This window comes from Synechococcus sp. MIT S9452 (assembly GCF_047304245.1).
Lineage (GTDB): Bacteria > Cyanobacteriota > Cyanobacteriia > PCC-6307 > Cyanobiaceae > RCC307.
The window spans coordinates 1,425,492-1,537,482 of record NZ_CP138956.1 but is presented as its reverse complement, the minus strand read 5'-3'; the positions used below and the strand labels follow the sequence as shown (position 1 = coordinate 1,537,482).

Sequence of the window (111,991 nt, the reverse complement as noted above, 5' to 3'; positions counted from 1 at the left end):
TCAACTTGTTTCTGCACAACTCTCCGCTGCAGGCCAATGGCTACTGCGAGGAGGAGCTCAAGATGCTCAATGAAACCCGCAAGATCATGCAGCTGCCGGAGCTGAGCCTCTCGGCCACCTGCGTTCGGGTTCCGGTGCTGCGGGCCCATTCCGAAGCGCTCAACATTGAATTTGAAGCCCCCTTGAGCGTGGCTGAAGCCCGCGCAGCCCTCGCCCAAGCGCCTGGGGTTGAGTTGATCGAAGACTTCGAAACCAACCGCTTCCCGATGCCGACTGATGTAACCGGCCGCGATCCGGTGGCTGTGGGCCGCATTCGCCAGGACCTCAGTCACCCCCAGGCCTTGGAACTGTGGCTCTGCGGTGACCAGATCCGTAAAGGCGCGGCCCTCAATGCGGTGCAAATCGCTGAATTGTTGCTGGAGTCGGCCCGATGAGCAGCCTTAGCTCAGCCCCCTTTGGACGGATCGTCACCGCGATGGTGACGCCGTTTGCAGCCGATGGATCGCTGGATCTTCCCTTGGCCGCTCGCCTGGCTCAGCACCTGGTCGCCAATGGTTCCGATGGCCTGCTGGTTTGCGGCACGACGGGTGAATCCCCCACCCTCAGTTGGGATGAGCAGCTGGCGCTGATCAAAACCGTTCTCGCTGCGGTGGGAGAGAAGGTGCCCGTCTTGGCCGGAACAGGCAGCAACAGCACCGCTGAAGCAGTGGAAGCCACCCGCGAAGCCGCTGCCCTAGGTGCCCATGGGGCCCTGGTGGTGGTGCCCTACTACAACCGCCCGCCGCAGGAAGGGCTTGAGGCCCATTTCCGCGCTGTGGCAGCCGCAGCTCCAGAGCTGCCATTGATGCTTTACAACATTCCTGGCCGCACCGGTTGCAGCCTGCATCCGGCCACGACGGCTCGTTTGCTGGATTGCGACAACGTTGTGGCTTACAAGGCCGCCAGCGGCACCACCAGCGAAGTCAGTGCCTTGCGTTTGGCCTGTGATTCACGGTTGGCCATCTACAGCGGCGATGATGGCTTGACGTTGCCGATGTTGGCCGCTGGAGCGGTGGGCGTGGTCAGCGTCACCAGCCATTTGGCTGGCGTTGAACTCAGCGCGATGATTAACCACTACATGGCCGGACGTCACGCTGAAGCCTTAGCCCTGCATGAACGGCTCCTCCCTTTAATGGAGGGTCTGTTCTGTACCAGCAATCCAACCCCGGTGAAAGCGGCGTTGGAACTTCAGGGATGGCCTGTCGGTGCTCCCCGTCTGCCTTTGATGCCAGCCGATAGCTCCGTCCGTGACACCCTCTCCACCTTGATGGCCGCCCTGCGTCCCACTTGACTCCTGGCGATGGACGGGCTCTGGCCCCGTTTGTGTTTGCGTCTATTTCTCTCTTCCTTATATGAGCTCCAACGGTTCCAAGACCCAACAGCCCACCTTGCGGGTGATCCCCCTGGGCGGCTTGCACGAGATCGGAAAGAACACCTGCGTTTTTGAATTCGGCGACGACCTGGTTCTGATTGACGCCGGTTTGGCGTTCCCCAGTGACGGCATGCACGGGGTGAACGTGGTGATGCCAGACACCAGCTTCCTACGCGAAAACCAAAAGCGCATTCGCGGCATGATCGTCACCCATGGTCATGAAGACCACATCGGTGGCATCTCCCACCACCTCAAGCACTTCAACATTCCGATCATTTACGGCCCCCGTTTGGCCCTCTCTCTGCTGGAGGGAAAGATGTCGGAAGCAGGCGTCGCCGACCGCACGGTGCTGCAGACGGTGACCCCGCGCGAAGTGGTCAAGCTCGGCCAGCACTTCAAGATCGAGTTCATCCGCAACACCCACTCGATGGCCGACAGCTATTCGCTGGCGGTGACCACCCCTGTGGGCACGGTGATCTTCACCGGTGACTTCAAGTTCGACCACACCCCGGTCGATGGTGAGCACTTCGATATGGCTCGCCTGGCCCACCACGGTGATCAGGGTGTGCTTTGCCTGTTCAGTGATTCCACCAACTCGGAAGTGCCGGGCTTCTGCCCGCCCGAGCGCTCGGTGTTCCCCTGCCTGGATCGCCGTATTGCCGAAGCCGAAGGTCGCGTGATCATCACCACCTTCGCCAGCTCGATTCACCGGGTGGCGATGGTGTTGGAACTGGCGATGAAGAACGGCCGCAAGGTGAGCCTGCTGGGCCGCTCGATGCTGAATGTGATCGCCAAAGCGCGGGAGCTCGGCTACATGCGCTGCCCCGATGATCTGTTTGTGCCGATCAAGCAGATCCGCGACCTGCCTGATCGCGAAACCCTGCTGCTGATGACCGGTAGCCAAGGGGAGCCGCTGGCGGCGCTGAGCCGCATTTCACGCGGTGAGCATCCCCAAGTTCAGGTCAAGAGCACCGACACGATCATCTTCTCGGCCAGCCCCATCCCCGGGAACACCATCTCGGTGGTGAACACCATCGACAAGCTGATGATGCTCGGCGCCAAGGTTGTGTATGGCAAAGGCGAGGGCATCCACGTCTCCGGTCACGGCTTCCAGGAAGACCAGAAGCTGATGCTGGCGCTCACCAAGCCCAAGTTCATGGTGCCCGTGCACGGCGAGCACCGGATGTTGGTGCAACACGCCCGCACGGCCCATTCCATGGGTGTGCCGGAGAACAACACCTTGATCATCGACAACGGGGATGTAGTGGAGCTCACCGCCGATTCGATCCGCAAGGGTGATCCGGTCAAAGCGGGCATTGAGCTGCTCGATAACTCCCGCACCGGCATCGTTGATGCGCGGGTGCTCAAAGAGCGTCAGCAGCTCGCTGAAGACGGCGTCATCACCCTGCTCGCGGCGGTCAGCGTTGACGGAAAGATGGTGGCTCCGCCGCGGGTCAACCTGCGTGGTGTGGTCACCACTGCTGAGCCCCGCAAGCTCTCGATGTGGGCTGAGCGCGAGGTGAACTGGGTGCTCGACAACCGCTGGAAGCAGCTGTGCCGCAACACCGGTGGCAAGGCCCCTGAGGTGGATTGGATTGGTGTGCAGCGGGAGATTGAAGTGGGGCTGCAGCGCCGCTTGCGCCGTGAGCTTCAGATTGAACCGCTGATTATTTGTCTGGTGCAGCCCGCTCCAGCTGGCACGCCGCCATACAAGTCCAAGGCGATGGAGGAAAAGGATGACCGTCCGGCACCGCGCCATCAGCGCAACAACGACCGCGGCGGGGATCGGAACAACGACAACCGTCAGCGTCGCCGCCGTTCCACCGCGGTTGCGGGCTAAGCCTGGGAGCTGAGATCCACCAATAACCACCCATCGGCCAGCGCTTGTTCGCTGGCCGTTTTTGTTGCTGGGGTGGTTTCAGTCTTCACGGGTTTGGGTTCCAGTTGCAGTGCTTCTGGTTCTGCTACCGCGTTCGCCAGGCTGCTGAGATCAATGGCTTCACCAGCGGGATCTGGTTCTGAAGCCTCTGGCTCAGCAGGGGCGGGGTCCAGGTTGATGCCGCACTGGCTTAAGCCTTCTATGGCCAGATCGCGGTAAGGCCCTTTGGCTTCCAGCTCCAACACTCGCTGGTAGCTGCTGATGGCAGCAGGCTCATCATGCAAGCCAAAACTGCTCACGTACCCCTGCAGCAAAAGGCAGCGCAGGTCGTTGGGTGATTCGGCCAGCAAGGTGTTGAGCAGCTGTTGCGCCGCCGTGAAATCCCGCTCTTGATAGGCCTGCTCGGCCATGGCGTAGCTGACCTCTGCTTCGGGTTCTTCTGGTTGGGGTTTGGCCAGCTCTGGTTCAGGTTCCGGATCTGGTTTGGCTGTTGGCTGTTTTGGTTGCTCTGTTTGCGGCTTGAGTTCAGCGAGCCAGGGTGCTGCCGATGGCTGTTCGTTCTCGTCTGCTGATTCTTTGCTTTGGGCTGGCTCACCGGCGGGCTCTGCCGGCTTGGCTTCTCGCTCACTGACTGGGCAATGTTTCAGCCCTTCGCTGGCTAAGTCGCGGTATGGCCCCTCAGTTGCCAGCTCCAGCACCCGGCGGTAGCTGCTGGCGGCCGCGGCGGTGTCTTGAAAGCCATAGAAGTGGATGTAGGCCTGCAGCAGCAGAGCGCGGGGATCATCAGGCTGCTCTGTTAGGTGCTCGTTCAGTAGCGCTTGAGCGTCGGCAAAGCGGTGCTCGCCATAGGCCTGCTCGGCGGCGTCATAGCCCATTAGTCAGCGGCTGCCGGAGGGATCAGTTTCAGCATGCAGGCTTCAGCCTGCAGCTGCCAGCCATGGCTCAAGGCAATGGGCGGCCGTTGCCCTGGCTTGTGCAGTTGCCGCCAGATTTCTGTGGTGAGTGCCGCGCTGAGTTGTTGCTGGCAGGTCTGCTGCACCCAGCGGTGAAGCAGGCGTTTTTGTAGCTCGATGGGTTGCTCTTGCCAGCGCTGGCGGTTGAGCTCGCAGGAGCCAGGTTCACTGCAGATGGCCTCAAGAGCTAAGGCCTCCAACGCGCTGTGCTGGCCTTCCAGCTCCTCCAGCAGTTGAGCCGTGCGCGCCAAATGCTGCGTGGCGCCAGGGTTTAAGGCTTCCAGCTCAGGAATCACATCCAGCCGCAGGCGATTGCGGCTGAATTGGCGGTCGCTGTTGGTGCTGTCGTGCCACACCGGGAGATCCATTTCTTCGCAGCAGGCTTCGGTGTCGGCGCGGCTGAAGGCCAGCAGGGGCCTCACCAACGTGATTCCGGCGCCCAAGGGGCGCTTCTGCCGCAGGCTCGAGAGCCCTGTGAGATCGGCGCCACGGATAAGATGAAATAGCAGGGTTTCAGCCCGGTCGCTGGCGGTGTGCCCGGTGAGCACAAGCGAGCAGCCGCTGGTTTCTGCCTGCCGCTGCAGGCGTTCGTAACGCCATTGGCGGGCAGCTGCTTCGCTGCTGGGAGCGGGCTCAGCGCATTCCACCGTTAAGGGCAGACCCCATTGGGCCGCCAGTTGCTGCAAGTGCTGGGCGTTGGCGGCGGCGTCCTCGCGCCAGTTGTGGTTGCCATGCCAGAGCTGCAGCTGCCAGTGGTGCTGCTCGCGCAGATCCAGCAGCAAGCGCGTGAGGGCCAGGGAATCTTGGCCGCCGGAAATGGCAATCAGTAGGCCGCTTCCTTGGGGCAGCAGGGTTGGATCATCCAGCAAGAGCTGGTGCAGCCTGTGGTGCCAGCGGCTCCAGGGCTGCTTGCCAGATGGGAGGATGGTTTTCATCCGATGCCGTTGGGTATGTCCCCTGCTGCCAGCCTGCCAACTTCCTTGCAGCGTGCACTTGAGCAACGTCGGCTGCTCAAGGTGATCGCCGGTCTCGCCAACTTCGACTCGGCATCTGTGGCGCGCGTGGCACGGGCCGCCGCCGCTGGTGGTGCCGATTTGGTGGATGTGGCCTGCGACCCCGAGCTGGTGCAGTTGGCTGCGGCTGAATCTGGGCTGCCGATCTGCGTGTCTGCCGTGGATCCTGAACTATTTCCAGCAGCTGTGGCGGCTGGTGCCGCCATGGTGGAGATCGGCAACTACGACAGCTTTTATCCCCAGGGGCGCCTTTTTCATGCTGCTGAGGTGCTGGAACTCACCCGCCGAACCCGTCAGCTTCTGCCTGAGGTCACCCTGTCGGTGACGGTGCCCCATACCCTGCCCCTGGATCAGCAAGAGCAACTGGCCATCGACCTGGTGGATGCTGGTGCGGATTGGATTCAGACCGAAGGCGGCACCAGTGCCAACCCCCTCAGCCCAGGGGTGCAGGGCCTGATTGAAAAGGCCTCACCAACCTTGGCTGCCGCTCATGTGATCAGCCGGGCTGTTGCTGTGCCGGTGCTTTGCGCTTCTGGCCTGTCGGCGGTGACCCTGCCCTTGGCTCAGGCCGCTGGAGCGGCTGGTGTGGGTGTGGGCTCCGCCATCAACCGCCTCAGCGATGAGCTGGCCATGGTGGCGGTCGTGCGCGGTCTGCGTGATGCTCTGTCCGCTCTGAACCCTGTGCAGGTCTGAACTGCTTAGAGTCGCGGCTCCGGTCCTGAGTCGGTGGATTTCCGCCTCGAAGCCCCCTACAGCCCAAACGGCGATCAACCGACGGCCATCGAGACCCTGGTGCAGGGTGTCGAGGGGGGTCAGCGCTATCAGACGCTGCTGGGTGCCACTGGCACGGGTAAAACCTTTTCGATCGCCAATGTGATTCAGCGCACCGGCCGTCCGGCGCTGGTGTTGGCCCACAACAAAACCCTGGCGGCCCAGCTCTGCAACGAGCTGCGCCAGTTCTTTCCGCACAACGCGGTCGAATATTTCATCTCGTATTACGACTACTACCAGCCCGAGGCCTATGTGCCGGTCTCGGACACCTACATCGCCAAGACCGCGTCGATCAACGAAGAGATCGACATGCTGCGCCACTCAGCGACCCGCTCGCTGTTTGAACGCCGCGATGTGATCGTCGTTGCCTCGATCAGCTGCATTTATGGCCTTGGTATTCCCTCGGAATACCTCAAGGCGGCCGTGCCATTCAGTGTTGGCGAAACCTTGAATTTGCGGGGTTCGCTGCGGGAGTTGGTTAATAACCAGTACAGCCGCAACGACACCGAAATCGCCCGCGGTCGTTTTCGCGTCAAAGGCGATGTCCTGGAGATCGGGCCCGCCTACGAAGACCGCTTGGTGCGCATTGAGCTGTTCGGCGATGAGGTCGAAGCTATTCGCTACGTCGATCCCACCACAGGCGAGATTTTGCAGAGCCTGGAGACGATCAACATCTATCCGGCCAAACACTTTGTGACCCCCAAAGATCGGCTGGAATCAGCCGTTGGTGCGATTCGTCAGGAGCTGCGCGATCGACTCGATTGGCTCAATGGCAATGGCAAATTGCTGGAAGCCCAACGGCTTGAGCAGCGCACTGTCTACGACATTGAGATGTTGCAGCAGGTTGGCTACTGCAACGGCGTTGAAAACTATGCCCGCCACCTAGCTGGCCGCGAAGCGGGCACTCCTCCCGAGTGCCTGATCGATTACTTCCCCGACGATTGGCTGCTCGTGGTTGATGAAAGCCATGTCACCTGCTCTCAGCTGCAGGCCATGTACAACGGCGACCGCTCACGCAAGCAGGTGTTGATCGACCATGGCTTCCGGCTTCCCAGCGCTGCCGACAATCGCCCATTGAAAGGCACTGAGTTCTGGGATAAAGCCAAACAAACCATCTTTGTTAGCGCCACGCCGGGTGATTGGGAGATGGAGGTCAGCGATGGCCAGGTGGCTCAGCAGGTGATTCGCCCCACCGGGGTGCTCGATCCCATCATTGAGGTGCGGCCCTCGGGCGGTCAGGTGGATGACTTGCTCGGTGAGATTCGCGTGCGCGCTGAGCGCAATGAGCGGGTGTTGGTGACCACGCTCACCAAGCGCATGGCCGAAGACCTCAGCGACTACCTGGCCGAAAACCAGGTCAAGGTGCGCTACATGCACTCGGAGATTCACTCCATTGAGCGCATCGAGATCATTCAGGATCTGCGCAATGGCGAGTACGACGTCTTGGTGGGCGTCAACCTGCTGCGGGAAGGCTTAGATCTGCCGGAGGTCTCCCTGGTGGCGATCTTGGATGCCGACAAAGAAGGCTTTTTGCGGGCGGAACGCTCCTTGGTTCAGACCATTGGCCGCGCGGCTCGGCACGTCAGTGGCGTTGCCCTGCTCTATGCCGACAACATGACTGATTCGATGGCCAAGGCCATCACTGAAACGGAACGGCGGCGCGCCATTCAGATGGCCTATAACGAAAAACATGGCATTACGCCGCAGGCCGCCGGCAAGAAATCAACCCATAACCCGATCCTGGCTTTCCTCGAGATGTCTCGGAAGCTCAACGATGAGCAGCTCGATGAGGCGGTGGAAGAAGCCAAGCAGAATGCCGTGCCCTTAGAGAACCTGCCGGAATTGATTCAGCAGCTGGAAGAGCGCATGAAAGGCGCGGCCTCAAAGCTTGATTTCGAGGAAGCGGCCAATTTGCGAGATCGTATTAAGCAGCTCAGGCAGAAGCTTGTGGGAAAGGCTTAGATATCATTCTTCTCTAGATCGTTTAAGAGTTTCTTGGTCATTTCAAGCACATACTGATTTGCTGATTCTGTTAACAGCTGTTGCGGATTTGTTTCAGTTGTTTTGTCATCTATCCCTTCATGTGTCCATAAGGCGTCGTTGGAATTTAAAAAGATATTTTTGTTATGTATTGCTGTGAAATAAATTGCTTCTTCGACGGATCCATTTATCACTTTTTCAGGATTTCGAAGGCAGTCCCAGTAGTCTTCCTTTGTGAGCGCTGTGTGAGCAATTTTAAAATTTATTCCTGGATGGTCTCCAGCGAGTAAAACTTTTAGTCCAAAACATGCTGCTTCAGCAGCAACCGAGCCATATACCGACAAGATAAAAAGCGGTTTATGGTGAAAAATTGTAGAGTTAGGAATTTCAGCAGGGATCCACTGCACTAATCCAGAAGTTTTGAACTGATTTTTTAGTTTTTCGACTACCTTAGCGCTTTCATTGATTTGATTTGGATGGGGCTTTATGACTAATGGAATTTGATGCTTTATGCAAAATTCTATGGTGTCAGTTGCCCAAGTCCAAAAATCAGTGAATAGCATCCAATCGTAAGAATGCGGGGCATCAAAAAAATCGTGAAGTAGCATTATAACTTTTCCTGAACAGATTTTGGAAGCTAAAAGATTATTTTCGTGATCATTTTTGGGCGAATTTTTCATATACGGCATGCTGTTGTCATATTTCCCGTGAGCTCTATTCAATAATGTATTCTTAGCAGCCTTAATGACTTGATCAGGGAGCTCCTGAGCATTAGCAATTGTATAACAATTGTGGTCTTCCATATGTGATGGCTTCCTCCCATTAGAAACATTGTGAATTTTATAATAACTATGAGTACTTCCTAGTGTCACTAGCGTGCAATTAGACAAGACAGCTTGCCTAGTGAAAACACCTTCATGTATGTAGGATGAGTAACTCGAAATACAAATTTTTTGACCCGATCGTTTGGATGTATAGGATTTGATCAGGCGGTTTAATGATCTTGCGCGATGCCAAATATCATTGACAAATGAATCGTTATAAATATATTTTTCTGATGGCTTAAACCTTAAATATGTGTCAATAACTTGGTCGCTGATTTCAAAATCACTGATCGAATTTAGTTTTTCCTTTTTTGTTTGCATCAAGCAATGATCAATAGCAGATGTTAGGAGGAAGTAGGCTGCGGGAATAAATTGTACAGATTTTATTTGTTGATTCCCAAGGTAGAACTTGAGTTTGGTTTTCAGTGTCTTATTTAAAGAAAACTGCCGTTTCCAGTATACTATTCTAAGTTGAACTCTCTTGAGAAATTTTGGATATCTAGATTCAAGTGACTCATCAAATAGCTCGCCATATACAGGAATCACTATGTGTTTTGAGTTTGAATGTAATCTCTGTGCAATGATTTCTGACATTAAGCGGATAAAATAATTTTTAGCTGGCATAAAATAGATAAATGTCTCCTGCTTTGCTCTCATTAACTTTTTCTCTCCCATTGTTATCTTCTATTTTAACATGCAAGAGCTTTTCTATTTCGGGGTTTTAGTTAGTCAATTCAGGCTCCTTTTGCTTTTTGCCCTGAGATGACGTACAACTGGTAAGCTTACTTAGCTTATTTATGGCTGCGGTCTTGACCCCTTCCTTGCCTGATGAGCACCCATTTGGTGAATCAAGCCGTGTTCTGATCACTGGAGGCACAGGGAGCTTCGGTCGAGCGTTTATATCACGGACTCTTGTTGAATTTCCACATATCAAACGGCTTGTGGTTTTCAGCCGTGATGAATTAAAGCAATGGGAGTTACAGCAGCAATTTCCGGAAAAAGAGTTTCCTCAGCTCCGTTTTTTTATAGGCGACGTGAGGGATAAGGCTCGGCTGTTACGTGCTCTTGAGGGAATCGATACTGTTGTTCATGCTGCCGCCTTGAAACAGGTTCCCGCTGCTGAATACAATCCTATTGAATTTATAAAAACTAATATATTAGGAGCTGAAAATCTAGTTCAAGCTTGCCTAGATTGCGATGTGCGCAGAGTTGTTGCATTAAGTACAGATAAAGCGGCTGCTCCCATTAATCTTTATGGCGCCACAAAATTGTGCTCCGACAAATTATTCATCGCAGCAAATAATATTAAAGGTTCTCGGAGTCTTTCATTTTCTGTTGTTCGATACGGCAATGTTATGGGCTCTAGAGGTTCCGTAGTGCCTTTCTTCTTAGGTCGTGCTAATAGCGGCATTTTGCCAATTACAGACCCTGCAATGACGCGCTTTAATATTTCTCTTAGAGAGGGTGTTGATATGGTTTTTTGGGCACTGCAGAATGCATTTGGTGGTGAATTACTTGTTCCAAAAATTCCTAGTTACAGAATCATTGATGTAGCTGAGGCAATTTGTCCAAATTGTCAAAAGCCTGTTGTCGGCATTCGACCAGGTGAAAAAATTCATGAAGAGATGATTACTAGTGCTGATAGCTTTACTACGTATGATCTTGGACCTTATTACGCAATACTGCCAAGTGACGGTAGTGTCCAGCAGCTTTATCTAGATAAAGGTATTCCCCTCACGCCTGTTCAGCAGGGTTTTGCTTATAACTCTTCCTCTAATCCTGACTTTTTGTCAGTTAAACAAATAAGAGCATTAATACGTGAGCATGTTGATCCTTCCTTCGCTCCCTTGTAGGGATTCTTCTTGTTCTTTTTGGGGCTTTTGGTTGTGAGTCCAAAACTTTGCTTGGGAACAGCTCAATTTGGCTTAGATTATGGGGTTACTAATAAAAATGGTCAGGTATTAGAGCCAACGGTTTCGAAGCTTCTCCATTGCGCAAGAGAGTCTGGCATTGGTTGGTTAGACACTGCCCAGGCATATGGCAATGCTGAGGCAGTCCTGGGCAGATATCTTCTACCCGGAGACCCATTCCAGTTAATCAGTAAATTGAGCGCTCAAGAAAAAAAGGAATTTTGTCAAAATGACATCGTCTATCTTGAGGATCGATTTCTTGCCAGTTGTGATCGATTAGGCCGCACCCAATTAGATGCTTTGCTAGTACATAGCCCTTCGGACTTGCGTAAACAAGGCGCTGAATACTTAATTTCTTGGCTGCTTAGTCTGCGCGAGAGAGGATTGGTCAAGAGGTTGGGACTATCTATTTATACTGAAGAGGACCTAATTAATATCAACCCCGAATTGTTAGACGTTGTTCAATTGCCAATTTCTTTACTAGATCAACGGTTGCTCACTAATGGAACTGTCAGGCATTTGCACGATCGTGGAATAGCAATTCATGCTAGAAGTATTTATCTGCAGGGGCTCTTACTTACTCCAGCAGATCAATGGCCAGTATGGGTAAGTCGTGAAGCCAAAAGTCATCAGCGGAAGCTGGAGGCTCTGGCTGAACAGAAGCAATGTGGCCTGATTGATCTTGCGCTTGGCTTTGCGAAACAACTGACCGAAATTGAGCTAATTATCATTGGTCTAACAACTCCTCAAGAGCTTGAGGAACTCCTTCTAGCTTGGTCGTCACGCAATCCATGGCAGCCAGGTGAATCCACGACCGCTGCTATCCAAGACTTGACTTTGATCGATCCACGTAATTGGCCTCGATGAGTTTATGTGCCCTCCTTTCTTTGCCCCATTCAAGCGTTTATCCGCTGCTTACTATGAGAAGCTTATGAAGTTTACTTCCAGATTCCGAAGTGGTTTGCATTGCCTGCCTCTCATAGGAGTCATAGGTTGAAACTCACTGGTCGCCTCATCGCGCTTCAATGGATAAGTTAGTTGACCAATATAGGAGTTTTAACGATCTGATTACTTACCTATCTGAGCCTAGGCATGGACAGCAATCAGACGCTTTGTTTTTAATGAAGTGGCATTTGCAACCAGGCCTAAAGCCTTTATCTGCTCGCTAAGCTCAACCGGAAGCAGCCCCTGTAAATACTTCTGACGACAAGTCTATGTATTTTTGGAGAGATAAATAAACACCTTTTGAATTATATTTTCCGTCTTTTTGCTTTAATAATGTAAAGCCATTGTATCTACGAACATATAATAACTAAGTCTAATATCTTGAAGATTTATCTCAATGCTTGCAAATTTTGCGTTAATATGGCCTAACTAAGTTCTAAGATATCTAATGAAATCTACCCTCAGATAGGATATTGTGAGATATAAGATAAAAGTAACTTTATTGAGGAACAACTAGAGTTTATTAAAATGCTTAGACCTCGCACAAAAATACAAGTTGGCGGTCGCGAAATTGGTGAAACTGAACCGACTTATTTTATTGCCGACATTGCTGCAAATCATGACGGAGATTTAAGCCGTGCTAAAGATCTAATCTATAGGGCTGCTGAGGCTGGAGCCGATGCGGCAAAATTTCAACATTTCCAGGCTGACACCATAGTCAGTGACAAAGGTTTTAAACAACTAAAGACTACTTCATCCCACCAAACGAACTGGAAAGGGTCGGTTTATGATGTTTACAAGTCGGCAAGTGTTGACTTGAGCTGGACTAAAGAGCTCAAGTCAACATGTGATGATGTTGGCATTCCCTTTTTTACAACTCCCTATTCTTTAGATATTGTCGATTTCATAGATGAATATGTGCCTGCATATAAAATTGGATCAGGTGACTTAACTTGGCTGCAACTGATTCAGCATGTAGCTGGCAAGCATAAACCATACATGATCGCAACAGGTGCTTCTTCAATGGATGAAGTCCATAGAGCCGTAACTGCAGCACTCACTATTAACCCTCAATTAGCACTTATGCAATGCAATACAAACTATACTGCAAGTTTGGATAATTTTAAATTTATCCAATTAAATGTCTTGCGAAGTTATAGAGCTATGTATCCAGATATGATCCTTGGTTTATCCGACCATACTCCAGGGCATTCAACAGTTTTGGGTGCAGTTACGCTAGGTGCGCGCATTATTGAAAAACATTTCACGGACGACAATGAACGTATTGGACCAGATCATGCATTCTCAATGGATCCTAATAGTTGGCGGGAGATGGTTGATCGGACTAGGGAATTAGAACAAGCCTTGGGTAATGGAATCAAACAAGTAGAGGATAATGAAAAAGAGACTGTCATCTTACAGCGACGCGCGTTGAGATTGAATAACACTATGCAGGCTGGAGAGGTAATTAAAGATACTCATTTAGAGATATTGCGACCATGCCCTACTGATGCAATACCGCCCTATTTAATCAATCAAGTTATTGGCAAAAAACTCACAAAGCAAATTGAAAAAGGCGAGTACATACGCTTTCTTGATATTCAATAATGAAAAGCAATCGCTCGAAGGTAGCTATAGTCATCCCCGCATACAATGAATCATTAACTATTTATGAGGTCGTTTCAAATGTTTCCGTTTACGGGGATCCTATAGTTGTTAACGATGGATCCACAGATGATACAAGTCAGGTGGCTCAAATGGCAGGAGCTTTTGTCTTGTCCTTTAATAAAAATCAGGGTTATGATTTCGCATTATCTGCAGGCATTGCGAAGGCAATAGAGCAAGATTTTGATTACGCTATTACTGTTGATGGCGATGGTCAACACAATGCAGAGAAGATAAACCAATTTGTGGAAAAACTTCTCAACAACTGTGATCTTGTAGTTGGTGTTCGTGACAACTTGCAAAGGCCTGCTGAACTTATCTTTTCTAAGTTTGCACAACTTCTTTGGAGAATATCTGACCCTTTATGTGGAATGAAGGGTTACCGGTTAGCTAAGTTTAAGCTTTTCGCGAGCCTTAATAGCTACCAATCAATTGGCACCGAGCTTACAATACGCGCAATTCGTTCTGGCTGGAATATTGATGAAATTTCCATCAAAACATTGGTTCGTCAAAATCAATCCAGATTCGGGTCTGGCCTATATCCTAATTTTCTGATTCTAAAAGCCATGATAATTGGCTTCGTAAAGGCAAAGGGGCTTAAGTGTTAATGTGCGTAAGCCTCTTGTTCTAGCTTCTATTAAGGGTATTTCACAAAGCAAACAGTCTTTATCGTAGAGAAAGCACCCTTATCCAATTTCTATGATTCTATCTGGAGTTCTAGTTTTTTGTAGATGACAAAGATATTGGTCACTGGAGCAACGGGTTTGTTAGGCAGCTCATTAGTTCCATATCTAGAAAATTGCAATTATACAGTTAAGGGTGTTTCTTTCTCTCAGCAGAGCGATTACAAGATTGACCTAACAAAACTTGATGACATTAGATTTTGCCTTCGGGACTACACCCCAGATTTAGTTATAAATCTTGCCGCCTTGGCAAATGTTGACAGATGTGAAACGCACCCTCACTTAGCAGATGCACTCAATACAAAGATTGTCGAAAACCTTTGCGCGTGGATAAATGAATTAAACCAACCCTGCCATCTCATTCATCTGTCAACAGATCAAATTTATGATGGCATAGGTCCACATTCTGAATGGAAAGAATCTCCTTCTAATTACTATGCAATCTCAAAATTAGCAGGTGAATATGCAGCCAGATCAACTTCTAGTACTATTCTAAGGACTAATTTTGTTGGACGTAGTTTATCTAATAAACGCCAAAGCTTAACAGATTGGCTCTACCAGTCTCTTTGCGACCAAAGACAAATAAATGTTTTTGACGATGTTTTATTTAGCCCACTGTCTATTGCATCCCTCTGCATATTAATCAAGAAATGTATATCGATGCGACCTCATGGCGTATTTAACCTTGGATCTCGAGATGGAATGAGTAAAGCTGCTTTTGCTTTCTCTTTTGCTAGTGCAGTAAACATATCTCCAGATAACTTCAGTATTGTGAGTTCGTCATTTCACAGATCTTTCGTAGCCAATCGTCCCTCTGATATGAGGATGGACAGTTACTGCTTTGAAAGACATATGGGTTTGATTTTGCCAACTTTAGCGGATGAGATTCTGCGAGTGGCCAAAGATTACACGGACCTTTTAGACGTCTAAAATTTTTCATATATGTATCCTGGCTTGTAATTATCTACCTATACTACGGATAAAGCTTTAATCAGTTTAGTTGTTGGAAAGTTCGGAAGTTAACAATAGTCGTTATTGTTTTGTCTAATGATATTATGTTGATTCAAATACTTCAAATCCGCCGTCTAATCTGTTTTCTTTGCATCTGTCATGGTTAAATTTGAAGCCAATTGGCATAAAGTCAGCTTACAAGTAAATTTGCAGTCTCTTGTGTGTTATAGTTTTTTCAGTAGTTGTCTTCGTTGGAAGGCTAGTTATTCAAATCTTGGACTTGAAAAGGCATCGTTATGAAAAAATTTAGCAAAAGTCTTGGTGATATTGCAGCAATCAAGCAGTCGTTTGCTGCTGACAACGATCATATGTTCTCAAATGCTATAAAGATAAATAGTTCTTATGCTAGCCAGCCCCTCCGTGGCATTTGTAAGACCTGCGGAGCCCCTCTTAGTTCCGATTCTCCAGACTTCACAAGCCATGGAATTGATTATGTCATATGTGCAAAATGTGGACATTTAAACGGAATCTATGATGACACTGAAAATTTTTGCAATCATTTATACGTTGATGAAGGTGGTTCTAACTATTCCCGTAATTATCTAAACGATTACTCTGCAAGGGTTAAAAATATTTATTTGCCGAAAGTTGATTTCCTTTGCTCGTCACTCATGGAGCAAAAACAAACTAGTTGTGAGAATATTTCAATTTCTGATTTCGGTTGTGGTGGCGGTCACTTTGTTCATGCAGCCAATCAAAGAGGGATTAAGGCGCAAGGGTTTGATGTCTCAGAAGGTCTAATTGAGCTAGCCTCGGAAGCATTTCAAGATGTTTATGGCTCTAACTGTCCATGCCCTTTTACAATAGTCCATAATGAAGTGCAACTTTTAGAAAAAATGACTTCTTGCGATACAACAGTTGCATCATTTATTGGAGTTTTAGAACATCTTAGGCGCCCTCTTGATTTTTTTGAAGCCTTCAAATCTTCTCAATGCAAGTATCTATTTTTTTCAGTCCCACTTTTTTCCCTCTCATGCTTAATTGAAAATGTGTTTCCAAATATTTTTCCGAGGCAACTTAGTGGCGGGCATACCCATCTCTATTCTCACAGCTCTATAAAATATATTTTGGAAAAATACGAATTCCGCCAAATATCATCTTGGCATTTTGGCGCTGATGCGATGGATTTGCGTAGATCAATGCTTGTTTCTATGATTAAGAGCGGATGTTCTGAGCGACTGCTTAACACCTTTCAGAATGACCTTTTTTCCGCTCAAATGCTAGATGAAATCCAGTGTGTAATTGACACCAATTTGGCAGCCTCTGAGATCCACATGTTGATTGAAAAAGACCACTAACATCTGATGGTTTTTTGATGATTCATGGCATTCATAATGACGATTTTTGGCTGTGATTGAGATTAACGCAAAATACTCTGTAGTTTTTAGGTGATTCTTGCCTAATGTTTTCTATTGATAGTTGTACGAATATCTAGAATTTACATTACTGCTTAAAATATTTTTTGGTATTTATAGTTCCAACTTGCTTGAAATATTCCTGCTTCCTTGAAAAGTTATCGACAAACTCATAATCACTTATAGCCGCTCGATGTCGGGAACTCTTGGTGCAGGTCCTGCCCGGTGGTTTTAATTGCATCCCTGTTCATTCTTTTCGACCTCTAAGATTGCAATACCTGATAGATTCTTCTAAAGTATTTAGGTATCATCTGGTTGGTTATTCATTGGCTAATGTCTTGGGTTCTGATTTTAAGATTTTAATCGAGTGAATTCCTTGAACTTGAACCATCATGATCTCCAATATTCTTTTAACTTGTTCCAGCAATAATTGATGTATCGCCAACGGCATGATTTTTACGTGCACTTGTCACGGACATACTTGCCACCATTACATTTTGCCCAACTCTGATACGCAAAGGCAAAGCTGCATAGCTTCAGAGCTGGACATGCGAAAGGTTTTGGAACTGGTCGCGTAGCAATGTCGCCGAACCATAACTGATCTATTTTTTTGTGCCTGCTCCTGATGAGAGTGTTTGACAAAGAAGCGTGTGCGGATTAAACAGTGTTTATTCACTCACGCAGGTGGTTTACGGTTGTGCGCTGTTTTCCAGATGTGTAGGGCGTCAAGAGCTGCGATTGTCAGCTAAAAAGAATAGTATTCTTAATCCATAGCAATGGCGTTAAACCATGGGAGCTCCTTTTTCTACTGCCCTTAGGCGCTGCAGCCGTTGCTTGTTGCCTGAAACGCACGAAACCCTTGTGCTTGATGCTGAGGGTGTTTGCAATGTGTGTCGTGCCCAAGAGGTAAAGGCTCAGATCAACTGGACCGAGCGACTTGAACATCTCGACAAATTGCTTGAGGAGTATCGCGGACGTTATCGGTATGACTGTTTGATTCCTTTTAGTGGCGGTAAGGACAGTACTTGGACGCTCTATTACCTTATGAAGCGCTACCCAGGCCTTAAGCCCTTGGTAGTTCGTTTTAATCATGGGTTTTTGCGTCCCAATTTAAGGGCGAACTCAGATCGGGTTTTTCGCAAACTTGGTGTTGATGTTCATGACTTCACACCGAACTGGAAAGTTGTTCAGCGATTGATGCTACAGGCCTTTCTTGAGAAAGGAGACTTTTGCTGGCACTGTCATACAGGCATCTACGCTTATCCGATGCAGGTAGCTCTGAAAGAACAAGTACCTCTTATTTTCTGGGGTGAACCTTCTGCTGAATATACGGCTTACTATAGTTATGATCAGCCTGAGCAGGTTGACGAAGAGCGATTTAACCGTTTTATGAATCTTGGGATCTCTGCAGACGATATGTTGATCCGTTTGGATGGTTTTCTAGAAGATCGTGATCTTGAACCGTTTCGCTATCCGCCTCTCAAGGATTTACGTAGCTTGGGCTATCGCTCTGTATGTCTGGGAAGTTATATTCCCTGGGATGTAAAAATGCAGGTAAAGAAGATTCAATCAGAGCTTGGCTGGCAAGGTGATGTTGTTGAAAATGTGCCCGAAGATTTTAACTACGAAAAGATCGAGTGTTGGATGCAGGGAGTCCGTGATTTTATAAAATATATTAAGCGTGGCTATACACGGCCAACACACTTGGCTGCTATTGATTTGCGCAATCATCGGATCACAAAAGAAGAGGCTCAACTAATGATTCGCCAATTTGAGGGTAAACGTCCTCCCAGCCTTGATCTGTTTCTTGAGTATGTAGGTTTAACCGAAGAAGAATTTTATTCGATCGCCATTACTCATCTAGTGTCTCCATGGCAGTTTGACCTCTCAGAGATTCGTCCAGGAGAAACAACACCTGATTTTGATTCATGGTTGCGGGGTGATGGCCTTAATCCTGCAGATGCCGAAGACCAAGTAGGTCGTTGGGCTGAGACCTGCGCGAGTTGCGGATCCTCAGGGAGCTGCGGCCCAGGATGACCTGTCCCAAAGTGCTGGTGATTGATGCTGGCCTTGGCAACATAGGTTCAGTTTTGGCTGCGCTTCGGAGGCAGGACTGCTCGGTCGAACGGCTGGTACAACCTCCTCCCCTCAAGTCCACTTTTGATTACACCCACGCTGTACTGCCTGGAGTGGGTTCCTTCGCTACAGGAATGAATGCTTTGCGCGTATCTGGTTGGGAAGGCTGGATTAAGGAGGTTTGGTGTCAGGACGATCGTCCATTTCTCGGTATCTGCTTGGGTATGCAGCTCCTTGCTAGTGAAGGCACCGAAGGCCTTCCAGAGAATGCTGTTGTTGCCGGTTTGGATTTAATTCCAGGTAGTGTTAATCGCCTTAGTGTGAGTTCCGATTTCGTCCTTCCACATGTGGGCTGGAATTCCCTGCATTGGAATAGGTCTTGTACAGCGCTTCTGCATGGTTTGCCTGAGGGGGGAGATATGTACTTCGTCCACAGTTACACCTTTCAGCCCCATGACCCATCTCACTGTCTTGCCTTCTCTCAATATGGTCAAAAATTCACCGCTGTAGTTGGTCGAGGTTCTTGTTACGGCGTCCAATTCCATCCCGAAAAGAGTCAGCGGCTCGGGCGTCGTCTCCTAGAAAACTTCTTAGTTTTGCCGACATGCTGAAGCGTCGTCTGATTCCCAAACTGCAGTTTGGCTTGCGAAAGAGCTTCCGCGGAGCCCAACCGGTGCTTGTGGTAACCCGCCAGTTCGGTAGTCGTCGCGCTATTGGTGATCCACTTTCTCAGGCCAAAATTTATGAAGCACAGCTGGCCGATGAGTTAATCCTTGTGGATCTCGAGCGCACTGACGAGAGTTGGCCTGTGCTTTTGGACACGGTGGAACTAGTGGCGGAATCGCTAGCCACCCCCTTGGCTGTTGGTGGTGGCGTGCGCAGTGTGGACCAGGTGCAGGCCCTACTTGATCGTGGTGCCGACAAGGTAGTGCTCAATAGCGCGGCCCTCGAGCAGCCGGAGCTGATTGGTCGTGTTGCCACTTCTTATGGCGCTCAGTGTGTAGTCCTCAGCCTGGATGCCCGTCCACAGCCTGAAGGCGGATGGCGGGTGTGGTCGGAGGGCGGGAACCTTGATGTTGGGCGAGATGCCTTGCAATGGGCGCGGGAGGCTGTTGATCGCGGAGCTGGGGAAGTGATGGTGACCGCAATCGAGCGTGATGGCACCGGAGCGGGTCTTGATCTTGACCTCACGGCAGCTTTGGCGCAGACCCTGGTAGTGCCGGTGATTGCTTCAGGTGGTTGTGGATTAGCACAGCACTTCGTGGATGGCTATGAGGCAGGTGCTGCCGCCGTTGCTGCCGGCACTTTCTTTTGCCAACGCGATCAGAATCCGATGCAGTGTCGTTCTCACATCCGTAATGCTGGGCTGCCCATTCGGCTGGAGGTCTAGAACATGCTGCAATCGTCTCGCTTATTACTAAGGGCTCTAAACCCCGATGATCTGAATGCCGCTTATTTGAGCTGGCTAAATGATCCTGCGGTGCACCGCTATATGGAAACTCGCTTCTTGCCGCAGACGCTTGAAGCACTTCAGGCCTATTGGCAGGCCCATCGTGATGATCCGTCCAGCCCCTGGTTTGCTATCTGTTTGTTGGGTGATGGGCGTCACATTGGCAACATCAAATTAGGCCCTATCCACTGGTTGCATCGCCGTGCCGAACTAAGCCTGTTCATTGGAGAACGCAGTTGCTGGGGTCAGGGCTATGCCAGCGAAGCCATTGCGAGAATCCGCGATTGGGCTTTTGGAGAGCTAGATCTGCAGAAACTTAACTCCGTTATCTACTCCGGCAATCTCGGCAGTCGCCGCGCCTTTGAGAAGTGTGGATTTGAACTGGAGGGCACGCTGAGGCAGGAGATGGTGAATGCCGGGGAGCGGCGGGATGTTTGGCTCCTTGGTTTGCCCCGCAGCCACTGGAGTCCATCTCCATGACCATCCTCGCCATTGTTCAAGCCCGCACCTCTTCATCGCGCTTGCCATCAAAGGTGCTCTTGCCAATGGGCGCCAAGCCGATGGTGGTTTACCAGCTCGAGCGCTTGAAACGCTGCACTCGTGTCGATCGTCTAGTGCTTGCGACTTCGGATGACAGCTCTGATGATCTTTTGGCCAATGTGGTGAGTGAAGCAGGCTTCCCGGTGTTCCGGGACGATCTGAGCGATGTACTAGAGCGCTTCCGTGCCTGCGCAGCAAAGGAGAAGGCCACAACAGTTGTACGGCTCACTGGTGATTGCCCACTTAGTGATCCAGCTTTGATTGATGAGTTGGTGCAGGCTTTTTTAGATGGCGGGTGGGACTACCTGACCAATTGCGCTGATGAGCGGCAGCTCAGTGTTCCGGATGGTTTTGATGCCGAAGTGTTCCGGGCCGAGCTGCTGGAGCGTGCCGCACGAGAAGCATTGCTGCCGTCAGAGCGGGAGCACGTCACGCCGTGGTTCAGAAGTGACAATGCTGGCCTGCGTTGGGCGCATTTCCGGCATCAGCCGGTACGTACTTACTTCCGCGTCACTGTTGACGATCCGGTCGATTTAGAGGTGGTTCGCGAGATCGTTGCGGCTTTGGAACCGCAGGACCGGGCTTTCGGTGTGGATGCTGTTGTGAAGCATCTAGAGCAGCATCCAGAGTTGGCCGCCCGAAACTTGGCCACGGTCCGCAATGAGGGATATCTGAGGTCCCTGGCACAAGATGCGCTGCAAGATCAACCGATCGCCATGGGTCAGAGACAGGGGCAGGAGCTTTGGAGCCGTGCCAAGAGGGTGATCCCCGGGGGAAATATGCTCCTCTCCAAGAGGGCTGAGATGTTCTTGCCGGAGCACTGGCCGGCTTATTTCTCTCGCGTGAAGGGTTGCCGGGTATGGGATCTCGACGGCCGCGAGCTCATCGATATGAGCATCATGGGGATCGGAACCAATCTCCTCGGTTATGGACACCCCGAGGTGGATGCGTCCGTGGCAGCCACCGTGGCAGCCGGCAACATGAGCACCCTCAATTGCCCGGAAGAGGTGTGGCTGGCCGAAAGGCTGGTAGCCATGCATCCCTGGGCAGATATGGTGCGCTTCGCCCGAAGCGGCGGTGAGTCGAATGCCATTTCTATACGGATTGCCCGTGCCGCCACAGGGCGAGACACGGTGGCTATTTGTGGTTATCACGGCTGGCATGACTGGTATCTGGCGACGAATCTTCAGAACGATTCCGGGTTGGAAGAACACCTGCTCCCTGGTTTGGAACCCAACGGCGTGCCGAGTGGCCTAGCGGGAACTGTTCAGCCCTTCAGTTTCAATCGCCTGGATCAGCTCGAGACCATCGCCGCCACCAGAGAGCTGGCGGCCGTAAAGATGGAGGTTCAGCGCAGCAGCCCTCCAGATCCCGGTTTTCTGGAGGGCGTTCGGGAGCTATGTACGCGCCGAGGCATTGTTCTGATCTTTGATGAATGCACCTCCGGTTTCCGTGAAACCTTCGGTGGCCTGCATTTGAAATACGGCGTTGAGCCCGATATGGCGATGTTTGGAAAGGCCCTTGGGAATGGTTATGCCATCACGGCGACCATTGGCCGCCGCGAAGTGATGGAAGCAGCCCAGAGCACGTTTATCAGTAGCACCTTCTGGACCGAGCGGATTGGCCCCACGGCTGCTCTGAAAACCCTTGAGGTGATGGAGCGCGAGCGCAGCTGGGAGCAGGTCACCTCTATGGGGCTGAAGCTGCGCAGTCGTTGGCAGGAACTTGCCGACCGTTATGAACTCAGCATCACCCACAACGGTCTGCCAGCACTGGCTGGTTTTGTGTTCCAAAGCCCCAAGTCAATGGAGTTCAAAACGCTTCTTACTCAGGAAATGTTGAAAAAGGGTTACCTAGCGGCGACAAACTGTTACACAAGTCTTGCCCATACCCATGATGTGATTGAGCACTACTTCGAGGCTTTAGATCCAGTATTTGCTCTGATCGCCGAATGTGAGGCAGGACGTTCCGTGGAGGAGTTATTGGAAGGCCCTGTCTGTCATGGTGGCTTTAAACGCCTCAATTGAAGAGGTGGTATTTAGTGATGGTCCGGGATCAAGTAAATCAGGCTTTGGTTGTAGTTGCCCATCTAAATTATGAAGCGCTCCGTTGCGGTGAGCTTAATATTACGCCAGCAGTCATTAGATCAAGCCTAGGTTGTGGATGAATTCTCAGCTCGGGCTCAATCCGCACAGGCAGCTGGTCTAATTCTTGGTGCCGGAGGTGTGGAACTTCTGGATCTCTCGTCTAAAGGCTTGGGTTTTATGGATTTTCTTGACCTCATTAGCGTATTGAAGAACGCATTCATTTGCATAAACTTTTGGCGTTGCACTTGCGCCATGTCAGCGATGTGAATGCTGATCATTGTTGTTTGTATCAAGCGGTCATTAAGGCATGACAGCCAATGCTTGGTTATGTGGTGAAGCGGTGCGGGGGGTATGCTTGCCTCTACAACGCTAAGTGCTTTGGTTGTTGAGAAATACTTGACGTTGGCTCGTGCTGATGGCGGAGTTGACAACGCTTTTTCTTTGGAGCTTGAGGGGATGCAAGCTTTAGTCGTTGAGATTGAGCATGCTTGGCAAACTATTGTGCAAGTCTGTTATGGCCCAACATAGGCAGAAAGAAAAATCTTAGTATTCTAGAGTTCAATCTGCGTATCCAAGGTTATATCTGTAGGCGAGCTATTTAGCGCACTAAGCATCGCAATAGTTTCTCCGGGCGATAGTATTTGCCCTATCTGTTTCGGTTTGATTGTTAAATCGCATGCCAATCATTTTTGTGGAAATACCTTTCAGTTTGGATTGGCTTTTTCAATAGGGGGACTCTGTTCCCTGAGCTTGATGTTCCTTCTCTCCGCTCAAGTCAAAGGCCTGGTGCACAGCTTGTAGGGCCGAGATTCCAGCGTCTTCAGCGACGACGCAGCTAATGCGGATTTCGCTAGTGGCGATCATCTCAATGTTGATCCCAGCTTCAGCTAAAGCCCTAAACATCTTTGCAGCACTTCCAGGGGTTGAGGGCATGCCAGCGCCGACGGCACTGACCCGGGCAATAGCCCTGCCTTCAACGAGCTCGGCGCCGGGCCAGAGTTTGAGCAAGGGCCTTAGGGCTTCACTGGCTTGGTTCAGATCTTCTCGTGGCAGCGTGAAAGCAATGTCGCGGCACAGTCCTAGAACGCTTTGGCGTTGACGCTCGGATTGCACGATGGTGTCGAGGCTGATGCCGCCATCGGCCAGGACCCGGCAGAGAGCCGCCGCTGATCCTGGGCGATCCGGTACTGAGGTCACCGTGAGTTGGGTCTGATCTCTATCGAGGGCGACACCCCGCACATCAGGCTCTCCTTCCCCTCCCGGTAAGGGGTTGTGCTGGAGCTGGTGATCATCCAGTTCAAACACTTGAGCAGCAGTCCGCATGGCTTTGGCGGCTTGTTCGCCCTGAATCAAGCAGCTCACTTTCACTTCACTGGTGGCGATCATGCGCAGGCTGATACCAACTTTGCTGAGTCCGTCAAACAGCTGTGCGGCAACCCCTGGTCGCCCCATGATCCCCGCCCCGCCAATGCTTAGTTTCGCCAGCCCGCTTTGCACTTGAAGTTGACTCCCTTCGCGCAAATTTTTGCGGCAGAAGGCCTCAGCGGTCGGTAGCTCAGTTTCCGCCAGGGTGAAGGCGATGTCATTGCTGCTGCCGTCGTGGGTGGCTTGCACGATCAGGTCAACGCTCAGGCCTGCCGCGCCAAGCCCTTCAAACAAGCGGGCGGCCACCCCTGGTTCATCTGGCACATGCGCGAGGGCCACCACGGCTTGGCCTTCTAGGAGCTCCGCACGGTCCACGGGCTTGCCCAGCTCCAATCCTTCGCTGCCAATTCGCCGGCTGGGCTGACTGAATAGGCGCGTGCCTGGCTCGTCGCTCCAACTGGATCGCACGATCAGAGGCACGCCGTAGTTTCTGGCGATTTCCACCGCCCTTGGGTGCAAAACAGCCGCACCCAGGCTGGCCAGTTCCAGCATTTCATCGCAGCTCACCTGAGTCATCAGCTGGGCTTCCGGCACCTTGCGTGGATCGGTGGTCAGCACACCGGGCACGTCGGTGTAGATCTCACAAGCATCGGCACCCAGTGCTGCGGCCAATGCCACCGCGGATGTGTCTGAACCCCCGCGACCCAGGGTTGTGATTTCTGGGGTTCCCGCGCTGCCGGTGCTAGTGCCTTGAAAGCCCGCCACCACCACCACATGGCCATCGTGCAGCCGGCGTTTGACCCGTTCGGTGCGCACTTCCAAGATTCGGGCGCGGCCATGGGCCGACTCGGTGACAATCCCCACCTGAGGCCCTGTCATCGACGTTGCTGCAACGCCTTCGGCCTGTAGGGCTATCGAGAGCAAGGCAATCGAGACCTGCTCTCCGGTGGCCAGCAGCATGTCCATTTCCCGCTGGGGGGGATCGGGACTAAGGGCGCGCGCTAGTGCTGTGAGCTCGTCAGTGGTGTGCCCCATTGCGGAGACCACCACCACCAGGTCATGGCCATCGAGGCGTGCTGCGGCCACTCGCTTGGCAACGGCCTGGATGCGCTCCACGTTGCCAACGGAGGTGCCCCCATATTTCTGAACCAGCAGCGCCATTGATTAAGCGACCCAGCTGCCGATTATCCGCTCTGGCCAAGCAGCCCATCACGAAAGGCCACATCCGCTGGGCTGCCGAGCTTTAACGCGGCTTCCACATCCAGAAGCCTGGCGAGCAACTTGAGCAGCCGTTGAGGCCTGACGCCGCGCAATTGTTTGCGCATCACGTAGATCCGTTTGGGGTTGCCAATCCCGGCGGCCTTGGCGATCGCCATTGGGTCTTGTTCACCGCTCTGCTCAAGTAGCGTCAGCCAGAGCCAACCCCGCAGCTGACTCACCAAGGAGGCCACAAGACGCAGGGGCGGTTCATTGGCTGCCATCAGCCCATCGATTTGCATCAGCGCGCCGCCCACATCACCAGCGAGTAAGGCTTCCCCAACGGCGAGGGCGTTCTGCTGCGCAGGTCCCGCTAAGGCTTTGACAGCCGTCACATCAATAGCCTTCTCTCCGCAATAGAGCGCAAGCTTTTCCAGCTCACCGGCCATACGGCTGCTGTCGTTGCCGATGGTGTCGGCAAGCAGCTCAGCCGCGGCGGGCTCCAGTTGCAGTTGGGCAGCAGCAGCGCTGCGTTGCACCATTTCGATCAGCCCGGCCCCATCCCAGATCGCTGGCAATGGGAACTTTTTCTCTTCAGCCATTTTGCGTAGGGCTTTGGTGGTGCGCAGTCGGGCATCGGGCTTGCCAGCACTCACCAACACCAGGTGACTCTGTTCAGGTATCAGTGGTAAGGCCGCTTCCAGCTGCTCAGCCAGCTCAGCTGGGCAGCGTTCGCAAAAGGGGCTGCGCTGCAGCAGTACGACACGCCCTCCCCCGCCAAAGGGAGCGGTTCGCGCTTCATTGAGGGCTTGGACCGCTTGATCACCGCTGCTGCCATCGAGCCGGCTGAGATTGAGGCTGACCCAGGCCGGCTCAATGACTTGATCAATCAGCTCCTGCACGGCGCGCTCACGGGCCATGGCGTCGTCGCCCCAGTAGAGATGGATTGGCATCAGCGGCGGGCTTGGACCATCCGATCTTCACGGAAAGCATCCAGCGGATCCAGGCCCTGTTGGGTCCCACTGGGCTGCCGCTGTTGGAGCAGGAGGTGTTGGAGCGGTTGATTCACAGCAGTGGTGATCCAGCCTTAGCTCCGCTGCTGCGGTTTACTTCTGGCGCCTGCAAGGCGGCGTCGCGCGCCCTGGCCCAAGGGGCTGTGATCCTTACTGACACCGCGATGGCCGCGGCGGCCGTGGCCCCGATGGCGGCCCGAACGTTTGCCAATCCTGTCCATAGCGTTTTGCAGTGGGCACCCGAGCTGGCTCCCGAAGGACAGACCCGAGCCGCCTTGGGGATGGCAGCTGCCCTGCGGGCCTACCCTGGGGCGGTGGTGTTGATCGGCAGCGCTCCAACGGCTTTGGATCTGCTGTTGAATCGTGTAGCTCAGGGGGATCAAGCGCCAGCCTTGGTAATTGGCATGCCGGTTGGTTTCGTTGGTGTTGCTGAGAGCAAGCGTCGATTGGCAGCCAGCGGACTGCCGCAGATTCGTTTGGAGGGAAGCCGCGGTGGCGCTGGCTTGGCGGGTGCTGCTTTGAATGCTCTGTTGCGGAGAGCCTGGTTAGACCAAAGTCATGATGTTTGAATAGCTCTACACAACAACCAAATAAATTTCAGGCGCTTAAGAGACGTTACTATTTTTGGTGTAAGATCTTAGAGATAAAAGACCTTTTTAAAAGGAGTGAAGAAAAAAGCTATCTCTGCTTGGAATAGCATTTGTGATTTATTTCAGCGATGTAAGTTTGTATACGATAAAATTTTCTACAAGGCTGATAAGGAATCAGTCAAAAATATTTTAAAATTTCTGGAATCAGACATTGACCTTGACAATGAAGAGAATAGCCCTTATGGGCCCAATAAAAAAGAGTTAGTGAAGTCTATAAAAAAGCAATTTCTCCAAAAAGTTGGGTACGAAGATCTTTCCGTAATGATTTATGGATTGTTGTTTTATAGGAAAACAGGCAGAACTCCAACTTTTGCGCATAAAGCATATTTGAGGGCATATATGAAAACTAGCGGTATTGCTCAAGAGGTACTTCATTATTCATTATTTGAAAAAAATACCACTTTTCATGGACAAAACCTGCCAGACAATAAGCACATCTTTGATTTGTCAGATGCTGAAATGCAAAAGTCACTTGTAGCGTTAAATCAAAAGGGATATTTCTGCTTACGAAATCATATAAGTAATGACTTGATTGATCACATTAATGCAGATGTACGTGACATGCGTTTTTCATCTGAGTCTTCGCCTGACTTGATTACCTTAAACCCAAAATTTCCTCCACAATGTAATACAGCGCATGCGCTAACAAAAGATATTTATTCGTCTAGCTATATACAAAAGCTTACTCATTCCAAGCTTTTGCTGAGTATTGCATCTGCGTACTTAAAAACTGAGGTTCAATTATTAAATTCTTGCTTGTGGTACAGCTTTGCTTCAAGCAAGCCAACATCTGAGGCTGCTCAGTTTTACCATTTTGATCTTGATACGTTGAAGTGGTTGAAAGTCTTCATATATTTGTCAGATGTCACTAAGCAAAATGGGCCACATGAGTATATTGAAGGATCACATATTCCTGGCAGTAAGCCTGCTGAATTATTAATGAGAGGGTATTGCAGGCTGACAGATAAAGAAATAGATAATTTTTTTGAGGGTAAGCGTAAGCAAGCTCTTGGCAGTGCAGGAACCATAGTTTTTGCAGATACCCGATGCTTTCACAAAGGCACAAACCCAATGACAGGATATCGCCTTGTTCTCCAGGCAATTTATGCACCCTCATTTCTGAGTTATAGGCAATTAGATTAACCACTTATTGCGTATGCTATTGTATTATTTCCGTGCTTTCCTTCGTTGAAGCAGTTAACTCTTATGGAATGGTTTTTATTCCTTCTCTCGGGCAGCCAATTCAGCACACTTTCAAGATAGTATCACTTCTCAACATAAATCCTGGTCTAAGCCCAGGCTGAATTTATTTACTCATATTATTCTTTGCCTTCACTTCACTTTTATGCCCATCAAGTCGACCATTAAAATCGTTGTTATATCTAAGTTTATTGCCTGGTGGATTTACGACAAGACTGTGGGGTTAGCAGTTGTATTATTTTTTGCAGTACTTGATGCACTCCTTTCAATTGCTGATCTAATTGGATATACATTAAGGTACTCTTTTTTAGAATCAGCTGCGTATGGCCATTTTATTTCAGATGGTCTGGATTTAATAGTAAAACATCGCCATTTAGCGGAAACATACAAGACATCCAACTTTATCTATAAACCACGCCTATTCTTAAGTTCACACAAATGCTCTTACCCACCATTTATAAAAAGCCTCGAACGTCATTTCAAGATAATTCATCTTGAAAAATTGCCACTTCCAGATTTGGTTATATCTAAAGTTTCTCAATTTTTATTTCAAAGGAACCCAGTTAAAAATGATCTCTTTCGAATAAGAAATAGTCATTTTTGCCTTCCTATCACTTTTGTGGCCGCAGCGAGGTGGATTAGCTCAAGAGACTTATTTGGCCTCAGAGATAGATATCCTCTGCAAGTAACTGATGTTCTTGACGACCATCTAATTATTAAGTGCAGAAGTTATCTTGAATCTCATAAAATTAATGTGAGCAATATTATTTGCGTACATATCCGAACCCCTGCCTGGTACCAGTTTCATAATAGTGAAGATCCATTCGTAAATAATAAAGAATCTGACTCTGTAAGGAATATTACCGACCCAGCTTCAGTTGTACCTGGATTAAATCATCTATTAGATAAAGGCTATTCTATTGTACAAATCGGACGAAAGCATGAAAGGCTTGATATTGACCATGCTCAATTCCTGCATCTTGACTCTCATCTTGATGCACCTGCAGAGTTAGATCTTTATTTGTATGCGATTACTAAAGGTGTAATTGGGACTGGGTGTGGTCCAGATAATATGAATTCACATTTTAACAATGGTCCCGCCTGTATTATTAACCAGCATCCCCATATACATGCTACAACTTTTATTCCATGTGTTTATCATCCACCACACATCATTGATGTAAATACATCTGAAGTTGTTTCACTTGGCGAGTACCTTTATCATCAAGAGTTTTCATATTCAGATTTGTCTAAAAAGGGTCTTAGCATAAAGCCAGCTTCTGCTGATTCAATTAGATCAACATTTGATTTTTTCGCTACTGTTTTAATTGAAAAGCAGCCATATTGCCATGAAAACTGGAGACTATTGAGTTCTAAGTATATTAATTGCCTTGCTTTGTATCATGTGCATTATTTAGGTCGGCCAAATTTAGCAGACTCTGTTTATTCTTACGGTTTAGAGACTTCTTATCCTTGGCACTTTTATATGACACCAGATTTTCACTTGTCGCCACATTTTTTATCGGAAGTCGGTGAAGAATGGTTAGATATAAGATATAGATATAGATAGATTTGCCCCCTCGCTAAGCTAAAATAGGGATTTTTTAAACAAATTTCTGACTTGCCAGTAATCATCAATTTTTTTCCAGTTTAAATTGTTTCCTCCTTTCTTGATTTCATTTTTAGCAATAATTAGCGTCCATTTTAAATGGTTGAGGTTGATTATGTCTTGAACTCTTTGAATCCAGCTGTTATTAACTTGTGTTATTTGCTTGTCAATGATTTGCATGAAGGATGCTTGCTGTTGTAATGAAAATACGTAGTGTGGTTGCATAATCCAGTCGCAAAAAAACTTTGACAGGTCATCATAACCGGCATACTCAAAGTCATAAAAATACAAATTATTTATATGCTTTTTTATGTTATGTATGCCTACATCTGAAGGAGAGATGATGCTACATAGGCTGGAATCATTCCAATGCGAAGAATCAGCTTTTTCTAGTAGTTTACTTATATTTTTGGACGCGTAGCTGGGTATTTCTTGTTGCAGCCAATTGTATAAACAAGCTGTGCTCTTTGTGCGCTCCATCCTGGATAGTTCGTCATTTAGTTTATAAATCCTTTTATAAATATCATTAGCCAGTGTCTGACAGCTTGTTATCGCATCAGCGGCTAATTTTAATTGATTAGTTTTTATTGAATTGTCTCTTGGCGAATTAAGCTCATGCATAAAACTACCTATCGCATCAAAATCAGTCATTTTTAGCTCTTTTGGCTTGGTTCCATAAAGCCAGCTCATTAATGTCCATTTATTTTTAATGTTATAGCAAATTATATTTGGAGTGTATTTGCCTCCCAGCGCCGCATAATATTGCAGAAAATTAATCTCTGCATCATGCCTTCTTCGTAGATCATCTGCACCCTTTTGAGGGTATATTTTTAGCGCATATTTTCCCGAGCGACTATCTATTAGCTGATATAAGGAATTATTTACTCCGCCTGTCAAGTTTGATTTTGATAGATTTAAATCTAACCCGGTCTGATCGTTGAGGCTCTGGATAATTTGATTAACAGTTTTGAGGCCCACTACATTATTTTTTCGAGATTATTCCAGTGATTCATTGTTTTAAAACTAGATCTTTCCTTCTTGTTGTCGATAGGGCTGTATAGAATGCATTGGACTTTAGTGTCTATGAGCTCTAATATTTCTGGTAAATCATCAATGTAATGGGTGCAATTTAATGAGTGGATTCTTTTAATTTTATCCTCTTTTGTGTCTTCAAAAAAGACCTTTTTGGAATCCCAATTTAAGCCTTTTTCGTCGAAGAAATGATGCTTCTTTAGCCATTTCATCGCTGCCCCTCTGAGATCATGCTTTGGGCCTCGATAGGGAGTCCGTGTCTTATGACTGACTAGCACCATGTCTATACCCTTAGCTGCGAGATTCTTTAATGAGTCGAGCACTCCTTCGCTTGGCTCGGCATTCAGTATGTAGGGCCCGTAAACCTCACCTTGCAGAAGAGTGAACTCGTGCTCCTGGCCCTGGCTTCTCAGTAGATCACGGATAAAAGTCTTGTTCGCAGGGACAGATGGACTGATTAGATTTCTTTCTAGCGCAAGAATATGAAACAACCTATCGTATCTGACTAGTGTATTGTCAAAATCAAGGCCTAAAAGTGTCATAACGATTGCACCAGTTTGGTAATTGCAGTGGCGTTGAGCTCTTCGGACTGGCGCACAAATTTTTGATTCCCAAGTTGATGCACAAAATGATCGCCAATTCCCATACGATTGAGCTGAATGGTGCTGATTTGTTGATCGGAGAGCCATTCCAGCAGAACAGAGCCCAGCCCGCCGGTTTGATGGTGCTCTTCCAGGCTGATCCAATGGCTGTAGCCCTCGGCCACACACTGGTGCAGGAAGTGGTGATCCAATGGCTTGATGCTGCCCATGCTGGCGATGGCTAGCTGGATGCCTTGGTCCTCCAGCATGGTGCTGGCTTGCAAGGCTTCTGAAAGAATTGGGCCAATGCCGAGCAGCAAAATTTTTTCGCCTTGCTTCAGGAGATTGGCCTTGCCGATCGCTAGAGGTGTGCGCCCCGTAAGTAGATCGGGTTCTCCTTTCTTGCCGATGCGGATGTAGGTGGGTTGGCCTTCGGCAATGGCTTGGCGTAATTGAGCTTCAAGCTCCAGCGAATCGGCTGGCGCACACACCTGCAGGTTGGGAATGCAGCGCAAGATTGCCAGATCCTCGAGGGAATGGTGGGTGGCGCCGAGTTCGGCATACGACAGCCCCGAGCCGGTTCCCACGATCACCACTGGTGCCTCGTGGTAGGCCACGCCTGTGCGGATCTGCTCGAGGCAGCGAGTGGTTGTGAATGGGGTGATTGTGTAAACCACAGGCCGCAAACCGCTCAGCGCCATGCCAGCGGCCATACTCATCATGTTTGCTTCTGCGATGCCGCAATTGAGGAAGCGTTTTGGCGCCACCTCCTTGTAGCGATCAAACATTCGGTTGCCGATATCACCCGAGAGCAAGCACACATCGCTGCGCTCCTGGGATAGTTCAGTCATCACGCGGGCAAAAGCATTTCTCACAGCTGCATCTCCTTCAGCTCAGCCAGTGCTGCAGCGAGCTCGTCTGGGTTGGGTGTGCGGTAATGCCAATTGTTGTCATCTTCCATGAACGAAACCCCTTTGCCTTTAATAGTGTGGGCCACGATCACACTGGGTTTGCTGGTCTCTGTTTTTGCGGAAGCGAGTGCTTGCCCAATCGCTACCAGATCATGGCCATCAATCTCCTGGGCATGCCAGCCGAAGGCTTCCCATTTGGCCGTTAACGGTTCAAGGGCCATCACCTCTTGGCTGCGGCCGGTGGCCTGCCATTTGTTGTAGTCCACAATTGCGGTGAGCTGATGCACATGCTGGCCTGCTGCAAGCATGGCGGCTTCCCAAATGCTTCCTTCATTGCATTCCCCATCGCTTAAGAGGGCGTAGCAGCGGCTGTTGCTTTCTTGGATGCGTTGGGCAACTGCCATGCCAAGGGCCATCGGTAGACCGTGACCCAGAGAACCGGTTGCTGCTTCCACCCCAGGGATGTAGCCGGGTTTGGGGGGGTGTTCGTGAAACACACTCCCGGGTTGCCCAAATTCAGCCAAGCGCTCAACAGGGAAAAAGCCCCGCTCCGCTAGCACTTGGAAGAGCACGGGTGCCCCATGACCTTTGCTGAGGACGAAGCGGTCTCGATCTGGCGCTTCTGGTTCCTGGGGATCAATGCGTAGCTCCTGCCAATAGAGCGCTGTTAGTAACTCAACGCAGGACAGGCAGGAGCCGAGGTGGGGGATGCGGGCATGGGCTGAGGTTTCAATTGTGCGTTGCCGGATGGTGAGGGCAATCCGGCCGAGCTCTTCTGTAGAGATAGCAGCAGTGGTGGCCATGGAGTTACTGATTGGCCTCAAGTTGCAGATGTTTCATCCACTTCACCGTGTAGCAGTTCTCTCCATCAGGAAGTTCTCCATTTTTGTAAGCAGTGGTGATCTCATCAATGGCGCTTTGAACACTGAATTGTGGCTGAAAACCAGTGGCCAGTAATTTGCTGGAGTCTTGGCGGTAGGAGCGTGGATCATTGGATTCACTTACTGCGATTTCAGCGCCTGTGCCATGTTGCACACGTTGGGCAATATCGAGTATCTGCAGATTCTCAAAACCGGCGTTGTAACAGCCAGATGGCAGATCGGGATGGGCAAGAAAGTGGCGATACACATTGGCCATATCTTGAATATGGATGTTGGGCCTGGTTTGCTCGCCACCAAACACAGTGATTTTGCCGTTCTTCAGCCCCTGGTAAGTCAGCATGTTGACGCTCACATCGAGCCGCATGCGGGGCGATAAACCACACACAGTGGCTGGACGAATGCAATGCACCTGCATTTGATTGGAGTAGGAGAGGAATACCCGCTCCGCCACCATTTTGGTTTTGTTGTACACAGAGATCGGGACCAGCGTGAGGTCTTCGGTGACCTGAGGTTCATCTTTGACGCCATAGACGCTCCCGGAGCTGGCAAAGATGAATTGCTTCACGCCAGCGCGAACGGCTCGATCAGCCAGCTGCTGTCCTGCCAGTACATTCACCTCCCAACTCAAGGTTGGGTTGAGCTCTACCGCCGGATCATTGGCGATGTTGGCTAAATGAATGATGGCCTCCACACCATCGAGTGGGATGGCATCGGTGTCGCGCACATCCAGTTTGTGGTTGATGAGCCGGGGGTCCTCCGGCAGGGCGTTGCCAAACCATTGGGTGTCGATGCTGATCACGCTGTGGCCATCGGCCAGCAGGAGGGGAATCAATACCGAGCCCTTGTAGCCGCAGCCACCAGTAACGAGCAGTTTCATGACTTGTGCTGGTAGCTCCAGGGCAGGGTCTTGAGGGTGGCCAGATTGGCATCCACCCAGGCCAGTGTCTCCTGAAGCCCCTGCTGCAGGCTGATCTGATCAGACCAGCCATGAACCTGGCGCATCGCTGAACTCTCGAGCAGGTAACTCTGGTCCTTGCCGAGCCGTTCCTCGCTGCTCTGCACCAGCTCGTTGAAGTTGGCCCCAGCAAGCGTGCAGATTTGCTCCACGAGCTCCTTGATGCTGCAGCTCTCCTGGGTCGAGAGGTGCCATGTGCTGCCCGGTTCCCCTTCGAGGGCCAGCTGCAATGTGGCTCGCACCACATCCTTGATATGGATAAATGCCCGAATGGAATAGCCTCCGCCATGAAGCTGCATGGGCTCCCCGGTGCTGGCACTCAGCAATGTGCGGGGAATGATGCGATAGAGCTGTTGACCTGGGCCATACACATTGGCGGCACGGGTGAACACCACCGGGAAGCCATAGGCCTGATGGAAGCTGTGCAGGTGCAAATCACAGGCTGCTCGGCTCACGGCATACGGGGTGCTCGGAGCGAAGTGGTTGTGCTCTTTTATCCAGCCACCATCGGTGCTGCCATACACCTCAGGCGTGGTGACATGCACGTACTTCTGCAGAAATGGCTTCTGCCGTAGGGCATCGTGAAGGGCCACTTGGGCCACCACATTGGTGCGGTACCAGTGGGTGGGATTGAGCCAGCTTTCGGCCACCATGCCCTGGGCAGCGAAATTCACCACCAGCTCAGGTTGAACGCGATCGATCAGGTCCAGCAGATCATTCAGTTGGGCGTTGAGATCAATCGCTTGAAACTGGAAGTTCTCAGCTGTAGCTAGGGCTGGACCCTCCCCGTTGAGGGGCCAGCGGTAGGGAAGGAAGACTGGATTGGGCTCTGATGAGCGGCTCACCCCCCACACGGGATGGCCTGCGGCGAGAGCTTCCGCCACAAAGTGGCTACCGCTGAAGCTGTTGGAGCCGATAACAAGAACTTTTGGCATGCTCATGGCAGCAGTACCTCCTGCAGGTTGCTTCGGAGGGCAGCAGCGCTGATGGGCGTGTTGCCCATGGTTTCAACGGCAAGTGCGGCCATGCAGCAGGCCAGTGCGGCGGTGGGCATCATCGCTTGTCCACTGGCTAGGCCAGTGGCGAAAAGGGCCAGTAATGAATCACCGGCTCCAGCTACATCCAGCGGATTCACCGAGAGGGCTGGGAAGGCTTGGCTGCTGAGTTGGCCATTGGAGGCGCGGTCGTAGGCAATGAAGCCTTCAGGTCCCAGCTTCATCACCATGCGTTCACTTCGGGTGATCTGCAGGAGGCGCTGGCTCAGTTGCTCAAGGCCGCTGTCTTTGTCTTGCAGGGCCAGGCGAGCTTCTCGTTCATTGGGGCAGAGCAGGGAGAAGCCTTCAAAGCGTGTGACAGATCCCACTTGACTGCTGCATTGCAGATCCCCGAAGAGCAGCAGGTTGTGCTGCTCGGCTAAGTGCTGAACAACCTCCAGGATCCGAGGGGTGACCACCCCGTACACAAAATCCGAAACCACGATGCCCTTGACTTTGGGAGCAAGCCGTTCCAGCTGGGCGATCACTTGTTCCTCAACTGCGGCATCGAGGTTGTGCTCTTCCAGCCGGCTGACGCGAAATAGCTTCTGGTTCTCAACTACATATCGCTTCTTGAAGGTGGTAGGTCGTGAGGGATCACTGGTTAGGCCATCACCGATGGCTTGGGCATTGAGCTCCTGGCGCACCAGCTCAGCTGTGTTGTCGGCTCCTACCACCGAGATGAAATCGCATTGGGCTCCAAGGGCACTGATGTGGGCAGCCACCACTGCCGCGCCGCCAATGAAGTTTCTGCGTTCAAGTTCCCGCACCACCACGACGGGGGCTTCGGCGCTCATCCCGATCGCCTCACAAGCGGCGTATTGATCAACGATCGTGTCGCCCAGCACAATCAACCGAGTGTCTCCCCAGGCGTTGATCGCATTTAGGAGCTGGTTTGTGTTGATGCCTTGGCGCCGGCAGGCCGCTTTGAAAAGGGTTCGGCGCTGCTGGCGCAACTCCCTTTCGGAGCCACTGAGCAGATCTGCAGTGGCGTAGTGAATGTCTCCGGCATGGAACTGAACGGAACGCCCTTGCTGCCGCTGCTGAGCCAGAGTGGTCTCAATCTCTTGGTTATCTTTGTACTCATTGCCCAGCACCAACACCGCTGGTTTCAGTGCAGTGATGGCCTGATCAAGTTCATTGGCGTTTAGTAGTAAGACAGCATCTGCAATCCCAAGAAGACTTAGAGCCTCAGCTCTTTCACTTTGATTAAATGGATATTTCTCACTAGAAGCATCTCCAATTAGCGCAACTACCAGTTTTTCACCGAGACCACGAGCATGACGTAAATAACGTATGTGCCCTGGATGAATTGTGCTGAAATGACCATAGGTGAGCACACACGTTTGAAAGTTTTTAGCCTCGTCAGCGTTAATGATTGTCGTGTTCATTTCAGGATGACAGAGGCGCTTTGCGAATAAATTGTCTGGACTGCTGAAGTCTACTTTATCTCATTCAGGCGCATTAGCTTAATTGAGCAGGATTGTGCAGTATTAAAGCAGAGTTTCAAGCAATCCTAAGTATTTACTGTAATCACAGTCTTCTAAAATTAGAAGATTAGATTGAATCAAAGTTTCAAGATCTGTATATGCCTCTTCACTGACTTCTGTGCGAATTCTCTCTACAGCAAAATGTAGGTTAATATTATTTTTTAAACAATGTTGATACACTTTGAATCTCTTATTATGCTCGTTTGGTAATTGCCACAGGCTATAAAAAACGATGTGATTGAAACCCTCGTTGAGAGCTGCCCACAATTGACATTGCGTGCTTCCATTAATCCAATATTCAGCACGTGAAAGGACGAATTCGAGACCGATTGAATCACAATATAGCTTGACGATTTGGTTTTGAAGGTGTTGTGGGATGCGATTCCCATTGAACTCTCCACTTGCAATGTATCCGCGAGCCAGGTTTTTCATTCCTAGACCCATTGATCTGGATGCTTGTATTTGATTCCAAGTCTTGTGCAGTTTTTAACAGTTATTGGCATAAAATATTCCCCTAATTTTTTATCCCAGTAAGGTGTGTGCAGTCCCTTGAAGCGACAGTTCATTGACCAATGTGATGATGTTTCAACATTCAAAGAATAACCGTGAGGGAGAGATTGGTCAAAGGCCAAAATCTTTCCATATTTGATCGGTATCCAAGTTAGGTCATTTCGGAGCTCATTAAAGAGCTCATCAGAAGTGAGATTGAGCAGTCCTTGACAGGTTTTTAATCTCTCTTGATATTTTTCTCTTTTGAGAATATACAAGCACATTGAATCTGAGCAATCGACAAATGGAATCCAAATATTTAGTTCAAATGGAGAAACTCCGTTCCATGTATCAGCATGAATCGGAAGAATATCACTATTATTTCCGGGTAAGTTTATAGATAGCCCTGGCCTTTTCTGCATTGCTAATTCATTCCCACAGAGATGATGAATAATAGATTTAGCAGAATTATAGTAATTCCTTTGAAATGATGTGCCTGCGGAAATTTTTTGCATTATATAGAGCCTTAAGTCATTACTTTCGTCGTTTGCTATTACTTGGTGAGCATTTTCTAGTGTCACGCATTTCTTCTTTTGCAATGTTGTGAACTCTGAGAATGCTGATTCAATCTCCTTCTTCATGAGTTCAAGATAATGATAATCAGCGTCTTCGATTAAATAACCTTCATCTGTATAGATACCACTCATGAGTAGCTCCTGGCTGCTCCTAAAATCCCATGGAGTTCCTGTTTGCATACCAGGGTTCCTTATGCCTGGCTTCAATAATAGTTCACGAATCGCATTCTATTCAAAGAAAATAAATGAGTAATCTCCTGAATAGTTTGTTTGCTCAAACCACCAACGCCACTCATCTGGAGTATTAAATGCTTCACAGGTGACCTGCCAGTAGAGGAGATTTGCTTTCTCTTCCTCATTTCGATAACTTTCAACACATAGATATTTATGCTTTTTGCCAACACGCTCCATCTCTCGCAAAGCCAAGTCAAGATCTTGAGCATACAAATTGTGTAGGGTAGTAATAGATACCACTAGATCAAATGTGTTGTCAGGCCAGGGCAATTTTTTGGCATTGCCAACTTGTAGATAATCACGGATTTCGGCTTTGCTATTTCTAATCGCATATTCCGATATATCAACTCCCTGTACCTGAGCATCAGGAATTACTTTTAGTAGGTCATAAAGAAAAAAGCCTTTTCCGCAGCCTATATCTAAAATCCTAGGCTGGGGCGGTAGAGGATAGTAGTCCGCAATTGCTCTAGCTACTTTTTCCCATCTTCCACTGATGTATTTGTATCCCCCATAGCATATGCGTCGATCACCATCCCAGTATTCATACCCAAATTGTTTGGCAAGCTTGGCGGCCCTAGCTTTTGGATAGTCGATATCATTGACACGAGCTAGATAGTCTCTGCTGGTGCTTTTATGTAATGCACTCATGAAGTCTATCTCTTTCATTTTTATTACCTGCTTACATTAGCTTTGTTATTATTCAACCATTGCATACAGATATGTCCAATGAGTAATTGCGTGTCCTCTGCTATCTGCATGTCATTGATTTGGAAATGTATTACCTGATCAGCAATTTCCTTACATTTGCCGCCGTCGTATGCAACGACAGCATAGGTCTTCATACCAAGTTCGTTTCCCACTTGTAGTGCGTTTACGACATTGGGTGAGTTCCCACTCCCAGATAGGACTAGCAGTACATCAGCTTGATTTGCCTTGACTTCGAGTTGATGTGAGAAAACATTTTCATATCCGATGTCATTAGCTAAGCAAGTCATGACTCCTGGATTAGCAGGTAATGCCTCAACACGTATGCCAGAAATTGTTGGACCAGGTCCACATGCACCTATTCCATAATGTAAATCGTTGGCTATATGTAATGCATTTGCAGCACTTCCACCATTGCCACAAATAAAAACCTGTTTCTTTTTAATCCATGCTTCCATTAAATCTGAAGCAAGTAGCTCAATGCTTTTGAAATGATTTTCAGTAAAGCACTCGTGGACTCTTTTTAAGTAGTCCTTGGCTTCACGTAAGAAAGCAGTGTTGAGTACAGTCATACTTAAATTCTATACTATTCCCCCCAAATTTTTCGAGCTTTTTCAAGACTTTCTGGAGTTCCGATATCAATAAATGCTGACGAGGTATGCCATGCATATATTTTGCCCAGCATTTTCGGAATCACTTGCGTACTAAAGTCTTTGATCTTGTCTTTGCTGCTATTCAACTGCTGAATAAAAGATGATTCGAAGACATATATTGCACCATTTGCACGATCTGATGGAGGATCTGGCACTTTTTCGTGAAATTGATGAACTATGTTGTTTTCGTCAGTTTCAATAATCCCGCAACTCCTGGGATTGTCTGTCGTGAATGTAAGCATAGTTAATTCGCAATGTTTAGGTCTGGCTAAATGAGCATTTACTAATTCTGAGATATTGAAATCCGTAGCGTTGTCTGCATGCAGCATGACGCATGTAGAACCTTTTAGTAGGTCTTGGTTCTTGATTAATGTGCCGGCTGTTCCTAAAAGCTTATCTTCATAGATCTCTTGCACTAGCATTCTATTATTTTTCCTTTGCTTTAGAAATTGAGCCACATTATTTCGTAGGTAATGTGTATTCACATACGCATTCTCGCAGCCGCTTTTCTCGAGATTATTGAGCCAAAGTTGAAGAAGAGGCTTCCCGTTTATCTGTACTAAGCACTTTGGTATTGACAATGTTAGAGGCCTCAGCCTTGTGCCATACCCTGCAGCAAGAACTAAGGCGTTAAAAGAATGCATAATCTATGATTTTTACAATTTTACCAGACTATGTCGTTACCTGATTTTAGTTCGCTTAAATATTCTATAAATGAGCCTCTTGTGAGGTAGCCAGCCAAATTTCTTTCTTCCTTATGAATAGTGCTGAATAGTTTTTTTTCATGCAACTTCTCGATTTCAATGAATTTGTATTCTTGTCCTTCAGACAGCTCTATCTCCTTATTCTTCATTCTTAAGAGATAGTAATAATGAAGTTTATTTCCAAGTAACTCCTTGCCAACATATTTTATTTGTGATGCATCTACACTTACGCCTGTCTCTTCATTTATTTCTCTTTTTGCGCAATCAGATGGACTTTCTTTGTCTTCAATAGTTCCTGAAACTGGCGCCCATAATCCAGGACCTTGAATCCATGGGAAGTCATCCCTAAGTATCAGCAGTAAAAGCCCATCATGCCATACAAATACAACAACACCTTTTTTGACCATGTCATTGCCGTTATTTTTCTCATCAATTGATGCCATAATCTGATTTCGTGTTATTAACTTTAGCAAATGCCTGATGTTTTTATGATTTCATCCGCTAAAGCAAAACTTGATGTAAATGCTGGTGAAATAGCGTTTAATACGTGAGTGCTATTGTTTTTGCTAATACAAATAAAGTCATTCTCAATTTTCATGGCCTTATTGTTAAATAGTTGAGATCTAATGCCAATCTTTGTTGAGATCTCTAGGTCTGATGATTTTATTGCGGGAATTAACTTACGTGCTGATTCCACTACGAAGGGCTTGAGGGCGAGCATGGATTGTTCATGTACATATTTTCTAATGCCACCCTTATTCATAATATATAGCTCACATAGCTTCTTGAGATTGGATACAGCTTGTATTGGCTCAATGCCCTCTAGTCTCTGGTAATTTTCTCTTCCAAATGCAAAAGTTGCTGTAGGCCCAATACTAATCTGAGTATTTTCTGCATTAGGAGTAAAATGTACGCCTAGAAAGGGGAGGTTTAAGTCGGGTACTGGATATATATTTGTACTAATATTTATACTGGAAGTATGTCTTATCTTCCAGTACAACCCTTTAAATGGCATTATTGTATATTCATTTCCAACATCAAGTTTATGTGCAACTAAGTCTGCACCAAGGCCAGCACAATTAAATAAGTATTTGTATTTGATGCAAGTCCCTCCATCTAGCTTGATGTAACAATCATTGATTTCTGAGGAAATTACATCTTCATTAAAAATAAATCTTACTTGGTTTTCTTCTAGCTCTGTTTTTAACTTATGAAGTACTTTTTTGGGATTAACTACTGCAGTTGTCGGAACAAAAAGGGCTCTATCTGTTGCAGTTCGAACACCAGGGAAATGTTTGTGTAGCTCGGCTTTTGTTATTATATTTGCTTCGACTCCATTGCTTCTCCCTCGTATTTCTAACTCATCTAGTACTTCATCCAGATGAACATCTTGAGGCGTAATGATTTTACCGCATTCATTTATTTGTAAGTCATTCTTTTTGACCCATTCTTTTAGCCTTCTACCGCCTTTGCTACAAACTCTAGCCTTTAGTGTATCATTCTTATAGTAAATACCCGAGTGAATTACTCCACTATTTCTGCCTGACGAGTGTCTCCCCAGCTCTGATTCTTTTTCTATAATAGTAATTTTTAGGTTCTGTTTACTGAATAGAAGCTCTCTTGCAATGCACATTCCCACCATGCCGCCACCAATTATTAGTATGTCAGTGCTCTGGCTTTCCAATTCTGAACCTTCTAACTCTAAAAATCTTAGCCTATAAACCTTTTGGTGCCCTACACAGCTAAGTAGGCACTCTAAATTTGTCTGGTTATTTCTTGTTCAAGTACTTCAAGAATTCCCGTTTCTTGGATATTCAAGGCAATGTTTCTGTATTCGCCGAGTTTTTTGCTAAATATTTTGCCTGTTCGAGCCTCATCTATCGCAACGAATTTCATATCCTGCCCTTCTTTAATTAGTATTCGGTCAATGTTTTCTTTCTGTATTGTTGCAAGGAAAAAGTAATTAACTGAATCAGGTCGTTTCTCTAAGCCTATATTTCTCACCACACTAGGATTTAGTTCTAGTTCTAGTTCCTCCAGAACCTCTCTTTGAACACATTCCTCTGCATTTTCCTCTACCTCTATAGTGCCCGACACAGGGGCCCATACTCCAGGATCAATAATCTTTTCATTGTCATCTCTTAGCAACAGAAGAATTTTGTCTTCATAGTTGATAAAAATACTGCTGCTTCTTCTGATCACCATCTTTGCTTCAAATAAGTACCTTATCGCTTACAGTTTTTATCCTGGTATTCTTGCTGCTTATCATTTTACTCTAATATATTCACTTACACATTACATTTTACGGTGCAGAACATAGGATTTACTTATCTGCCGAGTCTTGGAGTTTTCCATTAATAGTCACTTTCTTTTCTGCCCAGCTCACTACTTGCAATTTTGCAATTTTTTTTATAAGATTACTTTCTTATTCGGCTTTCTCTGGGCCAACTCATGAGTTTTCATCTGGGCGTAAACGTTTTTCACGATGTTGGTATCGCCGTTGTTGACTCTTCTGGCAAGCCATTGGCAATTTACGAAGAAACTAAATTTACAGGCAGGAAAGAAGAGTATTTGCAGCCGTTTCTTTGCCTAGATCAACTCAAAAAAGACGGTTTTAGTTCGTTTGCCTCTGTAACTTGGCCCATAGATATTTCCGAGATGAAGAGTGGCCGGCAATCGGAATATACCCAGCTTGCGATAAGAGCCACTGATGACTTTGAGCAATATATTAACAAGGAATTTTCTATTGAGCACAAACATACCCTTGAGCATCATAGGGCCCATGCTGAGTCTGTCTTCTTCGCGAGTGGATTCGAAAATGCTCATATTTTGGTTATTGATGGCGCAGGAGAAGAGCAATCAATTTCTATTTTCAATGGAAATAGATATCAAGCAGATTGCATTCAGGAGATAATACGTGTCCCACGTCAGCAGTTTTCATATGGTCATCTGTATGGGCTTGCCACTTCATATCTTGGCTATAGCAGAGGAGCCTCTAATACTCATTGTGGAAAGATAATGGGGCTGAGTAGTTATGGAGAGCCCAAGTATTGTTCTGACTTTATTGAACTATTTACTTCAGCTGGTCATTTTTTCCCAGAGGGACATACAAAAATAATCACTTATCTGACAGAGAGATTCGGATCTGCTTTTGCTATTGGTGAGAAATTTTCAAAAGAACAAGCTGACATTGCTGCTTCAATTCAGTCTTTCCTAGAGCATGATCTCTTGAGGATTCTTAAGGAATTGCCTAATAAATATCCTGATTTAATATCTTCAAGAAACCTCTGCATTGCAGGTGGTGTTGGTATGAACAGTGTAGCAAACGGAAAAATCTTATTTTCTGGAATTTACGATGATATTTTTGTTCAGCCAGCTGCTACTGATGCTGGAATTGCTTATGGAGCAGCTCATTATGGCGCTCGTAAGTCTGGTAACAGCGACCTTGCAAGATCTTTTTGGCAGAAGGCCAATTGGGGCTTCAATTGTCAATCTTCTCTATCAGACGTACAGAAGCTAATTTATTCTTATAATCTTCCACTTTCTGCAAAGACCGTAACTGATGTTCCTGAATATCTTGCAGCTCAACTACATGATTCAAAAATTGTTGCTGTTTGCCGAAATCAGCAAGAAATTGGCGAACGAGCTCTTGGGTATAGATCTATTTTGTCCTTGCCCAGCGAGTACATGAGGGATAAAGTCAATCAACAAGTTAAATATCGTGAGTCATGGAGGCCATTTGCGCCAATTTTATCCGATTCTTTCATACCTGAGATTTTTCCCACTCATAGACCAGAACCTTTCATGTCTATTGTTTATCCAATGAACAATACTACACCACCTGATATTCAAGGAATTGTTCATGTTGATAATACTGCACGACTACAAACAGTAAACCAGGATGTTGATCCTCTTATCAGTCAGACTCTTGCATTGCTTAAATCTCAGTATTCACGCTCACCTGTGATTATAAATACTTCGTTTAACATTAATGGGCAGTCAATGGTCCGTACCGATTATGATGCGCTTGTAACATTTATGTCCACTGGCATAGATCAGTTGCTTATTAATGACGTTCTAATTACAAAAAATACGGATGAGATTTTCCCTAAATCATCAATTACTCCGCTTGATCGTGCTCTGCAATCATTAAGCGCTTCATATGATAAAATTAATATTTTTTATATATGCAAAAATCATGATGACTCTTCAATGCTTAAAGCTGTCCTCTCCTCTGTTTCGATTAATAGAAAATTCTCACAGGATTGCTTTCAGCTGAACATCTTATCTTCTTACTCGTCAGACAAACAACGGTGGTACCAGGAGTCACTACTAGAAAAATTTCTTTCAAAGCGGATTCCTGTACACAGCATTCCTCAAGATTTATCTTCTATTACACTCAGCAATTCTGTTTTGAATCTGCTCATAACTGATCATCAGGTCCTTCCAATGAAAGCGGGCCACTTAATGACAGGTTACAAGATGCCAGATATTGAATATGTAAACTCCTACCTCGCTTCATTGGTTGACGTGCTTTCGGATGAAGATGTTTTTGTGGATTCACAATGTCGTCCAATCCGCATTAAGGATTTGAAGTCCATTTCTCACATATCTGTCCACAGTTCCCCGGTTATGGTTTAGTAGGCCTTATAGCTAACTTTTTTCTTATCTGAACCCATAGTGGTTAATGTAAATATTTGGCAGGGTAGGTCCATTTTTGATTTCGCACATATTTTCAATCTTTTCCTTTACGGAAATTTGTAGTGTAGACAATTTGTGGTTTTGATGCCTGTCTAATCTGAGAAGAAACTCCTTTAGTGACTCTCTGTAAATATGGTCAGGAATAATCCCATATGAGCACCCTTTTTTTAGAACCTCTTCTTCGTCCGCCCACCATAATTTCTTCTCATGTATTTCTTCCAGGCTAATCACTCGGCCTTTTTCTGTAATTGGTAGGGGAAGTATAAAGTCTTCGTTTTTGTGATATCCATTTGTCCCTAAAAAGGGTATTGTATTAATTATAAAACATTTTTTCCTTAGGCTTTCAGCGCATACATATGGTCCTGCGTTTGTTCCAATAAAATACTTGCCTTCGCTTATTACGTGTAATGGATCCCGTTCGTCAGCTTTCATTCCAATGTATTCTATTTTCGCGCCACCACCTTTTAAGTAGTTAGCGAGTCCTTCGACATCTCCTCTTTCAATATCTCTATATGACGCTTTTTGGTGGATGGCACTTTTCACGTATTTGCTCCTGAGTGAGATTGTTGCATCATGTTTTGGGGCAATATTCCTGTATTCACTGTACGAATTTGAATGATTATCTTTGCCTAATAGGCTGCAATACCCCTTTCTTTTGTCTACTTGAAGTGTGTTTCTAATGAATTTGAGCTTCTCCAGGATTTTGAATATGTTGTTCGGGATTCTTATTATATGAAAGTCTTTTTCAAGGTATTGCTCGGCTAATTTGTATGGATATGCGTTGTTGGATATGAATACAATGCGTGAGTTGTTTTTGCTGGCCTCTTCTAGTCCTAATTCATGTTGAAGATATGGCCCTCCAAATCTGTCGCAGTCCATTTTTATTAGTTTTATTTTTTTCATCGCAGTTTTAGTGGCCAATCATTCTACCTTGTGCTGGCGGTATTCCGCAATTAAGTTTCCCTTTTGCCTCTTTCGTTTTTGCTTGATAGCGCTTATTTGTTAACTGTTTGCTTGTGGTAGTTGTTCATCTTCACCATTGATCCGTTTTGAGTTTGCCTCATTGTTGTTTCTTTGAGTGTCCTTCTTCTCAACCAGTTCAAGTATCTGTCTTGCCCGCTTTACTACCGCTGGCGGCACCCCAGCCAGCCGAGCAGCCTCGATCCCGTAGCTGCGATCAGCCCCGCCAGGCATCACTTTGTGCAAAAACACCAGTTCGGCGTCTTGTTCTTCCACCACCACTTGGAAGTTGGCCACGTTGTGATGGCTGACGGCGAGCGCATTGAGCTCGTGGTAGTGCGTGGCAAAGATGCTGCGCGCCCCGAGGCCATTGGGTGGCGGGGAGGCCAGATGCTCCGCCACGGCCCAAGCAATCGAGAGGCCATCGAAGGTGGCCGTGCCGCGGCCAATTTCATCGAGCAACACCAGCGAGCGTTCACTGGCGTGTTGAAGGATGTTTGCCGTTTCGGCCATCTCCACCATGAAGGTGGATTGGCCACTGGCGAGATCATCCACGGCGCCAACGCGGGTGAAGATTCGATCGGCCAGACCGATGGCGGCACGCTCAGCGGGAATCCAGCTGCCCATCTGCGCCATCAGCTGCAGCACCCCGCACTGACGCAAATAACAACTCTTGCCGCTGGCGTTGGGGCCGGTGAGCACCACCAGATCCGGCTTGCCGCCATCGCCTAAGGCCACCGAATTGGGCACAAAGGCCTGCTCGCTCAGCAGTTGCTCCACCACCGGATGGCGGCCGCCCTCGATCTCCAAGCAGCGGCCACCTGTGAGTTCGGGCCTGCAATAGCCCTGGGTGGCCGCCAGCTCTGCGAGCCCGGCCAAGGCATCGAGGCTGGCGATGGCCCGAGCGGCATCGCGGATCGCTGCGGTTTGCTCGCCAACTTGGTCGCGCAGGCGGCAAAACAGGTCGTATTCCCGTTGGTGGCTGCGCGCCTTGAGCTGCAGGATCCGCCCTTCGCGCTCCTTGAGTTCGGGGGTGACGAAGCGCTCTTCATTGCTCAGGGTTTGCCTGCGAATCCAGTGATCGGGCACGGCCGTTGCCTTGGCGCGGCTGACTGCGAGGAAATAACCAAAGCTGCGGTGGAACTGCAGCCGCAGGTTGGGGTTGCTGCTGGCTTTGCGCTCCCTTTGCTCAACGCCAGCCAGCCAGTTCTCTTGCTCATCCAGCCGGTTCCGCAGATCATCGAGGTCTTCATCCACCCCGTCGTGAATTAGGCCGCCTTCACTGAGCGACATCGGTGGCTGATCCACCAGTTCGAAGCGCAGAAGCTCGGCGAGTTGCTGCAGATCAGCTCTGGGTTGCTGCAGATCAGCTAGCGGGGCTGCGCTGCTGCCTTTGAGCAGATCAGCCAGCATCGGTAAGCGCTCGAGTCCATCAGCCAGGGCCACCAGGTCGCGGGCACTGGCGCGGCCAGCCCCACAGCGGCCAGCGAGCCGCTCGAGATCAGCCATGGGCCGCAGCAAGCGCCGCACGGACAGCCGCAGTGGACGCTGCTCAACCAGTTCGGCGATGGCGTCCTGACGCCCTCGAATCGCGGTGGCATCCAACAGGGGTGCTTCCAACCATCGGCGTAGGGCCCGCCCGCCCATGGCGGTGTGGCTGCGGTCAATGGCCCACAGCAGTGAGCCCTGAAACTGACCATCGCGTTGAGTGGCGGTCAGTTCGAGATTGCGGCGCGTTTGGTGATCCAGCACCAAGGCATCACCGGCAAATACCAGCTGCGGCCGCTCCAACGGCACGGTGCTGCCGGGTTGGCTGGCATCGAGATAGGCGATCAGTCCGCCGGCGGCGCGCCGGGCCAAGGGGTGATCAGCCAGTCCCAGGCCCTCCAGGTTGCGAACCCCAAAGCGCTGCTTTAGAGCGCGATCAGCGCTGGCTGCTTCAAAGGGAGTGCGGGGTTGTTGGGTGAGGCCGAGCCCATCAGGACACCACTGCGCCGCTTCGATGCCAGGCAGCAGCAGTTCGGCTGCCTCCAGTTTCAGCAGTTCCTGTTGCAGCTCAGTGGTGCCTTGGCGTTCGTGCAGCAGCAGTTCGCCTGTGGAGACATCAGCGACCGCAAGCCCCCAGCGCTGCTCGTCATCGAGCACAACAGCGGCTAGCCAGTTGTTGCGCCTGGCCGCCAGCATCCCTTCCTCCAGAACGGTTCCAGGTGTGAGGACACGGGTGATGTCCCGCTTCAGGAGGGCCCCTTTGGCCGCGGTGGTTTCCAGCTGATCGCAGAGGGCCACGGCATGGCCGCGGCGCACCAGTTCACTGCAGTAGCGCTCGGCGGCGTGGTGGGGGATCCCTGCCATCGGGACCCTGCCAATGGTTTTGCCCCCCTCTTTGCCGGTGAGGGTGAGCTCTAAAAGGCGGCTGGTCAGCAGGGCGTCTTCGAAGAAACATTCGAAGAAGTCACCGAGTCGATAGAGCAGCACCCGCTCCGGGTGGGCGGCTTTGAGTTCGACGTAGTGCCGCAACATCGGGGTGAGCGCCAGCGGATCCACCAAGCCGTGGTGGTGCCAGCGGGGTAATCCCTCGTCGGCGCTGCTGGTGTTTTCATCGTTGGTTTCTTGAGCTGGGCAGTGGCGCCGTCCGGGATGGCTGCGCCTCTGCTTGGGCCTTTCGCTCTCTTCAGCCTCGTCCTCGCTGGGTTCTGGAGCAAACAGGCTCCCCTGGATCGTTTCGTCGGGCACCAGGGACAGCTGTTGTTCTCCAGGAGCCACGGACGCCTGCAGCAGGAGCGGGGATCGTAGGCAGCCTGCAGCGGCTCACCACAAGCTGTGAACTACTTCGTCAGTTGCAGGCGATCACGTGGGAGAATCCGGCGAGCCATTCGACTGGTTGCGGCCACGCCATGCAGATCCTCAACACCCTCACTGTCCTGGCGCTGGTGGTGATGTCGTTTGCCCTGATCGTCGCTGTACCGGTGCTCTACGCCAGTAACGACGAGAGCGGCAACAGCAACCGCTTGATCCTGTTCGGTGGTCTTGCCTGGGTGGGCCTGGTGCTGCTCAACTGGGGCATGAGCTTCTTTGTGGTCTGAAGCACCGCTTTAAGGCGGATACTGGATGCCAGTACGGCCGTCCTGAGCCATGACCGTTTTTGAAGGACGCTTTACCGATGCCGGCGGCCTGCGCATTGCCGTGGTCGTGGCCCGTTTCAATGATTTGGTCACCGGCAAGCTGCTGAGTGGTTGCCTCGATTGCCTCTCACGCCATGGCATTGATGTGGCTGACACCAGTAATCAGCTGGATCTGGCTTGGGTGCCGGGCAGTTTTGAAATCCCCTTATTGGCCAAGCGCCTTGCCAGTTCAGGCCGCTACGACGTGGTGATCACCCTGGGCGCGGTGATTCGCGGGGATACCCCCCATTTCGATGTGGTGGTGTCAGAAGTCAGCAAGGGTGTTGCCGCTGTGGCTCGCGAGAGCGGTGTTCCCGTGATCTTTGGGGTGCTCACCACCGACACCCTGCAGCAGGCCCTTGAGCGGGCGGGCATCAAGAGCAACCTGGGCTGGAATTACGGCCTGCAGGCTCTAGAGATGGGCAGCTTGATGCGCTCGGTGCCTGCATGAGTGCTGCGCGCAAGGGAATCATCCTGGCGGGGGGCAGCGGTACCCGCTTGCACCCCATCACCCGGGCGGTCAGCAAGCAGTTGCTGCCTGTCTACGACAAGCCCATGGTGTATTACCCCCTCACCACCTTGATGCTGGCGGGCATCCGGGAGGTGCTGGTGATCACCACGCCCCATGACCAGCCGAGTTTTGAGCGTTTGCTGGGCGATGGCAGCGCCTGGGGTATGGAGATTCAGTACGCCGTCCAGCCCAGTCCTGATGGCTTGGCGCAGGCCTTTTTGATCGGTGCTGAGTTTCTCGCTGGTGCTCCAGCCTCTTTGGTGCTGGGGGACAACCTCTTCCATGGCCACGATCTGGTGCTGCAGCTGCAGGCAAGCAATCAGCAGCAGCAGGGGGCCACGGTGTTTGCCTACCCGGTGAGTGATCCCGAGCGCTATGGCGTTGTGGAATTCGCCGCTGACGGCAGGGTGCTCAGCATTGAGGAAAAGCCCAAGCAGCCGAAATCCCGTTATGCCGTTACGGGCCTCTACTTCTATGACGACACCGTTGTGGAGCGGGCCCGGCAGGTGAAGCCATCACCGCGCGGAGAGTTGGAGATCACCGATCTCAACGCCAGCTATCTCAAGGACGGCCAGCTGCAGGTGGAGTTGATGGGCCGTGGCATGGCTTGGCTCGACACCGGCACCTACGACTCGCTGCAGGAGGCCGGGGCCTACATCCGCACCTTGGAGCACCGGCAGGGATTGAAAGTGGCGTGCCCGGAAGAGGTGGCCTGGCGCTTGGGTTGGATCAGCAGCGACCAGCTCGCCGCCTTGGCCCAACCGCTGCGTAAAAGCGGTTATGGCAACTATCTGCTGCAGCTGCTGGAGGTGCCCATTGCAGGTTGAACAGCTGCGTTCGGCGACTGGAGCCACGGTGGAGGGCCCACTGCTGATCACGCCCCAAGTGTTTGGTGATGAGCGGGGCTGGTTTTTTGAAAGCTGGAACCAGCGCCGCTTTGATGAGGCTGCCGGCGAAGTGGTCACGTTCGCGCAAGACAACCACTCCCGCTCAGCCCAAGGGGTGTTGCGCGGCCTGCACTACCAATTGCCTCCTGAGCCCCAGGCGAAGTTGGTGCGCGTTACCTCTGGCGCCATCTTTGATGTGGCGATCGATCTGCGCCAAAGCTCCGCCACCTATGGCCAGTGGGTTGGTGCCCAGTTGAGTGCTGAGAACCACAACCAGCTCTGGGTGCCGGAAGGCTTTGCCCATGGCTTTCTCACCCTCAGTGCTGTGGCTGAGGTGCAATACAAGACCCGGGGCTTCTGGAACAAAGGTTGTGAGCGCGCCATTCGTTGGGACGATCCAGCCCTCGCCATCGCCTGGCCGCTGCAGGGGCTGACGGTTCAGGTTTCTGAAAAAGATGGGTTGGCGCCATCGCTGGCCCAAGCGCAGCAGTCTGGAGATCTGTTCGGATGAAGGTCTTGCTCACCGGCCGCTCTGGTCAGTTGGGCCAAGCCCTGATGGCCTCAGTTCCTGATGGCGTTGAGCTGGTGGCCACCAGCCGCGTGGAGCTTGATTTGGCAGATTCAGCGGCCTGTCGCCGCATCGTGGAAGAGCAGCGCCCGGATTGGGTGCTCAATGCCGGGGCCTACACCGCAGTGGATCAAGCCGAACAGGAGCCTGCGTTGGCGGAGGCGGTGAATGCCCAGGCTCCAGCGGCTTTCGCTGCTGCACTGCAGCAAACCGGCGGCCGCTTGCTGCAGCTCAGCACCGACTTTGTGTTCAACGGCGCCCAGGGCCATCCCTATGGGCCTGAGCAGCCCCGCCAGCCCCTGGGGGTCTATGGCGCCAGCAAGGCGCGCGGTGAGCAAGTCGCCCTGCAGCACCGACAAGCGCGGCTGCTGCGCACCAGTTGGGTGTATGGCCCGGTGGGCAAAAACTTCTGCCGCACGATGTTGCGGCTCCATGCCGCCAAAGCCGACGAGGGAGAGCCCCTGAAGGTGGTGGCCGATCAGGTGGGCTGCCCCACCAGCACGCTGACCTTGGCGAAGGCCTGTTGGCGGGCGATCGGCATCGATGCCAACCCCGATGGCCCACAGGTGTTGCATTGGAGTGATGCCGGCGCGGCCAGTTGGTACGACTTCGCTGTGGCCATCGGCGAGCTGGCGCAAGCCCAAGGCCTCTTGAGGCAGGCAGCCACCGTTGAGCCCATCACCACGGCCGACTACCCCACCCCAGCCACTCGCCCCAGCTACTCACTGCTGGACTGCACCGCCTCGCGTCAGGCCCTTGGCCTGCCAGCGGTGCATTGGCGGGATGCGTTAGCTGAGGTTTTGGCCCGCGCTCAGTAATCTGCCGCCACCGTTGACATCCGGCATGCCCGATTCGCTTCTGCCCGCTGGGATCAATCGTGTGCTGGTCACCGGTGGTGCCGGGTTCATCGGCGGTGCGGTGGTGCGCAGGTTGCTAACAGGCAGCGACGCCCTGGTGTTCAACCTCGATAAATGCGGCTACGCCAGCGATCTGGCCAGCATTGAGGCCTTGCCCGAGTCCAAGGGGCGCCATCAGTTGCTGCAGCTTGATTTGGCCGACACGGAGGCCACGGCAGCAGCGGTTCAGCAGGCCGATCCCGATCTGGTGATGCACTTGGCGGCTGAGAGCCATGTGGATCGCTCCATTGATGGGCCTGGAGCCTTCATCAGCAGCAACGTGAACGGCACCTTTTCGCTGTTGCAGGCCGTGCGTCGCCATTGGGAGGGGCTCAGTGAGGAGCGCCGCAGCCGTTTTCGCTTTCACCACATCAGCACCGATGAGGTGTTTGGCTCCTTGGGTGCCACGGGTCGCTTTTCTGAGACCACGCCCTACGACCCCCGCAGCCCGTACTCCGCCAGCAAAGCCGCCAGTGACCATCTGGTGAATGCTTGGCACCACACCTATGGCCTGCCTGTGGTGCTCACCAACTGCAGCAACAACTACGGGCCTTGGCAGTTTCCCGAAAAACTGATTCCTGTTGTGATCCTCAAGGCGATCGCAGGGGAGCCAATTCCTCTTTATGGGGATGGCGCCAACGTGCGCGATTGGCTGTTTGTGGAAGACCACGTTGATGCGCTCCTACTGGCGGCTACCCGTGGTCAGCTGGGCCAGAGCTATTGCGTGGGTGGCCATGGCGAGCGCAGCAACCGCGAGGTGGTGGAGACCATCTGCCAGCTGCTGGATGAGCGCTGGCCCGAGGGAGCCCCCCATGCCCGCTTGATTACGCGCGTTGCGGATCGCCCGGGCCATGACCGCCGCTATGCGATTGATCCGGCTCGGATTAGCGCTGAATTGGGCTGGGAGCCTCGCCATGACTTCAGTTCGGGCTTGGCTGTCACGGTGGATTGGTACCTGCAGAACCAGGAGTGGTGCCGTTCCGTGCGGCAGCGCGCTGGCTACAGCGGTGAGCGCATTGGCACCCGCGCTTGAAGTGATTGACCGCCGGCAGGGTGGTCATGCATGATCATCCGATCGGCGCTTGAAAAAGCCCCGAGTGCGGATGTAGCTCAGTGGTAGAGCATCTCCTTGCCAAGGAGAGGGTCGAGAGTTCGAATCTCTTCATCCGCTTGATTCTCTAAGCATCAGCGTCTGCCCGTTGCTGCGGCGGAAATCCAGTTGGGTGTAGAAGCCTTCGCCATTGGTGGTCATTAAGTAGATGCGCTCCACCCCTTGAAGGCTGGGATGTTGCAGCAAGGCCTCCACCAGTTGCCGCCCCAAGCCCCGCCCTTGGACGTCTTCTGGGATCACCACATCCCACAGCACAGCCCGGAAGGCGCCATCACTGCTGGCCCTGGCAAAGCCCACCAAGCGTTTGCCGCGCCAGAGGCTGGCCACTGCCGCACTGCCCGCCAACATCCGCCTCAACTGGGAAATGGAGCGGCCCTGGGCCCAAAAGGCGTGTTGATTTAGTAAACGCTGCAGCTTGTAAAGGCCGCGGGTTGGACGCAGTCCAGGCCCGAGACCCAGCAGCCGGAGCCCCGGTGCACCCGGCGCATGCATTAGAAGCCTTGTGCCGTTCATGGCAACATCCTCCAAAGGCCTCTCCAAGTCCTCGTTCTCCCTTCTGTCACTGTCCCATGCTCAAGCTGCTGCTGGGTGACCCCAATGCCCGCAAGCTGAAGCGCTACCAGCCCTTGGTGAGCGACATCAATTTGCTTGAGGAGGACATTGCCCCCCTCTCTGATGAGGACCTCCGCCGGCGCACCTCGGAATTCCGTCAGCAGCTTGAAAATGCCGGCAGCCTGGAGCGCCAGCGGCCGGTTCTCGATCAGCTATTGCCCGAGGCGTTCGCCATCGTGCGCGAGGCCGGTAAGCGCGTGCTGGGCATGCGCCATTTCGATGTGCAGCTGCTGGGCGGCATGGTGCTGCACGACGGCCAAATCGCCGAAATGAAGACCGGGGAAGGCAAGACCCTGGTGGCCACCCTGCCGTCGTATCTCAATGCCCTCACCGGCCGCGGCGTCCACGTGGTGACGGTGAACGATTACCTGGCCCGGCGCGACGCCGAATGGATGGGCCAGGTGCATCGCTTCTTGGGGTTGAGCGTGGGCTTGATCCAGCAGGACATGAGCCCGGCGGAGCGCCGCCAGAACTATGGCTGCGATGTCACCTACGCCACCAACAGTGAGCTGGGGTTTGATTACCTCCGCGACAACATGGCCACCGACATCAGCGAGGTGGTGCAGCGCGAGTTTCAGTACTGCGTTATCGACGAAGTCGATTCCATCCTTGTGGATGAAGCCAGGACCCCGCTGATCATTTCCGGCCAGGTGGAGCGGCCCCAGGAGAAATACAACCAGGCCGCAGCCCTGGCGTTGCAACTGGACCGTGCCGCTGAGATGAGCAAAGACGGCATCGACCCAGAAGGCGATTACGAAGTTGACGAAAAACAGCGCAGCGTGATCCTCACCGATGAGGGCTATGCCAAGGCGGAATCCATCCTTGGGGTGGAAGATCTCTTCAATGCAGCTGATCCCTGGGCCCACTACGTCACCAATGCTCTGAAGGCCAAGGAGCTGTTCATCAAAGACGTCAACTACATCACCCGCGACAACGAGGTGGTGATCGTCGATGAATTCACCGGCCGTGTGATGCCGGGCCGGCGTTGGAGCGATGGCTTGCACCAGGCGGTGGAGGCCAAAGAGAGCCTGCCGATCCAGCCAGAAACCCAAACCCTGGCTTCGATCACCTACCAGAACTTCTTCCTGCTCTATCCCCGGCTGGCTGGCATGACCGGCACAGCCAAAACCGAGGAGGTGGAATTCGAGAAGACCTACAAGCTGGAGGTCACCGTCGTTCCCACCAACCGCACCCGAGCCCGCCGGGACTTGGTGGATCAGGTCTACAAAACCGAATCAGGCAAGTGGCGCGCCGTTGCCCAGGAGACTGCCGAGGTGCATCGCACCGGGCGCCCCGTGTTGGTGGGCACCACCAGCGTGGAGAAAAGCGAGGTGCTCTCAGCTCTGCTGCAGGAAGAGGGCATCCCCCACAACCTGCTTAATGCCAAGCCTGAAAACGTTGAGCGCGAGGCGGAAATCGTTGCCCAGGCCGGCCGCACCGGCGCGGTGACCATCGCCACCAACATGGCGGGCCGCGGCACCGACATCATTCTCGGTGGCAACACCGACTACATGGCGCGCCTGAAGGTGCGTGAAGCCCTGCTGCCCCGGCTGGTGCGCCCGGAAGAGGGTCACCGGCCGCCTGTGCCATTGCAACGGGAAGCCAGCAGTGGTTTTGCTGCGGCAACCTCAGCCCCAGCCAAGCCCCCGAGTGAGGCCCGCGCCCTTGGACGCCTTTACCCCTGCGAGCTTTCCCCCGAAACCGATGCGGCCCTGGCGGATGTGGCCCGTGAGCTCGTCAAGCTGTGGGGTGATCGCACCTTGACGGTGCTGGAGCTGGAAGACCGGATCAGTAGCGCCGCTGAGAAAGCGCCCAGTGAGGATGCTGGAATCATGCAGTTGCGTCAGGTGTTGGCGCAGATCCGCGCCGACTACGACGCTGTGATTTCCACTGAGCAGGCCAGTGTTCGTGAAACCGGTGGTCTGCATGTGATCGGCACCGAGCGCCATGAATCGCGCCGCGTTGATAACCAGCTGCGGGGCCGCGCTGGTCGCCAAGGCGACCCAGGCAGCACCCGCTTCTTCCTGTCGCTGGAAGACAACCTGCTGCGCATCTTTGGTGGTGACCGCGTCGCCGGCTTGATGAATGCCTTCCGGGTAGAAGAGGACATGCCGATCGAATCCGGCATGCTCACTCGCTCGTTGGAGGGAGCTCAGAAAAAGGTTGAGACGTACTACTACGACATGCGCAAGCAGGTCTTCGAGTACGACGAGGTGATGAACAACCAACGGCGTGCCGTCTATGTCGAACGCCGCCGCGTGCTCGAAGGCCGTGATCTCAAAAAGCAGGTGCTCGGCTACGGCGAGCGAACCATGGAAGACATCGTTGAGGCCTACGTCAATCCGGAACTACCGCCGGAGGAATGGGATTTCAGCCACCTGACCAACAAGGTCAAGGAATTCGTCTACCTGCTTCAAGACCTGGAGCCTCAGCAGTTGGCTGGTCTGTCGATGGAGGAGCTCAAGGCCTTTCTGCATGAGCAGCTGCGCATCGCTTACGACCTCAAGGAAGCGGAGATTGAGCAGCTCAAGCCTGGCTTGATGCGAGAAGCTGAGCGCTTTTTCATTCTTCAGCAGATCGATAGCCTCTGGCGTGAGCATCTGCAGAGCATGGATGCCCTTAGGGAATCGGTGGGTCTGCGCGGTTATGGCCAGAAAGACCCTCTGATCGAATACAAGAACGAGGGCTACGACATGTTCCTGGAGATGATGACCCAGGTTCGCCGCAACGTGATCTATTCGATGTTCATGTTCCAGCCTCAGCCTGCATCCACTGAGGAGGTTACTGCTTAATTCTTCGTCAAATCACAGCATAGTGAAATACATTCGCTATTTTTATTTTCTTGGGCTGTGCTTAAGCCCAATTCTTTTTATTGAGTTGGCATTTCAATATGTTTATAGGTTTGATTTGCTCTCAAGAAGTTGGGCTTGGTCAGGAACAGTCAAGCCTTCTCTTTTGCCCAATGGATTGCCGGCTAAAGCAGACTACATATATGACTCGCGTTGGGCTGGTACGCCCACTGAATTTCCTTCGCGTGGGCCAGTCAGGCTTCGAACGGATAAATATGGCACTATTTTGCCATCTGGATTGAGTCGAGCCTCGAAGGATACTTCTTCTGGCTATGTTCTTTTTTGTGGAGGCTCGACCACTGAATCCTCGTCAGTTTCGGAAGGATTCCGTCCAGCTGATGTCTTTGCCAAGCTTTCGAAGCTAGGAGCTGTTAATGCTGGTAAAAGCGGGAAAGATATATATGGTTGCATTGAGACAATCGATGGGATTTTTCGCCTGGCTAACAAGCGACCTTCCCGGATTGTGATTGCTACTAATGTGAATACTCTAATGTCATTTGCGCAGGAAAAAATTCGTAACCAGGGTTCGCTTAGCGCCTCTGCAGAGAAGAATTCAGTTAAAAATAGTCATCTTATTTCTGATCCTTTATCTAGTGTTAAAAAATATGTTTTACAGGTATTTCCTGGGATAGCGCGGTTTGCTACTAAGCTTCGTATTGATAATAGCCCTTACGCTGAACAAGAATTTGGATTGATCTCTGGATGCTGTCATGGTGCTTCAGAAGTTAATAGATATTCAAGCAATTTTCATTGGAATTCTGATGAGCTCAAGAGTGAGTATGCTCAACATGTAGAAAACGGATTAAATCAATTAAAAGCTGTCTTGTTGAAGCACGATTTTCCGGCTGAAAATGTACTAATTTTTAAAGAACCTCACTCTTTCTCATTCAAAGTTTGGCCGAGTTGGCCAGATTATCGCCAATGGCTTTCCGACTATAGTGGAAGACAATTAAATAGTCAGGAAAGCTCGCAAATTACGGATAATTTTGACGATTTATATGCAAACCTATTTTTAAATGCAGGCTTTAAAGTCGTTGCTTTCCCTGAGGAAAAACTTAGCTCGGAATACTTCATTGATGCGGTTCACCTTACTTCAAAAGGTGCTTTTGAGATAGGCAAGTACTACGCCCAAGTTATTTCCTTGCCTCGTTAGCTAGAGAGGCTGGCGAGGTGATGTTTCCCAGGAGACTTTGTTCTTGTTTTCTGCTTAATTGTTGCCGCCGCATTGTGCTAAGATTAGTATAGATAATAAGTTTCACCAATGCGCCCTTGGCTGCGTGTGGGATTAGTGAATGTGGGTGTGCTTTCTGCTCTACTATTAGTTCCTGCCATATCTTTTTCTTTTTACAAGTCAATTAAGTTGTCTCGGCAGCAAGAACAGCAGCCCCATCACAATTTAAATATTAATCCTGCCTATCCAACTGAAGCTGATAGAGAGCTTGTCCAAGAAATGAGTTTAGATAAGGGGAGTGGCGCCGAGTATATTTCATTTTTGGGATGGAAAAATAATCCTTTTGTTGGAAAGCACACCAATGTTCAACCACCCTACAACACTAGATTGTCGTTTGGCCAAAACATTGATTCGTCGCATTGGTTTTTTGGCGGTTCAACAATGTTCGGTACAGGAGCTTCTGATTTTGAGACAATACCAAGCCATTATTCAAAAATAACGGGCATACCTGTTTTTAACTTTGGCCAGTCTGGTTGGGTTTCCCGTCAATCTTTAAATCAACTTCTTAATCTTTTGGCAGAGGGTGAAAACCCAGATTCTGTCACTTTCTATAGCGGTGTTAATGATGTGCTAGTTGGATGTCGCTCAGAATATAAACAACTTCCAGTTCACCAGCAGCAACAAAGAATTTCTTCTAGCCTAAAAATAAATGCTTCGAGTGTCATTGCTGCCCGTCTAAAGAATGCTAAAAATTTTTTAATTGCCCCCTATGTAGCCATTGCTGGAAAATTTGGTGTGAAATCCGAGCCTGCCAAGGTGTTTGGTGGGATGGTTTGCTCGTCTGAGCCTGAACGAGCTCAGAAGGTCGCTGATCATTTGGTTGCTAATTGGTATGCCGCATATTTACTTTCAAAATCAGTTGGTGCAGATTTCACTGCAATTTTGCAACCAGTAGTTTTTCACAGTGCTGAAATCAAAACAGACTATTTGGGACAAGAGCACAATTATTTGCAAGCTGAATATGCTCTGACATATCCACTAATACTTGAGGAAGTTGATCGATATTGTGATATCAGTTTTGATTTCTGTGAAAGTGTAATCGATGGAACTGGATGGTTGGACAATTCTGAGCCTGTTTACATCGACTTTTGCCACATTACTGGTAAAGGAAACCAAATTGTTGCTGCAGAAATCGTTGGTATTTATCGCAACAAATAATCCACGGGTCAGTTGATTTAAATCCCGCTGCCTTCTAGGAACTCCAGAATCTCCCGGTCCCGCAGGTTTTGCGCTTGGGCAGCGGGAGCTTGTCCGCCGCGGGCTAGGGCTAGGGCGTTTTCCAGCGCGTCGATCCGCTCCATCAGGTTGCGGATCACTTGGGCTTCCGCATCAGGCAGCTGGGAGTGGGCCAAGGGGTTGATGCGCACGCCAGATTGGTGAATCACGCGCCCTGGAACGCCCACCACGGTGCAGTCGGCATCCACATCGCGCAGCAGCACTGAACCAGCGCCGATGCGGGTGTTGGCTCCCACGGAGATGCCGCCGAGCACCTTGGCGCCAGCTCCCACCACCACGTTTTCGCCAAGCACCGGGTGGCGTTGACCGCTCTGTTTGCCCGTCCCGCCCAAGGTGACGCCTTGGTAAAGCAAGCAGCGATTGCCCACCACGGCCGTTTCGCCAATCACCACGCCCATGCCGTGGTCGATGAACACGCCTTGGCCGATGCGCGCCCCGGGATGGATTTCAACGCCGGTGACCAATCGCCCCAGCTGGGACATCAGCCTGGGGATCAGCGGCAGGCCTGCCCTCCAGAGGCGATGGCTGAGCCGGTGCAAGCACAGGGCATGCAGCCCCGGGTAGCAGAGCAGAATCTCCAGCACGCCCCGGGCAGCGGGATCGCGGTCGCGAATGATGGCGATGTCCGCGCGCAGGCTGTGCAGCATCCTCAGGGGCTGGGGGCGTTGGCGCTGCTATCGAGGCCGATCTCCTTGCAGAGCATGTCGATCGTGCTGGCCCCGAGATAACTCTGGGCGCAGTGCACCTGCGGCAGACGCATCAGTTGCGAGCGATTTTGCCGCAAGGTCTGCTCCACCAGCGGCAGGCTGGGCCGGTCGCAGAGCACGTGACTGGCGGCGCGGCAGAGGGCCAGCAAACGGCTGCCCACATCCGGTGACGCGGTCATCACCAGCAGCTCTTGGCCGCGCATCGAGTGCAGGATCACCTCAGCAGCCCGCAGGATGCCTGGGCTGATGCTCACCAGGCCAACGCAACTGCCGGCGCGCAATTCCTTGAGCATGGCCAGCTCGTGGCGGAAGTCGTTGAGGTCAACGGCCACCGCACGCACGCCGTGTTGTTTGGCCAGCTCCTCAACGGGTTGCAGGAAATAGCGGCTGGTGACGACGGTGCCGTTGTTGGAGCTCTCCAGCACGGCTTCCAGTTCTTCGAGGGGCACCACCTCCACCGGCACTTCGAGTTTGGGGGTGAGCTCTTCGGCGATCAGCAGAGAGGCGCCCAGGTCCTCGCGCGGGGTGCTCACCAAAACCCGGGCGCCGCAGCGCAGGCGCCAGTCGATTTCACGGGTGAGCAGTTCACGGGCTTGCTGCAGCGTGCAGCCGGCATTGAGCAGTCCATCAATGCTGCGGCGCACTTCCTGATCGATGTCAGGGCGGATGCGGTGGCGCGGGCCGCTGGGAGCTTTAACTTCCCGGGGTTTTTGCTGGTCGCGCACATAGATGCCCGAGCCGGCCATGGCCTCGACCACACCATCGTTTTCCAGCTGGCGGTAGACCTTGCTGATGGTGTTTCGGTGTAGGCCCGTTTGCATCGCCAGTTGGCGGGTGCTGGGCAGCCGGTGACCCGGTGGAAAGTGACGCGCCGCGATCGCGAAACAGATCTGGTTGTAGAGCTGGGTCGACGCGGGAATGTCGCTCTCCTGTTGGATATGGAAACGCACGCCTGGGGTGTGACAGCAGATCGACCGTGCCACCGTAGTGGCACATGCCCCGGGTGACAATTCCTGCCGTGTCCTCTGTGTGGGCTTGGCCATGGCTTGGTTGACGATTTCCGGCTCCCAGGCCCAGCTGCGCTGTTGGTTTGAGCGTCCCCAGCAGCCCCGAAGCCTGGTGCTCGTGTTGCCTGAGGTGTTTGGGATCAACAGCTGGTTGCGTGCTGTGGCGAGCCGGCTGGTGGCTGCTGGCCATGGGGTGCTGGTCATGCCCCTGTTTGCGCGCACAGCCCCAGCGCTGGATGTGGGATACGACGCAGCCGGCTTAGCCGAAGGACGTCAGCACCGTGATGCGGTTACCGCAGCAGGTTTCCAAAGCGATGTGGATGCGGTGATGCGCTGGTTGGCGCACGAGCCTGAGCTGGCTCACCTGCCCCTGGCGGGTTTGGGGTTCTGCTTTGGGGGGCATTTGGCCTGGCACCTGGCCACGCGGCCTGAGCTCAAGGCCACCGCCAGCTTCTATGGCGCCCGGGTGTCGAACTTCTCCCCCGGAGGTGGCGTGCCCACCCTGCAGCTGGCCGCTGGGATCCCTGGGCGCTTGCTCGTTTGGTTGGGGGCGGATGATCCGTTGATGCCAGCGGATGAGCAGCAGGCGATCTGCACAGCTCTTCAAGCCGCTGATCTATCAGCTGAGCGCCTGCAGTGCCGCATTGCCCCTGCTGCGGGTCATGGCTTTATGTGTTCACAGCGCTCAGATTTCCAGCCAGAAGCTGCCTGGCAGGGCTGGCAAAGCCTGCTGGAGCTGTTGGATCAAGTCGGCGAGGCCGAGGCTTAATTTGTGGCTGCAGGGGCAGCTGTTTTGCCAGGGGGCTTAGCAATCGGCAGCGTGCGCTCAGCCTTGGTGGCTTGCTCGGGCTTGTCCTTTTGCAGCGGCGTTTTGCGGGGTCCCAGAAACATGATCATGTTGCGGCCTTCCCGCTTGGGGGGCTGCTGCACCTCGGCCGATTCCTCGAGGTCTTTGGCCATGCGCATCAGCAATTTTTCAGCCAAGGCGGTGTGCTGAATCTCCCGGCCGCGGAAGATCACGGTGCACTTCACCTTGTCGCCGGCCTTGAGAAAACGAACCGCTTGACCGATGCGCACTTGGTAGTCGTGGGCATCGATTTTGTAGCGCATCTTGACCTCTTTAACTTCGGTCTGGTGCGACTTTTTCTTGGCTTCTTTGGCTTTCTTTTCCTGCTCGAATTTGAACTTGCCGTAGTCCATGATCCGGCAAACGGGCGGATCAGCTTTTTCGCTTACCAGCACCAGATCCAGTTCCCTCTCCCGGGCCACATCAAGGGCTTCGTCCCTGGAGATCACACCGAGCTGGGTGCCATCGGCATCAACGACCCGCAGCTTGGGGTAATTAATTCGATCGTTGATATTGGGAAGTTCCCGAACCGGCGCGCGGCGATCAAAGCGAGGACGTGGAGCCATTCAGTCGGGTTGGGGGGCGTTCAGCAAGGAACGAGAGACTCTTCAGCCTAAGACCTGGCCGCTGCAATGGCTTCCAATGCTTCTTCAAGTGCGGATTCCGGGTTTAACCACAGGGGCTGATGGCGGTTGCGGAACCAGGTGCGTTGGCGTTTGGCGAACAGCCAGGTGCGCCGGCAGGTCAGTGCTTGTGCTTCGGACTTGCTGAGCCTTCCGGCGAGCACGGCCAGGGCTTCGCCGTAACCAATGGTTTGCAACAAGGGCAGATCAGCTCCGTAGCGCCTGCTGAGCGTTTCGGTTTCGGCCACGAGGCCCCTGGCATAGAGGGCGGCTGTGCGCTGCTCAATGCGTTCTTTGAGGTCGCTGGGATTGAGCCCCAGCTCCAGCACCCGGCAGGCCGGCGGGCAGCGCCCCTGTTGGCTGGAGATGGTTTGGCCGGTTCCGTAGAGCACCTCTAAGGCCCTTTGGGTTCGGATTGGATCGTTGGGCTGGATCTTGGCGGCGGCTTGAGGGTCCGCCTGGCGCAGTAGCTGATGGCAATAGGACTGCCCCAGTTGCTGCAGTTGTTGACGCAGGCCCGGTTGCGGCGGCAGGGCGGGGGGCTGCAGCCCTTGGCTGAGGGCTTGCAAATAAAGGCCGCTGCCACCGACCAACAAAGCGGGCCTTCCCCGCTGTTGCTCTTGCTCAATCAGCGGTTGGGCATGGCCGCAGAACTGCTGCAGGTTGATGGGCTGATCAGGGGTGCTCAGGTTCAACAGCTCGTGGGGGGCTTGCTGCTGCTCTTCGCGCGACGGCTTGGCCGTGCCGATGTCCATGCCCGCATAGAGCTGACGGGAATCAATCGAGAGAACCCGGCAATCAAGCTTTTGGGCCAAGGCAATTCCAAGGCTGGTCTTGCCGCTGGCGGTGGGGCCCAAAACCAGCACCATTAATGGGGTCATTGCATCCCCTGCCTGAATTCACCCGGAGACAGCTCCAGGACCGCCCATGGCAGCCGGTGGTAGTCTGAGATGTCATCGGAAGTGTCTGGCAGACCTTTGCTTCTGCACAGGGCTATCCGACGGTTATCAGCATGAGCGAAGCCACCAGCCCCTCGTCCTCGCAGGTTCAGGCCGCCTACGGCGCCGAGCAGATCCAGGTTCTGGAGGGTCTTGAACCGGTGCGGAAACGCCCGGGCATGTACATCGGCAGTACAGGACCCCGCGGTTTGCACCATCTCGTCTACGAGGTGGTGGATAACTCGGTGGATGAAGCCCTGGCCGGGCACTGCAACACCATTGATGTCTGCCTCAGGGCCGATGGATCCTGCAGCGTGGCCGATAACGGACGCGGCATCCCCACCGATGTGCACCCCCGCACGGGGAAGAGCGCACTTGAGACCGTGCTCACCGTGCTGCACGCTGGCGGCAAGTTCGGCTCCGGCGGTTACAAGGTCTCCGGTGGCCTGCATGGCGTCGGCGTTTCTGTGGTCAATGCCCTGAGTGAATGGGTGGAGGTCACCGTTCATCGTCAGGACAAAGTTCATAAGCAGCGCTTTGAGCGCGGTGCTCCCATCGGCAGCTTGGCCTCAGAAGCCGGCGAGAAAGGCCGCACCGGCACCGCGGTTTGCTTCAAGCCCGACATTGAGATTTTCACTGGCGGGATCAGCTTTGATTACGCCACCCTCTCGGGGCGTTTGCGGGAATTGGCCTACCTCAATGGTGGGGTCAAGATCGTCTTCCGCGACGAGCGCCCTGAAGCGGCTGGCGAGGATGGCCAGCCCCACGAAGAGATCTACTTCTATGAAGGCGGCATTCGTGAATATGTCGACTACATGAATGCGGAGAAGGATCCCCTTCACCCCGACATCATTTACGTCAACTCTGAGAAAGACGGCGTTCAAGTGGAAGCCGCCTTGCAGTGGTGTGTGGATGCCTATTCCGACAGCATCCTTGGCTTTGCCAACAACATCCGAACCGTTGATGGCGGCACCCACATTGAGGGCCTTAAAACCGTCTTAACCCGCACCCTCAACACCTTTGCCCGCAAACGCGGCAAGCGCAAAGACAGCGACGGGAACCTCGCTGGCGAAAACATCCGGGAGGGCCTGACAGCGGTGCTGTCGGTGAAAGTCCCTGATCCGGAATTTGAAGGCCAGACCAAAACCAAACTTGGCAACACGGAGGTGCGCGGCATCGTCGACACCGTCGTTGGTGAAGCGCTCAGTGAATATCTCGAGTTCCATCCCCAGGTGATTGATCTGATCCTGGAGAAGGCCATTCAGGCCTTCAATGCGGCTGAAGCCGCCCGACGCGCCCGTGAATTGGTGCGCCGCAAGAGCGTGCTGGAAAGTTCAACCCTGCCCGGCAAGCTCGCTGATTGCAGTTCCCGTGATCCCGCCGAATCGGAGATCTACATCGTTGAGGGAGATTCCGCTGGTGGCTCGGCCAAACAGGGCCGCGATCGCCGCAATCAGGCCATTCTTCCGCTGCGCGGCAAGATCCTCAACATTGAGAAGACCGATGACGCCAAGATCTACAAAAACACAGAGATTCAGGCCCTGATTACGGCCCTTGGTTTGGGCATCAAAGGCGAAGAGTTTGACGTCAGCAATCTTCGTTATCACCGCATTGTGATCATGACCGACGCTGACGTTGATGGTGCTCACATCCGCACCTTGATCCTCACTTTCTTCTATCGCTATCAACGCGAGCTTGTGGAAGGTGGTTACATCTACATTGCTTGCCCGCCGCTGTACAAAGTTGAGCGGGGCAAGAACCACACCTATTGCTACAACGAGCAAGACCTCAAAACAACGCTTGACGGTTTCGGCGAAAAAGCGAATTACACCATTCAGAGATTTAAGGGTCTCGGTGAAATGATGCCGCAGCAACTGTGGGAAACCACGATGGATCCCACAACCCGCACCATGAAGCGCGTTGAGATTGAAGATGCTGCTCAAGCCGATCGCATTTTCACGATCTTGATGGGCGACAAGGTTGCACCCCGTCGCGAGTTCATCGAAACCCACAGCGCTGAGCTTGATCTGGCTGACCTCGACATCTGATGGTGTTGCGTTGGGCCTGGGTGTTGGGCTTGGCCCTGATGGCTCCCGTGGCTTTGCCAGCCGGTGGTGCTGATCTGCGGCATCCCGATCCTCGCCGCCGCGGCCCCAGCGGTCCTTTGCTCTCCGGCAGGCGCGATCAGCTCAAGAGCAGTCCGGCCTCCAAAGCGCCTTCGCTGCTCACCCTGGGCCGCGAGACACCCATGACGGTGCTGCGCCATTGGAACAGCCCCGATGGCCGCCGCTGGGCCTATGTGCAGGTGCTGACGGGTTCGGGCTTCGGCGTTGGTCAGGTGCACAAACGCGGCTGGATCAATGTCTGAGCTTGTTGCCCCCGCTCCTTTTTATTGGGAGGCAATTTTGGTTGCTTTAGGCGCCGTGCCAGGGGCCTGGTTGCGCTTGCGGGTGGTGAATCACTTCGAGCCGGTGGTGCCCCACAAGCATTGGGGCACGTTCGTTGTGAATGTGTCGGCTGCTTTCTTTCTGGGGCTCTTTTCTGGATTGCACGCGTTGCAGCTCAAAGCCTGCAGCGGAGCCATTGGCACAGCCCCAATGATGCTGCTGGTGGGAGTGGGTTTTTTCGGCAGCCTCAGCACCTTTTCCACCTTTGTGGTGGAGCTACTCAATACCCTGCAGAACCGTCAATTCCTGCAGTTTGTTGGCCTGATGGTGTTCTCGCTGGTGATTGGTTTGCTGGCGGCAGCAGCGGGATTTCAGCTGGGGTTGAGCCGTGGCTGAATCACCCACTCAAGGCAGTCCAAATTTGGATTGGCGCCTGTTGGAAATGATCTTGGTGGCCATGGGTGCTGTCCCTGGTGCATTGATCCGCTGGCAGGCCGCCGGGGTCTATTTCGGTGATGGCGACAACGTCGTCGTCAACGTGGCTGGGGCCTTCATCTTGGGCTTGTTGGTTGGCCGCGGCGTGGATGCCCGCTGGCAGCTGCTGGTGGGCACAGGGTTCTGCGGTTCGCTCACCACCTTCAGTGCCTGGATGGTGGATTGCGTGGTGTTGATCGCCGCTGGCCAGTGGCTCCAGGCCGCAGGGTTGCTTGGCATCACCCTGGGCCTGGGATTGGGATTTGGAGCCCTCGGCGTGTTGCTCGGCCGGCTGCTCAGGCGGCCAAGGCCGTCTCAATCGCCGTAGTTAGCTCACTGCTCTCCGGCTCCACGCCGCTTTTAAAGCGGGCGATCACACCGCCGTCTTTGCCCACCAGGAATTTCTCAAAATTCCAGGCGATCGGGCCAGCGGGCTCGGCCTGGGTGAGGGTGTCAAAGGGGGCAGCGTCAGAGGCCACCTTGCTCATCAGCTCAAAGCTGACGCCGTAGTTGGTGGAGCAGAAAGTTTTGATTTCTTCGATCGTGCCGGGCTCTTGGGCGCCGAAGTCATTGCAAGGGAAGCCGATCACTTTGAGGCCCTGCTTGCCGTAGCGCTCGTGGAGCTGCTGCAGACCGGCGTATTGCTTGGTGAACCCGCACTGGCTGGCCACATTCACGATCAGCAGGACGCTGCCGTTGTCGCTGGCCAGATCACGGCTGGATCCATCGGCTGAGGTCACGCTGACGCCGTTGAGGCTGAGGGCCATGGGGATTGCGGCAAAACTGCTGCGCGACCCTAGGTCTGCTCCATAAAGTTCGGGTGCTTTGCTGCGGCCCAATGTCGGATTCGGCGACCGCGATTCCTGAGCTGACCGAGTATTTACAGCGTTTGATCGACGCCGGCAATTACGACGCCGTCAAGCAGTTGCTCAAACCGGAGCAACCGGTGGATGCCGCTGAAGCAATCAGCAACCTGCCCACGTTGCAGCAAGCCATTGCCTTTCGCTTGCTGCCGAAAGACGAGGCGATTGAGGTTTACGAGTACCTCGAACCCGTTGTGCAGCAATCGCTGCTGGAGCGCATGCGATCCAGTGAGGTGCTCGAGCTAGTTGAGGAGATGTCCCCGGATGACCGGGTGCGTCTGTTTGATGAGCTGCCCGCCAAGGTGGTGCGCAATCTGTTGCAGCAGCTCAGCCCCGATGAGCGCCGGGTAACCGCTGAGCTACTTGGATACGAAAGTGAAACGGCCGGTCGTCTGATGACGACCGAATTCATTGGCCTCAAAGAATTCACCACCGCCGCCCAGGCCCTGGAGATCGTGCGCCGTCAGGCCAGCGCGACCGAAACCGTTTACACCCTCTATGTCACCGATGCGGCTCGCCGCCTGACCGGCATCCTGTCGTTGCGGCAGTTGGTGGTCTCCGATCCCCAGGCCACCGTTGGCGAGGTAATGACCCGTGATGTGGTCCGGGTCCAAACCGGTACCGATCAAGAGGAAGTGGCGCGGTTGATTCAGCGCTACGACTTCTTGGCACTGCCCGTGGTCGATAGCGAAGACCGGTTGGTGGGCATCGTCACCGTCGATGACGTCATCGACGTGATCGAGCAGGAGGCCACCCGCGACCTCTATGCCGCTGGCGCTGTGCAGGCAGGTGATGAGGACGATTATTTCAAGAGCAATTTGTTCACCGTGGCTCGCCGCAGGGTGGTGTGGCTGGTGGTGTTGCTGCTGGCCAATAGCGGCACAGCGGCGGTGATTGCATCGATGGATGGTGTGCTGAAACAGGTGGTGGTGTTGGCGGCCTTCATTCCGCTGCTGATTGGCACCGGCGGCAACGTGGGCGCGCAGAGCTCAACTGTGATCATTCGCGGCCTCAGCACCCAGAGGCTGCAAAGCCTCGGTAGCTGGCGGGCGATTTGGCGAGAGGCGGTGGCTGGGGCCCTGCTGGGATTCCTGCTGATGCTGGTGGTGATTCCGTGGGCGGCCTATGTCAGCGGCGGCAACTGGTTGGTGGCCTGGGCTGCGGGAATTTCCCTGGTGGGTATCACCACCTTGGCTGCTACTGCGGGTGCCGCCTTGCCCTTGCTGTTTAACCGTTTGGGCTTGGATCCAGCCTTGATGTCGGCTCCTTTTATTGCCACAGCCACAGACGTGGCGGGCGTTTTCATCTATTTGCGTACCGCGATGATCCTGTTGGAACGGTTCTCATCGGCCTCGTGAGACCCCAGAGACCAGAGTTTTCTGAGAGCGAATTTACGCTTCTTAATGCTACGGTTTACATATCTTTATCGAACTGGTCATGGCTGCCATTGCCGTCGATCAGCGTCCCCCCGTCGATGGGGACCTGGTTCGCTCCTATTTACGTGATATCGGCCGGGTGCCGCTGCTCAGCCACGAACAGGAAATCACCTTGGGCCGTCAGGTTCAGGAACTTGTTCGGCTCGAGGAGGCTGAAGCTGAATTCAAGATGCGTCAGGGCCATGAGCCTAGCCGCGAGGAAATGGCTTCCAACTTGGGCATTTCCCCTGCTGTGTTGCGTCGCCGGCTGATCAACGGCCGCCGTGCCAAAGAGAGGATGGTGGCCGCCAACCTGCGTCTGGTGGTGAGCGTTGCCAAGAAATACACCAAGCGGAACATGGAGCTCTTGGATTTGATCCAAGAGGGCACCATCGGCTTGGTGCGTGGTGTGGAGAAATTCGATCCCACCCGCGGCTACAAGTTCTCCACTTACGCCTATTGGTGGATCCGTCAGGGCATCACCCGCGCCATTGCTGAGAAGAGCCGCACCATTCGGCTGCCGATCCACATCACCGAAACCCTCAACAAGCTCAAGAAGGGCCAGCGGGAACTTTCCCAAGAGCTGGGCCGCACCCCCACGGTGGGTGAGCTGGCTGAGTTCCTCGAGCTTCCCGAGCCCGAGGTCAAAGATCTTCTGAGCCGTGCTCGCCAGCCCGTCAGCCTGGAGATGAAGGTGGGCGATAGCGATGACACCGAGCTCTGCGAGCTGTTGCAGAACGATGCGCCCATGCCCCATGAGTTGGTCGATGGCGACTGCCTCAAGGGTGATATGCGCTCTTTGCTTGAGCAGTTGCCTCCGCTGCAGGGTCGTGTGTTGAAGATGCGCTACGGCATCGATGTGGAAGAGCCGATGAGCCTTACTGGCATTGGCCGTGAACTGGGTATGAGCCGCGATCGGGTGCGCAACCTGGAGCGTGATGGCTTGGCTGGTTTGCGCCGCCTTAGTGAAGCGGTTGAGGCTTACGTGGTGGCCTGATGTTAGTCAAGGTTGCTCGCAGCATATAAACAACAATCAGCGCGAAGTAAAAGCATTGCTGTAAGTTAAGTATTCACAACTTAAACTATATCTTCAGTTGTGGCTGTTGGTAATGCTAAATTTGTCTAAATGATCTCAAAGTAAAAAGAACCTGGTTCGCGATTTTTTGATAGATAAGGGCATACCAGCTTAAGTTTTTCATAATGAGTATGTTTTAAACTATTTAAGCTTGCAAGAATTTTGTATCGAGATGTATTTGAGAGTAGGCATTCCAGTAAATATTGTTCATTCCATAGAAGAACATCTTCTCTGATCCAGCTGTCAAGATAGTCGCGAGGCGTGAATATATCGTGGATATGAACTATTACTCCTTTTTTGAGGAGGGGAATTATCTCCAGGTACTCCATCAGAACCTCTCCTTGAGGTCGTATGACATGAGAAGAGTCAATAAATAAAAGATCCCCTGCCTCCAGTTCCTGGAAAATAGAAATATCTAACTCCTCTAAAAGATGGCGAGCAACTTGCACATTTAACTTCTCCAGCCAAGGCTGTTCGTATGGCTCAATGCAGAGATGAGTTGCTTTATTTCCATTTTCTTGACTGTTTTTCTTTGTGGCCAGGCAAGCTATTTTTGTTGATTGCCCGCTTCCAATTTCAATAATTTTTTTGGGCTTTTTATGCCTTATAATTTGATATAAAAATTCGGCGTCTCCACTTGCAAACCCAGGATTGCGAATACAAAATTCCGTGTCTGCCTGGGCGCTCTCGTTGAGCTTTAAGTCAATTAGTTCTTGGCCATATTGAAGTCGTTCGAGTAGTTTAAGTTGATCAAGTAGTTTTAAGTTAATGCCCGGCAAATTCCTCTCTTCGCGTAAGCTTTTCCGTAATAGTTTATCGTTTATCAGGGGTTGATAGTAATGGTCCCGAATTGGGTAAATTCCAATTTGTTTTAAAAGTTGTCTGGACTTTGGTAAGCGTGATCCACCTATTCTGGCAAACAGCTTCATGGCTAGAGCTGAGGGTGCTAGTAGCGGCCATAAGCAGTAATCAAGAATTTTCAGATATCTTTTCTGCATGAGCTTGGTGATTTGAAAGATGCCTTGTTTGGTGTCCAGTGCTTACACTTCGAAAGTTAGTCCCTGCTCCAGCCGTAGGCAGTTTGGCATGTTTTGTGGGGCTGCTCTGATTTTTGCAGCAAGGACTGCATCGAACGCCCCACTACTTTTGAAGTTGCTTTCGCACGCGGTGTCAAATTTTATTTCGTTGATATGATTACTCCCTTTTTTCGTTGGATCGTTGCCTTTTTATTAGCCTTTGTTATGCCCTCATTGGTTTAAGACTGATCAAGGTGGCCCCCAGCACCAAGACAGCACCCATCACCATCAGGTCGTTGATGCTCTCTTCCAAAAAGAGCAGTCCCCATAGGGCTGCGAACACCACCTGCACATAGTTAATGGCTGTTGCCCGTGCCGCTGGCATCGACGACAGCCCCTGGGTGAGAAAGATTTGTCCCAACTGGGTGAAGAGTCCAACCCCGATCAGCCAGGCCCACTCTGTTGCGTTGGGCCATACCGGATTGGCCAGCACAAATGGCAACGCCATGGGCACTGACATCAGCGGGAAATAGAAAATGATCACCGAGCGGTGCTCGTCAGTGGCCAAGTGCCGCACAGTGACGTAGGCCAGAGCGGTGAGCAGTGCGCCGGTGATTCCGATCGCGACGGCGAGCGCTGGGAGGGGATCCATGGCGCTATCGCCCGTGAGCTGCGCCAACCAATCGGGCTGGGCGACCAGCAACACCCCAAGCCAGCCCAAGGCCATGGCCAGCAGGATGCGTTTGCCAGCTCTCTCCCCCAAGGCTCCCCAAGCCAAGGCCGCGGTGAAGGTGGGATAGAGGTATTGCAGCACCGTGGCGGCTGCCAGGGGCAACTGGCTGATGGCGCCGTAAAAGCAGAACAGCGCCAGAGTGCCCACCACCCCGCGCCAGATCAGCATGGGCCGGCGATTGCCCCAGGGGCTCACGCCCTGGCGTTGGATCACCCACCAACTCAGCGCCAAGCTGATCAACGCCCGGATGAACACCACCTCAGCAACGGGGATGCGGCCTCCTAGCTGTTTGACGCACAGGCTCATCAGGCTGAAGCTGAAGGCGCTGAGCACCATCACGTGGGGACCTTTCATCGTTCGCCTTTCCTTTTCACAGCGCCCGCTGCAGACTGTGACGCACCCATGCGTTGTCCCGTTGGAATGAAGGCCAGCAGGTCTGGGGCACTTGGGGAGTGCAGATGAGTTTCGATGTCCCGGTGCTGCTGCTTACCTGGCGCCGTCCTGATACGACGCGTCAGGTGTTGGAGGCTTTGCGGCCGGTGGCGCCGTCCAAGCTTTATGTGGCTTCGGATGGTCCGAGGAATGAAGCTGAAGCCGAGGATGTGCAGGCAACGCGCGATTTGATCACGGAGTTTATTGATTGGCCATGTCTACTTAAAACACGTTTTCATCCTGTGAATCAGGGCTGTCAGCTGGGGGTGAGTTCGGCCATTACATGGTTTTTTGAGCAAGAGGAGGCAGGCATTGTTTTAGAGGATGATTGTGTGCCGCACCCCGACTTTTTTCCTTACTGCCGTGAGCTTTTAGAGCGCTACCGGCATGACACAAGGATCTGGTGCATTAGTGGTGATAACTATCAGGATGGTTGTTGGCGTGGCGATGGGAGTTATTACTTCAGCCGTTACAACCATTGTTGGGGGTGGGCTACTTGGAAACGTTGCTGGTCCCAATACCCCACCCATCAGCAACTTTGGGAAGAAGTCAAGGCATCTCCGTCGTTCCAGCAATCCATGTTTGAGGATCCGCTTGAGCGGCAGTATTGGATTACGATTTGGGAGAAGTTATTTTCGACTGGAATCCCTGATAGTTGGGCCTACCGCTGGTCTTTGGTCTGTATGGCCAATAGCGGCCTGACCGCCTTGCCCAATCAAAACTTGGTCACCAACATTGGCTTTGGTGACGATGCAACTCACACCACAGGGTTGGCAACAGCTGTTGAGACCAGAGGGCTCCCGGCGATCCAGCACCCCAAAGTGATTTGTAGAGATGCTGGTGCTGATGCGTATGCGTTTAATTCCCACTTTGGAGGCGCTCAGCTACGTAATAGGCGTCTTCAGTTGCGCAATAGGCTGTCGAGCTGGAAGCGCCATCTTCTTCAACGCTTGGTATGAAAAGCCCCTTGTCTGGAGCAGAGTGCTCGCTCTTAAACACGATTGAGGTTGAGCATATTCGCCGCCGCTGGTTAGAAGCGATGAACATTGTTTGGGACCCTAAATCCAGTAGCCAGAGGGTCGAATACTGGCTGGATTCGATATCAGGCTTTGCTTTCTACACCCCAACTGACTTGGCGGGGGAAGCCCCTTTGTATGAGCAATTGCAAGAGTTTGATTGGTATTACATGCCAGACAAATGGGAATTCCGCCAAGCATTGGCTTGGATACAAGCTCTGCCATGCAGCCAATCTCTTCTGGAGGTGGGTGTTGGCAAAGGATTCTTTTTGCAACATGCTCGCCACGCCGGCCTTGTGCCCACGGGTGTGGAGCTCAACCCAAAAGCCGCAGCTTCAGCGCGGGCGCTTGGATTTGAGGTGTTGATGGATCCTCTGGATGTCATTAAGCAGCAGCTTGGAGAGGGCAATTGGGACGTGATTTGTTCGTTTCAGGTGTTGGAGCACCTCCCCAATCCCTTGGCATTTTTGGCTGATGCGGCTGCGCTGTTGCGAGCCAATGGTGCCCTGATTCTCTCGGTCCCCAATAGTGATGTGGCCAGGCAATTGGATCCTCAACGCGAGCGTGACCTTCTGGATCAGCCCCCCCATCACATGGGGCATTGGACTTCTGAGGTGTTCCGCTTCCTTCCCGAGGTGTTGCCACTGCGTTTGGAAGCGTTGGCATACGAACCGCTAGCTCCACACCATGTCGAGTGGTTTGTGGCCTCGTGGTCACGTCAGTGGAGAGCTGCTCTGCCGCGCCCACTGGGACGACTCGTGGTGAACCGATGGTCCCAATGGTTGCTCCAAGGCTGTCTTCTTCTTGGCTTGCGGCGCTTTGTGCGAGGTCACACCTTGATGGCCCAGTTCCGCAAGATCGGTTGATGCTCACAGCCTTGCAGCTCAATGCCTCGGCCTCCGATGGAGGCGCAGCCCGGGCTGCTGTGCGTGTTCACGAGGGGTTGTCGCTAGAGGGCCCCGTCTTTGGTTGGACGAGCCGGTTTCAGGCAGCCTCGGGCCCCGCTTCAGGACTAGGTGTTTGCGTTGGTTCTCCGTTGCAACGGTCAGCGATTTGGCGCCGTTTGCATCCAAGACTGACCCAATGGCGCAAGCGCCACTGGCGAACCAATAACCCAGCGCTGCATTCGCTGGCTTGGCCGGATACCGGTTTGGGAGCAGAGCTCACCGAGGCCCACTCCCATGGTGATTTTGAACTTCTCAACCTGCATTGGCTGGGCGACAGCACGCTGTCCATCGAGGAGATCGGAAGGCTCCCTTGTCCTGTGTTGTGGACCTTGCATGATCAATGGCCGTTTTCCGGGGCTGAGCATTACGCCCCGCTGCCGGGCTCCGGTTCGGATCTCGCCGCGCTGGAACGGTTCACATCTGGCTACGAACAGGAGACCTCGCCTGTGCTCGAACGCAGGTGTGATCTGAATCGCTGGACCTGGCAGCGCAAACAACGTTCTTGGCGCCAACCAATGACCTTGATTTGCCCCAGTCAATGGATGGCGGACTGTGTTCAGCGCAGTGCCTTGATGAGTGGTTGGCCCTGCCATGTAATCCCGAATCCCCTGAATCTTGAGCAGTGGAAGCCAGTTGAGCCGCTGTTGGCTCGCCGGTTGTTGGACTTGCCTCTTGAAGCTCCGCTGGTCTTGTTTGGGGCGATGGGCGGGACTGCTGATCCACGCAAAGGATCTGATCTGTTGGAGCGGGCGCTGGTGTCCCTCGCGGCGCGCAGCGAAGGCCAGCCCAAGCAGCCGCACTTGGTGATTTTTGGCCAGGAGCGATCAGCTCTGCAGCAGTCCTTTGGGCTTCAAGTCCATTGCTTGGGCCATCTCCACGACGCGGTGAGTTTGCGTTTGGCCTACTCGGCAGCTGATGTGATGGTGGTGCCCTCACGCCTCGACAATCTGCCCAACACAGCCACTGAAGCCATGGCCTGTGGTACGCCGGTGGTGGCGTTTCGAACCGGTGGGTTGCCCGAGATCGTCAATGACGGGATCAGTGGCAGGCTGGCGGATCCGTTTGAGCCTGAAGATTTGGCCCAGTGCATCGCTTCGGTGGTGTTTCAGCCGGAGAAGCAACGGGCCTTGGAACAGCAGGCCCGGCAACAGGCGGAAAATCGGTGGCATCCCAAGCGCATTGCTGCTCTCTACGCATCCGCATACGACGAGGCTTTGGAGCGCTCCGCGTGACGCTGAGTTCGGGGCAGTTAGCCACTGATCTCCTTGCCTGGTGGGACGAGCATGGCCGCCACGACATTCCCTGGAAGCAGGCCAGAGCTTCCGCTCAGCCCGATCCCTACGGCATTTGGATCGCCGAAGTGATGTTGCAGCAAACCCAGCTGCAGGTGGCGCTGCCCTATTGGCAGCGCTGGATGGAGGCGCTTCCAACCGTTGAAGCTTTGGCTGCTGCAGATGAGCAGCAGGTGCTGCTGCTTTGGCAGGGGCTTGGCTATTACTCACGGGCGAGGCGGTTGCATCAGGCAGCGCAACAACTTCAAGGCCAGACCTGGCCCCAAGATCTCGAAGCTTGGCTTGCGCTCCCCGGCATTGGCCGCAGTACAGCCGGCAGCATTTTGAGCTCAGCCTTTGATCGGCCCCTCGCGATTCTCGATGGCAATGTCAAACGCGTTTTGGCAAGGCTGACGGCTTTCAAGCAGCCGCCTGCGCGACATAGCGCTCATTTTTGGAATCTTTCTGAGAAGTTGTTGGACCGGCAACGGCCCCGTGATTTCAACCAGGCCCTGATGGATTTGGGGGCCACGCTGTGCACCCCACGCCAGCCGGACTGCCACCGCTGCCCCTGGCAATCCCACTGCGCTGCTTACGCTGCCGGCTCCCCCGAACAATTTCCCGTGAAGGAGTCACCCAAGCCGCTACCCCTGCAGGTCATTGGTGTGGGTGTGGTGCTCAATGAAGCCGGCGAGGTGTTGATTGATCAGCGTCTGAATGAAGGTCTCTTGGGTGGCCTTTGGGAATTTCCTGGCGGCAAGCAGGAACCCGGTGAGGCTATTGAGGCCACGGTGCTGCGCGAACTTCACGAGGAGCTGGCGATCGAGGTGAAAGTAACGGAGCCTCTGATCAGCCTGGATCACGCCTACAGCCATAAACGTTTGCGCTTTGAGGTGTTTCTCTGCCGTTGGATCAGCGGTGAGCCGCAAGCATTGGCCAGCCAACAAGTGCGTTGGGTGCACCCCACCGGCCTGGCGGCCTTCCCATTCCCAGCCGCCAATGCGCGCATCATTGCTGCCTTACTGCAGCGCTTTGGCCAACCTGAGGAGAGCAGCAAGGTGGCCTGATGGCCCAGGTGTTCTGCCTCGGTGAGGCCTTGATCGATCGTTTGCTCCCTTGGGGCGATGATCCCGGCCGCGATTGTTTGGGTGGTGCGCCGGCCAATGGGGCCTGTGCCTTGGCACGGTTGGGATCCGCTGCTGGCTTTGTTGGACGCCTGGGGCGCGACCCAATTGGCACAGCCTTTGCAGAACTCTTTGAGCAGCGGGGCCTAGATATCAGTGGGCTGCAGTGGGATGAGCAGCGGCCGAGCCGGGTGGTGCTGGTGGAGCGTGATGCAAGCGGTGATCGCTGTTTTGGCGGTTTTGATGGCGACCGCGGCTCTGGCTTTGCCGATACGGCCCTGGAAGCCGATCAGCTGCCAGCTGGTTTGGGAAACGGCTGGCTGGCTTGCGGCACCATTCCCTTGGCCACGCCCACCTCAGCGCTGGCGTTGCAGCAGGCCATCAGCCGGCATCGCAACGGCGGGGGGCACTTGGTGCTGGATGTGAACTGGAGACCCACCTTTTGGGGCTTGGCCGCAGATGCTGAACCCACTGCTGAGATCCAGCAGCAGATGCAGCCATTGCTGCGGCAAGCCGATTTGCTCAAGTTGGCGGCTGAGGAGGCCGAGGGTTTGTTTTCAAGCCGTGATGCCCAAGCCGTGGCTGCTGCCCTGCCCCAACGTCCTGCTGTGGTGGTGACCGACGGCGGCAAAGGGGTGAGTTGGTCGATGGGGGCAGCCTCTGGTTCGCTGCCCGCCTACCGGGTGCCTGTTGTCGACACCACCGGTGCCGGCGATGCGTTTTTGGCTGGCCTGCTGCACCGCTTGGTGAAAGAGCCCAATCTCTTGGCTGGTTCTGATCCCGGTCGGGTTCAACAGGCGCTGCAGTTCGCCAGTGCCTGCGGGGCTCTGGTGTGTCAGGGCGCTGGTGCGATCGACCCGCAGCCCGCCGAGCCAGCGGTGTTGGCCTTTATTGAGCAGCAGCCGGCGGGTTGATCAACAGCTGCCGGCCGCCATCGCAATAGAGCAGTTGCAGCTGCCATGCCTGGGATGGTGAGAAGCTGAGCCGTTGCGGCCATTCCACCGCCAGCAAGGCACCACTTTCAGCGGCCAGTTCCTCCTCTTGGGCGAAGAGCTCATCGGCGGCTTCGGGCAGCTCCAGCCGGTAGAGATCCAGGTGCACCAGCACCGGCTGCTGGGGAGCATCTGGCCGGCTGTAGTGCTGGGCTAACGCAAAGGTGGGGCTGGTCACCGCTTCGGTGATCCCGAGGCCTGCAGCGATCCCTTGCACCAGTGAGGTTTTGCCAGCACCCAGTTCACCGCTGAGCAGCAGCACCGATCCCATGGGCAGCTCGCGGGCCAAGGCGATGCCGCGAGCATGGGTTTGATCGGCGTCAGCGAGAAAAAGATCCATCTCTGTAGATTCCTCCGACGCGAGCCCGAAGCCTCGGCGACTCCGCAGAGAATCCCTTATCCATTCTTTCCATGGTCGCTGCACCTGAAGCCCTGTCGTTTGCTGGCCTGCAAGCAACAGACAACTATGTAATCGCCGATATCGCTCAGGCCGCGTTTGGCCGCAAGGAAATTGCCATCGCTGAGACCGAGATGCCCGGTCTGGTGGAGCTGCGCAACAAGTACGGCGCCCAGCAGCCCCTCAAGGGTGCGCGCATCTGCGGCAGTCTGCACATGACGATTCAGACCGCTGTTCTGATCGAGACCCTGGTGGCCTTAGGCGCTGAGGTGCGTTGGGCTTCTTGCAACATCTTTTCGACCCAGGACCACGCCGCGGCAGCTATCGCTGAGAGCGGTATTCCCGTGTTCGCTTATAAGGGCGAAAGCCTTGATGAATACTGGGCTTTTACCCACCGGATCATGGAGTGGTCCGATGGCGGCACCCCCAACATGATCCTGGATGACGGTGGTGATGCCACCGGCCTGATCATCCTGGGCTCCAAAGCCGAGCAAGACATCTCGGTGCTGGATAACCCCTCCAATGAAGAGGAGATTGCTCTGTTTAAGAGCATCAAGGCCCGCCTGGCCGTTGATCCCACCTTCTATTCCCGCATCAAGGCCAACATCCAGGGCGTGACAGAAGAAACCACCACTGGTGTGGCCCGCCTTTATCAAATGGTGGAAACCGGTGAGCTGCCTTTCCCGGCCATCAACGTCAACGACTCAGTCACCAAGAGCAAATTCGACAACCTTTATGGCTGCCGCGAGTCCCTGGTCGACAGCATCAAGCGCGCCACCGATGTGATGGTGGCCGGCAAGCAAGCCCTGGTCATGGGCTATGGCGATGTGGGTAAGGGTTCCGCCCAGTCCCTGCGCGGTCTCGGTGCCACCGTTTGCGTTGCTGAGGTGGATCCGATCTGCGCTCTGCAGGCCGCCATGGAAGGCTTCCGCGTCGTTCGCCTCGAAGACGTAGTGGACCAGATGGACATCTTCGTTACGGCGACTGGCAACTTCCAGGTGATCCGCCATGAGCACCTGGTGCGCATGAAGGATGAGGCCATCGTCTGCAACATTGGCCACTTCGATAACGAGATCGATGTGGCGTCCCTCAAGCAGTACGAGTGGGACAACATCAAGCCGCAGGTGGATCACATCACCCTGCCCAGCGGCAACAAGATCATCCTTCTGGCCGAGGGCCGTCTGGTGAATCTGGGCTGCGCCACCGGCCACCCCAGCTTCGTGATGAGCAACTCGTTCACCAACCAAACCCTGGCTCAAATCGAGCTGTTCACCAAGCGCGATCAGTACGAGAACAAGGTGTATGTGCTGCCCAAGCACCTTGATGAGATGGTGGCTCGCCTCCACCTCGACAAGATCGGCGCCAAGCTCACAGAACTCACCAGCGAGCAGGCCGATTACATCAACGTGCCGGTGGAAGGCCCTTACAAGGTGGATCACTACCGCTACTGATTCGGCGGGGCCCATGGAAGACTTGCGCGGTTTCACATCGCGCAGGCTCCATGGGGCTCACTGAGCTGGTCACCCAACTACCGGAGCTCATCGGTCAGGCCGTTGAAGCCAACCAATGGTTGGGGTACACCGCCATCGGGGCGGCCATGTTTCTGGAAAACCTGTTTCCGCCGATCCCCTCAGAGCTGATCATGCCTCTGGGGGGGTTTTATGTGCAGCAGGGTCAGCTGAGCTTCATCCCTGTGGTGTTGGCGGGCTTGATCGGCACGGTGATCGGCACGCTGCCTTGGTATGGCATCGGCCGCTTGATCAATGAAGAACGCATCGAGCATTGGCTTGAGCGCCATGGCCGCTGGATTGGCATCAGCCCTGCTGATTTGGTGCGCAGCCGCAAATGGTTCAGCCGTTACGGCACCTTGCTGGTGTTCTGGGGTCGCTTGCTGCCCGGGATTCGCACCTTGATCTCCGTGCCTGCGGGCATTGAGTTGATGCCGTTTGTGCCGTTTCTGCTGTGGACAACGGCCGGAAGCTTGATCTGGACGTTGCTGCTCACCTTGGCGGGCTTTGCTCTTGGTGAGGGCTACAGCAACGTTGAGGTCTGGATTGAGCCGGTTTCGAAGGTCATCAAAGTGGGCCTGGTGGTGGCCGCCGTGGCGGTGGCGGTGTGGCTGGGCTTGCGCATTTGGCGCCGCCGCCACACCGCCGATTGAGCTCAGAACGGCACGTCGTCGTCGCTGGCGCCGCCGCCGAAGTTGGCGTTCTGTTCGCTATCGCGCCTGGAGCCGAGCAGTTCGAGCCGGTCAACGCGAACTACTGGCTTGGAGCGCTCCTCGCCACTGGCCCGGTCGGTCCAACGGTCCAATTTCAGTGAGCCGATGATTCCCAGCAGGGAGCCTTTCTTGACGTAGTCAGCGGCCACTTGGGCTTGCTTGCCCCAGATCTCCAGGTTGAACCAGTCGGGCTCATCGTCGCGGCTGCGGCGATTGACGGCCATGGTCAGGTTGGCAACAACGCTGCCGGATTCGAAGTAACGCACCTCGGGGTCGCGGCCAGCACGGCCAACGAGGGTGACGGAATTGACGCCCATGGGTCTCTCCTTTGTCGATGGGTTAATGATGCGCCACCTGGTCGGGGCGCCTATCCCCAGTGGTTCCACCGCTGCGTCCGGTTGTTGCGTGTCAGTACCCAAACAGCATTGAAAATCACATCTATGATTCGCCGGCTTAATGGCTTGACATCTCATGTTTTGGCGTCGTTTTCAGCTTTCCCGCGACATCGGGATTGATCTGGGCACCGCCAACACCCTGATCTATGCCACAGGCAAGGGGATCGTGTTGCGTGAACCGTCGGTGGTTGCCATCGACCTCGATAAAGGCGTTCCCCTGGCAGTTGGCGAAGAAGCCAAGTTGATGCTCGGGCGCACGCCGGGAAACATCCGTGCGGTGCGTCCCCTGCGTGATGGCGTCATTGCTGACTTCGATGCCGCTGAGCAGATGATCAAGTACTTCATCCAGAAGGGGAATGAAGGCCGCGGCATGGTGGCCCCCCGCTTGGTGATCGGCATCCCCAGTGGCGTCACCGGTGTGGAGCGCCGTGCTGTGCGTGAAGCCGGTCTGGGCGGCGCCCGGGAAGTGCACCTGATTGATGAACCGGTGGCGGCCGCCATCGGCGCTGGTCTGCCGGTGACTGAACCGGTGGGTTCGATGATCGTTGACATCGGCGGTGGCACCACCGAGGTGGCGGTGCTCAGCCTGCAAGGCACCGTGATTTCTGAATCGGTGCGCGTTGCCGGCGATGAACTCAGCGACTCGATCACCAGCTACCTGAAAAAGGTGCACAACCTGGTGGTGGGTGAGCGCACGGCTGAAGAAATCAAGATCCGCATCGGCTCGGCTTTCCCCGACGATGAGTTCGATCAGACCGCCATGGATGTGCGTGGTCTTCACCTGCTCTCCGGCTTGCCCCGCACAATCAACGTGCGCGCTGGCGATATCCGCGAAGCCATGATCGAACCGCTCAACGTGATCGTTGAAGCGGTGAAGCGCACCTTGGAGCGCACTCCCCCTGAACTGGCTGCTGACATCGTTGACCGCGGCATCATGTTGGCCGGCGGCGGCGCGCTGGTCCGCGGTATTAGCGATCTGGTCAGCAATGAAACCGGGATCCTCACCCACGTGGCGGAAGACCCTCTGCTGTGTGTGGTGAATGGCTGCGGCCGCGTGCTCGAGGACTTCAAGCGCCTGGGCCGTGTGCTGGATGCATCTGAGTTCAGCCGTTTGGCCAACTAAGCCATGGCGATGGGTCGGCGGCTGTCGCGCCTGCTGGATCGGTCTTTATTGCTGAGCACAGGACCTTGGCTGGTTCTGCTGCTCTTCTTTTTGGTGGTGCGCGTCTCTAAAGGCGCCCCCTTGGCCGATCTCTATGCCCAGCTCAGCCGCCCGTTTTGGCCTGGTTCAGCCCAATCGGAATGGCTCAAAGAGTCCCAGCACCTGGAAGATCAGCAGCGCATTGCAACCCTTGAGGGCCGCTTGGCTCGCCTTGAGCAAGATCAGCAGCTGCGCAATCAAGCCGGTGATTGGATCACCGCTCCTGTGATCAGCCGCCGCATTGAAGGCTGGTGGCAGCAACTGGAATTGGGTGCTGGTCGGGTGCAGGGCATCAAAACCGGAGCAGTGGTTACCGGCCCTGGCGGTGTGTTGGGCCGCATCAGCAGCGTGACTCCGAGCACCTCACGGGTGCAGTTGCTGACCGATCCCTCCAGCCGCGTGGGCGTCGAGCTTCAAGGCGGCAAAGGCCATGGTTTGCTCTTTGGGGAGGGCTCTAGCCGGCCACTGGTCAAATTCCTCAACAACGATGTGACCGTTCAGCCCGGTGATGTAGTGGTCACCTCTAAGGCCAGCTCGGTGTTTCCGGCCAACTTGATCATTGGCGTTGTTCAGAGCGTTAACACCCAAGCCGGGCCAGCTCCCCAGGGCTTGGTGCAGCTCTCAGCCCCAGCTGATCAGATCGATTGGGTGCGGGTGCGCTGATGGCTGATCGTTCCTGGTGGCGGCTGCAGGCGTTGATCCTCACCAGCTTGCTGTTGCTGCTGCTGACGATTGCCACCCCGGCTTGGTTGCGGCTTGATGGCATGCCTCCCAGTTGGCCAGTGCTGTGGCTGTTGCCTTGGGCTGTTGTGGAAGGTCCGATTGCTGGCGCGTTGGCGGCGGTGTTAGTGGGCCTTGGCTTTGATTCTTTTTACGGCCAGGGCATCAGCTCCATCCCCGTGCTCGTGTTGTTGGCTCTGTGGTGGGGGCAGTTCCGCGATGCGCGCCGGCCTTTGGAGCGCAGCACCACCCTTGGTTTGCAGGCCTTGCTGGGCAGCTTGCTGCTGAGTGCCAGCTTTGCGCTGCAGTTGCACTGGCGTGGTGGATCGGTGGCTTTGGCTTGGCAGGTGAGCCTGGCGCAAGCGCTGCTCACGGCCCTCTTGGCGCCGGTGGTTTGCTCTGTGCAGGTGCTGCTGTGGAGGCGCCTCACCCCAGACGATGGCCGTTAAAAAAAGGCTGCTGTTGCTGGGTTTGCTGGCGGCTCTGTTGGGGGGCTGCAGCCCGGGGCCCAAGCCCAATGAACTGCAGTTCTGGACGATTCAGCTGTCGCCCAAATTCGATCCTCTGATCCGCTCGATGTTGGCGGAATGGGAAGAGCAGAACCCTGGCGTGAACGTGCGCTGGACGGACCTGCCGTTTGGCTCGGTGGAGCGCAAGTTGCTGGCGGCTGTTTTTGCCCGCACAGCGCCCGATGTGGTGAACCTCAACCCCCTGTTTTCAGCCAATCTCGCGAGCAAAGGTGGTTTGCTGCCGCTGCAGCAACGGCTCACCCCTGAGGTCAAAGCGTCCTATCTGCCCAGGGTGCTGAAGGCTGCCGAGCAAGACGGTGAGCTCTATGCCCTGCCCTGGTATCTCACCGCCCGCATCACCCTGGCCAACCAAAGGCTGCTCAAAGACGCGGGCTACAGCCAGCCTCCAGCCACCTGGGCGGAGGTGCCGGCCTATGCCGAGGCTGTGAAAAAGCGCACGGGCCGCTATGCCCTGTTTGTGACTGTGGTGCCCGATGGCTCAGCTGAGCTGCTGGAGTCGATGGTGCAGATGGGTGTGCAGCTGGTTGATGAGCGCTACCGGGCGACGTTCAACAGCCCTGAAGGCCGCCGCGCGTTTGCCTTTTGGACCGATCTCTACCGGCGTGGATTGCTGCCCAGGGAGGTGGTGAGCCAAGGCTTCCGCCGCGCGATTGAGCTGTATCAGAGCGGCGAGTTGGCGCAATTGGCCAGTGGCGCTGAGTTCCTCGCCACGATCCAGACCAATGCACCCCAAGTGGCGGCTGACACGGTGCCGTATCCGCCGGTGACCGGCGCCGATGGGGCAGCCAATGTTGCTGTGATGAACCTGGCGGTGAGCCGCCAGAGCCGCCGGCCTCAGTTGGCGGTGGATCTAGCCAGCTTCATCACCAACCCAGCCAACCAGTTGCGCTTTGCCCAGGCAGCGCGGGTCTTGCCATCCAGTGCGCCTGCTTTAAAGAAGCTCGAGCAGGAGTTGGCTGGAGCTCAAGGCCGTGATGGTTTGGTGGGTGCAGCGCGGTTGATGAGCGCGGAGACCTTGGCGCGGGCGCGGGTGCTGGTGCCAGCTGATCCAGGCATTAAGCGCTTGCAAGCCATCATTTATGGCCAGCTGCAACGGGCGATGTTGGGTCGCATGAGCAGTGATGCCGCCATCGCAGAGGCCGAACGGCAGTGGAATGCATATGCGGCCGCACGCTGGCCTTAAATCCTTAAGAGAATTGGAAGAGTTGTGTCCGTTACAGCCATATCTCCTCTTTTTTCGGCTCGGTCAGGGTCTGCGGATCTGTAGGGTTGCGTCCTGTAAATATTCCGCTCGCTGATGCAATCGGGAGACTCCACTCCCAATCAGCCGACCGCAACGTTGTTGGTGGTCGACGATGAGCCAGCAGTGCGGCGCGTCCTTTCGATGCGTCTGCAGCTCTCGGGTTATCGAGTGGTGTGTGCTGAAGATGGCGAGCAGGCGCTCGAGCTCTTTGCCAGTGAGCAGCCAGATCTGGTGGTGCTTGACGTGATGATGCCCAAGCTCGATGGCTTTGCGGTCTGCCGCAGGCTGCGGGCTGAATCGGCAGTGCCGATCGTGTTCCTCTCTTCGCTTGATGCCATCGCTGAAAAGGTGGCTGGCTTGGATCTTGGCGCCGACGATTACCTCTCCAAACCCTTCAGCCCCAAAGAGCTCGAAGCGCGTATTAATCGGATTCTTGGTCGTGTTGGCCGCGGCACAGCCAGCCAAGATCCCCGCGAGCCCGTGGCTGGCCTTGGCGTGATCCGCCTTGGTGATTTGGTGGTGGATACCAATCGGCGTCAAGTGAGTCGCGGCGGTGAGCGTATTGCCCTCACCTACACCGAATTCAGCTTGCTGGAGCTGCTGTTCCGTGAACCCGGCCGGGTGGTGCCCCGCGCGGAGATCCTTGAGCAGCTGTGGGGTTACCCTCCCAGACGCACAGCTGATCTACGCGTTGTGGATGTGTATGTGGCCCGCCTGCGCGGCAAGCTTGAGCCGGATCCCCGCAATCCTGAATTGATTCTCACCGTGCGTGGCACTGGGTATGCCTCCCAGCGTCTCGGAGAACTCAGCGCCGCCGGAGCCTGAGCGTGAGCGAGCTGCGTGAGACCCGCCTGGAGAAATCCCAGGCACTGATTGAGTGCGGCCAAGTGCCGTACGCCCTGCGCTTTGAGCCCAGCCATCGCACAGCTGAGCTGCAGCAGGCTCACGCCGATCTCCCCAATGGCGAAGAGCGGGATGTGCCAGTTGCTGTGGCTGGCCGCGTGATGACGCGGCGGGTGATGGGCAAGTTGGCGTTTTTCACCCTGGCCGATGAGACCGGCCCGATTCAGCTGTTTCTGGAAAAAGCAGCGCTGGGCGAGTCTTTCAAGCAGATCACCAGCCTGGTGGATTCAGGCGACTGGATCGGGGTGAAGGGCACCTTGCGGCGCACCGATCGCGGTGAGCTGTCGGTTAAGGCAGCCGATTGGCAGATGCTCAGCAAAAGCCTGCAGCCCTTGCCCGATAAATGGCATGGCCTGGCGGATGTGGAGAAGCGCTACCGCCAGCGCTACCTCGATCTGATCGTTTCTCCCGATACCCGCGACACCTTCCGCCGCCGCGCGCAGCTGGTAAGCGGCATCCGCCGCTGGCTCGATGAGCGCGATTTTCTCGAGATCGAAACCCCCGTTCTGCAAAGCGAGCCTGGGGGCGCCGATGCACGCCCATTTGAAACGCACCACAACGCGCTCGATCTGCCCCTAACGCTGCGTATTGCCACTGAGCTCCACCTCAAACGCCTAGTGGTTGGAGGCTTTGAGCGGGTCTATGAGCTCGGCCGGATTTTCAGGAATGAGGGCGTCAGCACCCGCCATAACCCTGAATTCACCTCAGTGGAGATCTACCAGGCCTTCGCTGATTACAACGACATGATGGATCTCACCGAGGAGCTGATCAGCTCGGTGACCCAGCAGGTCTGCGGCAGCACCCAGATCACTTACCAAGGCACCGAAATCAATTTGGCCCCGGGTTGGCGCCGGGCCACCATGCACGAACTGGTGCAAGAAGCCACCGGGCTTGATTTCACGGGCTTCAGCAGCCGCAGCGAAGCAGCCACCGCCATGGAAGCCAAGGGGCTGCAGACCCCGGCCTTGGCTGATTCGGTGGGTCGTTTGCTCAATGAGGCCTTTGAGCAGGCCGTGGAAGAAACCTTGATTCAGCCCACCTTCGTTACTGACTATCCCGTTGAGATCTCTCCGTTGGCGCGGCCTCACCGCAGCAAGCCAGGGCTGGTGGAGCGTTTTGAGCTCTTCATCGTTGGCCGTGAGCACGGCAATGCCTTTAGTGAGCTGACCGATCCAGTGGATCAGCGTCAACGGCTGGAGGCGCAGCAAGAGCGGCGCGCAGCTGGTGATCTGGAGGCGCAGCGGCTTGATGAGGACTTTTTGAATGCCCTTGAGGTGGGCATGCCTCCCACCGGTGGTTTGGGCATTGGCATTGATCGGCTGGTGATGCTGCTCACCGATAGCCCCTCGATTCGGGATGTGATCGCCTTTCCGCTGCTGCGCCCGGAAAGTCGTGACGGGTCCGCCGCAGTGGATAATGGTTCCACTGAGTAGATTTCCTCTGGCATGAGTGGAGAGCGCGTCGGTTTTCGTTTCACCCACGCCGATGCAGTGGTGAAGCGCAATCCCCAGGGGCGGTCACGCCGGGGTTGGGTGATGGAGGCCGTGGAGCAAACCACCAGCCGTGGCACCAAGATGCCGGCCTACAGGATCCGCTGGCGCGATAGCGAACGCCCTGAGATCGTGCTGCAGCACATGCTGATCGCTGATCCCGATCCCACTCCGCCGCCCGAAGGCGTGAACCTGGTTCCCCCGGCCCCCAAGGCTTAGGCCTGCCCCCGCACTTTGTAGACCAGCAGACCCAGGTGTTCTTTGAGCACCTGGGTTGTTTGCTTTAGGGAGTCGCTGTTTGGCATCACATTGATCAGCAGCGCTTGCCAACTGAAGGCCTGATCCTTGCTTTGGGGATCCAGCCGGTAATCGCAGGCCACTGGAATGATCTGAAGCTCGCTTTGCTGCTGGAAGCTGGCCAAGGCGCGGGGCATGTGGAATGCACTGGTCACCAAAATCAGCTGCTTCCAGCCCTGATCTGCAGCGAGCTGGTTGATGCGTTGCGCTTCTTCTGCGGTGGTGCGCGCTTGGTCATTGAGCAGCACTGCTGAAGCTGGAACCCCCAGCTCTTCGGCCAGCTGCTGACTCAGCACCGCTTCTGCCGCGATCGGGTCATTGGGCTTAAAGCTCACCCTGGCGCCACTGGTGATCAGTACTGGTGCTGTTCCTTGCTTCCAAAGCCTCACGCCGCAGAGCAACCGATCGCCCGCTTCATTCACTTCCACGCCAAGGCCTTTCGCTGGAGCTGGACGGATGCCCCCGCCAAGCACCAGCACTGCATCTGCCTGGGGGATGGTTTTGGGGGTGAGTGCTGCTGCTTGATCTTCCAGTTGCCTCAGCAGGGCATCACTCACCACCGGCATCGCTGGCACGGCAATCACCAGCCAACCCGTGATCGAGAGGGGCAGGGCCCAGCGGCGCTTACGGCCGCCGATGGCAATGAGTTGCAGCAGCAGCCCCAACCCCAACGGGTAGATCAGTTGGGGGAGCAGTTTGCTGAGGAAAAATCCCATCAACCTTTGCGGCGACGCAATTCATTGAGCTCTTGCTCGGCTTCAAAGCGTCTCCAGGCGTCCTCCAGATCGGCTGCCGTTCCAGTTCTCGATTTCGGTGGTTGCTTGGCTGCGGCGAGCTCTTGCTTGAGTTGTTGTGCTTCCTCGCCCAAGGAGGCTAGGGCTTGCCACTGGGCCCGCCCTTGACCCATTAAGTGGCTGAGGTGGGTTTCCGCGCGGCTGGCCAGATCGTGGGCGCCTGCCTTGCGGGCCCGCTTGACCCGCTCGCTCCAAGCACTGATCTCTTTGGACAGCTTCAGTAGGCGTTGGCGAAGGTCTTGGGCTTCTTGATCGATGCCCAGGAGCCGCTGGTGTTTGCGGCGTTGCTGCTCGTTCCAATGCTCCTGATCGAGCAGCTCTTTTTGATTGGGGTGGTCGCTTAAGAAGCGATCAAATTGCTGCTCCAGTTCTTGCTCGAGCCGTTGCCACCAGCTGCTCTCCATGACTCAGCTTTGGGGAGGTTCCGGGGCCTTGGTGATCAGAGGCGCTTCGATCTCTTCTTGCAGCGGGGCAATGGCCCCTTCGCGGGAGCGCAGCAGCAATTGGGTGAGCCTGGCCACAGCTCCTTCGCCCATGTCGTCACTGCCGATCGCATCAAAGGCCCGCCGGTAAACGCCTTCGAGTTCTTCGATCAAGGATTCGCGCATGCGGCGAACGGCGGCCCGTTGTTCTTCGCGTCCCATGGCTTAGGTGTTGATGCGGGCATCATCGCCCTGAGTTAAGAGGTGCAGGCTGAAGTGATCGGCAGCGTCACACCAGCGTTTGGCTGCTTGCCACCCTGCTTGAGCTGCAAGAGCCAAAAACTCAGACGGCGCATATTTGTAGCTGTATTCGGTGATGAGTGCTTCACCAGCGACGAACGCAATGTTTGAGCCGCCGATGGTCCAGATTTGCAGCTTGCTGGCCACCAGTGCCATGGCGATTCGCTGATGGTCTGGCTGCCAAGTCGCTTGGTAGCTGAATGGCTCAGGGTCCAGCTCGATGGCTAGATCGCGTTGCAGCCTGAGCAGCAGATTTTTAGCGAAAGCGGCCGACACCCCAGCTTTGTCGTCGTAGGCGGCTTCTAGCAGTGCTGGCTCCCTGGTTTGATCAATGCCGATCAAAAGCTGAGCGCTCTCTCCCAGCAGCTGGCGAATTCTCTGCAGGAAGTTGATCGCTTCATGGGGTTCAAAGTTACCTAAGGAGCTGCCGGGGAAAAATCCCACCATCGGCTTGCTTTGCCAGGCCTTAGGCAACGGCAGGTCCAGCGGCTGGCTGTAGTCCGCACAGATTCCAAGCATGGGAATGCTCGGGTGACGCTCCTGCAAGCGAGCGCCAGCATCCCGGAGGTGCTCAGCACTGATGTCGATGGCCAGATAACTGGGCTCGTCGATTGCATGCAGCAGTGGCGACACCTTTTCGGCACTGCCGGCGCCAAATTCCACGACGAGGGATCCCGCCGGTAATGCCTCAGCGATCGCTTGCGCTTGCCTGCCTAGAAGCTCTTTTTCAAGTCGGGTGAGGGTGTATTCCGGTTGCTCGCCAATGGCATCAAACAGGGCTGAGCCTTGGCGGTCGTAGAGCAGCCAGGCCGGCAGCTGTTTGGGGCTGCGGTTGAGCCCGTCCAGCACCGCTTTGCTCACATCGCTTGGGGCTGGATGCAGGTCAATAAGCTCAAAGTGTTGGGCAGTTGCGTGCGGGCTCATCAGCGGTCCACCGCCAGCCGAATTCCAGCGGCTTGCCAGCGGCATTGGGGCCCAAAGAAGTTGCGGTAGCTGAGCCGCCCGTGGCCACCTGGCGTCAGAAAACAGCTGCCGCGCAGCACCATTTGGCTGCTCATGAATTTGCCGTTGTATTCACCAACAGCTCCCGCCGCCGGCTGGAAACCGCGGTAAGGGGTGTAGGGGCTCGCTGTCCATTGCCACAGGCTGCCAAACCAATCCGCCGCATCAGGCCATTGCCTGGCCGCTTGCTCCCATTCCGCTTCGGTTGGCAGCCGCGCGCCAGCCCAGCGGGCATAGGCATCCGCTTCAAACCAACTCACATGCCGCACTGGGGCATCGGCTTCCCGCGGTTGCAAGCCGCGCAGGCTGAATTCCATGCCGTCCGCGCGCCAATAGCAGGGTGCTGACCAGCCATTCGCTTGCAACAAGTTCCAGCCTTCGGCCATCCAATGTTTGGGCTTGCGGTAGCCACCATCAGCCATGAAGGCTTCGAACTCCGCGTTGGTCACCAAGCGATCAGCCAGCGCGCAGGCATCCAGCCAAACCCTCTGGCGAGGCGTTTCATTGTCGAAATGGAACTGAGGCTCGCCCGGCTCAACGCCAATGCTGATCAGGCCACTTTCAAATTCCAGCCACTGGCCGCTGCGCCCCTGAGCCGGTGGTGTTGGGGCATCAGGGTCGTAGCCGGGAGCCAGTGGATTGCGGCTGAAGCCATCGAGCAGATCCATCAACAGCAGTTCCTGGTGTTGTTGCTCGTGCTGCAGGCCCAACTCCAACAGTTGAGCTTGCTCATCAGCCATGCCTTCCAGCAGCCAGCGCTGCAGCTCTTGATCTACCCGCTCACGCCAGTGCATCACCTCAGCGATGGTGGGCCGGCTCAGCAAACCTCGCTGGGGCCTGGGATGGCGAGGACCTGCCGCTTCGTAATAGGAGTTGAACAACAGACCCCAGCCCTCGGGCATGGGCTGCCAGCTGGGCCGGTTGGGCTGCAGCAGGAAGGTGTCAAAAAACCAGGTGGTGTGGGCCAGATGCCACTTCGGGGGGCTGGCATCGGCCATGCCCTGCAGCATCAGATCTTCCGGCTCCAGTGGTGCAACCAGATCAACGCTGTGTTGGCGAATCGCGCTCACGCGCTCGAGCACCGGCGCTGGGGAGTGTCGGATCATCCGCAGCGCAGACCCTTTGGTGGCGGGACCCTAGCCTGCGCAAACGCAGTCAGCAGCAGGATGGGGATCACGCGCGGATTCGTTGGAGCGGTGGGCAACACCCCGCTGATTCGCCTAGAGCACCTCAGCGAGCGCACCGGCTGCGAAATCCTCGGCAAGGCTGAGTTCATGAACCCCGGCGGTTCGGTCAAAGACCGCGCCGCACTGGGCATCCTCTTGGCTGCCGAAGCCAGTGGTGAGCTCAAAGCTGGCGGCACCGTTGTCGAGGGAACAGCCGGGAACACCGGCATCGGATTGGCGCACCTCTGCAATGCCCGCGGTTACCGCTGCGTGATCGTGATCCCGGAAACGCAGTCGGCTGAAAAGATTGACCTGCTGCGCAGCCTTGGAGCTGAAGTGCGCACTGTTCCCGCTGTCCCTTATCGGGATCCCAACAACTACGTGAAACTCTCCGGCCGGATCGCTGAGGAGATACCGGGTGCGGTTTGGGCCAATCAATTTGATAACCGCGCCAACCGTCAGGCCCATGCCGACACCACTGGTCCGGAAATCTGGCAGCAATGCGAAGGCCGGCTCGATGGTTGGGTTGCGGCCACAGGCACTGGGGGCACCTATGCCGGCGTGGCCCTCTATCTCAAGCAGCAGTCAGAGGCTGTGCGCTGCGTATTGGCCGACCCCCATGGCAGTGCCCTGCATAGCTGGGCCAGCACTGGTGAATTGGCCAGCGAAGGCTCCTCAGTCACTGAAGGCATCGGCAACAGCCGCATCACCGCCAATTTGGAGGGGGCGCCCGTCGATGAGGCGATTCGCATCGATGATCAAACCGCCATTGATGTGCTCTACGACCTCCTTTGGCATGAAGGTCTGTTCTTGGGTGGATCGGTTGGGATCAATGTGGCCGCGGCGGTGGAGTTGGCCCGCCGCTTAGGTCCTGGGCACCGGATCGTCACGGTGTTGTGTGATGGCGGCGATCGCTATCGCTCCCGCATTTGGAATAAGGAGTGGTTGCAAAGCCGCGGGCTGCGCCAGCCAGAGCGGCAGCAACTCGGTAGCGTCGCTTAAGAGCCAGAACAGTGGCCGTGCCGACCCCTGCTGAGGCCGCCAGCGGAGCCTTGCTTGACAGCCGTTATCGCCTCGCTGAGGTCCTGAGCGAGGCCGAGGGCACGCGCCTTTGGCGCGGCACCGACACGCTGGTGGGTGAGTTGCCGGTGGCCATCAGAGCGTGGTGGGGCCTTTCGGCTGATCAATTCACTGCGTTGCAGCAGCGCTTGGAGCGGCTCAAGGCTGTGCTGCATCCACAAATTCCCCGCTTGGGCGAACAGTTGCCTGCCGATGACGGTTGCTGGCAGGTGCGCGAGTGGATCAATGGGCGCACCTACCAAGACCTGCAGCAGGCCCGCCAAGAGCGGCAATTGGTTTTTGGTTCTGGTGAGGTGCTGCTGCTGCTGCGCCAGTTGCTGCCTGCCTTGGCTGCCCTGCATGGCCAGAACTTGGTGCACGGGGATCTGACCCCCGCCAATTTGGTCCGCCGCGATAGCGATGGACTGCCGGTGCTGATTGATTTCGGCCTGCAAGACGCCGTTGCTGGCCAACCGCTAACGGCTGCAACCGCGGGCTATGCCCCACCCCAGGCCAGGCACGAGCCCTATGAGATCTGGATGGATCTCTACAGCCTGGGGGTTGTGGCCTTGGTGCTGCTCAGTGGTGAGGAGCCAGCAGCCTTAATGGATCCGGTGTCGCTGGCCTGGCGCTGGCCCGAAGGGATTGCGCTGGATGCTGCGTTTCGCCAAGTCCTTGAACGGCTCCTGTCAACAAGCCCTGAGCAGCGCTTCAACTCAGCGGCTGAGGTGGCCGAGGCGTTAGCCGCTCTGCCGGTTCCAGAAAGCACCGGACCCGTGAGCCGCTCTGATCGCACGGCTGTGCTGCTGCCGCAGCTCAAGCCAGAGCAGCAAGTGGAGGCATCTCCTGCCCCTGCCCCAACGCGTCCAACCCGAGACGAGCGCCGGCGCGCCAAAGAACAAGCGGCGGAAGGACGTTTTTGGCCTGTGGTGATTGCGTTGCTCTTGGCAGCGTTGCTGGGCTCGGCGTTGGGTTGGTTGCTGCTGGGCCGCAACCGCCAGAGCAACCGCCCGGCTACGGCGCTTGCACCGCAGCTCAGCTTGCCGCCAGCCGAGTTGGATCAACGCCAGCAATTGCTCAATCGCCTCAGGGCGTTGCAGGTCGATCAGACCTGGTTTCTCAAGTTGGTGGATAGCAGCCTTGCGGCTCAGTTCCCGGAGCGGGGTGGTCGAGCACCCACCGACTCCTTGGAGGATGCGCCGCTGCGCAAAATCTGGAACGATCTGGCCCAGGAGTGGCTGGTGCGCGTTGAGCAGCTTCCGGTTCCCTTGCGCCAACGCCTGGGCAGCTACACCGATGCGGATTGGAAGCAACGGGAGAAATCGCTCACCAAAGAGGGCCTGAGTCCATTGGTGCTGAGGCAGTTGGTCAGCAGCAGTGCTCAAAACCTGCTGCCGGGCCGCAATCCAGAGACGATTCCTGCTGAGCCCGTGAGGCAGATCTGGTATGCCGCTGCTCTGCGCAGCTTGGAAGGCCTCAAGGTGGAGCAGCTCAAGCCGGTCTTGAATATCCCTCGCTCGCTCAGCACCTCTGTTGATGGGCAAGGGGCCAAGTTGATCGCCATCTCCGTGCCCAAGAACCATCGCTTGGTCTTGGGGGTCAATGGCACGCCGTTGATGCAGATGAGTTTGTTTGCAGCCAATGGCAAGGTGCTGGAGCCGCGGGGCCCACTGCGGGTGCTCAGCGTGGCCAGGGTGGAGAACTCTCCGGTGCAGTTGCTGATCCGCAACGACGGCCTTGCTCCCGGTTTGTTCAGCCTTTCGGTGCGGGTGGATCCGCCCTTGCCCAAGCCGGCAAGCAAGCCGCAACCCTCTCGCCAGCAGCAGCCTTCCGCTCAGCCGCGCCCTCAACCCCAGCCACAGCAGCTTCCGCAGGATTCTGTGCTCGATCAGATCAAGCAGCCCACCGTGGATCCGTTCGGTAACTAGTAGCGCTTGAGGGCGGAGCGCAAATCCTTCTGGTCCTGTTTGCGGCGCTCTTCCTGGCGCTTGTCGTGGAGCTTTCGCCCTTTGCCCAGGCCGATGGTGAGCTTGATCCAGCTGCCTTGGAGATGGATGTTTAAAGGGATCAAGGTGAGGCCTTTGGTGTCGAGCTGCCCCCGGAGTTTGTCGATTTCGCGGCGATGGGCCAGCAGCCTGCGCACCCGCAGCGGCTCATGGTTGAAATAGCGGCTGGCCTGTTCATGGCCGGCAATGTGCACGTTGTGCAGTTGCAGCTGTCCCTGGCGGATTAGGCAGAAGCCATCGCGCAGGTTGGCCTTGCCGGCGCGGATGGCCTTCACCTCGGTTCCCAGCAGCTCAATGCCGGTTTCCAAGGTTTCCAGAATTTCGTATTGATGGCGGGCCTGGCGGTTGTCCGCCAGCAGCTTTTGCGCTTCCAGACGCTTCTTGGCTGCTGCTTTTGCCCCTTTGCCCTTGCCGGCCACGCCCTCGCCCTTTTCATTTCATGCTGACGCATGGATTGTCCGTAACCTCGAGCCATGGCAATTCAGTCCTCCAGCGGCGGTAACAAGCCCCCGGCGCCCAAGCGTCTGGTGGCTCCAGAGGCCACGGCTGCAGAGAGCGATGGCGGCCGTGATGAAGGCCTAAGGCCGCGGCGTCTGTGCGATTACATCGGCCAGAGCGAGCTCAAGCAGGTGCTCGGGATTGCAGTGGAGGCCACCCGCCTTCGGAACGACGCACTCGACCATGTGCTGCTTTACGGCCCCCCAGGCCTGGGCAAAACCACCATGGCGTTGGTGTTGGCCGAAGAGCTGGGTGTGTCGTGCCGCATTGCCAGTGCGCCAGCCCTGGAGCGACCACGCGACATCGTTGGCCTGCTGATGAATCTGCAGCCGCGTGAGCTGCTGTTTATCGATGAAATCCACCGGCTGAATCGGGTGGCGGAAGAGCTGCTCTATCCAGCGATGGAGGATTTTCGACTCGATCTCACCGTGGGCGCTGGTCCAGCCGCCCGCACCCGCAGTTTGGAGCTGCCGCCGTTCACCTTGGTGGGGGCGACCACCAAAGCCGGGTCCTTGAGCTCGCCCTTGCGGGATCGTTTTGGTTTGATTCAACGGCTCGAGTTCTACAGCTGCAGCGATCTGGAGGCGATCGTGTCTCGCTCGGCCCTGCTGTTGCAGTTGGAGTTAGCGGCTGAGGCCGCCGCTGAAATTGCCCGGCGGTGCCGGGGCACCCCGCGGATCGCCAACCGCCTGCTGCGGCGTGTGCGCGATTTCGCCAGCGTGCGAGGGATTGCCACTGTGGAAGCACCAGTGGTGGTGGAAGCGCTAGCGATGCATCGGGTGGATGGTCGCGGCCTCGATCCCTCCGACCGCCGTTTGCTCAGCTTGCTGGAGACCAGCTACGGCGGCGGCCCAGCAGGCCTCGATACCCTGGCAGCAGCGTTGGGTGAAGACCCCGACACGCTGGAAGCTGTGGTGGAGCCGTTTCTGTTGCAACTCGGTTTTCTGCAGCGCACCCCCCGCGGGCGTGTGTTGACCGATGCCGGCAGGGCCCATCTGGAGGCCGCTTAATGGCTTGGCTGATGCCAGCTCTGTTGGCGTTGCTGTTGGGCACCACTGGGCTGGCTGATCAGTTCCACCAGGCCCTGGAGGCCAGCCAGCAAGGTCGTTTCGCTGAAGCTCTCAGCCTTTGGGATGGCGTGATTGAGCTGGCACCGGCAGATAGCGCCGGTTGGAGCAACCGCGGCAATGTGCGCTTGGCCCTGGGTGACCCAGAGGGTGCCATTGCCGATCAAAGCGAAGCGATTCGCTTGGAGCCCGATGCGATTGACCCCCATCTCAATCGCGGCACCGCCGAAGAAGCCTTGGCCCTTTGGGATCAAGCAGCAGCGGATTACAACTGGATTTTGGAGCGCCAGCCCGATGAGGCAGCCGCCCTTTACAACTTGGGCAATGTGGCCGGCAGCCTGGGGGATTGGCCTGCAGCAAGGGAGCGATTTGAAGCGGCATCGCTCGCTCAGCCAGGGATGGCCATGGCGCGCTCCAGTGCTGCTTTAGCGGCGTTCCAAATCGATGAACTGGAGACATCAGAGAAGGAATTGCGCCGTTTGATTCGCCGTTACCCCCTCTTTGCTGATGCCCGTGCGGCTTTGACCGCGTTGCTCTGGCAGCAGGGCAATGCTGGTGAGGCTGAGAGCAACTGGGCGGCGGCTTCTGGTTTGGATGAGCGCTACAGCGATCCGCAATGGTTGCTGCAGGTGCGCCGCTGGCCGCCGCAGCCGGTGAGCGCACTGCAGCGCTTCTTAGCGCTGGATGGGGGTCAGGCATGAACGATCAGGCCGCCCTACTGGAGATTCGCCGTTATCTGCATGCCCATCCGGAGTTGAGCGGCCATGAGCAGCGCACAGCCGCGTTGGTGGCTGGTGAATTGCGTCAACTCGGCTGGCAGGTTCGGGAAGGTGTTGGCCGGACGGGTGTGGTGGCGGAATTGGGCCCTGCGAGCGGCCCCGTGATTGGCCTGCGCGTTGATCTCGATGCATTGCCAATCGAAGAGCGCACCGGCCTGCCCTTTGCCTCCAAAGAGCCCGGTCTGATGCATGCCTGCGGCCATGATCTGCACACCTGTGTGGGGCTGGGCGTGGCCATGGCCTTGGCTAGAGATCCGCGCCCGTTGCCGGGTCGGGTGCGGCTGCTCTTCCAGCCCGCCGAAGAAACAGCGGAGGGGGCCCGGTGGCTGGTGGAAGCAGGGGCGGTGGATGGCCTTAGCGGGCTGTATGGGGTGCACGTGTTTCCCAGCATTGCTGCCGGCAGCATTGGCGTGCGCCATGGCTCCCTAACGGCCGCGGCGGCTGAGTTGGAAGTGGAGGTGCTCGGGGAATCGGGCCATGGGGCCCGGCCCCATCAGTCGGTCGATGCGATCTGGATTGCGGCGCGCCTAATCAGTGGTTTGCAGGAGGCGATTAGTCGCCGGCTTGATGCGCTGCAACCGGTGGTGCTGAGCTTTGGGCGGATTGAAGGGGGCCGCGCGTTCAATGTGATTGCTGATCGCGTCAAGCTGCTCGGCACCCTGCGCTGTTTAGACACAGCCCTCTATGAAGAGTTGCCGGAGTGGGTCGAAAGCACCGCCCAGCAGATCTGCCGTGCCTACGGCGGGGATGCCACGGTGCGGTTTCGCGGTATTGCCCCACCGGTTCAGAACGACTTGGAGCTGACGCGCTTGCTGGAGCAGGTGGCCCTCGAGCAGTTGGGGCGTGAGCGGGTGCTGGAGCTACAGCAACCCAGCCTGGGAGCCGAAGACTTCGCCCACTATCTAGGCCATGTGCCGGGGTGCATGTTCCGGTTGGGTGTGGCGGGTCCTGATGGTTGCGCGCCTTTGCACAACGGGGCTTTCAACCCGGAGGAATCTTGTTTGCCGTTGGCGGTTGAGCTGCTTTCCGCAACATTGCGCCGCTGGTTGGAGCAGCATGGCCAGCAGAGCGGAGCTGCCCTGTGAACTCACGCCTGCTGATGGCGTTGGCCACACCTCTATTGGTGTTGTTGGCCCTGTTGGGGCTCTTTGGGGTTGGCCAGCGCCAGGGCGCTGAGCGCTTGCAGGCCCTGCCCGCTGTGCTGATCGGTTCGGGGCTGCTGGTGGCTGGATCTGCTGGCTATGGTCGCCGCCGGCGCCAGCTGCTGCGCGCCTTACGCGAGCGCGAGCCAACGCCATGAGCACCGAAGCCCAACAACCCAGTGGTATGGATTTGCCGGCGATTGAGGCAGCCATCACCAGTGGCGACACCACGTTGCGGATGCGGGCGATCACGGCAATGCAGCCCTTTGAGCCCCAAGAGTGTGTGCCGCTCTTGCTGCAGTGCCTTGATGACGAAGCTTTTGTGGTGCGCTCCTTGGCTTGCATGGGGTTGGGCTACAAGCGCAATCCCCAGGGGCTGCAGGCTCTGCTGGCGGTGATGCAGTCCGAGAGTGATCACAACGTTCGTGCTGAAGCGGCCAATGCTGTGGCCCGTCATGGCGGCGAGCAGGCCCTGCAGGCGCTCTTGGATCTGTATGCCCGCGACGACCATTGGCTGGTTCGTACCAGCATCCTGGCGGCGATGGCTGCTGAAGATGACATGCCGATGGAGCCTTTGCAGCAGCTGGCCGAGCAAGGCTGTGCCGATGACAACGAGACCGTGCGTGAAGCCGGCCAAGGCTTGACGTTGCGTCTGCAGCAACGCCGCTTGGAGAAGCTGCTGCCCTAGTGGTCTTGCTAGCTTTTTGGAGTCACTAGGGGTGCCGTCGCCGGATCAACGGCTATGGCTGAGATCACACCCTCCGAACCTGATCCGGGTGATGCCGGCGCAGGGAAGTGCTGGATGTGCGGCGGCCCCCCTCCCTGTTGAGGAACCTTCGTCATGCGCAGTGCCTGGATAGAGAAGCGCCGCGGCAGTGCCAATGTCAGCCAGCTCCATTACGCCCGCCAGGGCTTGGTCACTGAAGAAATGGCCTATGTGGCCAAGCGGGAGAATCTGCCGGAATCGCTGGTGATGGAGGAGGTGGCTCGGGGCCGCATGATCATCCCGGCCAACATCAACCACACGAATCTGGAGCCGATGGCCATCGGCATCGCCAGCAAGTGCAAGGTGAACGCGAATATCGGCGCGTCCCCCAATGCCTCCGATGCCTCCGAAGAGGTGAAGAAGTTGGAGCTGGCCGTTAAGTACGGCGCTGACACCGTGATGGATCTCTCCACCGGTGGTGTGAACCTAGATGAGGTGCGCACGGCGATCATCAACGCTTCGCCAGTGCCCATCGGCACGGTGCCCGTTTATCAGGCCCTGGAGAGCGTGCATGGTTCGATCGAGCGCCTTTCAGAAGATGATTTCCTGCACATCATCGAAAAGCACTGTCAGCAGGGCGTTGACTACCAAACGATCCATGCCGGCCTGCTGATTGAGCACCTGCCCAAGGTCAAGGGCCGCCTGACTGGGATTGTCAGCCGCGGGGGCGGCATCTTGGCCCAGTGGATGCTGTATCACCACAAGCAAAACCCCCTTTACACCCGCTTTGAAGACATCTGCGAGATCTTCAAGCGCTACGACTGCACCTTCTCCTTGGGCGACTCTTTGCGGCCTGGTTGCCAGCACGATGCTTCCGATGATGCCCAGCTGGCTGAACTCAAGACCTTGGGTGAACTCACCCGCCGCGCTTGGAAGCATGACGTTCAGGTGATGGTAGAAGGCCCTGGCCACGTGCCGATGGACCAGATCGAGTTCAACGTCAAAAAGCAAATGGAGGAGTGCAGCGAAGCGCCCTTCTATGTGCTGGGTCCCCTCGTTACCGATATCGCTCCGGGTTACGACCACATCACCAGCGCCATTGGCGCTGCGATGGCCGGCTGGCATGGCACCGCCATGCTCTGCTACGTCACCCCCAAAGAGCACTTGGGTCTCCCCAATGCAGAGGATGTGCGCGAGGGCTTAATTGCTTACAAGATCGCAGCTCACGCTGCTGACATTGCCCGTCATCGCCCTGGTGCCCGTGACCGCGACGATGAGCTCAGTCGGGCCCGTTATGCCTTCGATTGGAACAAGCAGTTTGAGCTGTCTCTCGATCCTGAGAGGGCCAAGGAGTATCACGACGAAACCCTGCCAGCTGACATCTACAAGCAGGCGGAGTTCTGCTCAATGTGTGGTCCGAAGCATTGCCCGATGCAGACCAAGATCACTGATGCCGATCTGGAGGGTCTTGAAGAAGTGCTCAAGAGCAAAGGCGGGGCTGAGCTGAGCACAGCCAAGCTTGATCGGGCGGATTGAGTCTTACTCGTTCAGCACCAAGGCACAAAAAAGCCCCCCATCCGGGGGGCTTTTGTTTGGTTAATTGAGCCTCAACCCAGCAGGGCCTTGGACTTGGCCACCACATTCTCGACGGTGAAGCCGAATTCCTTCATGCAGGTGCCGCCAGGAGCGGAAGCGCCAAAGCGGTTCATGGTGACGCTGTCGCCATCAAGGCCAATGAAGCGGTGCCAGCCGAAGGCTTCGGCCGCTTCCACCACGATGCGCTTGCGGATGGCAGCAGGCAGAACCTGCTCCTTGTAGGCATCGCTCTGCTCGTCGAACAGCTCAACGCAGGGCATGGACACCACACGCACCTTCTTGCCTTCGGCGGTGAGCTGCTTGGCAGCTTGAACGCAAAGGTCCAGCTCGGTGCCGGTGCCAATCAGGATCAGCTCGGGAGTGCCGTCGCAATCCTCAAGGATGTAGCCGCCATGGGCGACTTTCTCAATCGAGGAGTTGGCCTGGTTGGCCATGCCTTGGCGGCTCAGGCACAGAGCGCTGGGGCGATGGCGGTTTTCAATGGCCAGCTTGTAGGCACCGCTGGTTTCGTTGCCATCACCAGGACGGAACACCAGCATGTTGGGGATGGCCCGCAGCGACGGGATGGTTTCAATCGGCTGGTGGGTGGGGCCGTCTTCGCCCACACCGATGGAGTCGTGGGTGAGCACATAGATCACACCCAGCTCGCTGAGGGCTGACAGGCGCATCGAACCGCGCATGTAGTCGGCAAACACCAGGAAGGTGCCGCCGTAGGGGATTAAACCGCTGTTGTGATAAGCAATGCCGTTGAGCACAGCCGCCATGGCGTGCTCGCGCACACCGAAGTGCAAATAGCGCTTCTCTGGTGTTTCCGGCTGGAAGGAGCCGGTTTCGCCCTTGATGTCGGTGTAGTTGGAGTGGGTGAGGTCAGCGGAGCCACCGATCAGCTCAGGCAAGTTGGGTCCGAGAGCACCCAGGCAGATCTGGGAGTGCTTGCGGGTGGCCAGCCCCTTGTCATCGGCGCTGTAGGTGGGCAGATCCTTGTCCCATCCCTGGGGCAGTTCGCCGCGCAGCATGCGCTCAAATTCAGCGGCTTCGCTGGGGTACTTGCTGCGGTAGCCGGCCAGGGCCTGGTTCCACTCAGCTTCGAGGTTGGAGCCGCGCTCGATGGCCTGACGGTATTGGTCATAGGCCTCTTGGGGCACCTCAAAGGGGCCGTAATCCCAGCCCAGTTGCTGGCGGGTCAGAGCAGCTTCCTCTTCACCCAGGGGAGCGCCGTGCACACCGGCGGTGTCGCTCTTGTTGGGCGAGCCGTAGCCGATGGTGGTGGTCACCTTGATGATGGAAGGCTTTTCGGTGACAGCCTTGGCGGCCTCGATGGCCTTGGCGATGGCGTTTACATCGGTGTTGCCCTCAGCCACGTGCTGCACATGCCAGCCGTAGGCCTCATAGCGCTTAAGCACGTCCTCGGTGAAGGAGACGTTGGTGCGCCCGTCAATGGTGATGTGGTTGTCGTCGTAGAGGGCAATCAGCTTGCCCAGCTTGAGGTGACCGGCCAAGGAGCAGGCCTCTGAGGCCACACCTTCTTGGTTACAGCCATCGCCCATGATCACGTAGGTGTAGTGATCAACGACCTTGGCGTCGGGCTTGTTGAACTTGGCGGCCAGGTGAGCCTCAGCAATCGCCAGGCCAACAGCGTTGGAGATGCCGGCGCCCAGAGGGCCTGTGGTCACCTCGATGCCAGGGGTTTCAAAGGTCTCGGGGTGACCAGGCGTTTTGGAGCCCCACTGACGGAACTGCTTGATGTCATCGATGCTGACTGAGTCGTAGCCGGTCAGGTGCAGCAAGGCGTAGAGCAGCATGCAGCCGTGCCCAGCTGAGAGCACGAAACGGTCCCGGTTGAACCACTTGGGGTTCTTGGGGTTGTGCTTCAGGAACTTGTCCCAGAGGGTGTAGCCCATGGGCGCACAGCCCATCGGTAATCCGGGGTGGCCGCTATTGGACTTGTTGACCGCATCGACCGCCAGCATGCGGATGCTGTTGATGCAGAGGGTGTCGAGCGAAACAGGTGCAGCGACCATGGGGATCTCGTAGGGGAGGTAAGGGGGACCCCGTCACGCGTAGCGACGGAAAGCGAGGCAGACGTTGTGACCGCCGAATCCAAATGAATTGGAGAGGGCCGTAGAGATTATCTGCTCCCGTGCCTGATTCGGAACGACATCCAGATCACAGGCGGGATCGGGATTTTGGTGGTTGATGGTGGGAGGCACCACACCGTTCTGCAGTGCTAGCACCGCAGCGACGGCTTCGATGCCACCACTGCCGCCCAGCAGGTGGCCGGTCATCGACTTGGTGGAGCTCACCGGGATGGCCATAGCCCGCTCGCCCAGGGCGGTTTTGATTGCAGCGGTTTCGTTGCTGTCGTTGGCTGGGGTGCTGGTGCCGTGGGCATTGACGTAATCAATGTCATCGGCCTTCAGCCCAGCATCAGCGAGGGCCAGGCTCATCGCCCTGGCACCACCCAAACCACCCGGAATGGGTGAGGTGATGTGGTGGGCATCACAGGTCATGCCGTAGCCAACCACTTCACCAAGAATCTCGGCGCCGCGGGCCTGGGCGTGCTCGAGGGTTTCCAGCACCAAAATGCCGGCGCCCTCGCCAATCACAAAGCCATCACGCTCAGCATCGAAAGGACGACTGGCTGTGGCTGGATCGTCATTGCGGAACGAGAGCGCTTTGGCACTGGCAAAGCCAGCAACACCAAGCGGTGTGATCGCTGATTCAGCGCCTCCGCAAACCATGACATCGGCATGGCCTTGCTGCAGCAGGCGGAAGGCATCACCAATGGCGTTGGATCCAGCGGCACAGGCGGTGGCCACAGCCGAACTGGGCCCTTGGGCCCCCAAAGCGATGGCTGCCAGGCCAGTCGCCATGTTGGGGATCATCATCGGCACCGTGAACGGGCTCACCCGCCCAGGCCCCTTGCCCTCAAGAACGTGGGCTTGGGTTTCCATGGTCAGCAGGCCGCCAACGCCAGAGCCGATGATCACGCCGATGCGCTGGCGATTGGCATCGGTGATGTCCAGGCCGCTGTGAGCCAGCGCCTCTTTGGCAGCCACAACGCCGAACTGACAAAAGCGATCCCAGCGCTTGGTTTCTTTGGGATCGAGCACACCCCTGGGATCGAAGTCCTTCACTTCTGCGGCAAAGCGGCAGGCGTGCTTGGACGCGTCAAACAGGGTGATCGGCGCCACACCATTGGCACCGGACTGCAGCCCGGCCCAATAGGTGGCGACGGTGTTGCCAATGGGTGTCACGGCGCCAAGACCCGTGATCACCACCCGGCGGGACGACTCAGCCATGGTGTTGCAACGAGCAGATCGCGATGATCAGCCCTTCTTCTCCTGGATGTAGGACACGGCGTCACCAACAGTGGCGATGCCTTCAGCGGCCTCGTCGGGGATTTCGATATCGAAGGCTTCTTCCAGGGCCATCACAAGCTCGACCGTGTCGAGGGAATCAGCACCCAGATCGTTCTGAAAGTTGGATTCAGGCTTGACCTCAGCGGCATCGACGCTGAGCTGCTCAGCCACGATTGAACGAACCTTCTCGAGAATTTCCTGGGACATGGCCTGGGCTTCTTGGCGCCGAGCATCTTACGGGCCAGCCCCAAACTCGTTAACAACGATGACGGGCTTGGCGCTCAGGCGGACGGACGGCAAGAGCGCGGGTACCTTGGCGAAACGGTTCTGTTATGGCCAGGGCATGTCCCACTCCGTCAAGATCTACGACACCTGCATCGGTTGCACCCAGTGCGTTCGTGCCTGCCCCCTCGATGTGCTCGAGATGGTGCCCTGGGATGGCTGCAAGGCTGGCCAGATTGCATCTTCTCCTCGCACTGAAGATTGCGTGGGCTGCAAGCGCTGCGAAACGGCTTGCCCAACGGACTTCCTCAGCATCCGCGTTTATCTGGGCGATGAAACCACCCGCTCCATGGGTTTGGCCTACTGATTTCAAGGGTTTTCATCCCTATGCTCTGCCCGGCCCTGCCGGGCTTTTTTATTGATCAGGAGTAGGCGCGGATGTGCGGCATCGTTGCGGTCATTGGCACCCGTGATGCAGCCCCCTTGCTCTTAGATGGCCTGCGGCAACTGGAATACCGCGGCTACGACTCAGCCGGGATCGCCACTGTTCATGGCGGTCAGCTGAGCCATTTGCGCGCCGAAGGCAAGCTCATCAACCTCACCCAGCGCTTTGAAGCCAGTGGAGCGGCAGGTTCATGCGGCATTGGCCATACCCGTTGGGCCACCCACGGCAAGCCTGAGGAGCGCAACGCCCACCCCCACCTGGACGGCTCCGCTGAGTTGGCGGTGGTTCAAAACGGCATCATCGAAAACCACCGCAGCCTCAGGGAGCGGCTGGAAGCAGGCGGGGTGGCCTTCCAATCCGATACCGACACCGAGGTCATTCCTCACCTCGTGTCCAAAGAGCTGAATGCCCTTCTGGCGGCTGGATCAGTGGCCGATGGCGCCACCTTGCTCAAGGCTGTGCAGTTGGCCTTGCCTCAGCTGGATGGCGCCTACGCCTTGGCTGTGGTTTGGGCCCAGTGCCCGGATGCGTTGGTAGTGGCACGCCGGCAGGCGCCTTTGCTGATCGGCTTTGGCGAAGGAGAATTTCTCTGCGCTAGCGACACACCTGCGCTAGCAGGCGTGACACGCACGATTCTTCCCTTGGAAGACGGCGAAGTGGCCCTATTGGGGCCCCTGGGCATTGAGCTCTACAACGAAGCCGGTGAGCGGCAGCAGCGTCCGCCAACCCAGCTGCAGGGCACCGATCACGTGGCGGACAAGCGCAGCTTCCGCCACTTCATGCTCAAGGAGATCCATGAGCAGCCCGAAACCGCTGCTCGGTGGCTGCTGCGCCATTTGCCGGAGGGCGGCCCCAATGACCCCTTGGTGGCCTTGCCGATTGAGCGCAGCCTGCTCGAGGGTGTTCAGCGCATCCAGATCTTGGCTTGCGGCACCAGCCGCCATGCCGCCCTGGTGGGAGCCCATCTGTTGGAGCAGCTCGCTGGAGTTCCCACCAGCGTTCATTACGCCAGTGAATTCCGCTACTCACCGCCTCCGCTGGCGCCGCACACCCTCACCATTGGCGTGACCCAATCGGGAGAGACCGCTGACACCTTGGCGGCCTTGGCCATGGAGCAGCAGCGCTGCGCTGACCATGGAGATCCCGCTTACGCGGCGCGCCTGCTTGGCATCACCAACCGCACCGAAAGCTCTCTGGGCCGCTTGGTGCCCCAACTCATCGACATCGCTGCTGGCGTTGAAGTGGGTGTGGCAGCCACCAAAACCTTCTTGGGACAGTTGCTGGCGTTTTATGGCTTGGCCATCCAACTCACCGATTTGCGTGGTGCGCGATCTCGTGAGCAACTGCATCCTCTGCTCGCTGAACTGCGGGCGCTGCCAGCGCAGCTGCAGACCTTGATCGACCGGCTGGACCTGCGTTGCGCTGAGCTGGCCCACGCCTTTGCCGACACGCGCACCGTGATTTACCTAGGCCGCGGCATCAACTACCCAATCGCCCTGGAAGGCGCCCTCAAGCTCAAAGAGATCAGCTACATCCATGCCGAGGGGTATCCCGCCGGTGAGATGAAGCACGGCCCGATCGCTTTGCTCGATGCTGATGTGCCTGTGGTGAGCGTTGCCATGCCTGGGCCGGTGTTCGACAAGGTGCTCAGCAATGCCCAAGAAGCCAAGGCCAGAGACGCGCGTCTAATCGGTGTTGCTCCGGAATGCCCTGATACCGAGATCTTTGACGAGTTGCTGCCTGTGCCAGCTGTCGATGAGTTGCTTTCGCCGCTGCTCACCCTGATTCCAATGCAGCTGCTCAGTTATCACATCGCTGCCAGGCGCGGCCTTGATGTGGATCAACCCCGCAACTTGGCCAAGAGCGTCACGGTGGAGTGATCCCTCTGCTTAGCCATCCAGTAGCCCTTTCGGGGGAGTGAGCAGCAGCCAGCCCTCTTCGGGTTCCACCTGGGGAACGATGGCCTCAACAAAAGGAACGAGGCAGCGGCGGCCGCTTTCTTTGAGTTCAATCTCAAGCAGGTCATTGCCGCCGTGGTGCAGGTCCACCACCACACCAATGGGCTCGGCCTCTTTGTCCAAATGCACCTTGAGGCCCTGCAAATCCAGTAGATGGAATTCCCCCTCCTCCAGCTCGGGCAGGTCGTCAGCTGCCACCAGTAACTCTTGGTGCACCAATCCTTCTGCTGCTGTGCGGTCGTTGATGCCTTCAAAACGCACCACAAACAGCTCTTTGCCGGGGAGTTGGCGGCCGCTAATGAGTTGCACTTCCTGCTCGCCTTGGCCGCGGCGGCGGAGCCAGCGTGTGCCGGCCTCGGTGAACCGCTGCGGAAAATCACTGGCCGGAAGGATGCGCACTTCACCCTTGAGCCCTTGAGCGGCCACCACCTGGCCAACAACTAAGAACTCCTCTGCCATCGCCGCTTAGCCTGAAGGCCCTCAAAGTTGTGGTGATGATTCTCCCTGGCAGCACCGTGCGGGTGAATGATGGCCGCTCGATCTACAACGGGTACCAGGGCTTTGTGCAGCGCATTAGTGGTGATCGAGCTGCTGTGCTGTTTGAAGGTGGCAACTGGGACAAGCTCGTGACCTTGCCGCTCAAGACCCTGAAGGAGGCCTGAGCTGAGCAAGGGCCACGCGGGCAGCCTCTTGCTCGGCAAGACGCCGTGATGGGCCCCAACCCGTGCCGTGTTGTTGGTCGTTGATGCTCACTTCGCTGCGGAAACGGCGAGGGTCGCCATGGCTCTGGTTCTCTTCAGCGGTGGCATAGACCGGCAAGCCAGCTTTTTGGGCTTGCGTCAGCTCTTGCAGCGCTGATTTCCAGTTGTGGCGGTGGGGATCGCTCGCCAGTTCAAGGCTGCTGCGCTGCCAGTGCGGGTCAAGCCACTGGCGCACGGCATGCAATCCGCCGTCGGCCCCGCCCCAAGCCAAATACACAGCACCAACCAAGGCTTCGCAGCATTCAGCCCGCACCGTTGCCTTTGCTGTGGGGTCTGCTGCGGTGGCTGATCCCTGCACGATCAGTCCATCGAGTTCCAGTTCAGCGGCAAGTTCCGCCAGCCAGCGGTCGCTCACCAATTGCGCGCGGATACCTGAGCGATCGCCAACGCTGAGAGTGGGGTTGTGCTCCTCAAGAAATTCAGCGCAAGCCAGTCGCAGCACGGCATCGCCAAGGAATTCCAGCTCTTCATGGTTGATCTTGAGCCCAGCACTGGTGTGGGTCAGGGCAGTGCGTAAGGGCTGTAAGACGGTCTCATCGGCTGGAGGCCTTAGCCCCAGGCGGATGAGCAGCTCCTGCATCGTTGTCATGGGCGGAAAGCAGGACGTAAGCCGGGTTCTGTTCGCTGGATGATCATCTGTCTGGGACCACCGTTACCGGTGGCCTCAAGCGGCGCGCTTTTGTCGGGACCGGTCAATGGCCAACCGTCGTCCCTGGGCCTTGCTCCCGGCCGGGGTTTACCGAGCCAGCACCTCTCGATGCTGCTGGTGCGCTCTTACCGCACCCTTGCACCCTTGCCTGTGCCGGCAAGCCGGCCATCGGCGGTGTGTTTCTGTGGCACTCTCCTCACGGTCACCCGCACTGGGCGTTACCCAGCAAGCCTGGCCATTGGGGAGCCCGGACTTTCCTCAGCCACCACTGCAAGCAATGGCAACTGCGATCACCTCGCCTGCTTTCCAATTCAAAGCCTAGATCGCTTGCAATACTGAGCTTTCAAGGGGCTGTAGCTCAGCCGGATAGAGCAACGGTTTCCTAAACCGTAGGTCGTGGGTTCGAGTCCCGCCAGCCCCGTGTCCAGGTGCTGCCACCTCTACAGGTGGTGCCCTGTTGAAACCTTGCCCCTGTCGCTAGCGTTCGAGTGTCTGACAGGGAGTCATGACCCAGCTCCACGATCTGCGCCTGCGTCTTCTGGTGCAGCAGGAGAGCGAGCGAATCGCCAGCACTCAACCTTCCGAGCTTGATTTATCGGTTGTTCAAGCCCGCAGCCTCTGCTGGTTGGCCCTATTGGCCGAAGCCCATGAGGATCAAGCCAGCGACGCTGAACGCCGCGGGGATACCGAGCAAGCCATGGGTTGGTTTGCCGATGCCATGCGACTGCGTGATGCCATCCAGGTGGTCACCACGATTGAAATTCCCCTGCCGGCAACCACCGATGAAGCGGAAGACGGCGACGATCAATCCATGGCCGCCTGATGCCATGATGGGTTTTGGTCCCTAGGGAGCCGCCGTTGCCCGAAGAGCCCTGCCAATGCCCTGATTGCCGGCGCTTCTACCGTGAGCACGACCGGCTCATCAGAGAAAATCCAAGCCTGCGTCAGCAGCAAGAACTCAATTGGGCTGCATTGCAAGCGTTCCGCACCTTGGCAGGCCGGGTCCTGGAAGATCTGCAAAAAAACCAGGCTCACTCGGGTGAAGCAGCACCTACTGCTGCAGCTGGTCCTGCGCCAACAGAAGACAACAGCCTGCAGCAGGCGTTGGGCGACTTAGAAACCATCAACGCCCACCTCTTCTCCATTGAGGTGCTTATGGAGCGCATTTTTGATGTGCGCGTCCCAGAAGCTGTTGAACAAAAATTTAAGGAGATCGCCGGAGAGCTCGCGCCTGATCCCTTGAATGTGGATCGGTTGCGGCTCAACCGGCTTTTGCACCAAACGCCTGATCTTCCCTAGGGGTTGCTCTGGCAGGTCACCTTTACAGGAACTGCTGAGGCTTTCCAGATCCCATCGCAGTACTCGCGCACGGAGCGATCGGATGAGAAGTAGCCCGTGCGAGCGCTGTTGAGCAGGCTCATGCGGTTCCAGTGCTGGCGATTGGCCCAGGCACTGCTGACTTCGTCTTGGGCCTTGAGGTAGGCCTCAAAGTCAGCAAAGACAAAGAACGGATCTTGGCCGCGCAGGTTATCCACCAGCGGGCGGAAGAGCTCCGTATCGCCATTACTGAAGTGGCCCTGTTCCACCAAATGCAGCACGTCTTGGAGTTCCGGCAGCTCTTCCAGTAGCTCCCAGGGGCGGTAGCCGCTCTTGCGCAGGGCTTCGATCTCCGGGGTGGTTTTGCCGAACAGGAAGAAGTTTTCGGCCCCCACCTGCTCGCGAATCTCCACGTTGGCTCCATCCAAGGTGCCGACCGTGAGCGCGCCATTCATGGCGAACTTCATGTTGCCGGTGCCCGAGGCTTCCTTGCCGGCTGTGGAGATCTGCTCAGAAAGATCAGAGGCCGGATACACCCGCTCGCCGAGCTTCACGTTGTAATCCGGCAGGAACACCACCCGCAGGCGGCCATCCATGTCGGGGTCGGAATTGACCGTTTCGGCAATGCCGTTGATGAAGCGGATGATCAGCTTGGCCATGTAGTAGCCAGGGGCTGCTTTGCCGCCAAAGATCACCGTTCGCGGGGCCAGGCCATCGCCTTGGCCGTTCTTGATCCGCAGATATTGCGCGATTACCTGCAAAGCATTGAGGTGCTGGCGCTTGTACTCGTGAATGCGTTTGACCTGTACATCGAACAGCGAGGCCGGATCCACCAGCACGCTGGTGTGGCGGTGGATGTAGCTCGCTAACTGGCGCTTGGACTCCAGCTTGGTTTGATCCCAGCGCTCCAGGAATCCGGAATCGTCTTGGAAACGCTCGAGCTGCTTGAGCTCATCGAGGTTGTGCAGCCAGTTTTGGCCGATCACCTCATCCAGCAGGCCGCGCAATTGCGGGTTGCAGAGGCCCATCCAGCGCCGAGGTGTGACGCCGTTGGTGACGTTGGTGAATTTCTCCGGCCACAGCTGAGCAAATTCCGGCATCAAGCTGCTCTTCACCAAATCGCTGTGGAGCTTGGCCACACCGTTGACGTGGTGGGAGCCCACGGTGGCGAGGTGCGCCATCCGCACGGCTTTTTGGCCCTCTTCATCGATGATTGAGAGCTTGCGCAAGATGGCGTCATCGCCAGGGTGCTTTAGCCGCACCTGCTGCAGGAAGCGGCGGTTGATCTCAAAGATCAGCTCCAGATGGCGCGGCAGCAGGCTGGAGAACAGGGGCAGGCCCCATTTCTCCAGGGCTTCGGGTAGCAGGGTGTGGTTGGTGTAAGCCAGTGAGCGGCTGGTGATGTCCCAGGCCAGATCCCAATCGAGGTTTTTGTCGTCGATCAGCAGGCGCATCAGCTCAGCTACCGCGATGGCTGGGTGGGTGTCATTGAGCTGAACAGCCCAGTGCTGCGGGAATTCCGTCACTGGGATCTTGCGCTGCTCCAGGTTGCGCAGCATGTCCTGCAGCGAGCAGCTCACAAAGAAGTGCTGTTGCTTCAGGCGCAAACGGCGGCCTTCATCGGTGCCGTCGTTGGGATAGAGAACTTTGGAGAGGGTCTCCGAGCCCACTTTTTCCTCAACAGCGCCGTAGTAATCGCCGATGTTGAAGGCGTAGAAGTCAAAGGATTCGGTGGCTGTGGCACGCCAAAGCCGCAGCCGATCGCAGGTGTTGACCTTGTAACCCAGCACAGGGATGTCGTGGGGGATGCCGATGGCGTGCTCAGCGGGAATCCAGCGTGAGCGGTAGCGGCCGTGCTCATCGGTGTAGCCCTCGGTGCGGCCGCCAAAGCCCACAAACACCGCTTGATCAGGGTGGGTGAGCTCCCAGGGCCATCCGCCTTTGAGCCACTTATCAGTGATCTCCACCTGCCAGCCATCGCGGATTAGCTGATCGAAGATCCCGAACTCGTAGCGGATGCCGTAGCCAACCGCTGGCACTTCCAAGCTGGCTAGCGATTCCATGTAGCAAGCCGCCAGGCGTCCCAAACCGCCATTACCAAGGCCCGGCTCTTCTTCCACCTCACGGACGTCGTCCAGCGTGGTGCCGTTAAAACGATGCAGGGCTTCGGCAGCTTCTTTCTCGATGCCCAGCATTAGCAGGTTGTTGCCCAATTGCGGACCGATCAGGAATTCTGCTGAGAGGTAGGCAACGCTTTTGGCCGGATGCTCGTTGAGGGCTTCTTTGCCAGCCAAATACCGGGTCATCAGCCGGTCGCGCACCGCATAGCTCAAAGCCATGTAGAGGTCATGGCGCGTGGCGCTAGGGGCCAGCTTGCCCAGGGTGAAGAACAGATGCTCAGTGATGCCGGCAAACAGGTCATCAGCGCTGAGGCCACTGCGCTCAGGATCCTGAAAACCGCCGGGGGTAGGCATCGAAAATTCCGCAGGCTGCTCGCTCATCGGATGGGGTGCCACAACGGGTGTCACCGGACCGTAGCGGTGGCAAGTTGGCTGAACCGTTAAAGCTGTTGATTGATGCGGGATTGGGGACTGAGTTGGGGCGGCTGGCTTGATAACCGCCGCGGTGAATGGTGGCTTTTGGGCCAGCTTGTGCTGATTGCTTTGGACATCGCCTTGCCCGCTTGGCCCTCGCTCTGGCGGTCTCCGCCGGGGGTGATGGTGGCTGGTGGTTTGGTGCTGATCGGTGGCCTGGTGCTGGCGGCGGTTGCCTTCGTGCAATTGGGCAGCAGCCTCACGCCACTGCCTGAGCCGATGCCCAATGCTGAGCTCAAGGCGCAGGGTTTGTATGGTTTTTGCCGCCATCCGCTGTATCTGGCGGTGTTGGTGTGCGCCATGGGGATGGCGTTGATCAAGGGCGGCGTGCTGCATCCCCTGCTGCTGATGGGCTTAGTTGTGTTGCTGCGCGGCAAAGCAAAGCGGGAAGAACAAGCTCTCGTCCGCCACTACCCCGACTACGCCGCCTACCAGCAGCGGGTTCCAGCGTTCTTTCCTGGCTTTTAAATCAGTCGTCCTGGTCTCGGCGCGAGGCCAAGCTCCAAAAGGCACCGGAGAGCACTGCCATCAGCCCCAAGCTGGCGCCCCAACTGGGGCCAAGCGCCCAACTCATGGCCAGTTGACTGATCAGGCCGATGGCTGCGGCAAGCAGCAAGCTGCTTAGCACCAGGATCGTGTTCTGCAGCGATTCACTGAGGCCCGTGCCGCTGAGTTCGGCTTCTAGCCGGCCTAAGGGTCCGCTCAAAGGGATGTAGAGGGCCAAGGCCCAAAGCGCCGAACCGCTGGCCAAGGTGATCCAGTCGCTACTGCTCAGGGGCAAGGCTCGGCGGCAAACGGCGCTTATCCCTAGCATCTTTGGCCCTTGGCTTGCGCCGCTGTGTCAGCGTCTTGGACTTTTCGCGGCAGCCCGATTCATTGCGTTGCTGCAGGTGATGACCAGCAGCGCCCAGCTGTGCTGCTGGTGCATGGCTTTGGTGCTTCCACTGACCATTGGCGCCACAACCTTCCGGTGCTCTCTGAGAGCTATGAGGTTCACGCCTTGGATCTGCTCGGCTTTGGCCGCAGCGCCAAGCCAGCTGGAGTGGCCTATGGGGGAGCGCTATGGCGCGATCTGCTTTGCGCCTATGTGCGCGAGCGCATCGGCCGGTCCACGGTGTTGGTGGGGAACTCATTGGGTGGCTACTCAGCTTTGGCAGCTGGTGCTGCCCTTGGAGACGACTGCGCTGGGGTGGTGCTGCTGAATGCAGCCGGCCCATTCAGTGAGGAAAAAGCTCCTCTGAAGGGTTGGGGCGCGATTGCCCGCAAAAGCATTGGCACGGCCATTTTGAAAAGCCCTGTGGTGCAGCGCTTGTTGTTTGAAAACCTGCGCCGCCCCGCCACCATTCGCCGCACCTTGCGGCAGGTGTACATCGATAAAACAAACGTCGATGACGAGCTGGTGGAAGCCATCCGCCAGCCCTCCCTCGATCCAGGAGCATTTGGCGTTTTTCGCACGGTGTTCGACATCCCCAGCGGCCAGCCCCTCGATGAGTTGTTTGCCCAGTTGAAGGCTCCACTGCTGTTGCTTTGGGGAATCCGTGATCCGTGGATCAATGCCGCTGGGCGCCGAGAAGCATTCCAGCGCTATGCCCCTGAGGCCACCACTGAGGTGGTGCTGGAGGCAGGCCACTGCCCCCACGATGAAGTCCCCTCAATCGTTAACGCTGAGTTGCTGCAATGGCTGAACGCTTTGCCTTGAGCCATGCCGCTGCAGCAACACTCGGCTCCCTATGCCCATTCGGTGTTCACCGCCGAAAACGGTGATCTGATTCGGGTGGTGCCCGAGCGCGGCGGATTGCTCACCGGCTGGCAGGTGCAGGGCCGCGAGATCGTCTATTTGGATTTGGAGCGCTTTCTCACTCCTGGCCAATCAGTGCGCGGTGGTGCGCCAATCCTGTTCCCGATCTGCGGCAATCTTCCTGGCGACAGCTTGCCTTTGCCAGGTGGCCGCACAGCCACGTTGAAGCAACACGGCTTTGCCCGCGACTTGCCCTGGCAGCTCAGTGCGTTGGCTGATGGGCAGGGCGTGCGCCTGGAGCTCAGCGATAGCGAACAGACCCGATCGGAATTCCCCTTTGAGTTTCTGCTGCAGCTGGATTATCGCTTGGCTCCTGGTGCCCTTGAGGTGTCGGTGACGCTGCACAACCGCAGCGACCAGGCTTTGCCCTTCAGCTTTGGACTGCACCCCTATTTCAACGTCAGCGGCCTGTCTGGCTTGAGCTTTGAGGGCATGCCGGAGCAGGGCTTTGATCACAAACCCATGGCTGCGGCCAACACCGCAAGCGTGCTCACCCAGCTGGATCAGGGCATCGATTTGCTGGTGCGGCC

The 111,991-nt window shown here is 55.1% G+C and carries 111 protein-coding genes, 2 tRNA genes, 1 other RNA gene and 1 riboswitch (2 of these 115 only partly in view); of the genes, 69 read left to right on the top strand and 45 right to left on the bottom strand.

What is annotated here, in order from left to right:
• The 3 genes from SIB46_RS08135 to SIB46_RS08125 all read left to right on the top strand — a co-directional run.
• Nucleotides 1-434 carry the final stretch of an aspartate-semialdehyde dehydrogenase gene (locus tag SIB46_RS08135; protein WP_413295657.1) on the top strand. It extends 595 nt beyond the left edge of the window, so 434 of the gene's 1,029 nt are visible here — the last part of the coding sequence; its start codon lies off the left edge, out of view; the stop codon is at nt 432-434.
• Nucleotides 431-1,330: a 4-hydroxy-tetrahydrodipicolinate synthase gene (gene dapA, locus SIB46_RS08130; RefSeq protein ID WP_413295656.1), complete on the top strand. Its 900-nt coding sequence runs from the start codon at nt 431-433 to the stop codon at nt 1,328-1,330. Before SIB46_RS08135 ends, dapA begins: the two co-directional genes overlap by 4 nt.
• Before the next feature lie 61 nt (nt 1,331-1,391).
• Nucleotides 1,392-3,251 carry a ribonuclease J gene (locus SIB46_RS08125; RefSeq protein WP_413295655.1) on the top strand — a complete coding sequence of 620 codons (1,860 nt, stop codon included), beginning with the start codon at nt 1,392-1,394 and terminating at the stop codon, nt 3,249-3,251.
• On the opposite strand, the gene SIB46_RS08120 is transcribed toward SIB46_RS08125, so the two are convergent.
• Together SIB46_RS08120 and tilS are read right to left on the bottom strand one after the other, a co-directional pair.
• The gene (locus tag SIB46_RS08120; protein WP_413295654.1) at nt 3,248-4,165 is read right to left on the bottom strand and encodes a hypothetical protein; all 918 of its coding nucleotides are present in this window, start codon (nt 4,163-4,165) and stop codon (nt 3,248-3,250) included. The genes SIB46_RS08125 and SIB46_RS08120 overlap by 4 nt on opposite strands.
• The gene (tilS, locus tag SIB46_RS08115; protein ID WP_413295653.1) at nt 4,165-5,178 is read right to left on the bottom strand and encodes a tRNA lysidine(34) synthetase TilS; all 1,014 of its coding nucleotides are present in this window, start codon (nt 5,176-5,178) and stop codon (nt 4,165-4,167) included. Before tilS ends, SIB46_RS08120 begins: the two co-directional genes overlap by 1 nt.
• A gap of 15 nt (nt 5,179-5,193) precedes the next feature.
• On the opposite strand from tilS, the gene SIB46_RS08110 reads away from it, so the two are divergent.
• Both SIB46_RS08110 and uvrB read left to right on the top strand, forming a co-directional pair.
• A complete protein-coding gene (locus SIB46_RS08110) occupies nt 5,194-5,949 on the top strand; it encodes a DUF561 domain-containing protein (RefSeq protein ID WP_413295652.1) in 756 nt (251 codons plus the stop codon).
• Nucleotides 5,950-5,982: 33 nt separating this feature from the next.
• A complete protein-coding gene (gene uvrB / locus SIB46_RS08105; protein ID WP_413295651.1) occupies nt 5,983-7,989 on the top strand; it encodes an excinuclease ABC subunit UvrB in 2,007 nt (668 codons plus the stop codon).
• On the opposite strand, the gene SIB46_RS08100 is transcribed toward uvrB, so the two are convergent.
• Entirely contained in the window at nt 7,986-9,506 is a 1,521-nt protein-coding gene (locus SIB46_RS08100) for a hypothetical protein (RefSeq protein WP_413295650.1), read from the bottom strand. The genes uvrB and SIB46_RS08100 overlap by 4 nt on opposite strands.
• A gap of 134 nt (nt 9,507-9,640) precedes the next feature.
• Between SIB46_RS08100 and pseB the strand changes: the two genes are divergently transcribed.
• The 12 genes from pseB (at nt 9,641) to SIB46_RS08040 (ending at nt 23,081) form a co-directional block, all read left to right on the top strand.
• Nucleotides 9,641-10,684, top strand: coding sequence for a UDP-N-acetylglucosamine 4,6-dehydratase (inverting) (gene pseB / locus SIB46_RS08095; protein WP_413295649.1), 1,044 nt, complete (start codon nt 9,641-9,643; stop codon nt 10,682-10,684).
• Nucleotides 10,685-10,735: 51 nt separating this feature from the next.
• Nucleotides 10,736-11,608 carry an aldo/keto reductase gene (locus SIB46_RS08090; protein ID WP_413295648.1) on the top strand — a complete coding sequence of 291 codons (873 nt, stop codon included), beginning with the start codon at nt 10,736-10,738 and terminating at the stop codon, nt 11,606-11,608.
• A 606-nt stretch (nt 11,609-12,214) separates the two neighbouring features.
• The gene (locus tag SIB46_RS08085; protein ID WP_413295647.1) at nt 12,215-13,294 is read left to right on the top strand and encodes an N-acetylneuraminate synthase family protein; all 1,080 of its coding nucleotides are present in this window, start codon (nt 12,215-12,217) and stop codon (nt 13,292-13,294) included.
• A complete protein-coding gene (locus SIB46_RS08080) occupies nt 13,294-13,959 on the top strand; it encodes a glycosyltransferase family 2 protein (protein WP_413295646.1) in 666 nt (221 codons plus the stop codon). The genes SIB46_RS08085 and SIB46_RS08080 overlap by 1 nt, the downstream gene beginning before the upstream one ends.
• Nucleotides 13,960-14,082: 123 nt before the next feature.
• On the top strand, nt 14,083-14,964 hold the full coding sequence (locus tag SIB46_RS08075) for a dTDP-4-dehydrorhamnose reductase family protein (RefSeq protein WP_413295645.1): 882 nt from the start codon (nt 14,083-14,085) through the stop codon (nt 14,962-14,964).
• A gap of 317 nt (nt 14,965-15,281) precedes the next feature.
• Nucleotides 15,282-16,343 carry a methyltransferase domain-containing protein gene (locus SIB46_RS08070; protein ID WP_413295644.1) on the top strand — a complete coding sequence of 354 codons (1,062 nt, stop codon included), beginning with the start codon at nt 15,282-15,284 and terminating at the stop codon, nt 16,341-16,343.
• Between the two features lie 846 nt (nt 16,344-17,189).
• Nucleotides 17,190-18,437, top strand: coding sequence for an N-acetyl sugar amidotransferase (locus tag SIB46_RS08065; RefSeq protein WP_413295643.1), 1,248 nt, complete (start codon nt 17,190-17,192; stop codon nt 18,435-18,437).
• On the top strand, nt 18,434-19,087 hold the full coding sequence (hisH, locus tag SIB46_RS08060) for an imidazole glycerol phosphate synthase subunit HisH (protein WP_413295642.1): 654 nt from the start codon (nt 18,434-18,436) through the stop codon (nt 19,085-19,087). The genes SIB46_RS08065 and hisH overlap by 4 nt, the downstream gene beginning before the upstream one ends.
• Nucleotides 19,081-19,866 (top strand): imidazole glycerol phosphate synthase subunit HisF, encoded by a 786-nt coding sequence (gene hisF, locus SIB46_RS08055; RefSeq protein ID WP_413295641.1) that lies wholly within the window; start codon nt 19,081-19,083, stop codon nt 19,864-19,866. The genes hisH and hisF overlap by 7 nt, the downstream gene beginning before the upstream one ends.
• Before the next feature lie 3 nt (nt 19,867-19,869).
• Nucleotides 19,870-20,406, top strand: coding sequence for a GNAT family N-acetyltransferase (locus SIB46_RS08050; RefSeq protein ID WP_413295640.1), 537 nt, complete (start codon nt 19,870-19,872; stop codon nt 20,404-20,406).
• Nucleotides 20,403-22,493, top strand: coding sequence for an aminotransferase class III-fold pyridoxal phosphate-dependent enzyme (locus tag SIB46_RS08045; RefSeq protein ID WP_413295639.1), 2,091 nt, complete (start codon nt 20,403-20,405; stop codon nt 22,491-22,493). Before SIB46_RS08050 ends, SIB46_RS08045 begins: the two co-directional genes overlap by 4 nt.
• Before the next feature lie 411 nt (nt 22,494-22,904).
• Nucleotides 22,905-23,081 (top strand): N-acetylneuraminate synthase family protein, encoded by a 177-nt coding sequence (locus tag SIB46_RS08040; RefSeq protein WP_413295638.1) that lies wholly within the window; start codon nt 22,905-22,907, stop codon nt 23,079-23,081.
• A gap of 195 nt (nt 23,082-23,276) precedes the next feature.
• Here the strand turns inward: SIB46_RS08040 and SIB46_RS08035 are convergent, their stop codons facing one another.
• Both SIB46_RS08035 and holA read right to left on the bottom strand, forming a co-directional pair.
• A complete protein-coding gene (locus tag SIB46_RS08035) occupies nt 23,277-25,079 on the bottom strand; it encodes an aspartate kinase (RefSeq protein ID WP_413295637.1) in 1,803 nt (600 codons plus the stop codon).
• Between the two features lie 23 nt (nt 25,080-25,102).
• Nucleotides 25,103-26,068: a DNA polymerase III subunit delta gene (holA, locus tag SIB46_RS08030; RefSeq protein ID WP_413295636.1), complete on the bottom strand. Its 966-nt coding sequence runs from the start codon at nt 26,066-26,068 to the stop codon at nt 25,103-25,105.
• Between holA and SIB46_RS08025 the strand changes: the two genes are divergently transcribed.
• From SIB46_RS08025 to SIB46_RS08015, 3 genes are all read left to right on the top strand, one after another.
• Entirely contained in the window at nt 26,062-26,697 is a 636-nt protein-coding gene (locus tag SIB46_RS08025) for a precorrin-8X methylmutase (protein WP_413295635.1), read from the top strand. The two genes, holA and SIB46_RS08025, sit on opposite strands and share 7 nt — an antisense overlap.
• 96 nt (nt 26,698-26,793) lie before the next feature.
• Nucleotides 26,794-27,921: a phytanoyl-CoA dioxygenase family protein gene (locus SIB46_RS08020; RefSeq protein WP_413295634.1), complete on the top strand. Its 1,128-nt coding sequence runs from the start codon at nt 26,794-26,796 to the stop codon at nt 27,919-27,921.
• A 202-nt stretch (nt 27,922-28,123) separates the two neighbouring features.
• Nucleotides 28,124-29,548, top strand: coding sequence for a TIGR04372 family glycosyltransferase (locus SIB46_RS08015; RefSeq protein ID WP_413295633.1), 1,425 nt, complete (start codon nt 28,124-28,126; stop codon nt 29,546-29,548).
• Between the two features lie 18 nt (nt 29,549-29,566).
• On the opposite strand, the gene SIB46_RS08010 is transcribed toward SIB46_RS08015, so the two are convergent.
• The 14 genes from SIB46_RS08010 to SIB46_RS07945 form a co-directional block, all read right to left on the bottom strand.
• On the bottom strand, nt 29,567-30,565 hold the full coding sequence (locus SIB46_RS08010; RefSeq protein WP_413295632.1) for a hypothetical protein: 999 nt from the start codon (nt 30,563-30,565) through the stop codon (nt 29,567-29,569).
• 592 nt (nt 30,566-31,157) lie between these two features.
• Entirely contained in the window at nt 31,158-32,051 is an 894-nt protein-coding gene (locus SIB46_RS08005) for a transketolase family protein (RefSeq protein ID WP_413295631.1), read from the bottom strand.
• A 20-nt stretch (nt 32,052-32,071) separates the two neighbouring features.
• Nucleotides 32,072-32,914 (bottom strand): transketolase, encoded by an 843-nt coding sequence (locus SIB46_RS08000; RefSeq protein WP_413295630.1) that lies wholly within the window; start codon nt 32,912-32,914, stop codon nt 32,072-32,074.
• Between the two features lie 4 nt (nt 32,915-32,918).
• Nucleotides 32,919-33,869, bottom strand: a complete 951-nt coding sequence (locus SIB46_RS07995; protein ID WP_413295629.1) for an NAD-dependent epimerase/dehydratase family protein — start codon at nt 33,867-33,869, stop codon at nt 32,919-32,921.
• Nucleotides 33,866-34,888 carry an NAD-dependent epimerase/dehydratase family protein gene (locus SIB46_RS07990; protein WP_413295628.1) on the bottom strand — a complete coding sequence of 341 codons (1,023 nt, stop codon included), beginning with the start codon at nt 34,886-34,888 and terminating at the stop codon, nt 33,866-33,868. Before SIB46_RS07990 ends, SIB46_RS07995 begins: the two co-directional genes overlap by 4 nt.
• Entirely contained in the window at nt 34,885-36,372 is a 1,488-nt protein-coding gene (locus tag SIB46_RS07985; protein ID WP_413295627.1) for a PfkB family carbohydrate kinase, read from the bottom strand. Before SIB46_RS07985 ends, SIB46_RS07990 begins: the two co-directional genes overlap by 4 nt.
• Before the next feature lie 102 nt (nt 36,373-36,474).
• On the bottom strand, nt 36,475-36,903 hold the full coding sequence (locus tag SIB46_RS07980; RefSeq protein WP_413295626.1) for an LIC12192 family sporadic carbohydrate cluster protein: 429 nt from the start codon (nt 36,901-36,903) through the stop codon (nt 36,475-36,477).
• Nucleotides 36,904-36,905: 2 nt separating this feature from the next.
• A complete protein-coding gene (locus tag SIB46_RS07975) occupies nt 36,906-37,715 on the bottom strand; it encodes a sporadic carbohydrate cluster 2OG-Fe(II) oxygenase (RefSeq protein ID WP_413295625.1) in 810 nt (269 codons plus the stop codon).
• 48 nt (nt 37,716-37,763) lie between these two features.
• Nucleotides 37,764-38,435, bottom strand: coding sequence for a class I SAM-dependent methyltransferase (locus SIB46_RS07970; protein WP_413295624.1), 672 nt, complete (start codon nt 38,433-38,435; stop codon nt 37,764-37,766).
• 5 nt (nt 38,436-38,440) lie between these two features.
• A complete protein-coding gene (locus SIB46_RS07965; protein ID WP_413295623.1) occupies nt 38,441-39,046 on the bottom strand; it encodes an SIS domain-containing protein in 606 nt (201 codons plus the stop codon).
• Between the two features lie 14 nt (nt 39,047-39,060).
• Nucleotides 39,061-39,771: a nucleotidyltransferase family protein gene (locus SIB46_RS07960; RefSeq protein ID WP_413295622.1), complete on the bottom strand. Its 711-nt coding sequence runs from the start codon at nt 39,769-39,771 to the stop codon at nt 39,061-39,063.
• 20 nt (nt 39,772-39,791) lie between these two features.
• A complete protein-coding gene (locus tag SIB46_RS07955; protein ID WP_413295621.1) occupies nt 39,792-40,274 on the bottom strand; it encodes an NUDIX hydrolase in 483 nt (160 codons plus the stop codon).
• Nucleotides 40,275-40,297: 23 nt separating this feature from the next.
• Entirely contained in the window at nt 40,298-41,515 is a 1,218-nt protein-coding gene (lhgO, locus tag SIB46_RS07950) for an L-2-hydroxyglutarate oxidase (RefSeq protein WP_413295620.1), read from the bottom strand.
• Between the two features lie 71 nt (nt 41,516-41,586).
• A complete protein-coding gene (locus SIB46_RS07945; RefSeq protein ID WP_413295619.1) occupies nt 41,587-42,036 on the bottom strand; it encodes an NUDIX domain-containing protein in 450 nt (149 codons plus the stop codon).
• Between the two features lie 246 nt (nt 42,037-42,282).
• Between SIB46_RS07945 and SIB46_RS07940 the strand changes: the two genes are divergently transcribed.
• Nucleotides 42,283-44,472, top strand: a complete 2,190-nt coding sequence (locus SIB46_RS07940; protein WP_413295618.1) for a carbamoyltransferase C-terminal domain-containing protein — start codon at nt 42,283-42,285, stop codon at nt 44,470-44,472.
• Nucleotides 44,473-44,496: 24 nt separating this feature from the next.
• Here SIB46_RS07940 and SIB46_RS07935 read toward each other — a convergent pair whose 3' ends face one another.
• Both SIB46_RS07935 and mutS read right to left on the bottom strand, forming a co-directional pair.
• Complete coding sequence (locus tag SIB46_RS07935; protein WP_413295617.1) at nt 44,497-45,435, bottom strand: hypothetical protein; 939 nt, start codon at nt 45,433-45,435, stop codon at nt 44,497-44,499.
• A 99-nt stretch (nt 45,436-45,534) separates the two neighbouring features.
• Entirely contained in the window at nt 45,535-48,255 is a 2,721-nt protein-coding gene (gene mutS, locus SIB46_RS07930) for a DNA mismatch repair protein MutS (protein ID WP_413295616.1), read from the bottom strand.
• A gap of 131 nt (nt 48,256-48,386) precedes the next feature.
• Between mutS and psbZ the strand changes: the two genes are divergently transcribed.
• The 7 genes from psbZ (at nt 48,387) to SIB46_RS07895 (ending at nt 52,686) form a co-directional block, all read left to right on the top strand.
• A complete protein-coding gene (gene psbZ, locus SIB46_RS07925; protein WP_011934497.1) occupies nt 48,387-48,575 on the top strand; it encodes a photosystem II reaction center protein PsbZ in 189 nt (62 codons plus the stop codon).
• Nucleotides 48,576-48,624: 49 nt separating this feature from the next.
• On the top strand, nt 48,625-49,104 hold the full coding sequence (gene ribH, locus SIB46_RS07920; protein ID WP_413295615.1) for a 6,7-dimethyl-8-ribityllumazine synthase: 480 nt from the start codon (nt 48,625-48,627) through the stop codon (nt 49,102-49,104).
• Nucleotides 49,101-49,991, top strand: coding sequence for a glucose-1-phosphate thymidylyltransferase RfbA (gene rfbA, locus SIB46_RS07915; RefSeq protein ID WP_413295614.1), 891 nt, complete (start codon nt 49,101-49,103; stop codon nt 49,989-49,991). Before ribH ends, rfbA begins: the two co-directional genes overlap by 4 nt.
• Entirely contained in the window at nt 49,981-50,562 is a 582-nt protein-coding gene (rfbC, locus tag SIB46_RS07910) for a dTDP-4-dehydrorhamnose 3,5-epimerase (protein ID WP_413295613.1), read from the top strand. Before rfbA ends, rfbC begins: the two co-directional genes overlap by 11 nt.
• Nucleotides 50,559-51,437 carry a dTDP-4-dehydrorhamnose reductase gene (gene rfbD, locus SIB46_RS07905; protein ID WP_413295612.1) on the top strand — a complete coding sequence of 293 codons (879 nt, stop codon included), beginning with the start codon at nt 50,559-50,561 and terminating at the stop codon, nt 51,435-51,437. The genes rfbC and rfbD overlap by 4 nt, the downstream gene beginning before the upstream one ends.
• 25 nt (nt 51,438-51,462) lie before the next feature.
• Complete coding sequence (gene rfbB, locus SIB46_RS07900; RefSeq protein WP_413295611.1) at nt 51,463-52,548, top strand: dTDP-glucose 4,6-dehydratase; 1,086 nt, start codon at nt 51,463-51,465, stop codon at nt 52,546-52,548.
• A gap of 66 nt (nt 52,549-52,614) precedes the next feature.
• A tRNA-Gly gene (locus SIB46_RS07895) sits at nt 52,615-52,686 on the top strand.
• Here SIB46_RS07895 and SIB46_RS07890 read toward each other — a convergent pair.
• A complete protein-coding gene (locus tag SIB46_RS07890; RefSeq protein WP_413295610.1) occupies nt 52,678-53,139 on the bottom strand; it encodes a GNAT family N-acetyltransferase in 462 nt (153 codons plus the stop codon). The genes SIB46_RS07895 and SIB46_RS07890 overlap by 9 nt on opposite strands.
• A 56-nt stretch (nt 53,140-53,195) precedes the next feature.
• Here SIB46_RS07890 and secA point away from each other — a divergent pair, with 56 nt between their 5' ends.
• From secA to SIB46_RS07875, 3 genes are all read left to right on the top strand, one after another.
• The gene (gene secA / locus SIB46_RS07885) at nt 53,196-56,030 is read left to right on the top strand and encodes a preprotein translocase subunit SecA (protein ID WP_413295609.1); all 2,835 of its coding nucleotides are present in this window, start codon (nt 53,196-53,198) and stop codon (nt 56,028-56,030) included.
• A gap of 22 nt (nt 56,031-56,052) precedes the next feature.
• Nucleotides 56,053-57,240: a hypothetical protein gene (locus SIB46_RS07880; RefSeq protein ID WP_413295608.1), complete on the top strand. Its 1,188-nt coding sequence runs from the start codon at nt 56,053-56,055 to the stop codon at nt 57,238-57,240.
• Between the two features lie 108 nt (nt 57,241-57,348).
• Nucleotides 57,349-58,476 carry an SGNH/GDSL hydrolase family protein gene (locus SIB46_RS07875; RefSeq protein ID WP_413295607.1) on the top strand — a complete coding sequence of 376 codons (1,128 nt, stop codon included), beginning with the start codon at nt 57,349-57,351 and terminating at the stop codon, nt 58,474-58,476.
• A 17-nt stretch (nt 58,477-58,493) separates the two neighbouring features.
• Here the strand turns inward: SIB46_RS07875 and cysE are convergent, their stop codons facing one another.
• Complete coding sequence (gene cysE / locus SIB46_RS07870) at nt 58,494-59,201, bottom strand: serine O-acetyltransferase (RefSeq protein WP_413295606.1); 708 nt, start codon at nt 59,199-59,201, stop codon at nt 58,494-58,496.
• A gap of 2 nt (nt 59,202-59,203) precedes the next feature.
• Entirely contained in the window at nt 59,204-60,211 is a 1,008-nt protein-coding gene (locus tag SIB46_RS07865; RefSeq protein WP_043736386.1) for a GntR family transcriptional regulator, read from the bottom strand.
• Between the two features lie 91 nt (nt 60,212-60,302).
• Between SIB46_RS07865 and SIB46_RS07860 the strand changes: the two genes are divergently transcribed.
• Nucleotides 60,303-61,037: a dienelactone hydrolase family protein gene (locus SIB46_RS07860; protein ID WP_413295605.1), complete on the top strand. Its 735-nt coding sequence runs from the start codon at nt 60,303-60,305 to the stop codon at nt 61,035-61,037.
• On the opposite strand, the gene infC is transcribed toward SIB46_RS07860, so the two are convergent.
• Both infC and miaA read right to left on the bottom strand, forming a co-directional pair.
• Nucleotides 61,034-61,681: a translation initiation factor IF-3 gene (gene infC / locus SIB46_RS07855; protein WP_413295604.1), complete on the bottom strand. Its 648-nt coding sequence runs from the start codon at nt 61,679-61,681 to the stop codon at nt 61,034-61,036. The two genes, SIB46_RS07860 and infC, sit on opposite strands and share 4 nt — an antisense overlap.
• Nucleotides 61,682-61,728: 47 nt before the next feature.
• Nucleotides 61,729-62,619 (bottom strand): tRNA (adenosine(37)-N6)-dimethylallyltransferase MiaA, encoded by an 891-nt coding sequence (gene miaA, locus SIB46_RS07850; RefSeq protein WP_413295603.1) that lies wholly within the window; start codon nt 62,617-62,619, stop codon nt 61,729-61,731.
• Nucleotides 62,620-62,750: 131 nt separating this feature from the next.
• On the opposite strand from miaA, the gene gyrB reads away from it, so the two are divergent.
• The 4 genes from gyrB to SIB46_RS07830 are packed head-to-tail and all read left to right on the top strand — an operon-like array spanning nt 62,751 to nt 65,865.
• Nucleotides 62,751-64,724: a DNA topoisomerase (ATP-hydrolyzing) subunit B gene (gyrB, locus tag SIB46_RS07845; RefSeq protein ID WP_413295602.1), complete on the top strand. Its 1,974-nt coding sequence runs from the start codon at nt 62,751-62,753 to the stop codon at nt 64,722-64,724.
• Nucleotides 64,724-65,044, top strand: coding sequence for an SH3 domain-containing protein (locus tag SIB46_RS07840; protein WP_413295601.1), 321 nt, complete (start codon nt 64,724-64,726; stop codon nt 65,042-65,044). The genes gyrB and SIB46_RS07840 overlap by 1 nt, the downstream gene beginning before the upstream one ends.
• Complete coding sequence (locus SIB46_RS07835) at nt 65,037-65,459, top strand: fluoride efflux transporter FluC (protein ID WP_413295600.1); 423 nt, start codon at nt 65,037-65,039, stop codon at nt 65,457-65,459. Before SIB46_RS07840 ends, SIB46_RS07835 begins: the two co-directional genes overlap by 8 nt.
• Nucleotides 65,460-65,505: 46 nt before the next feature.
• Entirely contained in the window at nt 65,506-65,865 is a 360-nt protein-coding gene (locus tag SIB46_RS07830; RefSeq protein WP_413297741.1) for a fluoride efflux transporter FluC, read from the top strand.
• On the opposite strand, the gene SIB46_RS07825 is transcribed toward SIB46_RS07830, so the two are convergent.
• On the bottom strand, nt 65,834-66,304 hold the full coding sequence (locus tag SIB46_RS07825) for a glutathione peroxidase (RefSeq protein ID WP_413295599.1): 471 nt from the start codon (nt 66,302-66,304) through the stop codon (nt 65,834-65,836). The genes SIB46_RS07830 and SIB46_RS07825 overlap by 32 nt on opposite strands.
• Before the next feature lie 71 nt (nt 66,305-66,375).
• On the opposite strand from SIB46_RS07825, the gene mgtE reads away from it, so the two are divergent.
• Together mgtE and SIB46_RS07815 are read left to right on the top strand one after the other, a co-directional pair.
• A complete protein-coding gene (gene mgtE, locus SIB46_RS07820; protein ID WP_413295598.1) occupies nt 66,376-67,758 on the top strand; it encodes a magnesium transporter in 1,383 nt (460 codons plus the stop codon).
• 79 nt (nt 67,759-67,837) lie between these two features.
• Nucleotides 67,838-68,812, top strand: a complete 975-nt coding sequence (locus tag SIB46_RS07815) for an RpoD/SigA family RNA polymerase sigma factor (protein WP_413295597.1) — start codon at nt 67,838-67,840, stop codon at nt 68,810-68,812.
• Nucleotides 68,813-68,937: 125 nt separating this feature from the next.
• Here the strand turns inward: SIB46_RS07815 and SIB46_RS07810 are convergent, their stop codons facing one another.
• Together SIB46_RS07810 and SIB46_RS07805 are read right to left on the bottom strand one after the other, a co-directional pair.
• Entirely contained in the window at nt 68,938-69,819 is an 882-nt protein-coding gene (locus SIB46_RS07810; RefSeq protein WP_413295596.1) for a class I SAM-dependent methyltransferase, read from the bottom strand.
• Nucleotides 69,820-70,129: 310 nt separating this feature from the next.
• The gene (locus SIB46_RS07805) at nt 70,130-70,993 is read right to left on the bottom strand and encodes a DMT family transporter (RefSeq protein ID WP_413295595.1); all 864 of its coding nucleotides are present in this window, start codon (nt 70,991-70,993) and stop codon (nt 70,130-70,132) included.
• Between the two features lie 53 nt (nt 70,994-71,046).
• On the opposite strand from SIB46_RS07805, the gene SIB46_RS07800 reads away from it, so the two are divergent.
• From SIB46_RS07800 to SIB46_RS07780, 5 genes are all read left to right on the top strand, one after another.
• Nucleotides 71,047-72,030, top strand: coding sequence for a nucleotide-diphospho-sugar transferase (locus SIB46_RS07800; protein WP_413295594.1), 984 nt, complete (start codon nt 71,047-71,049; stop codon nt 72,028-72,030).
• 80 nt (nt 72,031-72,110) lie between these two features.
• The gene (locus SIB46_RS07795) at nt 72,111-72,953 is read left to right on the top strand and encodes a class I SAM-dependent methyltransferase (protein ID WP_413295593.1); all 843 of its coding nucleotides are present in this window, start codon (nt 72,111-72,113) and stop codon (nt 72,951-72,953) included.
• A complete protein-coding gene (locus SIB46_RS07790; protein WP_413295592.1) occupies nt 72,953-74,266 on the top strand; it encodes a glycosyltransferase in 1,314 nt (437 codons plus the stop codon). The genes SIB46_RS07795 and SIB46_RS07790 overlap by 1 nt, the downstream gene beginning before the upstream one ends.
• Nucleotides 74,263-75,372 (top strand): A/G-specific adenine glycosylase, encoded by a 1,110-nt coding sequence (gene mutY, locus SIB46_RS07785; RefSeq protein ID WP_413295591.1) that lies wholly within the window; start codon nt 74,263-74,265, stop codon nt 75,370-75,372. The genes SIB46_RS07790 and mutY overlap by 4 nt, the downstream gene beginning before the upstream one ends.
• Entirely contained in the window at nt 75,372-76,343 is a 972-nt protein-coding gene (locus SIB46_RS07780; RefSeq protein WP_413295590.1) for a carbohydrate kinase family protein, read from the top strand. The genes mutY and SIB46_RS07780 overlap by 1 nt, the downstream gene beginning before the upstream one ends.
• Here SIB46_RS07780 and tsaE read toward each other — a convergent pair.
• Nucleotides 76,318-76,761 (bottom strand): tRNA (adenosine(37)-N6)-threonylcarbamoyltransferase complex ATPase subunit type 1 TsaE, encoded by a 444-nt coding sequence (tsaE, locus tag SIB46_RS07775; RefSeq protein WP_413295589.1) that lies wholly within the window; start codon nt 76,759-76,761, stop codon nt 76,318-76,320. The two genes, SIB46_RS07780 and tsaE, sit on opposite strands and share 26 nt — an antisense overlap.
• Before the next feature lie 71 nt (nt 76,762-76,832).
• Here tsaE and ahcY point away from each other — a divergent pair, with 71 nt between their 5' ends.
• Both ahcY and SIB46_RS07765 read left to right on the top strand, forming a co-directional pair.
• The gene (gene ahcY, locus SIB46_RS07770; protein ID WP_413295588.1) at nt 76,833-78,269 is read left to right on the top strand and encodes an adenosylhomocysteinase; all 1,437 of its coding nucleotides are present in this window, start codon (nt 76,833-76,835) and stop codon (nt 78,267-78,269) included.
• Between the two features lie 50 nt (nt 78,270-78,319).
• Nucleotides 78,320-78,979: a DedA family protein gene (locus SIB46_RS07765; protein ID WP_011934525.1), complete on the top strand. Its 660-nt coding sequence runs from the start codon at nt 78,320-78,322 to the stop codon at nt 78,977-78,979.
• A gap of 2 nt (nt 78,980-78,981) precedes the next feature.
• Here the strand turns inward: SIB46_RS07765 and SIB46_RS07760 are convergent, their stop codons facing one another.
• On the bottom strand, nt 78,982-79,356 hold the full coding sequence (locus tag SIB46_RS07760; protein ID WP_011934526.1) for a single-stranded DNA-binding protein: 375 nt from the start codon (nt 79,354-79,356) through the stop codon (nt 78,982-78,984).
• A 154-nt stretch (nt 79,357-79,510) separates the two neighbouring features.
• On the opposite strand from SIB46_RS07760, the gene SIB46_RS07755 reads away from it, so the two are divergent.
• The 7 genes from SIB46_RS07755 (at nt 79,511) to SIB46_RS07725 (ending at nt 85,740) form a co-directional block, all read left to right on the top strand.
• Complete coding sequence (locus SIB46_RS07755) at nt 79,511-80,557, top strand: rod shape-determining protein (RefSeq protein WP_043737577.1); 1,047 nt, start codon at nt 79,511-79,513, stop codon at nt 80,555-80,557.
• A 3-nt stretch (nt 80,558-80,560) separates the two neighbouring features.
• Nucleotides 80,561-81,298 carry a rod shape-determining protein MreC gene (gene mreC / locus SIB46_RS07750; RefSeq protein WP_413295587.1) on the top strand — a complete coding sequence of 246 codons (738 nt, stop codon included), beginning with the start codon at nt 80,561-80,563 and terminating at the stop codon, nt 81,296-81,298.
• A complete protein-coding gene (locus SIB46_RS07745; protein WP_050815424.1) occupies nt 81,298-81,804 on the top strand; it encodes a hypothetical protein in 507 nt (168 codons plus the stop codon). The genes mreC and SIB46_RS07745 overlap by 1 nt, the downstream gene beginning before the upstream one ends.
• Nucleotides 81,794-83,068, top strand: a complete 1,275-nt coding sequence (locus SIB46_RS07740) for an ABC transporter substrate-binding protein (protein WP_413295586.1) — start codon at nt 81,794-81,796, stop codon at nt 83,066-83,068. The genes SIB46_RS07745 and SIB46_RS07740 overlap by 11 nt, the downstream gene beginning before the upstream one ends.
• A gap of 114 nt (nt 83,069-83,182) precedes the next feature.
• Nucleotides 83,183-83,953 (top strand): response regulator transcription factor RpaB, encoded by a 771-nt coding sequence (rpaB, locus tag SIB46_RS07735; protein WP_413295585.1) that lies wholly within the window; start codon nt 83,183-83,185, stop codon nt 83,951-83,953.
• A 2-nt stretch (nt 83,954-83,955) separates the two neighbouring features.
• Nucleotides 83,956-85,464, top strand: coding sequence for a lysine--tRNA ligase (gene lysS / locus SIB46_RS07730; protein WP_413295584.1), 1,509 nt, complete (start codon nt 83,956-83,958; stop codon nt 85,462-85,464).
• A 12-nt stretch (nt 85,465-85,476) separates the two neighbouring features.
• The gene (locus SIB46_RS07725) at nt 85,477-85,740 is read left to right on the top strand and encodes a hypothetical protein (RefSeq protein WP_011934533.1); all 264 of its coding nucleotides are present in this window, start codon (nt 85,477-85,479) and stop codon (nt 85,738-85,740) included.
• On the opposite strand, the gene SIB46_RS07720 is transcribed toward SIB46_RS07725, so the two are convergent.
• The 5 genes from SIB46_RS07720 to egtB form a co-directional block, all read right to left on the bottom strand.
• Complete coding sequence (locus SIB46_RS07720; protein WP_413295583.1) at nt 85,737-86,534, bottom strand: YdcF family protein; 798 nt, start codon at nt 86,532-86,534, stop codon at nt 85,737-85,739. The genes SIB46_RS07725 and SIB46_RS07720 overlap by 4 nt on opposite strands.
• A complete protein-coding gene (locus tag SIB46_RS07715) occupies nt 86,534-87,016 on the bottom strand; it encodes a hercynine metabolism protein (RefSeq protein WP_413295582.1) in 483 nt (160 codons plus the stop codon). The genes SIB46_RS07720 and SIB46_RS07715 overlap by 1 nt, the downstream gene beginning before the upstream one ends.
• 3 nt (nt 87,017-87,019) lie before the next feature.
• Nucleotides 87,020-87,256, bottom strand: coding sequence for a hercynine metabolism small protein (locus SIB46_RS07710; RefSeq protein WP_011934536.1), 237 nt, complete (start codon nt 87,254-87,256; stop codon nt 87,020-87,022).
• A 3-nt stretch (nt 87,257-87,259) separates the two neighbouring features.
• Nucleotides 87,260-88,183, bottom strand: a complete 924-nt coding sequence (gene egtD / locus SIB46_RS07705) for an L-histidine N(alpha)-methyltransferase (RefSeq protein WP_413295581.1) — start codon at nt 88,181-88,183, stop codon at nt 87,260-87,262.
• A gap of 74 nt (nt 88,184-88,257) precedes the next feature.
• Entirely contained in the window at nt 88,258-89,442 is a 1,185-nt protein-coding gene (egtB, locus tag SIB46_RS07700; RefSeq protein WP_413295580.1) for an ergothioneine biosynthesis protein EgtB, read from the bottom strand.
• Nucleotides 89,443-89,502: 60 nt separating this feature from the next.
• On the opposite strand from egtB, the gene SIB46_RS07695 reads away from it, so the two are divergent.
• A complete protein-coding gene (locus tag SIB46_RS07695) occupies nt 89,503-90,504 on the top strand; it encodes a cysteine synthase A (protein ID WP_413295579.1) in 1,002 nt (333 codons plus the stop codon).
• A gap of 17 nt (nt 90,505-90,521) precedes the next feature.
• Nucleotides 90,522-92,489 (top strand): serine/threonine protein kinase, encoded by a 1,968-nt coding sequence (locus SIB46_RS07690; protein WP_413295578.1) that lies wholly within the window; start codon nt 90,522-90,524, stop codon nt 92,487-92,489.
• Here the strand turns inward: SIB46_RS07690 and smpB are convergent.
• Nucleotides 92,486-92,986, bottom strand: a complete 501-nt coding sequence (gene smpB / locus SIB46_RS07685) for an SsrA-binding protein SmpB (protein ID WP_413295577.1) — start codon at nt 92,984-92,986, stop codon at nt 92,486-92,488. The two genes, SIB46_RS07690 and smpB, sit on opposite strands and share 4 nt — an antisense overlap.
• Before the next feature lie 54 nt (nt 92,987-93,040).
• On the opposite strand from smpB, the gene ruvB reads away from it, so the two are divergent.
• The 6 genes from ruvB to thiC all read left to right on the top strand — a co-directional run bounded on the left by ruvB (nt 93,041) and on the right by thiC (nt 98,295).
• Entirely contained in the window at nt 93,041-94,075 is a 1,035-nt protein-coding gene (gene ruvB / locus SIB46_RS07680; protein ID WP_413295576.1) for a Holliday junction branch migration DNA helicase RuvB, read from the top strand.
• Nucleotides 94,075-94,833, top strand: a complete 759-nt coding sequence (locus SIB46_RS07675) for a tetratricopeptide repeat protein (protein ID WP_413295575.1) — start codon at nt 94,075-94,077, stop codon at nt 94,831-94,833. Before ruvB ends, SIB46_RS07675 begins: the two co-directional genes overlap by 1 nt.
• Entirely contained in the window at nt 94,830-95,996 is a 1,167-nt protein-coding gene (locus SIB46_RS07670) for an amidohydrolase (protein ID WP_413295574.1), read from the top strand. Before SIB46_RS07675 ends, SIB46_RS07670 begins: the two co-directional genes overlap by 4 nt.
• Nucleotides 95,993-96,211, top strand: coding sequence for a DUF3188 domain-containing protein (locus SIB46_RS07665; RefSeq protein WP_413295573.1), 219 nt, complete (start codon nt 95,993-95,995; stop codon nt 96,209-96,211). Before SIB46_RS07670 ends, SIB46_RS07665 begins: the two co-directional genes overlap by 4 nt.
• On the top strand, nt 96,208-96,741 hold the full coding sequence (locus SIB46_RS07660) for a HEAT repeat domain-containing protein (RefSeq protein WP_413295572.1): 534 nt from the start codon (nt 96,208-96,210) through the stop codon (nt 96,739-96,741). Before SIB46_RS07665 ends, SIB46_RS07660 begins: the two co-directional genes overlap by 4 nt.
• Before the next feature lie 17 nt (nt 96,742-96,758).
• Nucleotides 96,759-96,864, top strand: a riboswitch (TPP riboswitch).
• A 30-nt stretch (nt 96,865-96,894) separates the two neighbouring features.
• A complete protein-coding gene (thiC, locus tag SIB46_RS07655) occupies nt 96,895-98,295 on the top strand; it encodes a phosphomethylpyrimidine synthase ThiC (RefSeq protein ID WP_413295571.1) in 1,401 nt (466 codons plus the stop codon).
• Nucleotides 98,296-98,366: 71 nt separating this feature from the next.
• Here the strand turns inward: thiC and tkt are convergent, their stop codons facing one another.
• The 3 genes from tkt to acpP are packed head-to-tail and all read right to left on the bottom strand — an operon-like array spanning nt 98,367 to nt 101,924.
• Complete coding sequence (gene tkt / locus SIB46_RS07650) at nt 98,367-100,376, bottom strand: transketolase (RefSeq protein ID WP_413295570.1); 2,010 nt, start codon at nt 100,374-100,376, stop codon at nt 98,367-98,369.
• A gap of 33 nt (nt 100,377-100,409) precedes the next feature.
• Nucleotides 100,410-101,657 carry a beta-ketoacyl-ACP synthase II gene (gene fabF, locus SIB46_RS07645; protein ID WP_413295569.1) on the bottom strand — a complete coding sequence of 416 codons (1,248 nt, stop codon included), beginning with the start codon at nt 101,655-101,657 and terminating at the stop codon, nt 100,410-100,412.
• 27 nt (nt 101,658-101,684) lie between these two features.
• Nucleotides 101,685-101,924, bottom strand: a complete 240-nt coding sequence (gene acpP / locus SIB46_RS07640; protein ID WP_011934550.1) for an acyl carrier protein — start codon at nt 101,922-101,924, stop codon at nt 101,685-101,687.
• Nucleotides 101,925-102,060: 136 nt separating this feature from the next.
• Between acpP and psaC the strand changes: the two genes are divergently transcribed.
• Together psaC and glmS are read left to right on the top strand one after the other, a co-directional pair.
• On the top strand, nt 102,061-102,306 hold the full coding sequence (gene psaC / locus SIB46_RS07635; protein ID WP_011934551.1) for a photosystem I iron-sulfur center protein PsaC: 246 nt from the start codon (nt 102,061-102,063) through the stop codon (nt 102,304-102,306).
• Between the two features lie 71 nt (nt 102,307-102,377).
• Nucleotides 102,378-104,264, top strand: coding sequence for a glutamine--fructose-6-phosphate transaminase (isomerizing) (gene glmS, locus SIB46_RS07630; RefSeq protein ID WP_413295568.1), 1,887 nt, complete (start codon nt 102,378-102,380; stop codon nt 104,262-104,264).
• Nucleotides 104,265-104,273: 9 nt separating this feature from the next.
• Here glmS and rimM read toward each other — a convergent pair whose 3' ends face one another.
• Nucleotides 104,274-104,801, bottom strand: coding sequence for a ribosome maturation factor RimM (gene rimM, locus SIB46_RS07625; RefSeq protein WP_413295567.1), 528 nt, complete (start codon nt 104,799-104,801; stop codon nt 104,274-104,276).
• A gap of 35 nt (nt 104,802-104,836) precedes the next feature.
• Between rimM and SIB46_RS07620 the strand changes: the two genes are divergently transcribed.
• Entirely contained in the window at nt 104,837-105,004 is a 168-nt protein-coding gene (locus SIB46_RS07620) for an NAD(P)H dehydrogenase subunit NdhS (RefSeq protein ID WP_413297740.1), read from the top strand.
• Here the strand turns inward: SIB46_RS07620 and SIB46_RS07615 are convergent.
• Together SIB46_RS07615 and rnpB are read right to left on the bottom strand one after the other, a co-directional pair.
• A complete protein-coding gene (locus tag SIB46_RS07615; RefSeq protein ID WP_413295566.1) occupies nt 104,982-105,692 on the bottom strand; it encodes a ribonuclease III family protein in 711 nt (236 codons plus the stop codon). The two genes, SIB46_RS07620 and SIB46_RS07615, sit on opposite strands and share 23 nt — an antisense overlap.
• Nucleotide 105,693: 1 nt before the next feature.
• Nucleotides 105,694-106,059, bottom strand: an RNA gene (gene rnpB, locus SIB46_RS07610) — RNase P RNA component class A.
• 40 nt (nt 106,060-106,099) lie between these two features.
• On the opposite strand from rnpB, the gene SIB46_RS07605 reads away from it, so the two are divergent.
• From SIB46_RS07605 to SIB46_RS07595, 3 genes are all read left to right on the top strand, one after another.
• A tRNA-Arg gene (locus SIB46_RS07605) sits at nt 106,100-106,173 on the top strand.
• Between the two features lie 84 nt (nt 106,174-106,257).
• Nucleotides 106,258-106,575: a hypothetical protein gene (locus SIB46_RS07600; RefSeq protein ID WP_413295565.1), complete on the top strand. Its 318-nt coding sequence runs from the start codon at nt 106,258-106,260 to the stop codon at nt 106,573-106,575.
• Nucleotides 106,576-106,610: 35 nt separating this feature from the next.
• Nucleotides 106,611-107,051, top strand: coding sequence for a hypothetical protein (locus SIB46_RS07595; RefSeq protein ID WP_413295564.1), 441 nt, complete (start codon nt 106,611-106,613; stop codon nt 107,049-107,051).
• On the opposite strand, the gene SIB46_RS07590 is transcribed toward SIB46_RS07595, so the two are convergent.
• Nucleotides 107,048-109,570, bottom strand: a complete 2,523-nt coding sequence (locus SIB46_RS07590) for a glycogen/starch/alpha-glucan phosphorylase (RefSeq protein ID WP_413295563.1) — start codon at nt 109,568-109,570, stop codon at nt 107,048-107,050. The two genes, SIB46_RS07595 and SIB46_RS07590, sit on opposite strands and share 4 nt — an antisense overlap.
• Before the next feature lie 75 nt (nt 109,571-109,645).
• Between SIB46_RS07590 and SIB46_RS07585 the strand changes: the two genes are divergently transcribed.
• Entirely contained in the window at nt 109,646-110,131 is a 486-nt protein-coding gene (locus tag SIB46_RS07585) for a methyltransferase family protein (RefSeq protein ID WP_413295562.1), read from the top strand.
• 1 nt (nt 110,132) lies between these two features.
• On the opposite strand, the gene SIB46_RS07580 is transcribed toward SIB46_RS07585, so the two are convergent.
• Complete coding sequence (locus tag SIB46_RS07580) at nt 110,133-110,444, bottom strand: hypothetical protein (protein ID WP_413295561.1); 312 nt, start codon at nt 110,442-110,444, stop codon at nt 110,133-110,135.
• Nucleotides 110,445-110,534: 90 nt separating this feature from the next.
• Here SIB46_RS07580 and SIB46_RS07575 point away from each other — a divergent pair, with 90 nt between their 5' ends.
• Both SIB46_RS07575 and SIB46_RS07570 read left to right on the top strand, forming a co-directional pair.
• On the top strand, nt 110,535-111,362 hold the full coding sequence (locus SIB46_RS07575) for an alpha/beta fold hydrolase (RefSeq protein ID WP_413297738.1): 828 nt from the start codon (nt 110,535-110,537) through the stop codon (nt 111,360-111,362).
• 3 nt (nt 111,363-111,365) lie between these two features.
• Nucleotides 111,366-111,991 carry the 5' portion of a galactose mutarotase gene (locus SIB46_RS07570; RefSeq protein WP_413295560.1) on the top strand. Its footprint extends 229 nt past the window's final position, so the window shows 626 of its 855 coding nt (coding positions 1-626); the start codon lies at nt 111,366-111,368; its stop codon lies beyond the right edge, outside the window.

Bases quoted from the DNA above. Each gene is read 5' to 3' on its own strand.
- SIB46_RS08015 (WP_413295633.1), top strand. From the start codon at position 28,124: ATGCCCATCAAGTCGACCATTAAAATCGTTGTTATATCTAAGTTTATT.
- SIB46_RS08125 (WP_413295655.1), top strand. From the start codon at position 1,392: ATGAGCTCCAACGGTTCCAAGACCCAACAGCCCACCTTGCGGGTGATC.
- SIB46_RS07810 (WP_413295596.1), bottom strand. From the start codon at position 69,819: ATGAAGCTGTTTGCCAGAATAGGTGGATCACGCTTACCAAAGTCCAGA.
- thiC (WP_413295571.1), top strand. From the start codon at position 96,895: ATGCGCAGTGCCTGGATAGAGAAGCGCCGCGGCAGTGCCAATGTCAGC.
- tsaE (WP_413295589.1), bottom strand. From the start codon at position 76,761: ATGGATCTTTTTCTCGCTGACGCCGATCAAACCCATGCTCGCGGCATC.
- SIB46_RS08120 (WP_413295654.1), bottom strand. From the start codon at position 4,165: ATGGGCTATGACGCCGCCGAGCAGGCCTATGGCGAGCACCGCTTTGCC.
- SIB46_RS07830 (WP_413297741.1), top strand. From the start codon at position 65,506: ATGATCTTGGTGGCCATGGGTGCTGTCCCTGGTGCATTGATCCGCTGG.
- SIB46_RS08040 (WP_413295638.1), top strand. From the start codon at position 22,905: ATGCTTGCCTCTACAACGCTAAGTGCTTTGGTTGTTGAGAAATACTTG.
- hisF (WP_413295641.1), top strand. From the start codon at position 19,081: ATGCTGAAGCGTCGTCTGATTCCCAAACTGCAGTTTGGCTTGCGAAAG.
- SIB46_RS07965 (WP_413295623.1), bottom strand. From the start codon at position 39,046: ATGACTGTACTCAACACTGCTTTCTTACGTGAAGCCAAGGACTACTTA.
- SIB46_RS07985 (WP_413295627.1), bottom strand. From the start codon at position 36,372: ATGAACACGACAATCATTAACGCTGACGAGGCTAAAAACTTTCAAACG.
- SIB46_RS07795 (WP_413295593.1), top strand. From the start codon at position 72,111: ATGAACATTGTTTGGGACCCTAAATCCAGTAGCCAGAGGGTCGAATAC.
- glmS (WP_413295568.1), top strand. From the start codon at position 102,378: ATGTGCGGCATCGTTGCGGTCATTGGCACCCGTGATGCAGCCCCCTTG.
- SIB46_RS07980 (WP_413295626.1), bottom strand. From the start codon at position 36,903: ATGAAAAACCTGGCTCGCGGATACATTGCAAGTGGAGAGTTCAATGGG.
- SIB46_RS07815 (WP_413295597.1), top strand. From the start codon at position 67,838: ATGGCTGCCATTGCCGTCGATCAGCGTCCCCCCGTCGATGGGGACCTG.
- SIB46_RS07975 (WP_413295625.1), bottom strand. From the start codon at position 37,715: ATGCAAACAGGAACTCCATGGGATTTTAGGAGCAGCCAGGAGCTACTC.
- egtB (WP_413295580.1), bottom strand. From the start codon at position 89,442: ATGATCCGACACTCCCCAGCGCCGGTGCTCGAGCGCGTGAGCGCGATT.
- ruvB (WP_413295576.1), top strand. From the start codon at position 93,041: ATGGCAATTCAGTCCTCCAGCGGCGGTAACAAGCCCCCGGCGCCCAAG.
- SIB46_RS07875 (WP_413295607.1), top strand. From the start codon at position 57,349: ATGCGCCCTTGGCTGCGTGTGGGATTAGTGAATGTGGGTGTGCTTTCT.
- mreC (WP_413295587.1), top strand. From the start codon at position 80,561: ATGGCGATGGGTCGGCGGCTGTCGCGCCTGCTGGATCGGTCTTTATTG.
- SIB46_RS07955 (WP_413295621.1), bottom strand. From the start codon at position 40,274: ATGGCATCAATTGATGAGAAAAATAACGGCAATGACATGGTCAAAAAA.
- SIB46_RS08110 (WP_413295652.1), top strand. From the start codon at position 5,194: ATGTCCCCTGCTGCCAGCCTGCCAACTTCCTTGCAGCGTGCACTTGAG.
- ribH (WP_413295615.1), top strand. From the start codon at position 48,625: ATGACCGTTTTTGAAGGACGCTTTACCGATGCCGGCGGCCTGCGCATT.
- SIB46_RS07760 (WP_011934526.1), bottom strand. From the start codon at position 79,356: ATGGGCGTCAATTCCGTCACCCTCGTTGGCCGTGCTGGCCGCGACCCC.
- SIB46_RS07725 (WP_011934533.1), top strand. From the start codon at position 85,477: ATGAGTGGAGAGCGCGTCGGTTTTCGTTTCACCCACGCCGATGCAGTG.
- SIB46_RS07720 (WP_413295583.1), bottom strand. From the start codon at position 86,534: ATGGGATTTTTCCTCAGCAAACTGCTCCCCCAACTGATCTACCCGTTG.
- SIB46_RS07585 (WP_413295562.1), top strand. From the start codon at position 109,646: ATGCGGGATTGGGGACTGAGTTGGGGCGGCTGGCTTGATAACCGCCGC.
- psbZ (WP_011934497.1), top strand. From the start codon at position 48,387: ATGCAGATCCTCAACACCCTCACTGTCCTGGCGCTGGTGGTGATGTCG.
- SIB46_RS07615 (WP_413295566.1), bottom strand. From the start codon at position 105,692: ATGACAACGATGCAGGAGCTGCTCATCCGCCTGGGGCTAAGGCCTCCA.
- SIB46_RS07755 (WP_043737577.1), top strand. From the start codon at position 79,511: ATGTTTTGGCGTCGTTTTCAGCTTTCCCGCGACATCGGGATTGATCTG.
- SIB46_RS08005 (WP_413295631.1), bottom strand. From the start codon at position 32,051: ATGACTGAACTATCCCAGGAGCGCAGCGATGTGTGCTTGCTCTCGGGT.
- SIB46_RS07970 (WP_413295624.1), bottom strand. From the start codon at position 38,435: ATGAAAGAGATAGACTTCATGAGTGCATTACATAAAAGCACCAGCAGA.
- SIB46_RS07745 (WP_050815424.1), top strand. From the start codon at position 81,298: ATGGCTGATCGTTCCTGGTGGCGGCTGCAGGCGTTGATCCTCACCAGC.
- SIB46_RS08100 (WP_413295650.1), bottom strand. From the start codon at position 9,506: ATGGGAGAGAAAAAGTTAATGAGAGCAAAGCAGGAGACATTTATCTAT.
- SIB46_RS07940 (WP_413295618.1), top strand. From the start codon at position 42,283: ATGAGTTTTCATCTGGGCGTAAACGTTTTTCACGATGTTGGTATCGCC.
- SIB46_RS08065 (WP_413295643.1), top strand. From the start codon at position 17,190: ATGGGAGCTCCTTTTTCTACTGCCCTTAGGCGCTGCAGCCGTTGCTTG.
- fabF (WP_413295569.1), bottom strand. From the start codon at position 101,657: ATGGCTGAGTCGTCCCGCCGGGTGGTGATCACGGGTCTTGGCGCCGTG.
- SIB46_RS08000 (WP_413295630.1), bottom strand. From the start codon at position 32,914: ATGGCCACCACTGCTGCTATCTCTACAGAAGAGCTCGGCCGGATTGCC.
- cysE (WP_413295606.1), bottom strand. From the start codon at position 59,201: ATGCTGCACAGCCTGCGCGCGGACATCGCCATCATTCGCGACCGCGAT.
- SIB46_RS07780 (WP_413295590.1), top strand. From the start codon at position 75,372: ATGGCCCAGGTGTTCTGCCTCGGTGAGGCCTTGATCGATCGTTTGCTC.
- SIB46_RS07935 (WP_413295617.1), bottom strand. From the start codon at position 45,435: ATGAAAAAAATAAAACTAATAAAAATGGACTGCGACAGATTTGGAGGG.
- SIB46_RS07805 (WP_413295595.1), bottom strand. From the start codon at position 70,993: ATGAAAGGTCCCCACGTGATGGTGCTCAGCGCCTTCAGCTTCAGCCTG.
- mgtE (WP_413295598.1), top strand. From the start codon at position 66,376: ATGTCGGATTCGGCGACCGCGATTCCTGAGCTGACCGAGTATTTACAG.
- SIB46_RS07660 (WP_413295572.1), top strand. From the start codon at position 96,208: ATGAGCACCGAAGCCCAACAACCCAGTGGTATGGATTTGCCGGCGATT.
- dapA (WP_413295656.1), top strand. From the start codon at position 431: ATGAGCAGCCTTAGCTCAGCCCCCTTTGGACGGATCGTCACCGCGATG.
- SIB46_RS08070 (WP_413295644.1), top strand. From the start codon at position 15,282: ATGAAAAAATTTAGCAAAAGTCTTGGTGATATTGCAGCAATCAAGCAG.
- rfbA (WP_413295614.1), top strand. From the start codon at position 49,101: ATGAGTGCTGCGCGCAAGGGAATCATCCTGGCGGGGGGCAGCGGTACC.
- SIB46_RS08050 (WP_413295640.1), top strand. From the start codon at position 19,870: ATGCTGCAATCGTCTCGCTTATTACTAAGGGCTCTAAACCCCGATGAT.
- SIB46_RS08035 (WP_413295637.1), bottom strand. From the start codon at position 25,079: ATGGCGCTGCTGGTTCAGAAATATGGGGGCACCTCCGTTGGCAACGTG.
- SIB46_RS07620 (WP_413297740.1), top strand. From the start codon at position 104,837: ATGATTCTCCCTGGCAGCACCGTGCGGGTGAATGATGGCCGCTCGATC.
- SIB46_RS07945 (WP_413295619.1), bottom strand. From the start codon at position 42,036: ATGGTGATCAGAAGAAGCAGCAGTATTTTTATCAACTATGAAGACAAA.
- SIB46_RS07995 (WP_413295629.1), bottom strand. From the start codon at position 33,869: ATGAAACTGCTCGTTACTGGTGGCTGCGGCTACAAGGGCTCGGTATTG.
- SIB46_RS07740 (WP_413295586.1), top strand. From the start codon at position 81,794: ATGGCCGTTAAAAAAAGGCTGCTGTTGCTGGGTTTGCTGGCGGCTCTG.
- rpaB (WP_413295585.1), top strand. From the start codon at position 83,183: ATGCAATCGGGAGACTCCACTCCCAATCAGCCGACCGCAACGTTGTTG.
- SIB46_RS07670 (WP_413295574.1), top strand. From the start codon at position 94,830: ATGAACGATCAGGCCGCCCTACTGGAGATTCGCCGTTATCTGCATGCC.
- SIB46_RS07600 (WP_413295565.1), top strand. From the start codon at position 106,258: ATGACCCAGCTCCACGATCTGCGCCTGCGTCTTCTGGTGCAGCAGGAG.
- holA (WP_413295636.1), bottom strand. From the start codon at position 26,068: ATGCCAATCCATCTCTACTGGGGCGACGACGCCATGGCCCGTGAGCGC.
- hisH (WP_413295642.1), top strand. From the start codon at position 18,434: ATGACCTGTCCCAAAGTGCTGGTGATTGATGCTGGCCTTGGCAACATA.
- rfbB (WP_413295611.1), top strand. From the start codon at position 51,463: ATGCCCGATTCGCTTCTGCCCGCTGGGATCAATCGTGTGCTGGTCACC.
- infC (WP_413295604.1), bottom strand. From the start codon at position 61,681: ATGGCTCCACGTCCTCGCTTTGATCGCCGCGCGCCGGTTCGGGAACTT.
- SIB46_RS07825 (WP_413295599.1), bottom strand. From the start codon at position 66,304: ATGGCCCTCAGCCTCAACGGCGTCAGCGTGACCTCAGCCGATGGATCC.
- SIB46_RS07765 (WP_011934525.1), top strand. From the start codon at position 78,320: ATGGGGCTCACTGAGCTGGTCACCCAACTACCGGAGCTCATCGGTCAG.
- SIB46_RS08075 (WP_413295645.1), top strand. From the start codon at position 14,083: ATGACAAAGATATTGGTCACTGGAGCAACGGGTTTGTTAGGCAGCTCA.
- SIB46_RS08080 (WP_413295646.1), top strand. From the start codon at position 13,294: ATGAAAAGCAATCGCTCGAAGGTAGCTATAGTCATCCCCGCATACAAT.
- SIB46_RS07890 (WP_413295610.1), bottom strand. From the start codon at position 53,139: ATGAACGGCACAAGGCTTCTAATGCATGCGCCGGGTGCACCGGGGCTC.
- SIB46_RS07990 (WP_413295628.1), bottom strand. From the start codon at position 34,888: ATGAGCATGCCAAAAGTTCTTGTTATCGGCTCCAACAGCTTCAGCGGT.
- SIB46_RS07960 (WP_413295622.1), bottom strand. From the start codon at position 39,771: ATGCATTCTTTTAACGCCTTAGTTCTTGCTGCAGGGTATGGCACAAGG.
- SIB46_RS07695 (WP_413295579.1), top strand. From the start codon at position 89,503: ATGGGGATCACGCGCGGATTCGTTGGAGCGGTGGGCAACACCCCGCTG.
- SIB46_RS07840 (WP_413295601.1), top strand. From the start codon at position 64,724: ATGGTGTTGCGTTGGGCCTGGGTGTTGGGCTTGGCCCTGATGGCTCCC.
- SIB46_RS07790 (WP_413295592.1), top strand. From the start codon at position 72,953: ATGCTCACAGCCTTGCAGCTCAATGCCTCGGCCTCCGATGGAGGCGCA.
- miaA (WP_413295603.1), bottom strand. From the start codon at position 62,619: ATGACCCCATTAATGGTGCTGGTTTTGGGCCCCACCGCCAGCGGCAAG.
- SIB46_RS08045 (WP_413295639.1), top strand. From the start codon at position 20,403: ATGACCATCCTCGCCATTGTTCAAGCCCGCACCTCTTCATCGCGCTTG.
- gyrB (WP_413295602.1), top strand. From the start codon at position 62,751: ATGAGCGAAGCCACCAGCCCCTCGTCCTCGCAGGTTCAGGCCGCCTAC.
- rfbD (WP_413295612.1), top strand. From the start codon at position 50,559: ATGAAGGTCTTGCTCACCGGCCGCTCTGGTCAGTTGGGCCAAGCCCTG.
- rimM (WP_413295567.1), bottom strand. From the start codon at position 104,801: ATGGCAGAGGAGTTCTTAGTTGTTGGCCAGGTGGTGGCCGCTCAAGGG.
- acpP (WP_011934550.1), bottom strand. From the start codon at position 101,924: ATGTCCCAGGAAATTCTCGAGAAGGTTCGTTCAATCGTGGCTGAGCAG.
- ahcY (WP_413295588.1), top strand. From the start codon at position 76,833: ATGGTCGCTGCACCTGAAGCCCTGTCGTTTGCTGGCCTGCAAGCAACA.
- SIB46_RS07590 (WP_413295563.1), bottom strand. From the start codon at position 109,570: ATGAGCGAGCAGCCTGCGGAATTTTCGATGCCTACCCCCGGCGGTTTT.
- SIB46_RS07710 (WP_011934536.1), bottom strand. From the start codon at position 87,256: ATGGGACGCGAAGAACAACGGGCCGCCGTTCGCCGCATGCGCGAATCC.
- tkt (WP_413295570.1), bottom strand. From the start codon at position 100,376: ATGGTCGCTGCACCTGTTTCGCTCGACACCCTCTGCATCAACAGCATC.
- secA (WP_413295609.1), top strand. From the start codon at position 53,196: ATGCTCAAGCTGCTGCTGGGTGACCCCAATGCCCGCAAGCTGAAGCGC.
- SIB46_RS07715 (WP_413295582.1), bottom strand. From the start codon at position 87,016: ATGGAGAGCAGCTGGTGGCAACGGCTCGAGCAAGAACTGGAGCAGCAA.
- SIB46_RS08085 (WP_413295647.1), top strand. From the start codon at position 12,215: ATGCTTAGACCTCGCACAAAAATACAAGTTGGCGGTCGCGAAATTGGT.
- SIB46_RS07675 (WP_413295575.1), top strand. From the start codon at position 94,075: ATGGCTTGGCTGATGCCAGCTCTGTTGGCGTTGCTGTTGGGCACCACT.
- SIB46_RS07860 (WP_413295605.1), top strand. From the start codon at position 60,303: ATGGCTTGGTTGACGATTTCCGGCTCCCAGGCCCAGCTGCGCTGTTGG.
- SIB46_RS07835 (WP_413295600.1), top strand. From the start codon at position 65,037: ATGTCTGAGCTTGTTGCCCCCGCTCCTTTTTATTGGGAGGCAATTTTG.
- psaC (WP_011934551.1), top strand. From the start codon at position 102,061: ATGTCCCACTCCGTCAAGATCTACGACACCTGCATCGGTTGCACCCAG.
- tilS (WP_413295653.1), bottom strand. From the start codon at position 5,178: ATGAAAACCATCCTCCCATCTGGCAAGCAGCCCTGGAGCCGCTGGCAC.